89 protein-coding genes, 2 tRNA genes and 2 pseudogenes (1 of these 93 running past the window's edge) are annotated in these 92,657 nt (G+C 41.6%); 41 read left to right on the top strand and 52 right to left on the bottom strand.

Going from position 1 to position 92,657, the window contains the following annotated elements:
- Positions 1-148 precede the first annotated feature (148 nt).
- Positions 149-586 carry a peroxiredoxin gene (locus tag HWQ36_RS31515; RefSeq protein ID WP_292710150.1) on the top strand — a complete coding sequence of 146 codons (438 nt, stop codon included), beginning with the start codon at positions 149-151 and terminating at the stop codon, positions 584-586.
- Positions 587-663: 77 nt separating this feature from the next.
- On the opposite strand, the gene HWQ36_RS31510 is transcribed toward HWQ36_RS31515, so the two are convergent.
- The 5 genes from HWQ36_RS31510 to HWQ36_RS31490 all read right to left on the bottom strand — a co-directional run bounded on the left by HWQ36_RS31510 (position 664) and on the right by HWQ36_RS31490 (position 6,380).
- Positions 664-1,062: a hypothetical protein gene (locus HWQ36_RS31510; RefSeq protein ID WP_292710148.1), complete on the bottom strand. Its 399-nt coding sequence runs from the start codon at positions 1,060-1,062 to the stop codon at positions 664-666.
- A 36-nt stretch (positions 1,063-1,098) separates the two neighbouring features.
- Entirely contained in the window at positions 1,099-1,989 is an 891-nt protein-coding gene (locus HWQ36_RS31505; RefSeq protein ID WP_292710146.1) for an ABC transporter permease, read from the bottom strand.
- 159 nt (positions 1,990-2,148) lie between these two features.
- Positions 2,149-3,168, bottom strand: coding sequence for an ABC transporter ATP-binding protein (locus HWQ36_RS31500; RefSeq protein ID WP_292710144.1), 1,020 nt, complete (start codon positions 3,166-3,168; stop codon positions 2,149-2,151).
- Between the two features lie 224 nt (positions 3,169-3,392).
- Positions 3,393-4,580, bottom strand: a complete 1,188-nt coding sequence (locus tag HWQ36_RS31495; protein WP_292710142.1) for an RNA-guided endonuclease TnpB family protein — start codon at positions 4,578-4,580, stop codon at positions 3,393-3,395.
- Between the two features lie 288 nt (positions 4,581-4,868).
- On the bottom strand, positions 4,869-6,380 hold the full coding sequence (locus HWQ36_RS31490; protein ID WP_292710140.1) for an aminotransferase class I/II-fold pyridoxal phosphate-dependent enzyme: 1,512 nt from the start codon (positions 6,378-6,380) through the stop codon (positions 4,869-4,871).
- 204 nt (positions 6,381-6,584) lie between these two features.
- Here HWQ36_RS31490 and HWQ36_RS31485 point away from each other — a divergent pair, with 204 nt between their 5' ends.
- On the top strand, positions 6,585-6,731 hold the full coding sequence (locus tag HWQ36_RS31485; RefSeq protein WP_292710138.1) for a hypothetical protein: 147 nt from the start codon (positions 6,585-6,587) through the stop codon (positions 6,729-6,731).
- Positions 6,732-6,905: 174 nt separating this feature from the next.
- Positions 6,906-7,613, top strand: a complete 708-nt coding sequence (locus HWQ36_RS31480) for a M15 family metallopeptidase (protein ID WP_292710136.1) — start codon at positions 6,906-6,908, stop codon at positions 7,611-7,613.
- Between the two features lie 5 nt (positions 7,614-7,618).
- Here HWQ36_RS31480 and HWQ36_RS31475 read toward each other — a convergent pair whose 3' ends face one another.
- Together HWQ36_RS31475 and HWQ36_RS31470 are read right to left on the bottom strand one after the other, a co-directional pair.
- On the bottom strand, positions 7,619-8,092 hold the full coding sequence (locus HWQ36_RS31475; protein WP_292710134.1) for a TspO/MBR family protein: 474 nt from the start codon (positions 8,090-8,092) through the stop codon (positions 7,619-7,621).
- A gap of 90 nt (positions 8,093-8,182) precedes the next feature.
- Positions 8,183-8,656: a TspO/MBR family protein gene (locus HWQ36_RS31470; RefSeq protein ID WP_292710132.1), complete on the bottom strand. Its 474-nt coding sequence runs from the start codon at positions 8,654-8,656 to the stop codon at positions 8,183-8,185.
- A gap of 366 nt (positions 8,657-9,022) precedes the next feature.
- Here HWQ36_RS31470 and HWQ36_RS31465 point away from each other — a divergent pair, with 366 nt between their 5' ends.
- Positions 9,023-9,592, top strand: a complete 570-nt coding sequence (locus HWQ36_RS31465; RefSeq protein ID WP_292710130.1) for a DUF3611 family protein — start codon at positions 9,023-9,025, stop codon at positions 9,590-9,592.
- An 805-nt stretch (positions 9,593-10,397) separates the two neighbouring features.
- On the opposite strand, the gene HWQ36_RS31460 is transcribed toward HWQ36_RS31465, so the two are convergent.
- From HWQ36_RS31460 to era, 3 genes are all read right to left on the bottom strand, one after another.
- Complete coding sequence (locus HWQ36_RS31460; protein ID WP_292710128.1) at positions 10,398-11,030, bottom strand: YdeI/OmpD-associated family protein; 633 nt, start codon at positions 11,028-11,030, stop codon at positions 10,398-10,400.
- Between the two features lie 460 nt (positions 11,031-11,490).
- A complete protein-coding gene (locus HWQ36_RS31455; protein ID WP_292710126.1) occupies positions 11,491-12,168 on the bottom strand; it encodes a response regulator transcription factor in 678 nt (225 codons plus the stop codon).
- A gap of 79 nt (positions 12,169-12,247) precedes the next feature.
- Positions 12,248-13,222 carry a GTPase Era gene (era, locus tag HWQ36_RS31450; RefSeq protein ID WP_292710124.1) on the bottom strand — a complete coding sequence of 325 codons (975 nt, stop codon included), beginning with the start codon at positions 13,220-13,222 and terminating at the stop codon, positions 12,248-12,250.
- Positions 13,223-13,504: 282 nt separating this feature from the next.
- Between era and HWQ36_RS31445 the strand changes: the two genes are divergently transcribed.
- A complete protein-coding gene (locus HWQ36_RS31445) occupies positions 13,505-14,587 on the top strand; it encodes an ATP-dependent 6-phosphofructokinase (RefSeq protein WP_292710172.1) in 1,083 nt (360 codons plus the stop codon).
- A 416-nt stretch (positions 14,588-15,003) separates the two neighbouring features.
- Here HWQ36_RS31445 and HWQ36_RS31440 read toward each other — a convergent pair whose 3' ends face one another.
- Positions 15,004-15,204 carry a hypothetical protein gene (locus HWQ36_RS31440; RefSeq protein ID WP_292710122.1) on the bottom strand — a complete coding sequence of 67 codons (201 nt, stop codon included), beginning with the start codon at positions 15,202-15,204 and terminating at the stop codon, positions 15,004-15,006.
- Between the two features lie 48 nt (positions 15,205-15,252).
- Positions 15,253-15,423 (bottom strand): RtcB family protein, encoded by a 171-nt coding sequence (locus HWQ36_RS31435; RefSeq protein ID WP_292710120.1) that lies wholly within the window; start codon positions 15,421-15,423, stop codon positions 15,253-15,255.
- Between the two features lie 230 nt (positions 15,424-15,653).
- Between HWQ36_RS31435 and HWQ36_RS31430 the strand changes: the two genes are divergently transcribed.
- From HWQ36_RS31430 to HWQ36_RS31420, 3 genes are all read left to right on the top strand, one after another.
- On the top strand, positions 15,654-15,851 hold the full coding sequence (locus HWQ36_RS31430; protein ID WP_292710170.1) for a heavy-metal-associated domain-containing protein: 198 nt from the start codon (positions 15,654-15,656) through the stop codon (positions 15,849-15,851).
- 160 nt (positions 15,852-16,011) lie between these two features.
- The gene (locus HWQ36_RS31425; protein WP_292710118.1) at positions 16,012-18,339 is read left to right on the top strand and encodes a heavy metal translocating P-type ATPase; all 2,328 of its coding nucleotides are present in this window, start codon (positions 16,012-16,014) and stop codon (positions 18,337-18,339) included.
- 19 nt (positions 18,340-18,358) lie between these two features.
- The gene (locus HWQ36_RS31420) at positions 18,359-18,586 is read left to right on the top strand and encodes a hypothetical protein (RefSeq protein WP_292710116.1); all 228 of its coding nucleotides are present in this window, start codon (positions 18,359-18,361) and stop codon (positions 18,584-18,586) included.
- 21 nt (positions 18,587-18,607) lie between these two features.
- Here the strand turns inward: HWQ36_RS31420 and HWQ36_RS31415 are convergent, their stop codons facing one another.
- Entirely contained in the window at positions 18,608-20,041 is a 1,434-nt protein-coding gene (locus HWQ36_RS31415) for a HAMP domain-containing sensor histidine kinase (RefSeq protein ID WP_292710114.1), read from the bottom strand.
- 613 nt (positions 20,042-20,654) lie between these two features.
- On the opposite strand from HWQ36_RS31415, the gene HWQ36_RS31410 reads away from it, so the two are divergent.
- Entirely contained in the window at positions 20,655-21,437 is a 783-nt protein-coding gene (locus tag HWQ36_RS31410) for an ATP-grasp domain-containing protein (protein WP_292710112.1), read from the top strand.
- A gap of 30 nt (positions 21,438-21,467) precedes the next feature.
- On the opposite strand, the gene HWQ36_RS31405 is transcribed toward HWQ36_RS31410, so the two are convergent.
- Positions 21,468-23,450, bottom strand: a complete 1,983-nt coding sequence (locus HWQ36_RS31405; RefSeq protein WP_292710110.1) for an amylo-alpha-1,6-glucosidase — start codon at positions 23,448-23,450, stop codon at positions 21,468-21,470.
- A gap of 844 nt (positions 23,451-24,294) precedes the next feature.
- On the opposite strand from HWQ36_RS31405, the gene HWQ36_RS31400 reads away from it, so the two are divergent.
- Positions 24,295-25,572 (top strand): GAF domain-containing sensor histidine kinase, encoded by a 1,278-nt coding sequence (locus HWQ36_RS31400; RefSeq protein WP_292710108.1) that lies wholly within the window; start codon positions 24,295-24,297, stop codon positions 25,570-25,572.
- 151 nt (positions 25,573-25,723) lie between these two features.
- Positions 25,724-25,870 (top strand): annotated as a pseudogene (locus HWQ36_RS31395) (IS4 family transposase); the annotation flags it as partial.
- 121 nt (positions 25,871-25,991) lie between these two features.
- Here HWQ36_RS31395 and ureG read toward each other — a convergent pair.
- The 3 genes from ureG to ureE form a co-directional block, all read right to left on the bottom strand.
- Positions 25,992-26,588, bottom strand: a complete 597-nt coding sequence (gene ureG, locus HWQ36_RS31390; protein ID WP_292710107.1) for an urease accessory protein UreG — start codon at positions 26,586-26,588, stop codon at positions 25,992-25,994.
- Positions 26,589-26,848: 260 nt separating this feature from the next.
- A complete protein-coding gene (locus HWQ36_RS31385) occupies positions 26,849-27,541 on the bottom strand; it encodes an urease accessory protein UreF (RefSeq protein WP_292710105.1) in 693 nt (230 codons plus the stop codon).
- Positions 27,516-27,962 (bottom strand): urease accessory protein UreE, encoded by a 447-nt coding sequence (gene ureE / locus HWQ36_RS31380; protein WP_292710103.1) that lies wholly within the window; start codon positions 27,960-27,962, stop codon positions 27,516-27,518. The genes HWQ36_RS31385 and ureE overlap by 26 nt, the downstream gene beginning before the upstream one ends.
- 289 nt (positions 27,963-28,251) lie before the next feature.
- On the opposite strand from ureE, the gene HWQ36_RS31375 reads away from it, so the two are divergent.
- Positions 28,252-28,821 carry a Uma2 family endonuclease gene (locus HWQ36_RS31375; RefSeq protein ID WP_292710101.1) on the top strand — a complete coding sequence of 190 codons (570 nt, stop codon included), beginning with the start codon at positions 28,252-28,254 and terminating at the stop codon, positions 28,819-28,821.
- Positions 28,822-29,079: 258 nt separating this feature from the next.
- Here HWQ36_RS31375 and HWQ36_RS31370 read toward each other — a convergent pair whose 3' ends face one another.
- Positions 29,080-29,457, bottom strand: coding sequence for a DUF1304 domain-containing protein (locus tag HWQ36_RS31370; protein WP_292710099.1), 378 nt, complete (start codon positions 29,455-29,457; stop codon positions 29,080-29,082).
- Between the two features lie 246 nt (positions 29,458-29,703).
- Between HWQ36_RS31370 and HWQ36_RS31365 the strand changes: the two genes are divergently transcribed.
- Complete coding sequence (locus tag HWQ36_RS31365) at positions 29,704-29,919, top strand: hypothetical protein (RefSeq protein WP_292710097.1); 216 nt, start codon at positions 29,704-29,706, stop codon at positions 29,917-29,919.
- A 39-nt stretch (positions 29,920-29,958) separates the two neighbouring features.
- On the top strand, positions 29,959-30,084 hold the full coding sequence (locus HWQ36_RS31360) for a hypothetical protein (protein WP_292710095.1): 126 nt from the start codon (positions 29,959-29,961) through the stop codon (positions 30,082-30,084).
- Here HWQ36_RS31360 and HWQ36_RS31355 read toward each other — a convergent pair.
- The 5 genes from HWQ36_RS31355 to HWQ36_RS31335 form a co-directional block, all read right to left on the bottom strand.
- Positions 30,077-31,840, bottom strand: coding sequence for an ATP-binding protein (locus tag HWQ36_RS31355; RefSeq protein WP_292710168.1), 1,764 nt, complete (start codon positions 31,838-31,840; stop codon positions 30,077-30,079). The two genes, HWQ36_RS31360 and HWQ36_RS31355, sit on opposite strands and share 8 nt — an antisense overlap.
- A 184-nt stretch (positions 31,841-32,024) precedes the next feature.
- A complete protein-coding gene (locus tag HWQ36_RS31350; protein WP_292710166.1) occupies positions 32,025-34,691 on the bottom strand; it encodes a PAS domain S-box protein in 2,667 nt (888 codons plus the stop codon).
- An 809-nt stretch (positions 34,692-35,500) separates the two neighbouring features.
- Positions 35,501-36,907 carry a 1-acyl-sn-glycerol-3-phosphate acyltransferase gene (locus HWQ36_RS31345; protein WP_292710093.1) on the bottom strand — a complete coding sequence of 469 codons (1,407 nt, stop codon included), beginning with the start codon at positions 36,905-36,907 and terminating at the stop codon, positions 35,501-35,503.
- Between the two features lie 131 nt (positions 36,908-37,038).
- Positions 37,039-37,485, bottom strand: coding sequence for a DUF2127 domain-containing protein (locus HWQ36_RS31340; RefSeq protein ID WP_292710091.1), 447 nt, complete (start codon positions 37,483-37,485; stop codon positions 37,039-37,041).
- A gap of 607 nt (positions 37,486-38,092) precedes the next feature.
- Positions 38,093-38,165: transfer RNA gene (locus HWQ36_RS31335), tRNA-Ala, on the bottom strand.
- A gap of 71 nt (positions 38,166-38,236) precedes the next feature.
- On the opposite strand from HWQ36_RS31335, the gene HWQ36_RS31330 reads away from it, so the two are divergent.
- A complete protein-coding gene (locus HWQ36_RS31330; RefSeq protein WP_292710089.1) occupies positions 38,237-39,139 on the top strand; it encodes a rhodanese-related sulfurtransferase in 903 nt (300 codons plus the stop codon).
- A 20-nt stretch (positions 39,140-39,159) separates the two neighbouring features.
- Here HWQ36_RS31330 and HWQ36_RS31325 read toward each other — a convergent pair whose 3' ends face one another.
- A complete protein-coding gene (locus HWQ36_RS31325; RefSeq protein WP_292710087.1) occupies positions 39,160-39,912 on the bottom strand; it encodes an alpha/beta fold hydrolase in 753 nt (250 codons plus the stop codon).
- A gap of 61 nt (positions 39,913-39,973) precedes the next feature.
- Positions 39,974-40,486, bottom strand: a complete 513-nt coding sequence (gene fldA, locus HWQ36_RS31320; RefSeq protein WP_292710085.1) for a flavodoxin FldA — start codon at positions 40,484-40,486, stop codon at positions 39,974-39,976.
- A 412-nt stretch (positions 40,487-40,898) separates the two neighbouring features.
- Here fldA and HWQ36_RS31315 point away from each other — a divergent pair, with 412 nt between their 5' ends.
- Complete coding sequence (locus HWQ36_RS31315; protein ID WP_292710083.1) at positions 40,899-41,144, top strand: hypothetical protein; 246 nt, start codon at positions 40,899-40,901, stop codon at positions 41,142-41,144.
- 94 nt (positions 41,145-41,238) lie between these two features.
- Here the strand turns inward: HWQ36_RS31315 and HWQ36_RS31310 are convergent, their stop codons facing one another.
- From HWQ36_RS31310 to HWQ36_RS31300, 3 genes are all read right to left on the bottom strand, one after another.
- The gene (locus HWQ36_RS31310; RefSeq protein ID WP_292710081.1) at positions 41,239-43,767 is read right to left on the bottom strand and encodes a mannose-1-phosphate guanyltransferase; all 2,529 of its coding nucleotides are present in this window, start codon (positions 43,765-43,767) and stop codon (positions 41,239-41,241) included.
- A gap of 14 nt (positions 43,768-43,781) precedes the next feature.
- A complete protein-coding gene (locus HWQ36_RS31305; RefSeq protein ID WP_292710078.1) occupies positions 43,782-43,967 on the bottom strand; it encodes a hypothetical protein in 186 nt (61 codons plus the stop codon).
- A 73-nt stretch (positions 43,968-44,040) separates the two neighbouring features.
- Positions 44,041-45,912, bottom strand: a complete 1,872-nt coding sequence (locus tag HWQ36_RS31300) for a glycosyltransferase (protein WP_292710076.1) — start codon at positions 45,910-45,912, stop codon at positions 44,041-44,043.
- Between the two features lie 1,015 nt (positions 45,913-46,927).
- Here HWQ36_RS31300 and HWQ36_RS31295 point away from each other — a divergent pair.
- The 4 genes from HWQ36_RS31295 (at position 46,928) to HWQ36_RS31280 (ending at position 50,017) form a co-directional block, all read left to right on the top strand.
- Positions 46,928-47,851, top strand: coding sequence for an energy-coupling factor ABC transporter permease (locus HWQ36_RS31295; protein WP_292710074.1), 924 nt, complete (start codon positions 46,928-46,930; stop codon positions 47,849-47,851).
- Positions 47,844-48,497 carry an energy-coupling factor transporter transmembrane protein EcfT gene (locus HWQ36_RS31290; RefSeq protein ID WP_292710072.1) on the top strand — a complete coding sequence of 218 codons (654 nt, stop codon included), beginning with the start codon at positions 47,844-47,846 and terminating at the stop codon, positions 48,495-48,497. Before HWQ36_RS31295 ends, HWQ36_RS31290 begins: the two co-directional genes overlap by 8 nt.
- A 36-nt stretch (positions 48,498-48,533) precedes the next feature.
- Positions 48,534-49,298, top strand: a complete 765-nt coding sequence (locus tag HWQ36_RS31285; protein ID WP_292710070.1) for an ABC transporter ATP-binding protein — start codon at positions 48,534-48,536, stop codon at positions 49,296-49,298.
- Positions 49,299-49,540: 242 nt separating this feature from the next.
- The gene (locus HWQ36_RS31280; protein WP_292710164.1) at positions 49,541-50,017 is read left to right on the top strand and encodes a hypothetical protein; all 477 of its coding nucleotides are present in this window, start codon (positions 49,541-49,543) and stop codon (positions 50,015-50,017) included.
- A gap of 47 nt (positions 50,018-50,064) precedes the next feature.
- Here the strand turns inward: HWQ36_RS31280 and HWQ36_RS31275 are convergent, their stop codons facing one another.
- From HWQ36_RS31275 to HWQ36_RS31260, 4 genes are all read right to left on the bottom strand, one after another.
- Entirely contained in the window at positions 50,065-50,976 is a 912-nt protein-coding gene (locus HWQ36_RS31275; RefSeq protein WP_292710069.1) for a metallophosphoesterase, read from the bottom strand.
- A 30-nt stretch (positions 50,977-51,006) separates the two neighbouring features.
- The gene (locus tag HWQ36_RS31270; protein ID WP_292710067.1) at positions 51,007-51,402 is read right to left on the bottom strand and encodes a cupredoxin family copper-binding protein; all 396 of its coding nucleotides are present in this window, start codon (positions 51,400-51,402) and stop codon (positions 51,007-51,009) included.
- 77 nt (positions 51,403-51,479) lie between these two features.
- Positions 51,480-51,770, bottom strand: a complete 291-nt coding sequence (locus HWQ36_RS31265; protein WP_292710065.1) for a peptidase — start codon at positions 51,768-51,770, stop codon at positions 51,480-51,482.
- Positions 51,771-51,942: 172 nt separating this feature from the next.
- Positions 51,943-52,293, bottom strand: a complete 351-nt coding sequence (locus HWQ36_RS31260; protein ID WP_292710063.1) for a hypothetical protein — start codon at positions 52,291-52,293, stop codon at positions 51,943-51,945.
- Positions 52,294-52,703: 410 nt separating this feature from the next.
- Here HWQ36_RS31260 and HWQ36_RS31255 point away from each other — a divergent pair, with 410 nt between their 5' ends.
- The 3 genes from HWQ36_RS31255 (at position 52,704) to HWQ36_RS31245 (ending at position 54,549) form a co-directional block, all read left to right on the top strand.
- Positions 52,704-53,273, top strand: coding sequence for a sigma-70 family RNA polymerase sigma factor (locus HWQ36_RS31255; protein ID WP_292710061.1), 570 nt, complete (start codon positions 52,704-52,706; stop codon positions 53,271-53,273).
- A gap of 6 nt (positions 53,274-53,279) precedes the next feature.
- Positions 53,280-54,053 (top strand): anti-sigma factor, encoded by a 774-nt coding sequence (locus tag HWQ36_RS31250; protein WP_292710059.1) that lies wholly within the window; start codon positions 53,280-53,282, stop codon positions 54,051-54,053.
- A gap of 280 nt (positions 54,054-54,333) precedes the next feature.
- Positions 54,334-54,549 carry a hypothetical protein gene (locus tag HWQ36_RS31245; RefSeq protein WP_292710057.1) on the top strand — a complete coding sequence of 72 codons (216 nt, stop codon included), beginning with the start codon at positions 54,334-54,336 and terminating at the stop codon, positions 54,547-54,549.
- A gap of 183 nt (positions 54,550-54,732) precedes the next feature.
- On the opposite strand, the gene HWQ36_RS31240 is transcribed toward HWQ36_RS31245, so the two are convergent.
- Both HWQ36_RS31240 and rpaB read right to left on the bottom strand, forming a co-directional pair.
- Positions 54,733-55,371, bottom strand: a complete 639-nt coding sequence (locus HWQ36_RS31240) for a glutathione S-transferase (RefSeq protein WP_292710055.1) — start codon at positions 55,369-55,371, stop codon at positions 54,733-54,735.
- 153 nt (positions 55,372-55,524) lie between these two features.
- Complete coding sequence (rpaB, locus tag HWQ36_RS31235; protein ID WP_292710053.1) at positions 55,525-56,250, bottom strand: response regulator transcription factor RpaB; 726 nt, start codon at positions 56,248-56,250, stop codon at positions 55,525-55,527.
- A gap of 345 nt (positions 56,251-56,595) precedes the next feature.
- Here rpaB and HWQ36_RS31230 point away from each other — a divergent pair, with 345 nt between their 5' ends.
- Entirely contained in the window at positions 56,596-56,862 is a 267-nt protein-coding gene (locus tag HWQ36_RS31230; RefSeq protein ID WP_292710051.1) for a hypothetical protein, read from the top strand.
- A gap of 393 nt (positions 56,863-57,255) precedes the next feature.
- The gene (purH, locus tag HWQ36_RS31225; RefSeq protein WP_292710049.1) at positions 57,256-58,800 is read left to right on the top strand and encodes a bifunctional phosphoribosylaminoimidazolecarboxamide formyltransferase/IMP cyclohydrolase; all 1,545 of its coding nucleotides are present in this window, start codon (positions 57,256-57,258) and stop codon (positions 58,798-58,800) included.
- Positions 58,801-59,046: 246 nt separating this feature from the next.
- On the opposite strand, the gene HWQ36_RS31220 is transcribed toward purH, so the two are convergent.
- The gene (locus tag HWQ36_RS31220; RefSeq protein WP_292710047.1) at positions 59,047-59,382 is read right to left on the bottom strand and encodes a hypothetical protein; all 336 of its coding nucleotides are present in this window, start codon (positions 59,380-59,382) and stop codon (positions 59,047-59,049) included.
- A 247-nt stretch (positions 59,383-59,629) separates the two neighbouring features.
- Between HWQ36_RS31220 and HWQ36_RS31215 the strand changes: the two are divergent.
- A pseudogene (locus HWQ36_RS31215) lies at positions 59,630-60,262 on the top strand (HD domain-containing protein).
- A gap of 106 nt (positions 60,263-60,368) precedes the next feature.
- Here the strand turns inward: HWQ36_RS31215 and HWQ36_RS31210 are convergent.
- From HWQ36_RS31210 to bchI, 3 genes are all read right to left on the bottom strand, one after another.
- Positions 60,369-60,431 (bottom strand) — tRNA-Lys (locus HWQ36_RS31210).
- Between the two features lie 261 nt (positions 60,432-60,692).
- Positions 60,693-60,989 carry a hypothetical protein gene (locus HWQ36_RS31205; RefSeq protein WP_292710045.1) on the bottom strand — a complete coding sequence of 99 codons (297 nt, stop codon included), beginning with the start codon at positions 60,987-60,989 and terminating at the stop codon, positions 60,693-60,695.
- A gap of 81 nt (positions 60,990-61,070) precedes the next feature.
- A complete protein-coding gene (bchI, locus tag HWQ36_RS31200; RefSeq protein WP_292710043.1) occupies positions 61,071-62,195 on the bottom strand; it encodes a magnesium chelatase ATPase subunit I in 1,125 nt (374 codons plus the stop codon).
- Positions 62,196-62,329: 134 nt separating this feature from the next.
- Between bchI and HWQ36_RS31195 the strand changes: the two genes are divergently transcribed.
- Both HWQ36_RS31195 and HWQ36_RS31190 read left to right on the top strand, forming a co-directional pair.
- Positions 62,330-63,328 (top strand): DNA cytosine methyltransferase, encoded by a 999-nt coding sequence (locus HWQ36_RS31195; RefSeq protein WP_292710041.1) that lies wholly within the window; start codon positions 62,330-62,332, stop codon positions 63,326-63,328.
- Between the two features lie 541 nt (positions 63,329-63,869).
- The gene (locus HWQ36_RS31190) at positions 63,870-65,093 is read left to right on the top strand and encodes a glycoside hydrolase family 10 protein (protein ID WP_292710039.1); all 1,224 of its coding nucleotides are present in this window, start codon (positions 63,870-63,872) and stop codon (positions 65,091-65,093) included.
- A 249-nt stretch (positions 65,094-65,342) separates the two neighbouring features.
- Here HWQ36_RS31190 and HWQ36_RS31185 read toward each other — a convergent pair whose 3' ends face one another.
- From HWQ36_RS31185 to HWQ36_RS31160, 6 genes are all read right to left on the bottom strand, one after another.
- The gene (locus tag HWQ36_RS31185) at positions 65,343-65,489 is read right to left on the bottom strand and encodes a hypothetical protein (RefSeq protein ID WP_292710176.1); all 147 of its coding nucleotides are present in this window, start codon (positions 65,487-65,489) and stop codon (positions 65,343-65,345) included.
- Positions 65,490-65,715: 226 nt separating this feature from the next.
- Entirely contained in the window at positions 65,716-66,069 is a 354-nt protein-coding gene (gene avd, locus HWQ36_RS31180) for a diversity-generating retroelement protein Avd (protein WP_292710037.1), read from the bottom strand.
- Positions 66,070-66,166: 97 nt separating this feature from the next.
- Positions 66,167-68,023, bottom strand: a complete 1,857-nt coding sequence (locus HWQ36_RS31175) for an SUMF1/EgtB/PvdO family nonheme iron enzyme (RefSeq protein WP_292710035.1) — start codon at positions 68,021-68,023, stop codon at positions 66,167-66,169.
- A 415-nt stretch (positions 68,024-68,438) separates the two neighbouring features.
- Positions 68,439-68,846: a type II toxin-antitoxin system VapC family toxin gene (locus HWQ36_RS31170; protein WP_292710033.1), complete on the bottom strand. Its 408-nt coding sequence runs from the start codon at positions 68,844-68,846 to the stop codon at positions 68,439-68,441.
- Positions 68,827-69,090 (bottom strand): hypothetical protein, encoded by a 264-nt coding sequence (locus tag HWQ36_RS31165; RefSeq protein WP_292710031.1) that lies wholly within the window; start codon positions 69,088-69,090, stop codon positions 68,827-68,829. Before HWQ36_RS31165 ends, HWQ36_RS31170 begins: the two co-directional genes overlap by 20 nt.
- A 104-nt stretch (positions 69,091-69,194) precedes the next feature.
- On the bottom strand, positions 69,195-69,461 hold the full coding sequence (locus HWQ36_RS31160) for a type II toxin-antitoxin system ParD family antitoxin (protein ID WP_292710029.1): 267 nt from the start codon (positions 69,459-69,461) through the stop codon (positions 69,195-69,197).
- A gap of 79 nt (positions 69,462-69,540) precedes the next feature.
- Between HWQ36_RS31160 and HWQ36_RS31155 the strand changes: the two genes are divergently transcribed.
- Positions 69,541-69,759, top strand: a complete 219-nt coding sequence (locus tag HWQ36_RS31155; RefSeq protein ID WP_292710027.1) for a hypothetical protein — start codon at positions 69,541-69,543, stop codon at positions 69,757-69,759.
- Positions 69,752-70,171, top strand: a complete 420-nt coding sequence (locus HWQ36_RS31150; protein WP_292710025.1) for a hypothetical protein — start codon at positions 69,752-69,754, stop codon at positions 70,169-70,171. The genes HWQ36_RS31155 and HWQ36_RS31150 overlap by 8 nt, the downstream gene beginning before the upstream one ends.
- A gap of 53 nt (positions 70,172-70,224) precedes the next feature.
- Here HWQ36_RS31150 and HWQ36_RS31145 read toward each other — a convergent pair whose 3' ends face one another.
- Positions 70,225-70,962 carry a Ycf66 family protein gene (locus tag HWQ36_RS31145; RefSeq protein ID WP_292710023.1) on the bottom strand — a complete coding sequence of 246 codons (738 nt, stop codon included), beginning with the start codon at positions 70,960-70,962 and terminating at the stop codon, positions 70,225-70,227.
- 215 nt (positions 70,963-71,177) lie between these two features.
- On the opposite strand from HWQ36_RS31145, the gene gndA reads away from it, so the two are divergent.
- Positions 71,178-72,608 (top strand): NADP-dependent phosphogluconate dehydrogenase, encoded by a 1,431-nt coding sequence (gene gndA / locus HWQ36_RS31140; protein WP_292710022.1) that lies wholly within the window; start codon positions 71,178-71,180, stop codon positions 72,606-72,608.
- A gap of 280 nt (positions 72,609-72,888) precedes the next feature.
- On the opposite strand, the gene HWQ36_RS31135 is transcribed toward gndA, so the two are convergent.
- Both HWQ36_RS31135 and cax read right to left on the bottom strand, forming a co-directional pair.
- Positions 72,889-74,028 (bottom strand): serine/threonine-protein kinase, encoded by a 1,140-nt coding sequence (locus tag HWQ36_RS31135; protein WP_292710020.1) that lies wholly within the window; start codon positions 74,026-74,028, stop codon positions 72,889-72,891.
- Positions 74,029-74,233: 205 nt separating this feature from the next.
- A complete protein-coding gene (gene cax, locus HWQ36_RS31130) occupies positions 74,234-75,325 on the bottom strand; it encodes a calcium/proton exchanger (RefSeq protein WP_292710018.1) in 1,092 nt (363 codons plus the stop codon).
- A 526-nt stretch (positions 75,326-75,851) separates the two neighbouring features.
- On the opposite strand from cax, the gene HWQ36_RS31125 reads away from it, so the two are divergent.
- Positions 75,852-78,623: a DUF3536 domain-containing protein gene (locus HWQ36_RS31125; RefSeq protein WP_292710016.1), complete on the top strand. Its 2,772-nt coding sequence runs from the start codon at positions 75,852-75,854 to the stop codon at positions 78,621-78,623.
- A gap of 203 nt (positions 78,624-78,826) precedes the next feature.
- Here HWQ36_RS31125 and HWQ36_RS31120 read toward each other — a convergent pair whose 3' ends face one another.
- The 5 genes from HWQ36_RS31120 to HWQ36_RS31100 all read right to left on the bottom strand — a co-directional run bounded on the left by HWQ36_RS31120 (position 78,827) and on the right by HWQ36_RS31100 (position 82,184).
- Positions 78,827-79,072, bottom strand: a complete 246-nt coding sequence (locus HWQ36_RS31120) for a hypothetical protein (protein WP_292710014.1) — start codon at positions 79,070-79,072, stop codon at positions 78,827-78,829.
- A 35-nt stretch (positions 79,073-79,107) separates the two neighbouring features.
- Positions 79,108-79,353, bottom strand: a complete 246-nt coding sequence (locus HWQ36_RS31115) for an HNH endonuclease (RefSeq protein ID WP_292710012.1) — start codon at positions 79,351-79,353, stop codon at positions 79,108-79,110.
- Between the two features lie 7 nt (positions 79,354-79,360).
- Complete coding sequence (locus HWQ36_RS31110; RefSeq protein ID WP_292710162.1) at positions 79,361-80,458, bottom strand: Gfo/Idh/MocA family oxidoreductase; 1,098 nt, start codon at positions 80,456-80,458, stop codon at positions 79,361-79,363.
- Between the two features lie 145 nt (positions 80,459-80,603).
- Positions 80,604-81,500: a beta-1,6-N-acetylglucosaminyltransferase gene (locus HWQ36_RS31105; protein WP_292710010.1), complete on the bottom strand. Its 897-nt coding sequence runs from the start codon at positions 81,498-81,500 to the stop codon at positions 80,604-80,606.
- Positions 81,501-81,716: 216 nt separating this feature from the next.
- Complete coding sequence (locus HWQ36_RS31100) at positions 81,717-82,184, bottom strand: DUF4870 domain-containing protein (protein WP_292710008.1); 468 nt, start codon at positions 82,182-82,184, stop codon at positions 81,717-81,719.
- Between the two features lie 523 nt (positions 82,185-82,707).
- Between HWQ36_RS31100 and HWQ36_RS31095 the strand changes: the two genes are divergently transcribed.
- The 9 genes from HWQ36_RS31095 to HWQ36_RS31055 form a co-directional block, all read left to right on the top strand.
- Positions 82,708-84,198: a BamA/TamA family outer membrane protein gene (locus tag HWQ36_RS31095; protein ID WP_292710006.1), complete on the top strand. Its 1,491-nt coding sequence runs from the start codon at positions 82,708-82,710 to the stop codon at positions 84,196-84,198.
- Between the two features lie 121 nt (positions 84,199-84,319).
- Entirely contained in the window at positions 84,320-85,372 is a 1,053-nt protein-coding gene (locus HWQ36_RS31090) for a 2-oxoglutarate and iron-dependent oxygenase domain-containing protein (protein ID WP_292710004.1), read from the top strand.
- 227 nt (positions 85,373-85,599) lie between these two features.
- A complete protein-coding gene (locus tag HWQ36_RS31085) occupies positions 85,600-85,800 on the top strand; it encodes a hypothetical protein (protein ID WP_292710002.1) in 201 nt (66 codons plus the stop codon).
- Between the two features lie 276 nt (positions 85,801-86,076).
- Positions 86,077-86,715 (top strand): nuclear transport factor 2 family protein, encoded by a 639-nt coding sequence (locus tag HWQ36_RS31080; RefSeq protein WP_292710000.1) that lies wholly within the window; start codon positions 86,077-86,079, stop codon positions 86,713-86,715.
- Positions 86,716-86,723: 8 nt separating this feature from the next.
- On the top strand, positions 86,724-88,004 hold the full coding sequence (locus HWQ36_RS31075) for a glycosyltransferase family 2 protein (protein WP_292709998.1): 1,281 nt from the start codon (positions 86,724-86,726) through the stop codon (positions 88,002-88,004).
- Positions 88,005-88,092: 88 nt separating this feature from the next.
- The gene (locus tag HWQ36_RS31070) at positions 88,093-89,385 is read left to right on the top strand and encodes an AAA family ATPase (protein ID WP_292709996.1); all 1,293 of its coding nucleotides are present in this window, start codon (positions 88,093-88,095) and stop codon (positions 89,383-89,385) included.
- The gene (locus HWQ36_RS31065) at positions 89,348-89,983 is read left to right on the top strand and encodes a hypothetical protein (RefSeq protein ID WP_292710174.1); all 636 of its coding nucleotides are present in this window, start codon (positions 89,348-89,350) and stop codon (positions 89,981-89,983) included. The genes HWQ36_RS31070 and HWQ36_RS31065 overlap by 38 nt, the downstream gene beginning before the upstream one ends.
- An 86-nt stretch (positions 89,984-90,069) precedes the next feature.
- A complete protein-coding gene (locus HWQ36_RS31060) occupies positions 90,070-91,776 on the top strand; it encodes a D-aminoacylase (RefSeq protein ID WP_292709994.1) in 1,707 nt (568 codons plus the stop codon).
- An 86-nt stretch (positions 91,777-91,862) separates the two neighbouring features.
- Positions 91,863-92,657: the 5' portion of a DUF4365 domain-containing protein gene (locus tag HWQ36_RS31055; RefSeq protein ID WP_292709992.1), read on the top strand. The gene runs 156 nt beyond the window's last position; the window shows 795 of its 951 coding nt (coding positions 1-795); the start codon lies at positions 91,863-91,865; its stop codon lies beyond the right edge, outside the window.

The following is a 92,657-nucleotide window of genomic DNA, read 5'->3' as shown; positions in this document are numbered from 1 at the left end:
TTCAAAGTCCCTCTCCCAGATATGGGAGAGGGATTTAGGGTGAGGGCGAAAACTATGGTTCTCAACTTAGATGAGGTTTATATTTAATCATTATAAATTAATGTAAAATTTCAAGTGCATCAACAATCTGAAACAGGAAAGGTTAATTATGCCTCTAGCAGTTGGTACGGATGCACCTGCATTTACCGCCAAAGATACAAATGGCAACACAGTCTCGTTATCTGACTTTGCCGGTAAGACCGTCGTTTTGTATTTTTACCCCAAAGATGACACGCCAGGCTGCACCAAACAAGCCTGTAGTTTTCGGGATGCCAAATCTGAATATCAAGGCAAAGATGTTGTAGTGTTGGGAGTCAGTGCTGATGATGAAGTCTCTCATCAAGCATTCACCCAAAAATATAATTTGAATTTTCCCCTACTGGCTGATTCCGACAAATCTCTCATCACAGCTTTCGATGTGGATGGCGGTGGTTATGCCAAGCGCGTCACCTACGTAATTGACCCCAAGGGCAAAATTACTCATGTTGACACTGCTGTAAATACTACCACCCATGCTAGCGATATTTTAGCTGCACTTGGGCTGTAGTTTTTTACTTAAGAACTAAGGATTTTTTAAAGAGTCTCAGCCCCAAGCCTTTAGAGCTTGGGGTTCTTTATTTGAATTCAGTTACCTGATTGTGGTGTAACCGATGGCGGCGTAGCTGATGGTATTGTAAACGATGGCAAACTGAGGGTTGGTTGCTGTTGTTCACCTCGTATTAGTTTTTGTTGCCTTGCTTTAAAGGCTGCTGCTGCTGAGTCTAATTTTTCGTTCTGTTGGTTAGAATCCCAGTTGAGAGTTCCGAAATTTGCCCGATGAATCAGGTCAAACATATTGAAATTATCTGAGTTCGTGCGGGAGAAAGGATCGGTATTTTGGTCTGTTGTATTATTACTAGGAAAAGCATCTGCTGGACTGCTTACTTGAGCCGAACTGGGTTGAGCCATGAGTAAGGAAGCAAAGCTAATGCTTGCTACGGTAGCTACAAAGAGTCTAGGAATTTGTAAAAATGGTTTTTTCATGGGATTTTGACCCTAAAATTGCTCTATTTTATCTCTTTAAGCAAGAGTCCGCCGTAGTTGGGGTTGAATGCTTAATAAGGCGACAAGGGCAAAACCAAACAATACCAGCAACGCTCCCCCAAAGGTAACATCACCCCAAGGAGCCTGCATAACTACACTACTTAGTCCCCAACTACTGTGGAGATACAGATAGCGAATGGGTTCGATCGCATAGCTAAGAGGATTCAGGGTGGCGATAACCTGTAACCACTGAGGCATGAAAGATAGAGGAGCCAAAGCAGTACTAGCGAACAATAATGGTAGGTTGGTGACGAAAATCACTGCAATCAGTTCAATGTGTCCGGGTAGGGCGAAAGCTAAACCGAGGGAGATGGCTGTCACACCCAAAGCTAATAGTAGGACAATTAGAGCGATCGCACTTAAACCCACTGCATTTGGTAGTCCAGCGCCCAAAAACGCCGCCGCCGCTACAATCACGGCTGCTTGCAGCAAACTTTGGCTGATGATAAAGATTGCCGAAGCAAAGACAATAGAAAACCGCGATGCTAATGGTGCTACCAGCAAACGATTCAAAAAGCCGAACTCGCGGTCAAACATTACGGGTAAACCAGCATTCAGCGCCCCAGCAAAGGCTGTAAACACAATTATGCCGGCAGCTAAAAATTGTCCGTAATTTGTTGTTGTATTGCCAAATATACCCTTGGGGGCATTTTGGAACAAAGCACCAAACAGTATCAACCACATGACTGGCTGAATAATTCCGGCAACCAAAGAGGATGGACGGCGTTGTAATTGAATAAACAAGCGACGAGTTAAAGCCAACGTCTCTTGTACCAATTCACCGAAAAAGTTAGGTGCAGCATTAACATCTGCTTGTGGTGATGCTAGCGGCTGCCAATTGATATCAGATTTAGGAGTAACACTCATAGCAATTTTGGATTTTGGATTTTGGATTTTAGATTGGGCATGGGGCATGGAGAAGAGACAAGGTAGAGGGGGGAGACAAGGAAGAGACTTAATTTTAATAATTCCCCCTCATCTCCCTCATCTCCCTCATCTCCCCCATCTCCCCCATCTCCCCATTCCCTATCTCATAAGCTGCTTCTTCTCAGCTTTGGGATCGCGAGTGGCAACGGCTGCCAGTTCTGCATCCATGAGGGTGCGTCCTGTAGCAGCGAGGTAAACGTCATCGAGGCTGGGGCGAGATTGGGCAATGCCAAATATGGGCAAGCCAGCAGTATTCAGCGCTTGTTGTATGTTAATGAGAACATCGTTTTGAGGTGTCACCACTAAGTTGAGGGAATTACCTTGAGCGCTATTGATGATCACTTCTTGGACAAAGGGCAAAGTTTGCAAGAGGTTTTTAGCAATTTCTGCTTCCTCAATGGGGGAAAACTCGCGGATTCGCAAGGTGATGCGATCGCCCCCTACTTGATCTTTTAATTGTGAAGGTGTCCCAGAAGCAATTACCACGCCCCGATCTATAATTGCCACGCGATCGGCTAAAGCGTCAATTTCTTCTAGGTAATGGCTGGTAATTACTACCGTTGTCCCAGAGGCGCGTAATTTTCGTAGGAAATCCCATACCACAAAACGAGTTTCTATGTCAAGTCCCACAGTTGGCTCATCCAATACCAGAACATCTGGTGCATGGAGCAACCCAGCAGCCAAGTCTAGGCGCTTGCGTAAACCACCAGAATAGGTTCCTGTCTTTTTATTGGCGTATTCTTGCAAACCGAGTAAATCTAATACTGTCTCAATGCGCTGTTTAGCTACTGCGCGTGGGAGGTGATAAAGTGCTGCTTGCAATTGCAGCAATTCTTTTCCAGTCAGCACCTTATCTATAGCTACTTCCTGAGCAACATAGCCTAGTCGTTGCCTTGCCACTCTGGGATTATCTAACACAGAGATGCCAGATACTTCAATTTTGCCAGCATCCGGTGTGGTCAGCGTACACAAGGCACGCAAGGTAGTAGTTTTCCCAGCACCGTTGGGGCCAAGTAAACCAAATATTTCCCCTGGCTCTACCTGAAAGGAAACATCCTGAACGGCAACCACTGTGCCGTAACGTTTTTGCAGATTCTGAATTAAAACGGCGGGAGCCATGACAGCTTTTCCCCAACTATACAAATCTCAATAAAGTCTATCTTTATTGTAGAAGGTAGGGAGCAAGGAAATAGCGCATGAGCGAAAATATCTAAACAAGTTCGCGTCATGCGCCATGCTGCCAAAAATTTCTAGTTATTTTAGGCAAATTGATTGATTGCGTTTGTAGCGAAATAAACCAATTGACATCCACCCCGCCGTGAACGGTCGGGGATTCCTAAGACTCACGACTTAGGTTTCTGTTTCTTACCATTGCTGGTTTTTCGCAACTGCCCAAAAGACTCAAATCTATCGGGTCTTATGTTCGCTCCACAGACTGAAACTGCGAGTCCCGCAGCCAAAATGTTCTTAGCAGCATTGATATCTCTATCGTGATGTGTACTGCATTTTGGGCAATCCCACTCTCTGACATTTAAAGGCAACTTCTCAACGATGTAACCACAGTGCCCACAACGCTTAGAACTAGGAAACCATCGGTCAATCTTGACAAAATTACGACCATACCAATCGCACTTATATTCAAGTTGTCTGACTAATTCACCCCAGCTAGTATCACTAATAGAGAGAGCGAGTTTTTTATTTTTCACCATATTCTTCACAGCCAAGTTCTCAACAGCAATCGTTTGGTTTTCACGTACCAATCGAGTTGTCAACTTGTGAAGAAAATCATTTCGTGCATCACTTATTTCGGCATGGATCTTAGCTACTTTAAGCCGAGCATTATGGCGATTATTAGAACCTTTATGCTTACGACTTAACGCTTTTTGTGCTTTACGCAATTTAGCTTTTTTTGTCTTAAATCCCTTTGGATTAGCAATCTTCTCACCTGTACTTAAGGCAACTAAAGTGGTGATCCCTAAATCAATGCCAATAGAGCTAGTAGATTCAGGTAATATGCAGATTGCTACATCTACTAATATTGAAACAGTCCAGCGCCCAGAGGGTGAAAGTTTTACTGTAATCGTGGATGGTTCCGCACCTTGGGGTAGTTGTCTACTCCAACGAATAGCCAATGGTGTAGGACTTTTAGCAAGAAATATTTGCCCATCTCTAAACTTAAAAGCTGCCTTGGTAAATTCTGCATTGCCGCCGTTATGCTTTTTCTTAAAATTTGGGTATTTTGCCCGTCCCGCGAAAAAATTACTGAATGCTGTTTGTAAATGTCTCAATCCTTGCTGTAATGGCACACTGCTAACTTCATTCAGAAATTGCAAGTCTTCTTGCCTTTTCCAATTAGTCAGCATTGTTGAAGTTTCAGAGTATCCGACTCGTTCGCTTCGTTCGTACCATGCTTCTGTCCTTGCAGCAAGAGCGCGGTTGTAAACTAATCGAGCGCAACCCATCGTTCTTCTAAGCAATATTTCTTGCTCAGAAGTTGGATAGAATCGGTACTTAAAACTGCGTTGTGTCATCCTTACATTATATCAGATATTCTGTAAGAATAAAGCCGCCCTACAACGGCGGGGTTTTAAACCCATTTTTTTTGATAAAAAGATTTTTTTCGAGACCGCAAGCGCATATTTATATGGCAATATGGCATTCTTGTTTCAATCCCACCTCTTTTGCCGTAGGATACACTGTTAAGAGTTCCCAGTTACAGCAGATTACAGGTAGGTGAGGTACAAATTTTAAGCACAAAGCCATATATCAAGAGAGTTTCAACCCAGTTAAGAGTTCCCCATTCCCCATTCCCTCTAAAGTTATTTCAACACTTTCAAGGTTTTGAAGCTAGTGTCATTGCAACCACTAATAAATCCACCCATTGCTTGGATTTGTTGTAGGTAATCAAGGACGGGTTTAGTAATGATTTCTCCCGGCATTAACACAGGAATTCCTGGGGGATAGGGACAGACGATTTCAGCGCAAATGCGTTCGTGCAGCGACTCGGAACGAGTATCGCTTGTTTGTGCTAAAGGCAATGTTTCACTGACAGCAAAAAAGGCTTCACGGGGAGAACAATGTAAAACATGACTCTGTGTATTTAAAAGATTCTGCGAATTAAAACTTGTAACATTCAAGTTGGTTCGGCGATATTCTTGAGCAAGAGTGGTGAAACCTTGCACTAATTGCTCAATATCGGCTGGGGTGTTGCCCAAACTGATGATAAAGGTGAGGTGTTGCAGTGAAGCGAATTCAGCAGTGACAGCAAATTTTTCATCCAGAATTTCATCTGCTTCAAATCCGGTTAAACCTAAACCAGAAACAGTTACAGTTAGGCGTGTTTCATCTAAAGACACAAAGCCGGGAGATCCCCCCAACCCCTCTTGATAAAGGGGGTTAAGAATCTGTAAGACAGATAATCCAGGAATTTGACTGATTTTTGTTCTAGCTTCATTGGCAAGTTGCAATGTGCGAGACATCAGCATTTTTCCGTGGAGTGCTATTTGCTGACGCGCTGCATCTAAAGAAGCTAAAAGTAAATAACTAGGACTGGTAGATTGTAAGAGTTGCAAAGCCTTACTGATGCGATCGCCATCTATTCTATTACCTTGGATATGCAGCATCGATGCTTGTGTCATTGCACCGAGTACTTTGTGAATGGATTGTACAGTTAAATCCGCACCTGCGGCTAAGGCTGGAGTGGGTAATTCGGGGTGAAAGGCAAAGTGTGCCCCGTGTGCCTCATCTACGAGTAAAGGGATATTGTATTGATGGGTGATGTTGGCGATCGCATTCAAATCTCCGCAAACCCCGTAATATGTTGGGTAAACTGTCAACACTGCTTTCGCGTCGGGATGTTGTTTGAGTGCAGATTCTACAGAATTGGGCGTGATACTGTGGGCAATATCTAAAACTGAATCGTATTCAGGATTGAGAAAAATTGGTATTGCACCAGAGAGAATTAAACCAGCGATCGCAGAAGAATGCACATTACGAGGCAGAATGATTTTATCACCCATGCCACAGGTAGCGAGAATTGCCGCTTCAATCCCACAAGTAGAACCGTTGACAAGAAACCATGTTTGCGAAGCGCCAAAAGCTTCAGCCGCTAGTTGTTGTGCTTTTTGAATAACGCCTTGGGGTGCAAAGAGATTATCTAAATCTGCTAATTCGGTTAAATCGGCACGAAAGACGGCTTTACCAAGTAAATCAGCTAAGGGTTGAGAAATCCCTTTACCTTGTTTATGTCCTGGAGTGTAAAAAGGCGCATGGGGTCTTGCTGCATTAGCTTTTAAGGCATCTAATAGAGGTGTTTGGTTTTGATTGAGCATTAAAATAATTCGTAATTCGTAATACTTCGGCTACGCTCAGTACAAGTTCGTAATTCGTAATTAAAAAAACAAACCGTAAATTTGGTCAACAGTTTAAGGTAGATTGGATAGTACCTGATACAGATGGAATCAGGCTGCGGACAATCTAGGAAACTACCGCTAATAATCTTTATCCACGTTTGATTACTGTATTTCTGAAGTTAAATGAAAAAAGTTAAACTTTTGGATACTATTGCTACACTCAAGCCTATTCCTATTGAGAGATTACAACTAGTGGAAGAAAATTATACTTCTATCGAAAGCTTACCCAGTGGGCAAGTTGGAACAATTGTAGAAGTGTATGAGCAATAAGAATATCATTATTTAGTCGAGTTTGCTGATACCTAAGGTTGTGAATATGCAATAGCGACTTTAAGAGCAGATGAAATCTTAGTTTTACATTACGATTTGGCAGTTGCCTAATGTACAGCACGGGATAATAATTACGAATTACGAATTACGAATTACGAATTACGAATTATTCACATGAGACCTTATCATCAAATCCCAATTTTCGAGTGTGGCGAACCGCTAACGGCGATTCCTTTAGAATTGTTTGCGGTGGAATCTCCCCATCCTTATGAAAAGTTAGGTGCTACCTATGGCGAACACTCTCCTTATTATCTCCGTCAAAGCGTTATTGAAAATTTGAGCCAAGCGCAAAATTATCTTGAATTGCTGCATCCTAACTGGCATATCCAAATTTTTGATGCTTATCGCCCGATCGCAGTTCAGCAGTTTATGGTAGATTACAGCTTCACTCAAGCAGTGCAGGATAGGGGATTAACTGACGTGGAGTTATCTCCAAACCAACGTCAAGAAGTTTGGGAAGCGGTTTATGAAATTTGGGCTGTACCAAGTTTAGATGAAAAAACTCCGCCTCCTCACAGTACGGGTGCGGCGGTGGATGTGACGCTAGTAGATGATACTGGGCAAATAGTAAATATGGGTTCGCCCATTGATGAAATGTCAGAGCGATCGCATCCTGATTATTATGCCAATAATGACGACTCAGAATCACAACATTATCATGCTCACCGCCAGCTATTGCGAGATGTAATGTTAAAAGCAGGGTTTCAACGCAATCCTAGAGAGTGGTGGCATTTTTCTGTTGGCGATCAAATGTGGGCTTGGCTGAATAATCAATCTAATCCAGCCAATCCAGTCACAGCACGTTATGGGCGTATTGCATAGATGCGTTATGCATCTTGAGGATTTAACTCTTTTAACTCGTCGGTGGTGTAAGTACCAATGGGAGTCCAAATTAGATAGGGAAGGAGTAACAGCGCCGCCATTAGAGAAATCGGCAAAACGCAGATTGCCAGGACAACGCCTGAAATCAAACCAACTAGCCCAAGTATTTCCCCAGCTTTGAGACTGCGAAACCTCAGCATTATAGGTATGTAGGCAACGGTGATAATTTCCACCAAGAGGTACAAAGCCATTATTAACCAAGTAATTAGGCTTCCAGGATTTTTTTCCCAGACAATATAAGCTGAAGCTGCACCGCAAATAAAAATCACAGTCCAGATGACGGGAATCAGTGGCTCAAAAACTAGCCAGCGAGGGCGACTTAAATGTGCAAACCATTTAATATCACGTGGCGTAATCAAGAAACTACCAAGGGCGATAAAGAAAGTTACAGCCCCAATTATTATCCAAGATGGAATCATAATGAACTCAAGCTTTGTGTATATTGTCAAGTCATACACTGCAAGTTTGACAATTTAAAGCATAGCTTGAATCATTCGTTGGTGCGAATTTTAGGCATCTTGAGGATTGAGACCGATCATCTGCCAAGTGGTATAAGTACCAATGGGACTCCAGAGCAAATAAGGAACTAGTAGCAATGCTGCCCAACCAGAAATACTTAAGACTGCAAGTATCAATAAAACATTAATGATAAAACCTGTACCTCCAAGAATTGTACCCACTTTCAGACTGCGAAGCCTGAACATTACAGGTGTATAGGCAATAGTCACAATTTCTAAAAGCAAGTATAAACCCATCATTAACCAGGTTGAGGTGCTTCCTGGATCTTTTTCCCAGATAATATAAGCCGACCAAGCACCGCAAATAAATATTACAGTCCAGATAATTGGAATCGCGCCCTCAAAAGTTAGCCATCTTGGTCGTTGTAAGCGCTTGAACCATTGGCGATCGCTAGGCGTAATCACGTTAGCGGCTAAAGCAACCAAGAAAGCCACACCCCCAATCACCATCCAAGATTTAATCATGCCCGTTAGTCCTTTACAAGCGCTATCTATCGCTTAATATCACTCTTTATAGTGTGATTTTGTCAATTTAATTGCTATTTACTCATCATCCCTGAGTTTGAAACCTTTACATCATTTGGCAGGATTTTAATTTATGGGCATGGGGCATGAAGAAGAGATAAGGGAGACAAGGAAGAGGGGGGAGACAAGGAAGAGGGGGGAGACAAGGGAGAGACTTACTTGTTCAATAATTCCCCCTTGTCTTCCTTGTCCCCCTCTCCCCCATCTCCCTCATCCCCCACTCCCCAATATTTTTATGTCTAAAGATGGGGGTATTGGGCAAACCGGGGAAATATTCTTGGCAGTAGGGGGATTAAGGTAATTTATATGCAAACAGAATCAGAAGTGCGATCGCTACCACCAGAAACTAGAGGAATTGGTAATACTATTCGCCTTACAGGTTGGATTGCTTTCTGGCTGCAATTGGCAATTGGAGTAGTTTCTGTTTTAGCTTTGTTGTTTGCCTTGACTGGTCGTAGCTTTGTTCAACAACAGAATACTGGTCTTGGGATTGGCATATTTTGGGCTGTATGCGGAATTGTAATGTTGTTATTTAGTCTCTATTGGGATTTTCGTTACACCCGCATAGGAAAAGCTCTAGAAAATTCCAATCCGGCTTTGCATCCCAGTAAGCCAGATACAACTAAAATCCTCCGATTGGGAATAATTGTGAATTTGGTAGGAATTTTATTAACTCTCTTAGGTGCTGGATCAACCGTGTTAGTGCTAGTGGCAAAATCTATATCACAACCTCCAGGTGTGGCAATCACCAATCCCTATAATATTATTCGAGCAATGGATGTTTTTGTAGCTGTAGCAGACATCACTGGAATTGCTGCTCACTATGTAGGGACTGTCGCTTCGTTATGGTTGCTGGAGCGAGTACATAAACACTAATGCAAGAAGGCAGGAGAAATAAGGGAAGAAAGCCTATCTGAGTACAGCATTTCATTAATTTGTAGCGAATTTATTTGGCAAGACTCTGCGTACCTTTGCGTTTAAAAACGCTACGATTTTACGCACATCTGTACTTAGTAATAGACTATGGTAAAGGGTTTGCGCGGGTATAATCCAAAGTGCTGACAAACAAGAAGTAGCGATGGCTGCGCCAACGTCTTCGACGAACGCATTTAGCGCTAACTTCGCTAAACATTTGTTTCTCTGCGGTCATCAGGTCACTTCTAATTATTCTAATTTTTACCTAAAGATGCAATTTAAAGGCGAATTCTTATTACTTATGATAGTTACTTTAAATCATCTTGATAAGTGAAAGTAAATATACTTAATAACTGAGGTTCAAAGCATGGACTCAACAGGTAAGGTTCAAACTGTGGACTCGTCCTGGTCTCTTCCACTGCCGTTGAAAGAGTATGCAATGAGCCGAGTAACTGTCTACTTTTATAGCGACAGATGGGTTCCAATTAAATATTGTTATTTGGAAAAGGCAATTTTGCTTCACCACAAGGCAAACTTAGAAGGCAAGGAAATTTTATTATTTCCTGCTAATTTAGACCCTAATCAATTCTCAAACTCTTTTAATTAAAATCTATTGAGGTAGACCATTTTTCAAAAAATGAATCGGCTCTATAGGCATACATATCAATATATGTATGCCTCTACTTTTAATTGGGATTTAAATATTTATTCAGGTAATATTTATTTATGTCAAAATACAAGTTGTCAAACAATAACGTCAGCTTTGTTATCGTACTAATGGATTTTTGTTCGCTGCTGCTGAGTTGATGGTTTGTTCAATTCTCTTCAACCTTGTTTCTGGACGTTTTGCACTGTCAATCCAAAAAAGGATATTCTTTTTGGATGAATTATTAAATGCTTCAAAATAGTCTTTAGCAGTTGTGTTTGCTTCTAATGCCTGCTTTAAATCTGAGGGAATAATTAATGCTTCGATCGCATCCAAGCTATTCCATGAACCATTTTGTTTTGCAGCTTCAATTGTTTCCAGACCAACTGTAGTCATTAAACCTTGTTCTATAAGTTCTTGAATATATTGTTTATTTAATTTTGACCACACGCTTTTCGGTTTACGAGGTGTAAATATTTGCATATAACGTTCTTCATCTATGGATTTGACTTTACTATCAATCCAACCAAAGCATAAGGCTTCTTTTACTGCTTCGCTATATCTAACACTTGGTTTACCACTTTTTACTTTGTAGTAGATAAGCCATACACCAAAAGAGATGCGATGGTTTTTATCTAACCATCTCCGCCATTCTTCGCGACTATTGGCGTAGAAAGAGGGAAATTCATTCTTCAGTTTGGATACACCAGTATTATTACCTTCGCTAAGGTTTATTTCTGTATTTTGCTGCATTGGTCGGTTACTGCTTATTGCTACAATTGCTAAGTCCAAGTATATACACAACAAAAGTTGTTTGAGCTACTAGGATTCCGAGCGCTGTACCTCCAAGTGCTACCCTAGCTTGAAAACTTCCAAGCTCATCAAGCTTTCGGTTTTCAATACCTACTCTAGGTTGTAGATGGAATTGCCATCTTGCTGCTTCTGAATTGGCGAGAAAACTCAGAGGTAGACTTAGAATATAGCCAAGAACCGTAAATACTAAAGCTGTAGGAATAGTAAGCTTCAAATTTTGAAATATTAATGAGCGCATGGAAAAAAATTAGCTAACTTTAAAGTTTTTACAACTATTTTGATAGTTAGAAATACTACCTTAAGGTTGGTATTTAGTATTTTGAAAGTTTCAGACACAGTAGGGAGCGCTACGCACACTTTTTCAGATATTTAGTAGTAAAGATTTGAATGTATTCTGATATCAAACTAACCCCGAACGCAATGCAACGACTGCTGCTTGCACGCGGTCGTCCACTGCTAATTTATTCATAATTCCCCGGACGTGAGTTTTGATCGTGTTAGGACTGAGGTAGAGTTTTTCGGCAATTTCTGGGTTGCTCAATCCGTCTACCATAAGTTTCAACACTTCTAATTCACGCCCAGATAAGTTGGCGTTGTTACTGGTGGGTGTAGGCGGTTTGAGATTGTCAATTACTCGCCGCGCAATTTGAGGATCGAGATAGGCTGCACCATCAACTGCGGCTGCGATCGCACTTAACAATCGTTCCACACTTGCACCTTTGATGCAATACGCATCTGCACCGCTAGATAGTGCGGCAATAATTTCTGTCTCCGTTTGATGAGATGTCAGCATTACTACATGAGTTGCCGGCAACGCCGCTTTAATTTGCTGTGTCGCTGCAATGCCATCCAATCGCGGCAATCCAATATCCATAACCACCAAATCGGGTTTTAGTTGCAGTGCGGCTTGAACTCCCAAATAACCATCTTCAGCTTGTCCAACTATCTCTAACTGAGGATGAGCCATTAATGATTGCTCTAATCCCAATTGCATCATCGGATCGTCTTCGACAATTAACACCCGCAATGGCGGAGCATTGACAGGTAAATTTAAGGGATAGCGAATATCTAAAGACATTTTTATTTATTATTTGTCATTTGTCATTTGTCATTTGTCATTTGCCTTTTTAACCAATGACAAATGACCAATGACTAATTTATTCTTCGACGCGATAGCCTAACTCTGCTAAACTAATCCGCGACTGTCGCCATTTTGGTTGGACTTTGACAAACAATTCGAGGTAAACTTTACCAGCGATTAACTTTTGGATCTGTTCGCGGGCTTCACTGCCAATTGCTTTGAGCATTGCTCCGCCTTTGCCAATGAGTATGCCTTTTTGGGAATCACGCTCAACGTTGATGGTAGCAAGTACACGGGTAATGCTAGGAGTTTCTTCTACTAGGTCGATAGCGATCGCAACTGAATGGGGTACTTCTTCACGAGTCAATAATAAAATCTGTTCTCGGATTAATTCACCCATAATAAAGCGTTCTGGCTGGTCAGTTACCAAATCTGGCGGGTAATATAACGGCCCAATTTCTAAATGTTCAATTAATAACTCTTGCAGTTGCGGTAATCCTGCACTTGTCTTAGCAGAAAATTTCACGATTTCCCATTCATGGGACTGGGCCATCTGGGCATAACTATCATCTAGAAACTGAGAATCAGACGGTTGTTGGTCTGTTTTGTTCACGCCCAGAATCACCGGGGTTTTGCTGCGACTGAGCAATTCGGCAATATAGCGATCGCCTGCTCCACAAGCTACTGCTCCATCTACCACAAATAGCACTACATCTACCGATTCAATGGCAATTTTGGCATTTTGCACCAATACTTCGCCCAATTGATGATGAGGCTTATGAATTCCTGGCGTATCTACAAATATTAATTGCGCCTCTGGTGTAGTTAATATACCGCGCAAACGGTTACGTGTAGTTTGGGCTACTGGCGAGGTAATGGCAATTTTTTGTCCTACTAATTGATTCATTAAAGTAGATTTACCGACATTTGGACGACCAACAATGCCGATAAAACCTGATTTAAAATCAGGAGGAGCCTGTGGGATTGTTACTTCTCCTGAAAAAGAGAAGTTGTAATTATCAATACTAGTCACCTTTGGCTCCACCCTCATATTTTACAGCTGGGATAACTTGGTTTTTTCTTAGACACAAAACAAACATAAAATTACCCTGGCATTTTTAGGGATTGCTTTTGCCGAGGTTTAATCTACTACTGGCTCTACACTTATATTTTACAGCTGAGATAACTTTGTTTTGTTTTTAGATCCAAAACAAACATAAAATTACTTTGACATTTACAAGAAGCGCATTAGCTTAGGTTTAATCTGTTGCTAACTTTGGCTTAAGTTTCATCGACTACTCAATATATTTGGATCAAAATGTCAATAAAAAATATGGAAGAACCCAAACGGATTGGAATTCTTACCAGTGGAGGTGATTGTTCTGGCTTAAATGCTGTGATTAGGGCTGTAGTGAATTGTGCTGTGGATACTTACGGCTGGGAGGTTTTGGGAATTCGTCAAGCGACTCTAGGATTAATGGCGCGTCCCCCACAATTTACAAAGCTGGAAATCGATCAAGTTGACTCGCTATTAACTGCGGGTGGCACAATGTTAGGGACAACCAATAAAGGAGATCCTTTTGCTTTTCCAATGGCGGATGGAAGTTTATGCGATCGCTCCGAAGAAATCATTGCAGGTTATCATCAGCTAGATTTAGACGCTTTGATTGGTATTGGCGGTGATGGTAGCTTGGCAATTTTGCGTCGCCTCGCCCAACAGGGTGGCATTAATCTAGTAGGTATTCCTAAAACCATTGATAACGATATTGGTGTTACCGAACACGCCATCGGTTTTGATACAGCAGTCAATATTGCCACGGAAGCATTAGATCGGTTACATTTTACTGCTGCAAGTCATAGCCGAGTTATGATTTTAGAAGTAATGGGGCGTGATGCCGGACACATCGCAATAGCTGCGGGAATTGCAGGGGGAGCCAATGTAATTTTAATTCCCGAAATTCCTTATACCGTTGAACACATTTGCCACAAAATCAAAGAACGCCAAGATAAAGGCAAAAACTATTGTTTGATTATTGTTTCCGAAGCAGTTCGTACCCACGATGGGGAAAATGTGACGATTACAAATCGCTTAGGTCAATCTCGATACGGTGGAATCGGTGAATATTTGGCAGATAAAATTATTGAACACATCGGTGTAGAAACGCGAGTTACAGTTTTAGGACACATTCAACGCGGTGGAACTGCTTCACCACTAGATAGATTAGTTGCAACAGCCTTTGGTGTAGCGGCGGTTAATCTCATTGCAGAAGGGAAATACGATCGCATGGTGACATGGCAAAATCGCCAAGTATTAAGTGTACCAATTACAGATGCGATCGCTCAATATAGCGCCGTCGATCCCAATGGTACTTTAGTTAAAACCGCTCGTGGTATGGGTATTTATTTAGGAGACTAAATTGACTGGGGAATAGGGAATAGGGAAAGAAATTTTCAGAAGCAAGTGGCGTGGATTTAGGGGGATCTTCAACGATTTTGGTTTTATACAAAGATGTGTGTAGACCGTAGCCCTTTGGGAGAAGGAGAGATGCTAAGAGCGAACGAGCGTCATAGTCCGTCGTAGACATCGCTCTCATTAATGACGCTGGGTAAATTCCATCTAACTGATTGCAAGATAGTCATCATATCTATGCGTTAATTGCATTGATACGGATTTATCATAGCTTCACAGGTGCGATTCTAATATCAGGGAATAAAGATGGATACCCCTGGTGTTGACCAGGGGCTTTTTATTTAGGGGCTAGGCTTTAAACGTCAATACCGGACTCAATCGCGCCACAACGTCCACCATTTCTGCCTCAACCTGCACATCAATTACAGACTGAATCGATCAATTTTGGATTTTGGACTTCGGCTCCTTTCGACTTCGCTCAAGGCAAGCCGCTCAGTCGAACGATTTTGGATTTTGGATTGTAGAGATGTCTTTACATCTTCAATTTGTGGCAAGGTGATGTTGTGCGGTAAGTCGTAAGGGACTTCCAAGAAATAAATTATCCAATCTGGTGGGATGGACATCTTGTCCGCCCCACAAGAAAATTTGGGATGTTTTTTATTTGGAAGTCCCTAAACTAGAGGTGCTTCCACATCTTTATATACTTGTCGCAAACGCACACGTAGCAGTTCTGCTAACAGCAGGCGATTGATAAAAGCATAGTTAGCGGCAGTTGCCTCAGCTTGCAGGTAACTGGCGACTAATTCCAGGTGAAAATGGGTCTCTAAATTATCCGGGGTCAATCCCCTACTGATTTACTCCTTCAGCCTCCTGCCTCATTCAACTCGCCACATTCCCCCGATATACTTACCCTTACCTAAAAACTTTTAAAATTCTCTAGACTCTCCAGCCGGCTAGAGAGTCTAGTATGAATTCAAGGGGACTCTCTTTCCAGTTATTTCTGACTGTTGACGGTTATCCCTCAGTCATCCAACTTGGTTTGGCTAGGTTGTTTATTTTATCCCGTAAATCTATGACTCTCCAACTCACAGTTCCTAACATGTCTTGTTCTGTTTGTGTAAGCACCATCACCAAAGCACTTCAGGCAGTCGATGCTAATGCAAGCGTTCAGGCTGATCCAACAACCAAGCTTGTCAGTGTAGAAACTCAAGCATCAGAAACAGCAATTAAGGAAGCGTTGGCTGCTGCTGGCTATCCAGTTGCTAATTAATTCGTAATTCGTAATTCGTAATTCGTAATTATTGGCGAAGCGCTCGTGGGTAATTGTTTTTGTTGGCGATCTTGAATTAGTTGGGGTCTAAATCCCCAAATAATTTAATTACGAATTACTTCAAGACCCTGCCACACCAATCTCAGGGGTTCATCTAGTTATGGATACTCTCACACTCAAACTTCGAGGCATGAGTTGCGCTGGTTGCGCTAACAACATCGAAAAGGCGATTCGCTCTGTTTCTGGGGTGATTGACTGCAACGTTAACTTTGGAGCAGAACAAGCCGCTATCAGGTACGATCGCTCTCTAGCAAGTTTAGAGAAAATCCAAACTGCGATCGCAGATGCGGGATACTCTTCTTACTCACTCCAGGAAGAATTGCTTTCTGAAGAAGATGATGCTGAGATTGCGAGTAGGCAAGCATTACAACGCGAACTTTTCCTCAAGGTAATTGTGGGAGGTGTAATCAGCATTTTCCTCTTTTTGGGGTCGTTGCCCATGATGACTGGGCTAAACTTCCCCTTAATTCCCAGTTTCTTGCAAAATCCTTGGGTACAGTTAGTGCTGACAACACCCGTCGTATTCTGGTGTGGTGGATCTTTTTACCGCAATGGCTGGAAAACTCTCAAGCGCCATACGGCGACGATGGACACGCTGATTGCTTTGGGTACAAGTGCAGCGTATCTATATTCTTTGTTTGTGACTGTTTTCCCGAAATTTTTTATTGCTCAGGGCTTAATACCTCATATTTATTATGAAGTTGCCGCCATTGTCATTACCTTAATTTTGTTGGGGCGGTTATTGGAAAATCGCGCTAGGGGACAAACTTCTGAAGCCATCCGCAAACTGATTGGATTGCAAGCCAGAGATGCCAGAGTTATCCGTGATGGTGCGGAAATTGATCTTCCCATCGCCGAAGTCAGAATCAACGATGTGATTTTAGTGCGTCCTGGTGAGAAGATTCCGGTAGATGGCGAAGTGATTACAGGCGCTTCGACAGTAGATGAAGCGATGATGACTGGTGAAAGTTTGCCAGTCAAAAAGCAGCCAGGAGATGAAGTGATTGGGGCGACGATTAACGGTGCGGGTGCATTTCAGTTTCGGGTGACACGAGTCGGAAATGATACGTTTTTAGCTCAAATCGTTAAATTAGTGCAACAAGCCCAAGGTTCTAAAGCACCAATTCAGCGCTTGGCAGATCGGGTTACAGGATGGTTTGTACCAGCTGTGATTGCGATCGCGATCGCCACTTTCGTCATTTGGTTTAACTTCACTGGCAACCTCACCCTAGCAACAATGACAACGGTGGGTGTACTAATTATCGCTTGTCCTTGTGCTTTGGGTTTAGCTACCCCCACATCTGTTATGGTAGGTACAGGCAAAGGTGCAGAAAATGGCATCTTGATTAAGGGTGCAGACAGCTTAGAACTAGCACACAAAATTCAAACCATCGTTTTAGATAAAACCGGTACTTTGACTCAGGGGAAACCAACAGTTACAGACTTTGTGACTGTCAACGGTACAGCTAATGGGAATGAAATCAAGCTTTTACAGTTAGCAGCAACGGTAGAACGGAATTCTGAGCATCCTTTGGCGGAAGCGGTGGTGAAATATGCCCAGTCTCAAGAGGTGAGTTTAACAGAGGTAAAGAATTTTCAGGCTAATGCAGGTAGTGGTGTCCAAGCAGTTGTTTCAAATCAGCTTGTGCAAATTGGTACACAACGCTGGTTAACAGAACTTGGAATTAACACCATGACTCTTCAGCAGTATAAAGATGCCTGGGAAACTGCTGGTAAAACAGTCATTTTGATTGCTGTAGATGGCGAACTACAAGGAATAATGGGTATTGCCGATGCCCTGAAACCTTCATCAACAGCAGTAGTGAAAGCATTACAGAAGTTAGGTTTAGAAGTAGTAATGCTGACTGGAGACAATCGTAAAACTGCTGATGCGATCGCGCTACAAGTTGGCATCCAGCGCATCTTTGCCGAAGTGCGTCCAGATCAAAAGGCAGCGATTATCCAATCTTTGCAAGGTGAAATAGAGAGATTTCCCAATTCAAAATCCAAAATCGTTCGACTGAGCGTAGCCGAAGTCCAAAATCCAAAATCTAAAATTATCGCAATGGTTGGCGATGGCATAAATGATGCACCAGCCCTAGCACAGGCTGATGTAGGAATTGCTATTGGTACAGGAACAGATGTTGCGATCGCAGCTAGCGATATCACTCTAATTTCTGGAGATTTGCAAGGAATTGTCACAGCAATTCAACTCAGCCGTGCCACTATCAATAATATCAGGCAAAATCTCTTTTTTGCCTTTATTTACAACGTCATTGGTATTCCCATTGCGGCTGGAATTCTCTTCCCTATCTTTGGTTGGTTACTCAATCCAATTATCGCCGGGGCTGCGATGGCTCTTTCTTCGCTTTCTGTTGTTAGCAACGCCCTCAGATTGCGTAACTTTCAACCAAAGGCTATCTCATAACTGTAGGGTAATTTAGGAAATGTTCAGCAAAAAAATCCTTTGGGGAAGCCTTGCAGCTTTAGTGCTTCTCACCAGAACACCAAGTGTAACATTAGCAGAAATGCCAGCCCACTCGTCAGAGCAAACTACCCAATTTAACCACATAGAGCAACCTTTGGGGTTGAAAATAGGTGTTGCGATCGGTGGTTTAGCCTTTATTGGACTAGAGTTGTGGTGGTTCCTTCTTTATAAAAGTCCTGATTCTTGAGAGGATATATATTTTAAAAATTCAAATAGCACTGCTATATGTCGGTAAACTAATTGTAAATGTACTCCCTTCCCCTAACTTTGATTGCACACTGACACTACCCCCCATCCCCTCAACAAGTGTCTTGACAATAGATAAACCCAAACCACAACCCCCAGTAGTATGAGAGCGGGATTCATCTACACGGTAAAATCTTTCAAATATCCGTGCTTGCTGTTGCAAAGGAATGCCATAACCTTTGTCACAAACTTGAATAATTGCCCGATCTTCAAGTTGATTTAATTTCAAAACTATGGGTGTATCAGCTTCAGAATACTTAATGGCATTATCAATCAAATTCAATAATACTTGTTTGAGGCGAATGTAGTCTGCTTTCACATCAATTCGATCAAGTTTTGACTCGATTTTAATTATGCGATCGCTATATTTTTTTGCCATCATCACCACTTCTTCAACCAAGTCATTCAGCACATAGGATTTCATTTGAAAATATAAGTAACCATTATCGGCTCGTGCTAAATCAAGTAAATCTTGTAGCAGACGGATAGTGCGTTCAGCTTCCGATGCAGCAGTTTCTAAAGCTTCTTGTTGGGTTTGTGTTAAATTATTTTGCCTTCGCAAGACGCTTTGCAAATAACCATGTACAATAGTTAAAGGTGTACGTAATTCGTGAGAAACATTACTCACAAATTCTCGTTCTTGCTCCCAAGATTGAGAGAGGCGCGATAACAGCATAGTTAGGGTTTGAGCTAATTCTTTAACTTCGCTGGGTGCATTATCAACAGATAGCTGCGGTTGTCCTAAATCTTCAGCCGAAATTACAGAAGCCATTTGATTTAGCTGGCGTAGAGGTTGTAGAGAACGCTTGATATAAAATGCGATCGCAGCAGTTAAAATAATAATTGCCAAAATACTAATAATGGCTAAACTCCGCACCATTCCCAGAAATATTTTTTGTTCGCGGGTAATATCCTTGACTACAAATAACTCACCAAGTAACTTACCTTGAACTTGCACAGAACTACCACATAAAACAAAATAGCTTTGGTTTATTTTATAAACTTGTGCTTTAATCGGCATATTAGTCAGGGACATTAACTCAGCTACCGTAGGAGCAGATAATAAATTTAAAGTGGCAGATTTTACTATAATTTTATTATCAGAACTTTTTAACCATAATAAAATGTTGGTATTTGCCAAGTTATTAATAGCCTTTTGCAACCCAGTTTCAGGTTGCATCATTTCACTATAAATTTGCACATCTTGCGGTAAACGCTTGGCAATTTGTTCTATATTATACTTATGACTATCAACTAAGATTTGCTGCATTTTCCAACTAGTCCATGTAGCAAGGCTACCTAATATAAAACCGGAGAATGCAGCAATACCAATTGTGAGGCGCAACTGTAAGGAAAATGGGTCTATGTTTATCCAATTTTTTCTGATTTGCTTCACTTTTCTGGTTACGTTTTAGGTGTTAAATAAGCCTATATCAATAAAATCAGAATGCTAAATGTAAAGTTACTATTAACCGCTAAATTTTGATTTATAGCTGATTTTAACTTACCTGTGTTGCTACAGTTAAAAGTGCAGCCGTTCCAGAAAGATTGCGAAAGATTTTTATTTGATCGCTCTCTCAACTCTGCAAATCCTTCTCTAATAATAGATTAAATTATTTTCCTAGTAATTAAATTAATTTCAGATGAGAATTACCTTAAAATTTTCTACTTTTGTATGTTTTTCTTTGTATTCTTTTTTTAAAATACAATGGCTGAAAGTAGCTCTTGCTGTTTAATAGACATAGTAGGAAAAAACTTTTGATATCAGTGGATCTACAGAGATTTTTCGGGAGCATCCACTTTTGGAAGAAACACTGGGCGATTGGAAATCGCGGCTACACAAACGAAGTCCGCCTACGCGGACTCTCTGAAACCCGCGCAGGCGGGTTTAGTTTGTATAGCCCCAGACTTCTAGTCTGAGGGCGATCTGCCAAAACGGGATGCTCCCGATTTTTCCCTTAATAACAAGTTAGCTTTACATTAGTTAGCTTTACATCAGTTGAAGTATTGTGAGATTTCTTTTTCCTAGTGACTACTTTAATCCCAAGAAAGCGGATGCAGCATATCTGGAACAAGTTGCTTGTATGCAAGATGCAGGATTTGCAACTTCTGTTGTTTCTTTAGAGTTGCTGGCATCTGGTTCATCAAAGATTATTCCAGTCCCCTATCCAGATTCAAAAGTGGTCTATCGCGGTTGGATAATCTCACCCTCTGATTATGAGTTATTAGTTGGGGTCGTGGGCAGCACAGGGGCAAGTCTCTTGACTTCTAAAGCTGAGTATTTAGCCACACACTATCTCCCTAACTGGTATCCTCTGATTGCCGATTTAACTCCAGAGACTAAATTCTATTCTGTTGATGATAATTTAGAGAATGAGTTGAACATACTTGCTTGGAACGGATTTTTTATCAAAGATTACGTTAAATCTCTCAAAACCTCAGTTGGTTCCATAATTAATAAACCCTCGGAAATAGGAACAGTGGTGTCTGAAATGCAGAAGTTTCGGGGCAATATTGAGGGAGGTATTTGTGTGCGGCGGATTGAAGATTTTGTGCCCGAAACCGAGAAGCGTTACTTTGTTATATCTGGTAAAGCTTTTGCTGCTTTACCAGATGAAGAAGTTCCAGAGATTGTTGAAGAGTGTGCAAAGCGGATTGGAAGCCAATTCTTTTCTGTGGATGTAATAGAGCGTAGAGACGGTACTAAGCGGATCGTAGAAATTGGTGATGGGCAGGTATCAGATATTGTAGGATGGACGGCTGAACGTTTTGCTCAACTTTGGGTGGGGTGATAGGTAAGCAGTCGATAGTTATTCCCCGCATCAACTCTCTGTTGCAAACCAAGCACGTAAAACCTCTGCCACTGTCCACGCTTGGGCAATACATCCCCGTGGAGTCATCGGGGCATCACCATCAAAAATTTCGCTGAGACTGCCAAGACCGTGTGCTGTGAGATGATTAGCCATTGGTTCTAAAAATTGACGAGCCTGCTCAGGGTTTTTATAGACGCGCAAGTGTGCCAAAACGAATGGCCCCAACAACCAACCCCAAACTGTCCCTTGGTGATAAGCTCCATCGCGTTGATACTGATTGCCACCGTATTTACCCTGGTATTGAGGATGGTTTGGGGCAAGCGATCGCAACCCATGAGATGTCAGCAGCATCCGCCCGCAAGCTTCTACCACACTCCTTTGCTGGGCAGGTGTTAGCGGGCTTTCTGGTAGCGAAACAGCAAATATTTGGTTAGGTCGCAATGCCGGATCATCACCATCAGGACTGTCTAGAACGTCATAGCAATAACCTGTCTCGTCATTCCAGAAGCGAGAAAATCTATACTTAGCCCGGTCTGCCATTGCCTCATATTCTTGGTGTGGTTTACCAAGATGACGGGCAAACTTTGCCATTGTCCGTAAAGCATTATACCAGAGGGCATTAACTTCAATCGGTTTGCCAATTCGGGGCGTAACTACCCAATCGTCAACTTTGGCATCCATCCAAGTCAGTTGTACACCTGCAACGCCTGCAAAAAGTAAGCCATCGGCCGGATCGAGATGGATGTTGTAGCGTGTACCGCGACAGTGCCAATTGATGATGTCTGCAAGGACTGGAAAGAGTTCAGCCAGCAAATTATCATCATCCGTAGCGCTGTAGTAGGCGCGGACTGCTTCAAAATACCAGAGAGTAGCATCGACAGTATTATATTCTGGTTGATCGCCCGCATCAGGAAAGCGATTTGGCAACATTCCTTGGTCTACGTATCTGGCAAAAGTGCGAAGAATTGAGCGTGCTACCTCTGGGCGACCAGTGGAAATTGTCAAACCAGGTAGACTAATCATGGTGTCGCGTCCCCAGTCGCTAAACCAGTGATAACCAGCAATGATGGTTTTGCCGTTGGGGTCTTCTGGCACTGGACGGTCAACAATAAGCTGGTCAGCAGCTAATATTAGTTGCTTAATCCAGATAGGTGATTCCTTAGTATTGAGGGGTCGGTTACTATTCCAAAATCCTGTTAGCTTCTGCTCTTGAGCGCGACGTAACTTAAGTGCAGCTTCGGCATTGAGATTTGCTGGCTTTTCTGTGCTGGCTACAAATACCATCGCTTCCCCAGGATTCAGTGTAACTTCAAAAGTCGCAGCGTGGAGATGGTCTTCTCTATCTCTCAATCCCCGATAGCGTTCAACAGCTAAGTCAAACCCATAATACCAATCGTGAGCAACAGATGCACTACCGCTATCGCTCAGTAGATACACTGGTACAGCACCTGAATAAGCAGTTACACAAATCCCCTGTTCGACTTCCTGAATAGACATCTGCCAGCCATTGCTTTGGGTGTCGCTGTGATAATCGCGGTAGTTGACCATTGCTTTGAGCATCAACTTCAGAGGTTGTGTGGCACGACGCAGAGTATATTGGACATAAGTTGTGTTAACACCTTGTTGCATCCACACCCGTTTTTCTAACAAGGCATCGGCAATAGCAAAACGCCATAAGGGAATTGTCCCTTCCAGAGAAAAACGTTCAATATTTTGATAACCGTGAGGGCTGACAGTCCCATCTACCCAACGATTGGTGTCTAGAGAATAAGAGCGATTGTCATACAGGACAGTTTCATCTAGTTTTGCCAGCAGTAAGGTACGAGCTAAAGGTGGTTTCAATGCTGCTACCAGTAGTCCGTGATAGCGGCGCGTCAATAAACCAGCCACAGTTCCAGAAGCGTAACCACCAATACCGTTAGTAACTAACCATTCCCGTGACTCTGCCGTATCAAGATTGCCGCAGATTTCCCGCCCAAATTCTATACACATAAGTCAACACTTTTCCTTGGGATCAATATTTGGATTATCGATTATGAATCCTCTAGTGTGCTGAGAATGGTATTAAGATTTCTAAAATCTTAACTGCGATCGTGATTAAATAAAATCTCTCACCTTAAATAATATTAAATACAAGTATCTTTGGTAAGACATTTCTGCAAGTAGAAGCTAAAATGCCTCTAAATTTCCAGTCTATAAGTACTTAGAGGTTGTTTGAAAAGTCTATGGTTGTACCAAGATCCCCCCTAGCCTTAAAAAGGGGTGAATAGCCTTCTCAAAGTCCTCCTTTTTAAGGAGGATTTAGGAGGATCTAAACTTTTTGATACATCAGCAACAACTTTTCAAACATCCTCTTAGATATAGGACTCCTATTTGATTTTTGAACAATTTAAGTACCAACCGAAAAGGCTTATTCTCTACTTCCCACTACTTCGGCTTACCTCGACTTCGCTCGGCACAAGTCGCTCAGTACAAGTCCCTATTCCCTACTCCCACTCTACACAAGTCAGTTCAATAATCAAAGCGGATTACTATATAAATAAACCGAACCATATCATCGTAAATGCAACAGACTGAAGCCAAGCGATATCTCCGATAGATTACACTACATAATACTCTGAGATTGTTTGACTTTAGTCACGATGACACCACTTATTTTTCAATATATAATTGTTGTATAAATTTACATTGATTCAACTAAAAAATAATCAGTTTGTTGCACGTAAATAGCATAATGTCTCTAGTAGAATCTTTCTCTCAAAATAGTACAGCTTAGTCAAAATAACTATCTAGTCAATTTTTGAAATTACTTTTATAACCCATGCAATAAGTATCCATGAGCAAAACTAGTGATGACGAAATATTGTTGCACAACCAAACTTGGCAGCGTGAACGACAAATCATAATCCGTTTGTCTTCTTTAAACTATCGAACTGGCGAACTGGGTAGCTATTTGCACAATATTGCCTGTGGAGTCAGCGAACTTATTGGAGTTGATTGGACAGTTGTTACCTTTTGCCAAGAGGGATTTGAAACTGTTCTAGCCAGTAGTCTCGAAATGGGCGAGGGCGAACATGTTTATTCACTACATGGTTTACTAACTGGTACTGTTATCCAAACGGGTCATTCATTAGCCGTGCAAGATGCTCAAAAACACCCAGAGTATGGACAGGCTCCAGAAGGTTATTGTGCATATTTAGGAATACCATTGCGGACTGCTGAAAATAAGGTGATTGGTACTATCTGTTCTTTTAATCACCAACCACGTGATTTTACAAAAGAAGATATCCAAATTGTGGAATTGTTTGCTGAACGAGCAGCAACAGCAATTGATAACTATCATCTTTATCAACAACAGTGCAAATTTAATCAGATTTTGGAAGCTGAGATAAAAAAACGTACCGCAGAATTACAAGCAACCCAAGCCAAGCTTTTAGAACAGGAACGATTAGCGGCTATTGGCGAATTTGCTGCCATGATTGTGCATGAAATTCGTAATCCCTTGACAACAATGATTATGGGATTAAAGTATTTCCGAAAAACCATTTTAACTGAATCTGCTCAAGAGCGATTAGCATTGGCATTGAGCGAAGCTAGTCGTTTAGAGCGTCTGCTAAGTGAAATTTTGCTCTACGCCAAGCCCCAAGTATTGCAGCTTTGTGAATTAGATGTGAATGAACTAATTCATGAGTTGCTGGTATACATTCATGAAATGCCAGAAGCTCTGAAACGACGAATTGAATTTGTTCCAGTATTGCCTACAGTAAAAATTTTGGGAGATAAGGACAAACTTAAACAAGTATTTATTAATATTATTCGTAATGCTTGTGAGGCAGTTACACCAGGAGATATTATTAAGTGGAAAGTAGATTGTTGCCATATAAATAAAGTCTGTATTAATGTCCACAATGGCGGCGAACCAATTCCATCAGAATTTATAAGCAAGCTTTCTCAGCCATTCTTCTCCACAAAACCTTCTGGCACTGGGCTAGGACTTGCTATTACCAAACGCATTGTCAATGCTCATAATGGGGAACTGTCAATCTGTTCTGACCTCTTAAGCGGTACTACCGTGAGTGTTCAATTACCTGTAGCTCCTTTTCAGAGTTTTTGATTGATATCAAGTACTTCTTCTGCTACGGTAATCTTATTTAGGATTGCGATATACAGCATTGCAATCATGTTTGTGTATTAGGAGACCGAGAATTTTGTTCAGTCAAGCTAGCAAACTGGCTCTGTGAGCAGAAAATATATTTTTGTTTACGTCTAAAGTATCGGGTGAACGGTTAATATCTATAATTTTATTGATATCAATTGCTTATACTTCTGCCACAATACAAGGGCAATAAATTAAACGTAAAGGTGTACAGAAATACGTGGGTCGTATTAAAGAATATGGACGTACCGAAAGAAATGAATCAATTTAAACCTTGTTATGCTTCTGGATAATTTCACTTAGTTACTACTTGCTCACTTCGGAAAGTGACAGAAGAGTGATATGCAGATTTAGTTGTCTTGATTCTGAATTCTTTTTCAACAAATATTTATACAAACAAAGTTAATTACATCTGCAAGCCCAGACTGAGTTTTTAAATTAGTAAAAATAAAAGGTTTATCACCGCGCATTTTTTTAGCATCTCGTTCCATCACACTTAAATCTGCACCAACATAAGGTGCTAAATCAGTTTTGTTAATCACCAACAAATCAGACTTAGTAATGCCTGGGCCGCCTTTGCGGGGAATTTTATCGCCTGCTGCAACATCAATGACGTAAATTGTTAAATCTACTAATTCAGGACTAAAGGTAGCAGCTAAGTTATCGCCACCACTTTCCAAAAACACCAAATCTAAATCGATAAAACGTTCCTCTAACTGTTCAATTGCCGCCAAATTCATCGAAGCATCTTCGCGGATGGCAGTATGAGGACAACCACCAGTTTCTACACCCAAAATGCGATCGCTAGCCAACGCCTGAGAACGCACTAAAAACTGAGCATCCTCCTGAGTATAAATATCATTCGTCACCACCGCAATCTGATACTGCTCACGCAATCCCTTGCACAAAGCATCCACCAAAGCCGTCTTCCCCGAACCCACCGGGCCAGCAACCCCTACTCTAAATGCATTCATAAGTCATACCATTTTGGATTTTAGATTGTAGATTGGGGAGCATCCCAATGCAAGCTTAAATCTTTTCCCTCACCCCCAGCCCCTCTCCCATCTTTGGGAGAGGGGAGACATAACCTAGTTCCCCTTCTCCCAAAGATGGGAGAAGGGGTTAGGGGATGAGGGCTATCAAGGTTTTTGCACATTTGGGATGCTCCCGTAGATTGTAGATTTTAGATTGTTCAATCCAAAATCCAAAATCTAAAATCTAAAATTCTTCTGCCCTAACTTCTAAACAACCTTGTATACTGTGTTTCATGCTGCATACTCGCTAGCGACAAACCCCAACTACAACAGGCGAGTTCATCATCCTGCAAGGCTAGAATTTCTAACGCCGCAGTGCTAAATAATGGTTGCAAATCTAGCAATAACTGCTGTCCTGCGGTTTGTCCAAGGGGGATAAGTTTCACGCCAGCAGTAATCAAATTACTTGCCCAACTATGCAGATATCCGAGTAATGCTGCTTTGATGCTAATTTGCCAATGGGCAACGGCAATACCAAAAGCGATCGCGTAATTGCAAGGATTACCCACAATATTGGCAATCGGTATAATCTGCGGTTCTAGTTTACCAAGTAATTGGATCAGCGATCGCCCCATCTGCCAACTAGAGGCGCGTAATTCTTCTGTTTCCCTTGCAGCAGATAACCACAGATTCCAACGGCAGAGGGACTCTACATCACCTATTCTTGCAGCTTGCTGCGATCGTACCATCACCGCCGCCTCTAACCGAATTGCCCCATATAGCAACTCTGCTTTTAACCAATCTTTGAGATTTGTCTGGTTAGCGATCGTACCATTTTCTACCAGCATTTCTAAGCCTTCAGAATAACTATATGCTCCCACAGGTAAAGCGGAGCTAGCTAACTGCAAAATACTCAAAAGATGGCTATCAGTGAGCATGATGCTGTTGTCCATAAGCTCCTAATTCTGGCTGAAACGGTAAAATTTCTTCTTTAACTTCTAACCCCAATTGTTCCAACATTGCACGTAAAACTGAATCTGAGGACAATCGTAAATAAGTTGGAGTAATTTCTACAGGGACATGGCGATTTCCCAAATGATATGCTGCGCGTAATAATAAAAGTGGTGTTTGGGCAAAGGCAGTCAGCACTAGTTCTGGTTTGGCAGTAATTCTGATTAAACTATTATGGGTTTCTTCTAGTAGGATATCGCCATCGTGTAAAACAGTTCCTCTGGGTAAATGTAAAAACACAACTTTACCATCTTCTGTTTCAAAGCGATGACGGCTGCGGGTACGTTCTTCTGCTGTCAGCGCCAGAGTAAAAGTGACTGCTACATCGCAATTAGGTGGTTTAAGTTGGGTAAATGTCAGCATACAGAATTTCGCCTAAACTTCCGCTTTTAATTATTATGGTTCTAATTTAACTAATTACAAATTATTTTAATTCCCTGATGTAACAATCTTGAATTACGAATTACGTAAAGCCTGCGGCATAGCTTCTCTTCGAGACGCTACGCGAACGCTTAACGCGGAGCGTGCCGGAGGCTCTATTACGAATTACGAATTACGAATTACGAATTACGAATTATTTTAAACCCTATATTTGTCTTGCTCAAAGAAAAGATAAAATTAAACAAAGGCAACTAGCCAAAAGGGGACAATCATGAACCAAGCCATTGAGGGAGTACGCTGGACAATTCACGATTTAGAGGTTCTACCCGAAAATGAGTGGACGCGCTATGAAATTATTAATGGAGAACTTTTTGTGACTCGCACTCCTCACCGCCGTCATCAACAAGTTTGTGTAAAAATTGCTCGACAACTCGATGCTTGGTCAGATTCGAGTGGTTTAGGGGAAACAATTGTGGCTCCAGGAGTGATTTTTTCGCAAGCAGATAGCGTTATACCTGATGTCGTTTGGGTAAGTCGAGAACGACTGGCACAAATTGAAGATAAAGCGGGACATTTAACAGGCGCACCAGAGTTAGTAGTAGAGGTTTTATCGCCTGGTAAACAAAACGAACTTCGAGACAAGGAAGCAAAATTGAAACTTTATTCAGTGCAAGGTGTGCATGAGTATTGGATTGTCGATCGCTTTACAAAACAAGTTGAAGTTTATCGGCGAGAAAAAGCACAGTTGGTTTTAGTTGCTACTTTGTTAGGCGATGATGAAATTACATCGCCACTTTTACCGGGATTTGGTTGTTCTATCGGTTTATTTTTTCCTGAATGACTAGGTTGTATAGGTTTAGATTCGATATCATTTTCTTCTGGTATTTCTTGCATTATGAAAATTAACCTATTAATTTTGGTAATACGTGCGCTTTAACTTCAAGTAAAACCAAGTATAAGTTATAAACTAACTCACACTTTTTCTATTTATTAACATACAGGAATGTAGGATTGGCTCTGCACACCAAAACCTCGACATGGTAGGTAAAGCCAACTTTACGTGTATTTTAAGACTCAAATAGGAGTCCCATAATATCTTTTAAAAATGAGGATACCACAGCAAGAATAAAGCCAATATTGCAGGTATTGATTGGATTAAAAATGCTGTTGGGCGTTTCAAAGTAATGCTACCAAAAATACCTGCGATCGCCACACAAATTAAAAAGAAAACTACAATCGATGAAGGCTCAATTTGTGGAAATTGTAAGATAAATAATCCCCAGATTAAGCCAGCAGCAATAAATCCGTTGTATAAACCTTGATTGTGAGCAAGAATTGTAGAAATTTGCTCTGGAGTGAAATCTCTAACTATTTTTTCTTGAACAAATTTTGTATTCCAGAAAAACATCTGTACAACTAGAAAAGCAATATGTATTAATGCAATAATGCTTATTAGTATATTGATCGCTGTTTCCATTAGTAGTATCCTTCTAAAATTTAATCTTCAACTCACCATACTATAAAATGTTACTTAGTTAGCTGGAAGTTATAATTATTTATTTTCAACTTTGTCGATTGTTGCTAATAACTTGAGAAAACAGATAAGTTCCAATATCAACTTATCGAGAAAGAATTTACCCCATATTATCCCGATACAATATGGGGTAAAAATAATTAGAGAATTACGAGAATTTTTGCAATAATCCCAGTAACATTTTTTACTATGGTTAAAATATCTACAGTCTTGTTAACAGAGTCAATTGATTTTTTAAAGTCATTTATTCCTTCACGAAGGTCATCCTCAAAACACTTGAGTCGAGCCGCAACTTTTTCTAAAACTATGCTTTCTAGTTTTATACGCAACATAGATAATTCTGTGCGATCGCTCTCTCTATCAGGACTCTCAGCAATAGATGGTCAGCAAATACTGATGGGTTAACGCAACAACCCGTAATTATGGAACATCAAAATCTGGGATTTGCAAACTGGTAAATATGAGCAAACTTGGAGAGCGCCTCGTCCTTATGAAGGTATGAAGCTGGAAGAAATTCAAGGGTTAACAGAAGCTCAATTAGCAACTTTGCAGGCATTAGGTGCTAGCTAATAGGTAATGTAAACCAGAAAGTTGCCCCTGCATCTAATGCACTGTTCATGCCAATTTCGCCGCCATGAGCATTGATGATTTGCTTACATAAATATAAGCCCAATCCCAAACTTACAGAATTGCGGATACTTGCACCGCGAAAGTAAAGGTCAAAAAGCCGATCGCTTTGTTGTTGACTAATGCCCACGCCGTTATCACTAACAGTACAATAAATCATCTCACCTTCACGGATAGCGTTAATTGTCAATAGCAATCCAGGGGGATTGTGTTTGAGAGCATTGACAATTAAGTTAGAAAAAACTCGCCATAGTTGAGTGGGATCTGCATTCACTAATGGCAAATCTGCGGATACCAGATTGGTCAGCTTGGCTTGATTTTGCTCTAGCAATGGTTCCAAATCGACGATCGCAGCTTCCACAATTGTCAGTAATTTTACAGGCTGACGTTGCAAAACGACACCTTGCATTTCGCTGATATGAGCTTCCATCAACGAATTAATTAAGTTTAGTTGGCGATCGCTACTTTGAATCATCCGCTCTAAAATTGAGCGGGAAATCGAAATATTTTCCTCTGGACGGGCAAGCAAGTTTCTCAGCACCATTACAGTACCCAGCACTGGGTTACGTAAGTCGTGGGAAACTGCATGGAAAAATACTCGTAGTTCTTCTTCAGTTTGTTTGCGCTGGGTAATGTCTTCAATCAAACCTTCGTAATAAAGCAGTTTTCCCTTTTCGTCACGCACTGCGTAGGCTTTTTCTGAAATCCAGACAATACTCCCATCTTGGCGATAAATTTGGGATTCAAACTCGGAAATGCTGCCATACTTTTCCATCAGCCGCACAAATTCGGCGCGGCGATTCGGATCAACATACAATTGTTGAATATCAGTGGAATTTGCTGTCACCTCCTCCGCTAATGAGTAGCCATAAATACTTGCTAAAGCAGGGTTTGCCGTAATGTAACGTCCATCGGGACTGCTTTGAAAAATTCCTTCAACGGCGTTTTCAAAAATACTGCGATATTTAGTTTCTGCAACCTTGAGTTTTTGGTAGGCAAATTCCAGTTCTTGACGGGCGTAAAACTCAGAACGTTGCAGGCGATCGTATAGATAAACACCAATGTCACATATAGCACAAAACCAAAAAATATATAAAAGAAATGTCACACTATATATTTCTGGGTGTTCAGGGACTGGTGTCTTTAGCCCAAGTAACGTATTTACACCAAAATAGTAAACTAGCACACCCACTTGAGACAGCAAGTGAACAATCCAGCAGACTGGCATTAATATAGCTTGGCTCAAGAACAGCAGTGACCAACCGATGGGATCGGGTAGTGCAAAACCTCTCAGGGTGGCAAACATCTGTGATGCTAGACTAATTGCCCAAGAAGACCCCAAAAATAATAAATCTGGACGATTACGACCTAATTTAGTTTTATGTAATGCAAAGCAGATTAGTATACTCAGGAGCATTGCAATATTGATTACAAGGCGTTGAGTTCTAAGTATTTCTGGCAGACTTTCCAACTCTTTTAAAGCGAAAAAAAAGCCGTAAATGTCTCGCAAAGTAAAAGACAACAAACAAATCAGCGCCAGCCATAACCATAAACGCAATCTCTGCCACAAAAAACGGTTACGCCAAGCTCTGTAAAGAGTAGTGGTTTCATCTGTTGTTGGTGCAGAAAAGGTTTTTCTCCACCAGCTTTGCACTGTTGTAAATGGAGTAGCTATTAGCATCCAAGCAACTTTGCCCATACCGTCGAGGGTGTTTCCTTTACTCAATAGACTTCTTGCAAAAGTAGGGAAAAGGGGAAGGGGGAAAGGGTAAAGGTTTTGTATTTCACTCTTACCCTTTAACCTTTTCCCACAAGAGTGCAAAAAGCACTTTTGCAAGAGGTTTTATATTGCTATAAATAACACCCTCTCATTTTTTGGTGATTTATGGGCGATTTATTGCGAATGAAGTGAAGAGAGGTAATGTAAACCAGAAAGTTAACCCGCGCTTGCGGTTACTAATAACACCGATTTTGCCGCCATGTGCCTTAATAACTTTCCGACAAAGATACATTTTTAAGCCAATGCTGGTGGAACAACAATCTTGGGGATCGCGGACATGGAGATCGAAAAGGCGATCGCACTCTAGTTTACTCATTACTACACCATCATCTTGAATCTGAGTGCGAATCATTCCCTCCTCAATGCTGGCACTAAGAATAAAATTTAATCCTGGTGGATTATTTAGCAAGCTATGTGTGATTAAAGTTACCACAACTTTTTCCAACAGAGTTCCATCTGCCATTACTAACGGTAAATCTGCGGGAACCAAGTTCTTCAGAGTCGCTTGATTTTGTGTCAACATCGGTTCCAAGTGGGTGACTGTTCCTCCCAGCAGGGTGCTAAGTTGCACAGGTTCATGTTTGATGTCAATACCCTGTTGTTCGCAAGAATTAATTTCTAGCAATGAGTTAATCATCGCTAGTTGGCGATCGTTCCCTTGAATCATCCGCTCGATTATTGAGCGAGATACTGGAATTGGGGATTGGGCATGGGAAAGAGGCAGAGGGGCAGAGGGGATTGGGGGCAGAGGGGAAAGACTTGCTCTAATTTCCCCCCTGCTCCTTTGCTCCCCTGCTCCCCTGCTCCCCTGCTCCCTGCTCCCTGCTCCCCACTCCCCACTCCCCACTCCCTGATTTAACAAATTCTTTAACACCATTAAGTTACCCATCACCGAAGTTCGTAAATCGTGGGCAACTGTATGCAAAACAACATCTTTTACCCGATCCAATTTTTCAACTTCTTGGATTTTCTGCTGCAATTGGGCTGTACGTTCTTCTACTTGTTGTTCTAAATTAGTGTTAAGTTCTGCGAGTTTTTGGTATATTTGGCTTTGCTGAATGGCGATCGCAACTTGTTCTGACATCTGTTGTAACAAATCAATTTCTATTGGCTGCCAATGACGCGAACCTGAGCATTGATTGGCAATTAACGCACCAAATAATTCATTGCCTACCATCAGTGGCACTGCCAAGCTAGCCTTCGTTTGGAATTTTTGATAGTGTGCTTTAACTTTGGGAGACACTGCTATTTGTGTAATGTCTTCAACGACACGCACCAGATTATCTTTTAGTAAGTTTCTCAATTCTTGTAAATAAGCTTCATCATTAGTAGACCAACCTAAGACTGATGGATACTTGGGATCTACTGATTCGGCAAGGGTTCTGACTCCTAACTTGGCATTATTTAAAGCAATGAAAACTCTATCTGCTTGCAGAAATTGCCTAACTTCCGTTACGGTGGTTTGCAGAATTTCTTCTAGGTTAAGGGAAGACCGAATTCGCACTAGGGTTTCTGCCAACAAGCGATCGCGTTGTGCTGATAGACGGAATTGCGCTTCTACTTGCTTGCGTTCTGTAATGTCATGATGGACTGCTAGGATCGAAGGGATATTATCTAAATCAATGATTTCGGCTGAAAGCAGCGTTGTAATTATCTTGCCAGACTTTTGCCGAAATTCAAATTCCAAATTGCGAACAACTCCTGTGCTTTGCAACTCCTGTAACAAATTTAGGCGATCGCGATCGTGTACCCAAAGATTTAATTCAAAAGAAGTTTTACCAATCGCCTCATCTCGCTCATAACCTGAGAGTTTGACAAAACTGTCGTTAACTTCGATGAAGCGTCCTTCTTGGAGCGTACTAATGGTAATGGAATCGGGACTGCAACTAAAAGCTTTCGCAAATTTTTGAGCAAGATTTTGTAAACTGACTTCTGCTTGTTTGCGTTCTGTGATGTCTCGGACAATTGCTAGTACCTCATCTTCACCACTCACTACCAACCGCGCTTCATAATCTCTGACTCCCAAAGGCGTTGGTAGTTGATATTCGCAAGTTTGCAAAGTTCCAGAATCTAAAGTTTTAGCGATCGCTTCCAGGCTAATGGCTGCAACATCACTAGGCAATAACTCTTGGACACGTTTTCCAACTATTTCTTCTCTCGAAAGAGTGACATTTGCTCCCTCACTTTTCAAATCTAGATACTCGGCATCACGACTAATGCGAAACATCAAATCGGGAATAGCATCCAAAATTGCTTTATACCGAGCCTCACTCTCTTGCAATTTTTCTTCGGCTTGTTTTCGGTCTGTAATATCCATGACCAAGCCATTCCAAAGAAAATCGCCTGCTTCTTGTAATTCGGGTTGCGAAGTACCTTGAATCCACTTCAGTTTGCCACTAGGCGTAATAATGCGACCTTCCCAATGCCAAGGTTTAAAAGTAGTACTACAAAGAGTAATAGATTCTGTAAAAGCTTTTATATCCTGTGGATGAATCTGTTTGTATAGCACCTGAAAGTCTGCCTGTACAGCTTCTGGTTTTAATTCATACAAATATTCACAACCAGAACTAACATAAGGGATAAACACAGAGCCATCCTGCCGTTGCAGAATTTGGAAAATCATCCCCGGTAAATTGGCAGCAATTGTTTCCAATAGAGTGATATTCTCTGGTTGGAAATCTTGTTTCTGCGGTGATTTTACAATTTCATCCACTCTTTGAACCTTTGATATATCAGCAATTGACATAATATTCAAGGCAATCATAGCCATTATGAGACTTTTTTGGCTGTTGGCGTTATCACTAACAGTAGAAAAAGCTCCTCTACTTTCAGAGTAGTTCTGGATGCAGCGATCGCATTCACCCAATCGGGTGAAGAGTTGTCTAAGAACCAATCAGTTCACAATAGGTTTAGGGACTGACAAGAAATAAATTATCCATCTTGTGGGGTGAGCAACATGAGCGCCTTAAATCTGGGACGGGCAAAATGCCCATCCCACAAGATAATTTGGGATGTTTTTTATTTGGAAATCCCTTAAGACCTCGATTAAATCTCTTAATTCCGTTGCTTATGTTCAAGAGGAATTTCAATCCTCTTCTGAACACGAACTAATCATCAATCAAGTTGCATCATGTTTCTTTACGTAAGAGTATCTTTCTATTAAGACTTACGCAAAACTTTAGCTAAAATCCTAACTATCAGGTAGGGGCAATTCATGAATTGCCCCCAATACGGTTAGGTTAAGATCCCCCCGCCTGCGGCGACCCCCTTAAAAAGGGGGTAAAAGAGGGTTAAAAGCCCCCCTTTTTAAGGCTACCGTGTATACACAAGTCAGCAGACCTCTCCCCAAACCCCTCTCCGACGCGGAGAGGGGCTTTGAATCTTACTCCCCTTCCCTCGCAGGGAAGGGGCTGGGGGTTAGGTCTGGGAGCGCTTTGAGCAAAATAAGTCACTTATGTATACACGGTAGCTTTTTAAGGGGGGTTGGGGGGATATTAACCGAACCGTATTGGAATTGCCCCTACTGCGCGGGTCTATTTCCTATTAAAAAATGATTATTGAAATCTGCTGTATTTACACCTAGTTAATCATCTTCTCTAAAGCAATTTGCAAATCTTTTGTCAAATCGCTTACACCTTGTCTAGCTGCATAGCGATCGCCCTGAGAATTGCGAAAGCGTTCAGTAACCGAAATTGGCTCTCCCACAGTGATGTGTGCTTGTCGCAAACCTAAGCGAGGTCGCCCTGGAAGGGTTGTATTTTGAATTCGAGAAAGCATATCGAATACAAGTAAGGCTGTTTCTGCAAACCGTTCTGCTGTCGGTTTTTCTTGAATATAAGTAGCTGTGACTGCAACAAAACTTTCCACTATCCGCATGTGCCGCATCCGCAAGTCTGCTTCCTCGGCAACCCAGTCTGCCAAACCGCGTTTAAAGGGTGGTAAAGCATTGATATCTGGCAAATCTTCGCGGTAAATGTAATTCCAGCCAGCCTCTTCCAAGCGGCGACAACGGTCAATAAAATTACCCTGTGCCTGAACTCCAAAATATTGCTCGGTAACTTGTAAAGCCTTATCCAGCAAGCGATGAAGTCGGTCAATTAATATCTGATTTGGACTAGCAGATTCATCAGTTGAGATGGTTTTTGGGATGTCTTGATGATAGAAGCGGCGATAAAATTCTTCCATCTCAGTAACGAGATATTCAGCCAACCTATAGAGGCGTTGATAGTAAATCTCTTCACAAGTGCCCCGATCAATTTCCTTAACTGCCAAGCCGCTATCAGCTTCTAACTTACTTAAGAGCCAATCCAGTTTAGACCAAGGTGGCTCAACGTAGCGATACTGGATAGCGATCGGCACAATAATCACAGTTTCAGTGCGATTGGCTTTTTGTAAATCTTCTACACACCAGAACCCCATTTGAGCAACGCCTGGTTCCAGTGGGCTAACAATACCACTATGACCATTAGTACCGCCTTCTGGTGCTACTGCGATCGGTAGTTCGCCATTAGTAAACAACTCCCGTGCAGTTTGAATCGCTTGCCGATCTAGTCGCCTACCGCGATGAACCGGCACACCTCCCACCCGTGAAAATAACCAACCTAGCCAATTTCCAGCCCAAACCGTCATCCCCCGGTCATAGAGAAAATAACTGTGAACAAGGGATTGCAGTCCAATACCTTCCTGACGGGCAACCCGTGGCACAATGCGGGAAAGCAAATACAGCATACACAGAGGATCTTCCACCTCTGGGTGACGGAATGCTAACAAAAAGCGAATTTTCCCAGCTTGGAATTGTTGATAAAGTTCAGCTAATACCTCAACATTCTGGGCTTCAATACCGACAATCCCTGCCGTTAGCCAAGGGCGAGTGCGAAACCGTAGTGCGATCGGTAGTAACCACCGAACAATCTGGAGTACCAACGGGTTAAACCGTTGAGTAATAAATTTCAGTGGTGGTTGAGTAGACTGAATCGATCTAGGCAAGTCGCTCTCCAGATTGTATTTTTAGCGATTGTACAACGTACTGAGTGGAAAGATTCATAAGTACTACTTTTTACTCAAGACTTAGCACTAAGAAACTCTTAAAAGATAGATCCTAAGTATCGAATAAAAAATTACTTTGCATGTTTAGGAAAAGTTCGGAATAGATATGAAAATACCGCTAGATTCAATAAGAAGATAAATATTTTTATAAGAGATATTCCCCGAATTAATTCATAAACTTCTGGTGGAATACTGATACCGACAAGTCCCAATACTAAGACATGGGCCCAACTCTTCTCGTACCATAAACCAATAGCTTCAATAGTAGTAACAATAGCATAAATTCCTGCTCCAATACCGCTAAATGCCAAAGTTCTAGGATTTAAGTTGATAACTTTATTTAAAATCCAATCAATAATTATCGATTTACCTTCTAAAACATAATTTTCTGAGAAAACCTCTAGAGTTTGATAATTTTTTAATGTCAATAATAAAGCGATGGAAGTAACCATAAGCAGCGAGGCAGCAAATGATTTGTAGACAACAATTGCCACTAACCCCAATGGACGCTTTTTCAAACAACCCCCTAAAAGTATATATAAGTCAAACTTTGATTAACTGGCTCTGGATGACACCAACTAAGACGCTTATTGTAGCAACACTTTATCGTCCCATCTTTCCACTTTTTGTAACCAGTAAATTAAGTGTTAATACTACCGATTGAATTGTGGAATGTGGGTTATAACTCCACAACAGAAATATTGTTGCGGGATACTTAGTTAAGGCTGCTGTCACTGCTAACAAATTCAACCGCAAATTTTGAACCTCAAAATTACCTAAGTTCTGTCAGGTAACAGTTGACTTCATTATTTAGAGATTGCTCTAACTAAGTACGGCTTTAGGGACTTCCAAATAAAAAAACATCCCAAACTTTCTTGTGGGACGGGTGAGGACACCAATCCCATATTCAGGGCGGGCAGGATGCCCACCCCACAAGATGGATAATTTGTTTCTTGAAAGTCCCTTAAAAATAAGGCAATTGGATGCAATACTAACTTACCTATCTTTTAACTTTTTGCCTAACAATTACCAAAACCTCATTCCGCACTAGATAAAGAGATTTTGATTGAGGTGTGTTTTATTTTGGTATTCCTAGCGATCGCACTTGAGATAAATTATATCTAATGGAGGTTAGCGGACTCGAACCGCTGACATCCTGCTTGCAAAGCAGGCGCTCTACCAACTGAGCTAAACCCCCATAAAATTAAAATAGCAGGCAACTTCGCTTGCCGTTGCTATTGTAACTTATATTATTCTGTTACTAAAGGGATGAAACCAGAAAACACTCGAATTATTGCAGCCCTGTATAAATTTGTCAAGCTGCCAGATTTTGCCGAGAAACGAGATCCTCTGCTGTCTTACTGCCAAGCGCAAGGTGTCAAGGGAACAATTTTGTTGGCACAAGAAGGCATTAACGGTACAATTGCGGGTTCGCGTCAGGCGATTGATTCTGTTCTCTGGTTTCTGCGGACTGACCCCCGTTTAGCAGACTTAGAATACAAAGAGTCCCATACCGAAAATCCGCCTTTTGAGCGGATGAAGGTACGGTTGAAGTCAGAAATTGTCACTTTGGGGTTGCCTGAAATTGACCCAACTGAGAAAGTTGGCACTTATGTCAGTCCCCAAGAATGGAATGATTTGATTGGCGATCCAGAAGTAACTGTGATTGACACCCGCAATGATTATGAGGTGAATATCGGTACTTTTCAAGGGGCAGAAAATCCCCAAACTGGCTCATTCCGAGAATTTCCCGATTATGTGCTACACAACCTCGACCCAACTAAGCACAAAAAGGTTGCCCTGTTTTGTACAGGTGGCATTCGCTGTGAAAAGGCTTCATCTTTCATGCTTGCCCAAGGTTTTGCAGAAGTTTATCATCTCAAAGGCGGCATTCTCAAGTATTTGGAAGAAGTTCCAGCACAAGAAAGTTTATGGCAAGGTGAATGTTTTGTCTTTGACGAGCGGGTAGCTGTCAGTCATGGGTTGGAGGAAGGAAGTTATGAGTTGTGCTTCTGTTGTGGGTATCCGATTTCTGAAGAAGATAAGATGTCTCCAAAATATGAGCAGGGTATCTCCTGTGCCTATTGTTTTGATAGCCTCACCGAAGAGAAAAGAGCGCGTCAACAGGAAAAATGGCGGCACTACCAAACTCAAGTCGGTATAAGACTTTGAAAACACTTACTAGTCTTAACTTAATTTGTAGAAGTGCTAAAAGATAGTGCAGATGCTTCTAGCAAATGCGAATGGTGGCGTTTCCAAAAACTCAAAATCTCTTCGCCAACCTGTTGAGGATAGAAGTAGTGAAAAAAATGATACCCTTGTGGGCATTCCCAGAGTTTATCTTCTGGCTTCAACCAATTCAACCAGTCATGCAATACAGTTGAATTGACTACCGGATCGCTCTTGCTACCACATACCATCATTGGCATAGAAACTCCACCCTTGGGTAAATAAACCAACTTAAACAAAGAGTGTTGTGAGGGAGATTGTTCTAAATCTTTATCTAAGGCAGCTACTAACTTCTTAGTGGTATGAGGTGGTTGATTTCCAAATAGACTGCGAACGTTGCTTGCTAAAACTAGCTCACGGCTGATGCTAAAAAGTTGTCGTTGAAAGTAATAGTGAGCTTGCCAATTGTTTGCAGGTTGGGCTGCTACAGCCAGCAGGGTGAGCGATCGCACTTTTTGGGGAAATCGACGAGCAAAGGTTAAGGCGATCGCACCACCCATCCCATGTCCCGCTAAATGCACGGGGCGATCGCGCCATTCTAAAAAATCATCCAGCAACTCCACTGCTTGATCTATGGAACTCGCTTCGTCTTTGGTTTGCTGGTATTCCCACTGGGCAATTCTCATATACCCAGATAAGTAATCAAGTAACGGTTTATCAAAACGCTTCAAAATAGGACTGGCATTTAACCACAGAACATCAAATGAATCAGACATAAATTACCTATAATTTCTAAATTATCAATAGTATTGGCCCACAAATGTGGGCCAATAATCTCTACAAACCAAATTCTGTTTTCAACTGAGCAACCCAAGTTTTAATTCGCTCGTCTGTGAGATCGGATTGACTACCTTCATCAAGTGCCAGTCCAACAAATTTGCCATTTTTCAAAGCTCTAGAATTCTCAAAGTCATAACCCTCAGTTGACCAGTAGCCAACAGTTTTACCGCCGCGCTGGGAAATTTTTTCTTCCAAAATTCCCATTGCATCCTGGAAGTTCTCGGCATAGCCATATTGATCTCCATCACCAAAATAGGCAACTAACTTACCGCTAAAATCTATTTCATCCAAATCGGAATAAAAGCTTTCCCAATCGCTCTGAAGTTGACCAATATCCCAAGTAGGAGAACCAATAATCAGCAATTCATACTCATCGAAAGTGGTAGTATCCGCCTCGTAAATGGGATGTAATGTTACAACATCACTACCAAACTCATCCCGAATTTTTTCAGCATCAGATTCAGTGTTGCCAGTTTGAGTACCATAGAACAGACCGATTTTTTTCGACATATTGCCACCTGATATATGGATTTGCGAACGCAATAATTTACGCAAGGATACTTATTTGCCTTGCTTGTTGAAATATATTATTAGCTTAATGAATATCTATCTCAATAAGCCTGAAGATATACTACCAGACTTATTGATAGCTTTTATCATTTAACTAAAGTTAAGTTTTATAAATGACTTCAGGGAATAAACCGGAGAAGCGGGCGGCGGTTCATTCCAACTCAATCAGGAGTGCGCTACAAACCAACTTCTTGTAAATGCCTTACGATATCCTCACACAATATTCCAGGTAATTACTGGTTTCAAAAGCTACATCGGGAAAAGAAGCTAGAGAGAGTAAATTTTGTGTGCATTTATGAAATTAATCCAAATACTAAAAGTAGCTGTAATTCCTGTTTTAACTGTGTTGAGCATGTTGTCTACATCAAATAAAGTACTAGCTGACTATTTAACCAGTCAGGGTTCAGGAGGTAATTATCGTTATGAATTATGGGCTACTGATGATAATAGTCATTACTATTTGAAAGTTTGGTCATCTCAAGCAAGTCAAAACAGTGAGGCATACTCTACAACTAGAGCATTCACCTCTACTAGGGAAGCTTTAATTTATTTTGATTGTAAATACGCTGGTAGAGATTTACCCGAATGTTCTCAATGATAATTTGTAAACCCTCTCAAGATAATTCGTAATTGCTAATTCGTAGTTCGTAATTAAAGAATTCAACTACGAATTACGAATTACGAATTACGAATTAAACTTCAGCTGGTTGATATTCTTGTTGTCTTTCTACAAAACTCTGAACACGGGTACGGTAATTTCTGACAGTCTCATCCACCCATTCGCGATCGTTGCTATTTGCATACAGATGCACCAGTGGTTCGCTAGCATCTGGTAAAACTAACAACCAACTATCATCATAAGGTTGACAAATTTTCACTCCATCAATGAGTTCTAAGTTTTGGGCTGGGTGAGTTTCCACCAAGTAACGCATCAAAGCACCCTTGGCTGTCCACGGACAACGGACTGTATAAGTTTTATGAATTACACGGGGCAATTCCGATCGCGCAGCAGCAAGCGATCGCTCCTGTATAGTCAACATCTCAATGATCTTCGCAATGCAGAACATAGAATCAAATCCTGGATGCAGTTGCGGGAAAATAAAACCAGTCTCTCCACTACCTCCCAATACCACATTTGGGTTTTTTTGACAAGCTTCCATTAAAGCTGTAGGGTTAGCTTTGGTGCGAATCACCCTGCCATCATGACGACGAGCCACTTGTTCAATCGCACTAGAAGCATGAACCGGCACTACTACTGTTCCTCTGGGGTTAGCCGTCAAAATCATGTCTACCATCAGTGCGGTTAAAGTTTCCCCACGAATTGGATAGCCTGATTCATCAACTAAAATCAGCTGTTCTCCATTAGCCGAGACTTGCACGCCAAAGTTAGCTTTCAATGCTTCCACTACATGACCTAATTGAGTCAGCAGTCCTTCGCGATCGGTGATTGACATCGCCGTTTTATTGACACTGGCATTCAGTACCACTGCATCAGCACCAAATTTATCCAACATTTGGGGTAAAACTGCCCCTGAGACTGCATAAACATAGTCAATCACCACTTTTGCCCGACTGTTACGCAGTGTGTGAACATGCAAAAGTTTCTCAAAAGCAGTGCAATAGCGCTCCATCACTTGGCTGGGGTAAGATACATCACCAATTTCATGAATTAGCGCTCGCCGCATATCCTCCTTAAAGTAAGCGCCTTCAATTTTCTTTTCCAAGGCTTTGGAAATATTAATGCCCTTAGCATCCATGAATTCAATCAGAATGTAGTCAGGGCGATCGGGGTGGACTCGCACATGGATACCACCAACTACCGACATTGTGGGTATAACCGTGCGGGCGATGGGGATAGCTGTAGCATCGAGGTTTTGAATATCAATACCTACTGACATTAAACCAGCAATGAGCGATCGCGTCACCATTCGAGAGACATTACGCTGGTCACGAGAAACCGTTACTTTAGAACTAGGTTTTAAAGTAGAACCGTAAGCGGCTCCCAATTTCACCGCGAATTCTGGAGTGATGTCGATATTCGCTAATCCTTGTACACCGCGTTGCCCAAATAGATTTCGTTGGGCGGTGTTGCCCCAAATCAAGTTAATGTTTAAAACTGCCCCTGACTCAATCTTTTTACTCGGCCAAACGCGCACACCTGGGCTAATTTGGGCTTCTTCTCCTACCGTGGAGAGCGAACCCACAACCGCAGCTTCTAATACATGGGCGCGGCGGTCTACACGAGCGCCACGGGAAATCACACAGGCAGAAAGATGTGCTTCATCGCCAATAAATGCCCCATTCCACACTATGGGACGTTTGAGATTGGCATCAGCGCCAATGGTAACATTATCGCCAATTACAGTTCCGGCTTCAATCTGCACTCTTGCACCGATGCGGCAATTGTCACCAATCACAGCCGGGGTTTCAATCACAGCCGTTTGGTCGATGTAAGTATTTTGACCTACCCATAACTCATGAGAAACTTCTTTGTAGGCGCAATCGAGATTTACCTTCCGATCTAATGCGTCATACTGAGCTTCCCGATAAGCATCTAAGTGACCGACATCACACCAGTAACCTTGAGCAATGTAACCATACATTGGCTCATCTTTTGCTAGTAGTAAGGGGAATAAGTCTTTGGAAAAGTCACATTCAACGTTTGCTGGCAGATATTCCAAAACTTCTGGTTCGAGAATGTAAGTACCAGTGTTGACGGTATCGGAAAAAATTTCACTACTAGAGGGTTTTTCTAAAAATCGGCTAATTCGTCCTTCCTGATCGGTAATCACCACTCCAAATTCAATTGGGTTGGGAACTCTGGTCAAAATCAAAGTAGCTTTTGACTTATTTTGTTTGTGAAATGCGATCGCAGCCGTGAGGTCAAAATCTGTTATGCTATCGCCGCTAATGACTAAAAAAGTTTCATCCAGAAGTTCGGCAATGTTTTTCACACAGCCTGCTGTACCCAAAGGCTGATCTTCTTCGACGGCATAAGTCATCTGAACGCCAAAATCGCTGCCATCTTGAAAATAGTCTCGCAAGACATCAGGTAAATAATGCAGTGTTGCAATAACTTCTGTAATTTGATGTCGTTTGAGAAGATTGATAATATGTTCGGCAATTGGTCGATTTAGGATTGGCACCATCGGTTTGGGCAGATCGCAAGTTAACGGGCGAAGCCGCGTTCCTGAACCCCCTGCCATCAGTACTGCACGCATAAATCCTCCTTAAACTAGTTACAGCCTTCACTGCTTGAAAACGGATCAGATATATTTTGTTCTTCTTTCTCTAGTCTCCTATGGATATCGATATTTGAGGAACTTCCAGAAGATGCATCTAAATTGGGATTGGGGATTGGGGATTGGGGATTGGGCATTGGGCATTGGGGATTGGGGATTGGGGATTGGGCATTGGGCATTGGGCATTAGTTATTAACTCCCTCATCCCCCGGTTGGTGAGCGAAGTCGAACCACATCTCCCTACTCCCCAGCTTATTGGCAATGATAAAGTTCATATTCATAGCCGTCTACGCTTGGCAAAGATTTAGTATCAGAGATTACGCATGTTTTGACGGCTTCTGCTACTGGGGCATGAAAGTTTACCAACCACAAGTCAAAAGGTCGTGGTAGCGTCTTTAAAGTATTTTCTAGAGCAATGGTGGAAGTATTTGGATCTTGATATTGATGAGCAAGGAGAAACAAAGAATTTTGGGGTGAATTGGCAAGTTTCAACTCCCTAGCTACCCCCATCATTTCCCCAGTGTGTATATAACTTTTGTGAGTAGTGGCAATCAGTGCTGGTACTGGGGATATTTGTTGAATTAGTTGCACAAACAGGTCAGGGCGATAATATTTTTGATAGCCGAGATTGCAGATTACTGTGACTGCACTAAAAAATCCCATTAGCCAAATTAACATCACGGCTTTTTTACCGTTTATTCCCCATTTACCTATGCTTTGTATGCCATTTTTCCCTTGTTCTCTTTCCATCAATTCTTTGGGAGGATGCCAGCAAACTGCAAGACTTGCACCTAGTAAAACAACGATCGCGGGATAGTAAACAAAGTTATATCTAGCACCTCTGGTTAGGTCAATACCCAAAAAGTACGTAAAGATCAAGAATAAAGCGATCGCACTGATTGCGACTCCAATAAACACCTGAATCATGATTCGGTTTTCTGGATGCTGTAGTTGAATCTTGATCCCACGCAGCAAAATAGGTACTGCCCAAATAAAGAAAGTCAGCATCACTATTCCAGAAGGAATCACCACCAATAGCTGTGAAGATTCAACTGGTAACAAGGAAATCATTGCAATCAATGTTCCTAAAGCTTGAAAAATTGGGCTTAACCAATCTAGTCCAACGCGCGAACCTCGAATCCACTCGGTCAAAATCCCACGATTTTTATTCTCTAACAAGATTGGTATCCAAATTAAACCCGCCACCAAAGTACCTATGGCAACGGCATAAATGCGCCGCCAGGAAGCAGAGAAGAGGAGAGAAAATTTGGTGCTAGTTTGCAATTGAAGCCAAGCAAGAGAAATCAAAACTACGGCTTCTGTGTAGAGGGTGAAGGTGAAGAAATAATGAGTAGCAATACCTAAAGCATTAATTCCTACCCAGGAAAGTGCTACCCATATAGGTAAAGGTGTGCGGTTTTGAATATGACGTGTAGCAATTACTAAGCAGGTGAGAGAACCAATTACCCATAAGAGCGCCAAAGTGTAATGACGTGCTTCTTGTGCTAAAAATACGGCGTAGGGTGATACTGCGATCGTGGCAGCAGTCAAGTGTCCCACCAAGCGCGAACGAAATGCTACTTTACCTAATACGTAAACACACGGTATTGAGGCAGCGCCGAATATGGCAGGTAGCGATCGCGCCGCAAATAGCGATACTAATCCTCCTTCGCTAGGAAATAATTTCATCCACAGGTAAGCCAGCACAAAATACAGTGGTGGATGACTATCTTGTGTCGCTAAGTTATGAACCACATCACCAATACTAGCCACTGGGTTTGGTTGCAGTGGTTGTAATAGGATATCAGGTGCGATCGCCCGATCTAGGGGTACTGATAAAAAATTATTACCCAAGCTAAACACCAAGGTGGAAAACTCATCAGTCCAAGGAGACTTTGCTGTCAAGTTGGTTAGGCGTAAGCTAATGCCGATGAGCAACCACATCAAGATCAGTAAAGGGTTAAGCCAGGAAGGTGGGATACGAGCCTGCCAATTATTATACCAGTGCTTGTGTTGTGAGGCAGAATTAGCATCTACCATCTGTACACAAGGGTCAGCAGATGCAGGTAGCAACGAGATAATTTTTTTGTAAAAATAAAATGCACCTTTGAAAATAACTCTCATTGCCGGGCCTTATACAAATGGATTTGTAGATTTGACGTTTGAGATTTAAGTTCGTTCTAAAATCTAAGAACAAAAATCCAAATCTCAAATCTCTCGTTGTGATTATTTAACGTCAGTGACGCGCCAGCTAAGTTTCATACCATTTAGGAGGGGTTTGAATCCCCTTCTAAATTAAACCTTCTGCCTTCTTCAACTAAATTTTAAGTTTAACTACTTTTTTGTGTTACGTATCAGCGCTTACACAATTTTTTATCCAAAAAATTAATCAATACTGTACCATTAAGTCAGTGAAGTCAGAAAATATACAGTTAATCGAGACTATGTGAAGACTTTATAGTATTAGTAGAGCTAATGTACTAATCTAAAATCATTAGTTAGTTAATAACTATAAGTTAAAATAAGTACTAGTTTACCAAATTTTAAAATTTGTGGTCAACAAGAAATTGATGAGTACAAATTAAGAGCTAATTGCATTCTGAATTCGGAATTGTTATTGAATCCAGATAAATATCAAGACAATTTAGCTATACATTTAGATATTTTTCGGGCACAGCAATGCTGTGTTCCCATAACAGATGTGGTTAAAATAAATCAAACCCGCTTTAAATAGTGATAACTATACTATCAAGCATAAGAGCCGCAAAGCAATTCAAAATTCAAAATATTCGCGTAGCATCTCATCGACAAGAAACACTATACTAGCAAGCTTTTTGACGATTGAGAATGTCTCGATTAAATACATATTAGCTTATTAAAGTCAAGAGGTTTCCACTTTTTCAAGATTTCAAGAATTTATCAAATCATATATAAAAATAAAATTAACAAAAATTAATATTACCATAAATTAAGTATACTATTTAGCAGCCATTGGATTGTAAATCTTTCAAAAGTAACAGCATAAAATCCCCCAAGAGGGCATTGCAAAAAAGGTGAAAATTTTGTTTGTTATTAATTTGATGCCTTTGTTTATTGCTGGTATTGAGTAAATAAACATCTAAAAAATACAGGAGAGATCATGCATATTCCTGATGGATTTGTTTCAGTTCCGGTGGCAGGGGCTACTGGTTTAGCCAGTGTAGCAGCGCTTTTTATTGCCTTCGAGCGATCGCAAGAAGCTTTTGGTATTCGTCGTGCGCCCATACTGGGACTAACCACTGCCTTCATTTTTGCCGCCCAGATGATCAATTTTCCGGTAGCTGGAGGTACTAGTGGTCACTTATTAGGAGGAACCTTAGCTGCGATCGTTTTGGGTAGTCCGTGGGCAGGGACGTTGTGTATTGCCACAGTTTTAATTATTCAAGCTGTGCTATTTGCTGATGGTGGTATTACAGCCTTGGGAGCAAACATTTTCAATATGGCAGTAGTTGGTGTTTGGGTAGGCTGGGTTTTAACCCAAACCTTGCAACGCCTGTTGGGAGGGTCTAAAGGGCGCTTACCCTTAGCTGCTGGTATAGCTGCTGGTGTAAGTGTAGTGGTAGCTGCTATAGTTTGTGCCATTGAGTTAGCCCTCTCTGGAACTGCACCTGTAGCCATAGTTTTGCCAGCTATGACTGGCGTGCATATTTTGATTGGCATTGGCGAAGGGATAATTACTGGGGGTGTGCTGACTTATTTAGCTACAGCCAGACCAGATTTGTTACCAGGGGAACAGCAGGAATTTCGTGGGTGGTCAGTACCCATTGTCACCATTTTCTTGATTGCGGGAGTGCTGTCGCTGTTTGCCTCAGCCTGGCCTGATGGTTTGGAAAAAGTCGCTGAGAATACAGGCTTCATTGATTTAGCTGGGAAAGTCCGGGTAATTGTGCCAACTCCCTTAGCTGACTACACTATTAAGGGTTTGGGGCTAATTGGCACTAGTATCGCTGGACTTGTGGGAGCTACAGTTTGCTTTGCTGTGGCCTTTGGGATTGCCAAGGTGGTGAAACCGAAGAATGCTTAAACTTTCTTTGCCGTTACGTTTGCAGCTGTCTCTAGTGATTGTAGTGGGAGCAGCTTTACTAAAATATCATGCTTGGTATTGCTTAGGTGTATATACCGCGATCGCACTTTTGTGGGCTTGGCTGTTGCGCGTACCAATTCGCCGCTTGGGAGGATTACTCGGTACAGAATTGATTTTTTTGTCATTGCTAGCCTTGCCTTTAGGATGGGAAAGAGCCAGTTTTTTACTGCTTCGTTCGCTGGTTTGTCTAGTTACTATGAATAGTTTTTTGTTAACCTTACCGCCTCATAGTTTTGGTATAGCCCTGAAAGGCTTACCCGTACCAGCACCTTTAAAGGAAAACTTGTTGTTAGCTGGGCAATATATGGAAATTTTGCTCTCAGAAGTAACACGGATGCAGCGTAGCGCTCAATTACGCGGTCTGAATGGAACTGCGGGATGGTTGCGCTACGCTAGTGCTGCCATGATTGGAGCCTTGTATCTCCGCAGTCTAGATAGGGCAGAACGAGTCTATGGGGCAATGGTAGCTCGTGGTTACAACGGACAATTACCGATAGATTCTCCTCTCAGACCAAAAGAACGTTTTGCCATATTACTAGCTTGGGCGATCGCTGCTACTGTAACCCTAACTTCTTACAAAATTTAACCCAATCCTCACTCCGCAATATTGAGTTTGTGAATCTTGAAATCTTTAACTTCCAATCCCCAACCACCAACCCATAACCCCCACGCAACTGTCGTTGAAGTTGAGAACTTGGTCTATGCCTATTCTCGCCAGGAGCCGGTATTACAAGAAATTTCTTTTACCTTGAATAAAGGCGATCGCGTCGCCTTGATGGGAGCAACTGGTTCTGGAAAAAGCACCTTGCTAGAGAACCTAATCGGCTTAAAACAAGCCCAAACAGGGAAAATTACCATTAATGGCATCCCGGTAGAACCTAAAACTCTACCCCAAATACGTCGTCAAATTGGCTTTAGCTTTCAAGATGCCAACGACCAACTATTTATGCCCACCATCTTAGAAGATATTACCTTTGGCCCACGCAACTACGGAATGTCACCAGCAGAGGCTAGCGATCGCGCCCGGCAGTTATTAGCTGATTTCGGACTAGAAGCCTACGCTAATCGTTCCGCTCACGAACTTTCTGGTGGACAAAAACGCCTTGCAGCCCTAGCCTCAATTTTAGCCCTAGACCCGACAATTCTAATTTTGGATGAGCCGACTAACGGTCTTGATCCAGCATGGCGGCGACATTTAGCGCAAGTATTGTTAAAGTTACCAGTACAGGTGATGTTAATTGCCTCCCATGACCTACATTGGTTGGGTAGAGTTACGCAACGCGCTTTAGTGCTGTCTGGTGGTCGAATTCAAATAGACGGCAATATTCAGCCACTTTTGCAAGATGGTGCTACTTTAGACCAGTTAGGTTTGCCGATAGATTGGTGATTGGGGCATGGGGAATGGGGCATGGGGAATGGGGCATGGGGAATGGGGCATGGGGAATGGGCCAAATAGGGCATGGGGCACAAGGGGGAATTATTGAACAAGTCTCTTCCTTGTCTCTTCTTCATGCCCAATGCCCAATGCCCAATGCCCAATGCCCAATGCCCAATGCCCAATGCCCAAATACCTCCTTTACTCGTAATATTGAATACTATATTCTCGGTTTTATTGCTGTTGGGGTGTTAATGTCTGTTTTACATAAATATACTGTTATTGCTCCTGTTAGCCTGAGCATCGCTTTGTTCGTTACCAGTTGCAGCGAAAATAAAGTTTCTCAGTGCCAGCGACTGATTCGAGTTGTAAATGCCGGAACTTCTTTGATTGATAACAATAAAGGAAAGCAAGTGATCACCAGCATACAACTGTCTAAAGATTTAGAATTTGTGACTAAATCGATTAAGGAACTGAATTTAAAAGATCCTAAGCTTAAAGAATTTCAAAGTAGTTTTGTGAATATTTTTCAAAATCTCAGTCAAGCGATCGCTAAAGCGGGTAGAGCGCTTGGTGCAACCAAGACAGCAGAAGCTTCAGAATCGGGTAGAGAAAAAATCCAAAAGGCTAGAACCGAAATTGACTTAGCACTGACAACAGCTACAACTGTTGGCAAGCAGTCAGACACGTTGGTTAATCAGATGAACAAGTATTGTAGCCAGCCAGAATAATCTATCTGGGGTATTGGGCACGGGGATTATTCCAATACCCCGATCCTCTAAGCCAGAGAATGCTGGTCAATTTTGACATCATTACCAGGTATAAATTCCAGTGTGCGGAAACCCAACACAGCCAGTAAATCCTTTTCTGGTAACTTGACTGGTCCTGGTTTTTCAGCTTTTCCTGGCGCAGGTAACGGATAGGCAACAGATGCAGCCGTACTAAATCGAATGTTACCTTCGCTATGTTGAATTACTTGATGAATGTGACCGCTAAGGACGGTAACAGAAGAAAAGCGGGATAACAACGACAGTACTTTGCCTGAGTCGGCGGTTGCCCAACCCCATTGAGGATAAAGATTATACAAAGGAATATGACTAAAAATAACTATTGGTGTGTCTTGTTTCTGCGCTGCAAGGTCTTTTTCAAGTACATCTAGTTGCGCTTGACCGAGTTTCCCTTGACCAGTTTCCCCAAATTCCAGCACATTGGTCAGAGAAATCAAATGCACGCCGTTATAGTCCCATATTTGCAAACCTTCTCTTTTATCCTTTTGGCTGAATACTTCTCCATAAGCTTTCCCCCTATCTCCGATAGTGTCATGTTCGCCAGGGAGGGTAAACAGTGGTGCTTTCAATTGGGAAAGAAATTGTTTTGCCGCGTCAAATTCCTCCGGTTTGGAAAGGTGCGTGATGTCTCCAGTATGAACAATGAATGCTGGTGGTGTAGGTAGTGAATTTATGGCGTTGATGGTTTGTTGCAGACTGGTAGTAACGTGTGGGTTCGCTTCCTTATTGAAACCTAGATGTGTGTCGCTGATTTGCACAAATGATAAGGATGCAGAATTTGCTAATTTCTTACCTTGCGAATCTCCGACCGAACAGGATTCAAGTAAACCATTTCCCCCCACTACCCACAAAATACCAAGACCAGTCCAGCCAACGTGTTCAATAAACTTTCTCCGTCTCATTTTGTTTTCCTATTTGAAGTTAAATTTGTTTTACTTTTTACTTGTGTTGACAGTAATTTTTCCTTGCATGTAGGGATGAATAGAACACAAGTAAGGGAAACTTCCTGGCTGCGTGAAGGTGTGTTTCCAAACTTGGGCATTATCCAGTCCCTTAGAATCAAAAGAGCCATCTTTGGCGGTAATTGTATGTGGTTCTTCGTCTTGGTTGACAAACTGCACGCTCTCTCCAGCAGCTATATTGAGGTTTTCCGGTAGGTATTTGAAATTGAGAATTTTGACGGTAGGATTTGCGCTATTGGCGGTAATTTCCTGTGGCTGGGGTGTAGGTGTTACAGATTGTCGATTGGGGGTACAGGATGACAAAGAAAACACAATTACCAGAATTGTAGAAGCAAGTCCTAGAAGCAAGTAAGAGATATATTTCATATAGCGATAGACCCAAAGTTTATTAAGGAATCGCACCAGACGACGCACAAATAAAACAAATAAAAAGAGGCAATTTTTTACTTTTTACTTTTTACTTGTTCCAACTTGCGCCGTTGAGAAAATAAACCCGTCATATTTAGTCCGGTGGCAATTAAACTCAGCAATCCCAATCCGTTAAATATGGGTAAAACTGCTGACAGTCCCAAAAATTGGAACGTATGAATTTTGAGAAAAAATCCGACTAATTGGGCTTGATGCAACCACTCATCCGCAACTGTCATGGCAATACCTGTAACTGCGGTGATAATTAGTGGTAAGCAGATTGTAAGTGCAATTAGTCGGTGATATTTGCGGAAAACTAATCTCATGATCAAATTCCTAACGCTCTTTTATTACTCTCGTCAGATTAAATTTGAAACCCTATTTTGGCGTTAGTCCGCGCAGGCGGACGAGAGTTTGTGTAGCCGCGTTCGCGTCAGCGTGCCGGAGGCTCTATTTTAATCGCTTGGATTATTCTCTCTCCAGAGTCATAGAAGAGCGCTAATCTGCTTCTAAGGCTTGTAGTTGTGCTTCTAGTGCGCTTAAATACCCTTGATCGGATAGAGTTTCCTCTGGTAATAGCTTTGCCTTCACCGCACTTTGAACAATATCTTTAGCTGTTACCATTCCCGATTGATGCGCGTTCAACAAAGCATTCCCACTCTTGATACCTACATTTTGCAAGTAGCCGCGTTCAGCCATGAAAGCTAGATTGAAAGGATTGATTTGACTGGCTTTAACACTGTTTACTACGACTGAATTATATGTGATTGGGATTTGTGCTTGAGCAGTGGTTGCTAGTACAGGAGATACTAACAAAGCTGATAAAATTGGGAGAATATAACGTTGCATGGTTCTACCTCGTTAATAGAGTTGTTGGGATAAAGCAATGAAAGCAGGTAGGTAAAACCTACCCAACTCGTTTTCATGTGGGTAATATGCGAGTGAAAAAGGCTGTTTTAGTAGAGATACAATTAAATAGTGTGCGCGGTTTCTATTTGAGAAAGACTCACACGCTATGAACGGCATTCTATCTCTTCAATCAAGCATGACCGAAATAAATAATTGTGTGGGTTAATGTTCGCTTCTATTCCAATAACGAACAAGATGAGAATTTGGATTTAACCTCAATCCAAAATCTAAAATCTAAAATCTAAAATCCAATTGCTTTCGTCAATCGTTATAGAAATAGAAATAAAACCTCTGCCATTGCCAACCAAATGGTATACCTAATATTAACCGAGGCATATTCACACCCTAGCATGGAGTCAAATTCTCCCTCGCACCAGACAGATACAGAGTTGCTCCACGCCCTGAAAGCAAAACAGCCTGGAGCATTAGGTATTCTCTATGACCGCTACGGTCAGATTGTCTACGGAATTGCACTGAAAATATTGCAAAACCCGCAGGAAGCGGAGGATTTAACACAGGAGATTTTTCTGGCTTTGTGGCGCAATGCGACTGTCAATGCCAACCATAGTCATTTCCTGCGTTATCTGATAGCGATGACGCGCTCAAGGGCAATAGATAAAATCCGCTCTCGGAGTCGCGTCCTTAATCTCTTGCACCGCTTTGGGCAAACAGTCACCGCCGAAACCCTCTCTCCAACTCCGGTTGAGCAAGCTGAGTTAACAGAGCGCTCTCTTGCCGTTCGCTCTGCCCTTACCCAACTGCTAGACAACCAACGTCAGGTTATAGAGATGGCTTATGATGCTGGACTTAGCCAGTCGGAGATTGCTCAACAACTAAATGTGCCATTAGGAACGGTGAAAACTTGGACGCGCCAAGGACTGCTGAAGCTAAAACAAATATTACTTGATGCTATTGATTAGTTACCTATGACTGCACCAGAAAATTCTCAATATGTACAACAGTTAGCAGCAGGCTATATCGTGGGTGAACTGGCTCCTAATGAAGCTCTTGAGTTTCAGCAGATGCTTGCAGAAAATCCATCCTTGGCGGTGGAAGTAGAGCAGTTACAGCAAGTATTAGATGAAGTGGTTTATGGTTTAAATGCTGTTGAGCCGCCACCGCATTTGCGTGCAGCTATCCTCAGCAATTTATTGGACGTAGAGACTGAAAATCTTTCCGTATCCCATCGTCGTCCAGTCAGGGCTTTTCCCTATAGTCTCTCTTGGCGTAAAATCATCGGCAGTGTCGCGGCACTATTAATTTTGTATTTGGGAATAGATAACTACCACTTGCGTACAGAATTGCAGGTAGCTGATAATCTCAAAACACTGCTGCAACAAAAAGCAACCCGCCTGTTTCCCTTAAGGGGTGTGAATGTAGCAGAAACAGCAAGCGGCAGTTTTGTGCTGAATCTGGAACAGCAAACAGGTGTGATTGCGGTTCAAAATGTTCCCCCTCCGCCTGTTGGAAGTATTTACCGACTTTGGGCAGTTGTTGAGGGCGAAAAAATCCCGTGCGGACAGCTTCGTGCTAGTACACAGGGTAAGATTGTCGAAAAATTTGCCATGCCTGCTGATTTCTATGATGCGGGGGTATCAGAAATGTTTGTGACGCTGGAGACATCCACAGACTACCGGTATCCACTCGGCCCAGTAATCATGAAGAGTTCTTTTACCTTTGGCGATCGCAACAAAGGGTAAGTTAGAAGAAGCACTCGCAGGATATGTAGCAAGGGATTCCATCAACACTCAATACTGCGTAGGTTAAGCCTAAAAAATAACTCCAATGTAGGTTGGGTTGAGGAACGAAACCCAACATTTTCAGGGATTTGTTGGGTTTCACTTCGTTCAACCTAACCTTGTATCTTAGAAATAGTAGTAGACCGTCCCAACCTTGGTCAAGAAAGACCGCTTTGTAGCATGGGTCACTACAACAATCTCTTTGACAGAACTCGAACAGTCGCCAGGGGCAAAAATTTAAATGATGAAACCTCAAGTTTTAGCCATTCAATCCGAAACGGCGCGTCAATTATCGGAATTAATTAGTCGCAGACGACAATTAGTGGAGATGCAGACAGCCGAAAAGAATCGCCGCTCACGCACTCGTGGCCAAGCCTTGGCAGATATTGAGGCTCCGCAGAATCTAGCGCAGCGTTCCCCAGTTGCGTCAATGTTAAGAGTCCCGGTTTTTTGTTAACGATCGCTTGACTTTTAAGACAGTCGCTACTATTCTTCTTAATCGGCTGTTTCTTATCTAACTTCTGAAATTAACTCCAAAAGCTCCTGGCAACTTCTACTGAATTAGAAAAAGATGCGACTGATGATGTTCTAAATGCAACATTAACCAGTTTCTAATTATCTGAAACTTTGGCTACCAGAATTATTGAATGCTATTGGCGAAGTCGTATTTGCCTCCACGTTCAAGAGCGCGTTTGTAAGCAGGTCGTGCATGGATGCGCTCGATAAATTGCTTAATCTTTGGTCGGCTTGAGATGAGTTCGGCTTCCATAGCGACTATTTCCAAAGGAAAGCTCATTTGGATATCGGCGGCGGTGAATTCTTCGCCTACAAACCATGTACTTTTACCAAGTTCACCTTCTATATAGTCAAAGTGAAGCTTGATTTGGGGTGCGATAAATCCGTCATTTACGTTGTCTCCTACACCAAAACGGTTGAAGACGAGATTCATTACCAGAGGTGGCATTGCAGAGCCTTCGGCATAATGCAGCCAATAAGTGTAGTGCAGACGCTCCGGCGTACCGGATGGCGGTATTAGCTGACCATTGCCGTAGCGGCCGACGATGTATTCGATGATAGCACCCGACTCAGCAACAGTATTTTCTGCATCTGTGATTACTGGTGATTTGCCGAGGGGATGGACTTCACGCAAGGATGCTGGTGCTAGCATCGTCTTCTGGTCGCGTTCGTAGAACTTGATCTCATAATCGATCTCTAATTCTTCAAGCAGCCATAGCACACGCTGCGATCGCGAGTTGTTAAGATGATGGACAACGATCATAATAGCTACTTTTTTACAATGGAGTTATTGTCGGCTTTTCATCATCTGAACCTATCATCAGCCGACTCATTCTTCATCTATCTAATGGTTTTTTTTGGGTAGAGCTAGATTAAGCGCTGATTCCTGGATTCGGAATTCTTCTTCAATTGACTCCTACTCTGATTCAATAATTCGTGGGAAAAAATAACCACTACCTCTTGCTGTGATAATCAACTCTGGTAAGTTAGGGTCATCTTCTACCTTTGTCCGCAATCGGGAGATATGCACGTCTACTACACGGGTGTCTAAATGAAGTCCTGGTACGCAACCCCACAATAGCTGCAACATTTCTAATCGGGAAAAAACCTTTCCAGAATTGTTTACCAACAACTCTAGTAAGCTAAATTCCACACCTGTCAGCCGAATCCGTTGCTCATTTTTATAGACTTGCCGCTTACTTGTATCAATTTTGAGATTGCCCACACGGATGATCGTGGAATTAGGAATAGTATTAATACTAGTTTTGTGGAAGCATCGCCTTAGTATACAGGCAATCCTAGCTTCTAGCTCCTTGGGAGAGAAAGGCTTTGTCATGTAGTCATCAGCACCTAACTCTAGCCCAGTAATCCTATCGGCAACGTTTCCCAAGGCTGTAAGCATAATAATTGGTACATCTGACTCTTTCCGTAATTCTTGGCATACACCGTAGCCATCCAGCTTTGGCATCATCACATCCAAAACTATTAAGTTAGGAGCGGATACACGAAAAGCTGACAAAGCTTCTTCACCATCGCTAGCTGTGACGACATCATAGCCAATCATGGAAAGACGTGTCTCTAAAATCCGACGGATGCTCGCTTCGTCGTCTACTACCAGGATTTTTCCTTTATGACCTGACAAGTTCCTCAATGCTCCTTTACAGCGAGAACTCTTAACCCTCTATTATCAGGCTTGATTGAGTCTAAAACACAAAACGGCCTTGGACTTACTCTAATGCAGTAGTGTAAATCGCTCAAAGCATTTGTGAAAAATTATGCTAAGGCATCTGCACGAAAAAGAGATTTGCACTCAATTAAGAAATTCCTCAGCCAGGGACTCGTATTTTCTATAGATTTGGTGTATCTTGTTTATTCCGTGCAATTATTAACACTCATCTCACCCACGACTTTTTACAACTCTGTTGTCATCCGACTTTTCAGCCAATGCCTTTGGTATGCAGTGAATGAAAACTTTTAATTAATAGATATGAAGATCATCAAAAAATCTGACAAGCTGACTCTGAAGAAAATGATGGAAATCCAAGACGCTGAAGACCAAAATCTTCAAGCTGATACCGTCAATTTTTCACCCCCTGTGGTTGATGAGCAACCAGCAGATATTCCAGAGCCGAGAGAACCCAACTACATTCCATTGCGCGATAATCCCATAGTCCAATCTGTTGGCAATTCCGGCTGGCAGATTTCTGATATTTGGCGGGATATCCGCGTAGATGATTTTTGTAATTTTGGATAACTGTCAACTGTGCTTGTTGAAACTGCTATAAGAAATTGATCGATGACGCGTCTAGCACTGCTGAGTGTATCTAACAAAACTGGTTTAATTGACCTGGCGCGTAGCTTAGTTGAAGAATTTGACTTTGCGCTAGGTAATTCCTAAGCGTACATTAACTATTTGTTATCTGCTTCATCTTCAAGCAGGATGGTGTTCAGAAGATTCAATTCAATGGATGCCATAAAATAGCGATCGCTAAAAACTGTTTCTAATTGTGTAAAAATCCTTCTTAATAGATAAAAGTGATAATCAGATGGTTATTAACGTTATTATCCCTAATGATCTTGAACTAAAGCAAGGCTTATGCAAAACTTGAGATCCTTCGCTTCTAGCCTATTTTTAAGGAATTGATCAATGGCGCGTCTAGCCCTGCTGAGTGTATCTAACAAAACTGGTTTAATTGACCTAGCCCGTAGCTTGGTTGAAGAATTTGACTTTGATTTAATCAGCAGTGGGGGAACAGCCCAAGCACTCAAAGATGCGGGACTCCCTGTCACCAAAGTTGCAGATTACACAGGTTCACCAGAAATTTTAGGTGGTCGAGTCAAAACGCTGCATCCCCGAATTCATGGGGGGATTTTGGCACGGCGAGATGTTCCTCAAGATATTACAGACTTAGAAAATAACCAAATTCGCCCAATTGATTTAGTAGTGGTGAATCTATATCCCTTTGAGGAAACGATCGCTAAACCAGGGGTAACATTATTAGAAGCAGTTGAACAAATTGATATCGGTGGCCCTGCTATGCTACGGGCATCATCGAAAAATTTCGCCCATCTGGCTGTATTATGCGATCCATCACAATATGACGAGTATTTGCAGGAATTGCGTCAAAATAAGGGCGTAGCATCTCTAGAGTTTCGGCAAAAGGCTGCATTAAAAGGATTTTCGCATACTGCTAGTTACGATCAAGCGATAGCGCAAGCGCTGACTTGTCAGTTCGCATCTTACCTCGCAGGAACACAGCAGTACACCCTTAGCGGCACACAATTGCAATCTCTGCGTTACGGCGAAAACCCTCATCAACCCGCCGCCTGGTATGAAACTGGTACTACCTCAACAGGATGGGCAGCCGCCACGAAACTGCAAGGTAAAGAACTGAGTTACAATAACTTAGTTGATTTAGAAGCCGCACGCCGAATTATTGCTGAATTCACTGATACCCCAGCAGCAACGATTATTAAACATACAAATCCCTGTGGTACGGCATTAGGAAGCACGATTTCCGAAGCCTACAAAAAAGCTTTTAATGCTGATTCTACTTCTGCCTTTGGTGGGATTGTCGCACTCAACCGTCCAATTGATGCGGTTACGGCCAACGAGTTAACGAAAACATTTCTTGAATGTGTGGTTGCACCAAGTTGTGATGCAGAAGCTGAAGAAATCCTGGGCAAAAAATCTAATGTCCGGGTTTTGATTTTACCAGATTTTAGCAGTGGCACTAAGGATACAGTGAAAGCGATCGCAGGTGGTTTTCTTGTCCAAGCTAGCGATGACATCACTGCTGATACCAGTCAATGGCAAATAGTCACCGAACGTCAACCCACCGACAGCGAATTAGCCGAATTACTGTTTGCTTGGAAAGTTTGCAAACACGTTAAATCTAATGCCATTGTTGTTACGAGCGATCGCACTACACTAGGAGTAGGTGGTGGTCAAATGAACCGCGTCGGCTCAGTTAAAATTGCCCTAGAACAAGCTGGAGAAAAAGCCAAAGGTGCAATTCTCGCCAGCGATGGATTTTTCCCCTTCGATGATTCAGTCAGAACAGCCGCAGCCGCAGGAATTACAGCCATTGTCCAACCAGGGGGAAGTCTGCGCGATAAAGATTCAATCAAAGCTGCTAACGAACTGGGTTTGCTGATGGTTTTAACTGGTGTACGTCACTTTTTACACTAAATTATTGCTTATTAGGTGTGCAGTTAAGAAAGTGTCATACCATATACTTTCTTTATAATTGAATTCGTGATATCGTTCGCTTGTGTGAGGAGCAAGTTCAAAATGAAAAGCGCCTGGGGTGGAAACACGGCAACACTCCCAAGCGCTTTTCAATTTGTCAATGAGAGGAAAAGGGGCAGGGAGCAGGGGAGAAATCCCCATACGCAAATGTAGTTGCTCTGAACTAAGGAAGTATTATCTCTCGTATTACACATCTCGTTCGCGCAGCGTGCCGTAGGCATAATAAATATTTTTATTTTTGGGCATAAATAAATTTACTTGCTCTGAAAAGATAGTCAGGCAGCGTATTTTAAACATCTTTCCCCCTGCTCCCTTCCCCCTGCTCCCTGCTCCCTGCTCCCCTCCCCCTGCCTCTTCGGTCAGAAATTGGATTGTTTGTGAAGTTTTGAAAATATCACTCAATATACTTGCCATTAGATAGAAGTAGTGATATATTTTATTTGTGTGTGAGGAGCAAGTTGAGAATAAAAAATGCCTGGGGTGGAAACACGGCAACACTCCCAGGCATTTTTTAATTTGCATATAAAAATTTGATCGTTGGTACAGTTTTAAAAGTGTCACTCACTTTGATCGTATTTTCATTAAAGCAGTGATATTATTTAATCGTGTGTGAGGAGCAAGTTAAAAATAGAGAGCGCCTGGGGTGGAAACACGGCAACACTCCCAGGCGTTTTTTAATTGGAATGCAGACAGAAAAAATGTCTTGCAAATGTGCTGGAGTTAAAAATCGAAAATCCAGTCAATAATTATCCAAAAATCAGAAATTCAGGTGCAAATCAATCGGCTGACTCAACAAATTCAGTTCATCATCGAAATTGATCGATTGAAACAGGTAATGCGGCAAACCCTACTTATTGATGGGTCGCGCCGAGAAAATAGTGCAGAACACTCTTGGCATTTAGCTGTAATGGCGATCGCCTTAGTAGATTATGCCCCACAAGGTGTTGATATATTTTATGCCATCAAAATGCTGCTAATTCACGATTTGGTAGAAATAGATGCAGGTGATACTTTCTGTTACGATGTGCAGGGTAATCACAGCAAAGCAGAACGAGAAGCACAAGCAGCATTGCGTTTATTCTGACTTTTGCCCGCAGACCAAGGTAGCGAGTTGCGTTTACTCTGGGATGAGTTTGAAGCAGGAGAAACACCCACCGCCAAATTTGCCGCAGCCCTAGACCGTATACAGCCTTTGCTGCATAATCAGCAAACTCAGGGCGGGACTTGGCGGATTCATGGCATTAGCCGCAATCAGGTAATGAAACGGGTAGCGCCAGTAGAAACAGGTGCCCCGGAACTATGGCCCTTTGTCCTGCAATTGATTGATGATTGTGTGACAGTAGGGTATCTTAAAGATGATACTGCCCTAATTACTCAAGATTTTCGCGCTGAAAATTATTAGCTTTTTCCTATTGCAGTTGCTCTCCATTTTGTTGGAGAGTAAAGGCAGTTATACAGTCGTAAGAGTTTCTAAACCAAATACCTGATTAAATACTTTAAAAGTGGGTGACGAGGGATTTGAACCCGCAACCAATAGATTAAGAGTCTACTGCTCTAAATATAAATGAGCAGCATTTGAGTCGCGGGATTGATGGTTGCGATCGCTAAAAATGAAAGATTTTACACTTAATTGAGTAGCCGATGAGTAGCAAAAGGATGATAATTGCCTGAAGTGCTTACTCAGCAATCATCCTATTGAGTTGTGTATGGAATTGGTAGAAATGCAAAATTGGTGATTGGGCATTGGGCACTTGTACTGAGCGAAGTCGAAGTATTGGGCATGGGGCATTGTTAATTAAGTTTCTTCCCCATTCCCTATTCCCTATTCCCCATTAAATACCGTACATTAAGTCTGCAAACCCATAGAGACTGATGATAAGCAATAATGATGCTGTTAGTTGGGTAATTCGCGCCTGGGGTGAGGGCGCGATCGCTTCCCGCACTAAGATAGAAATAGATGCCCCGACTACTAGGCTCAAGCCTAAGATTAAATAGGGTCTGTCTGGTAAAACACTGGCTATTGCCAGCATAGCGATCGCTAATAAGAGCATCAATAATTCTACAAACCTGGGCGGGTTGTATTGGCTAGATAGAACAAAGCTGTTAAACCAAAAAGACCAAAATCTCATAGTCAGTGTTGAGTGCTGAGTTATAAAGTTAGAGACGCGATTAATCGCGTCTGTACAAGAGTTAGGAGTTAGTCCTAATTTTTAACCCCTAGCCCCTAACTTTTGACCTGTGCCGTTTTTTTGTGCAGTATCACTTTCTGGTAATTCTACGCCAAAGATGCGGCTAAAAACTTTGGCGACTTTGTAGCCAGAATCAATCGATTCTAAGGGGTCTTTCCGCAGTCTGTGACGCAAGCATAGCGTAATTACGCGGTGGATATCATCAACTGTAACTTCAGTGCGTCCTTCATAAGCTGTTAAGGCTTTGGCGGCACGGTTACTAACAATGTCACCCCGCAAACCATCTACATCCAGTTCAGAACAGACTTCCGAAATTTTTACCCGTAGTTCATAGTCCATTTTCACTTCTGGCAAAAGCTGTTGAGCATTGACAATTTGCTCTTGCAATGCTTCTTGCTGAGGTTTGTAGTTTTCGAGAAAGACTGGAGGATTTTGGTCAAAATCCGCCCGTTGTTCCACGATTTGCACCCGCAAGGCTGGTTCTTTTACCGTGTGAATTTCTGCGTGCATCCCAAAGCGATCGAGTAATTGGGGACGCAGTTCGCCTTCTTCAGGGTTTCCAGAACCCACAAGAACAAAACGCGCTGGGTGACGGATAGAAATACCTTCCCGTTCTACAGTGTTCCATCCACTGGCGGCGGAATCGAGTAGCACGTCTACGAGGTGGTCATCTAGTAAGTTGACTTCATCCACATAGAGAATGCCCCGGTTAGCCTTTGCCAGCAGTCCTGGTTCAAAAGCTTTGACACCTTCAGATAAAGCTTTCTCAATGTCGATTGTGCCACAAACTCGGTCTTCTGTGGCTCCTAGAGGCAGGTCTACCATTTGGACTTTTTTATGAGCTACAGGAATTTCCGCCCCTTGTTCTAAAAGTTGGCGGACTTCATCACTCATCAAGTCAGGGTCGCTAGGATCGCTACTGAAAGGGTCATTGGCAACCACAGAAATTTCTGGCAGCAGATCCGCCAGCGCCCGGATAGTTGTGGATTTACCGGTGCCGCGATCGCCCATAATCATTACACCACCAATTTTGGGGTCAATCACGTTCAATAGGAGCGCCAGTTTCATTTCTTCCTGGCCCACAATTGCCGTAAAAGGAAATACCACGCGACGCGTACTTGCCGTGGATTGAGCAGTTGGACTCACTAAATTACCTTAACAATATTTTTCTTATTACAGTTTTCTATTGTGACACAGGTGGGGTGTGGAAGATTTAGTAATTTTAAAGGCATTATTAAATACAATTTTTTAAGTATATATACTAAAAAATATATAAATGTATGAAAGAAAAATCTATAGATGATACCAAAAACTCTTCACTTAGAGTTTTAGACCTTTTTGCAGGTTGTGGAGGGTTATCCTTAGGGTTTCAAAATGCTGGTTTTAATATTGTAGCAGCATTTGATAATTGGAAACCAGCTATAGATGTTTATCAAAAAAACTTTAGCCATGAAATTTTTGATTACGATCTTAGTAATTTAAGGAAAAACTATCAAATTTTTAGAGAAATATGTCCTGAAATTATTATTGGCGGCCCACCTTGCCAAGACTTCTCTAGCGCCGGTAAACGCGATGAAAATTTAGGAAGAGGAGATTTAAGTATTGTATTTTCTGAGATAGTTACAAGTGTTCTTCCTCAATGGTTTTTGATAGAGAACGTAGACCTATTTCGTAAAAGTAATAAATATAAAGAGGTTAAACAAATATTCAAAGATACTGGATATGGTTTAAGTGAAATAATTTTGGATGCTAGTCTGTGCGGTGTCCCTCAAAAACGAAAAAGATTTTTTTGCTTTGGAGAGTTACAAGGAAAAGACGAAAGTCTAGAACCTTACCTGAAAAAAAGGTTAGCAGACAAACCAATGACCATTAGAGATTATCTGGGAAATAAATTAGAAATTGAATATTACTACAGACATCCAAGAAGTTACCAAAGAAGAGGAATTTTTAGTATTGATGAACCTAGCCCAACAATAAGAGGAGTTAATCGTCCTATTCCTAAAACCTATAATAAACACCCTAGAGATCCAGTCGGTGTTACAGAAAGCTTGCGCCCATTGACTACAATTGAAAGAAGCTATTTGCAAACTTTCCCTGAAAACTTTATTTTTGAAGGGACAAAAACAGACCTTGAGCAGATGATAGGAAATGCTGTTCCAGTAAAGCTTGCAGAGCATATTGCTCAAAGTATACTTGAATATATTAAAGATAATTTAAATACTTCTATAAGAGTTGGAAAGACAACTTCTGTTTCAAAATTCAGTTCAGATAAAAAATAAAATAAGAGATTCAACTTACTAGTTTAAATCTCCGAAAATGTTTTTACTTTAGTCTTAGTTTAACTCCTATTTCTCAAAGTTTACATCCAATACGGTTCGGTTAATGTTTTTTGATAGAAATTCTAGATCGTAAAGACGCGATAAATCATCACAAAGACGGCGATTCATAGCGTCTCCTGCCTAACCGAATAGTATTGAGTTTACATCAACCTATTAGCGAAAATTTATCCATCAGCAATTATCATTTTTACACATTTATAATTTTATTTTTTGGAAGTCATAAAGTGAGATGGAATATAACCAATGCCCAATTGCCAATTGTCCATTTCAATATCTATTGGGCACTAATGACTACTTGCTGCGTCATAGCTATAGGTCTACTTTAGTTTTTCTAATGCAAAAGTTCCATAAGCAGGAAACTAATAACTACCAATTCATCAATCTTATTTAAGTATCAATACTTATATACTAGATGGTTAGTAGATTCAATCTTAAAAGCGAAAAATGGCGTGTGTGGGTAGCTAATGCATCATTCAAATCTATGAAATCACCTTTTATTATTCAAAGTTGGCGGCGACTACTTAAGTATCTTTTTCCGATTCTCATTTTAATATCCTTTGTTACGGTATTACTGGTAGATAGTTTTACTCCTGCAATTAGCGAAGGTTGGGGCTTTAGCGCCATCGCACAGTTACCCCGTCAAGAAATTCGCGGGGTTTGGATGACCACCAATGATTTTGACACCCTCAAGGATCGCGCCAAAGTTCAGGATGCCGTGAGTCAATTACGACGGCTGAACTTTAACACCATCTATCCTGTAGTGTGGAATTCTGGCTATGTGATGTATCCTAGCGCGATCGCACAACGTGCAGGTATTCAACCTTTTGTTTACAAAGGTGTAGATGGACATGATATTCTTGCAGACCTGATTACCCAAGCCCATCGCAAAGGATTGCTAGTAATTCCCTGGTTTGAGTTTGGTTTCATGGCTCCTCCAACGTCGGAACTAGCACTGAATTATCCTGATTGGTTCACACAAAAGCGGGATGGTAGCCAAACTTCAAACAGTGCGGCTGGTGAGGTGATGTGGCTCAATCCATTCCTTCCACAAGTGCAACAGTTCATCACCAACCTCGTGCTGGAAACTGTCACTCAATATGATGCCGATGGTATTCAGTTTGACGATCATACGAGTTTGCCCCACGAATTTGGCTACGACCAATATACAGTTGCTTTGTACACCAAAGAAACCAAAAATGCTCCCCCAAAGAATTCCCAAGATGCGGCATGGGTAAAGTGGCGGGCAGATAAAATTACGACATTTATGGTACAACTTAACCAAGCCGTGAAGCAGAGAAAACCACAAGCAATTTTCTCTATTTCTCCTAATTATCATGATTTTGCTTACAAGTTTCACCTACAAGACTGGCTGAGTTGGATACGGCAAAATATTGTAGACGAGTTAATTGTGCAAGTTTATCGTCCTGATCTGCAAAGTTTTGTGGCTAATATTTCTCGCCCAGAAATTCAAGAAGCACAAAAAATAATTCCAACTGGAATTGGTATTATGACAGGGTTACGAAATAATCCAGTTCCTATGCAGCAAATTAAGTCTCAGGTGCGGGCTGCTCAAGAACGCGGTCTAGGCGTAACTTTCTTTTATTATGAAAGTCTTTGGAACGATGCTTTAGAACCCTTAAACGAGCGACAAGTTGGATTTGGAAGTCTCTTTCCATCTCCTGCACTCCGCGCCAGAGTTGAATAACTTTTCTGTTGAAGATTATGCTAGCAGACTAGAAATTAAGGTTATTTTGTCTAATGGTAGCGCGATCGCTTGAAATAAAGTATCTATATAGCGGTTCTCAATTGTATGGAATACAGACCTAACCCCCAGCCCCTTCCCTACAAGGGAAGGGGAGTAAAATTCAAAGCCTCTCTCCTTTTAGGAGAGAGGTTTGGAGAGAGGTCAAAGTGTATTGCATCCGAACAAGAAGCGCTATATAAGCAGTCGAATTCACTTTAAAATTAGGTGAATCGGACAACTGTTCGACCTTGCTAAAACATTTTCTCGAAAACGTTTACCCCGTTGTGCTTGCTGGGCGGCTGATAGTAAATTCCCAAATTCTATAATTTCATTCCAAAGATTTCCATATCGTTTCATTTAAATTGACCCACGCAGGTGGGTTTTGCCTGTATAGCCGCGATTTCTAATCGCCTGGTTTATTAATAATTTCATTCCAAGGGACTTCCAATAAATAAATTATTCAATCTTGTGGGGTGGGCGTCTCGCCCGCCCGTAGTCAAGGGCGGGCGAGACGCCCACCCCACAAGAAGTAATTGAGTATTTTTGAAATTGGAAGTCCCCAAAGTTGCTGGTAGAATATTTTTTAATTGGAAGTACCTGGTTTAATTTTTTGCTGTTTTATCCATCCACCTAAATCAATGCCAATATCATTTAAAAGTTTTTCAGCATACTCATAACGCTCTGTCTTAATTAAGTTAAATTCTAAAAGTAGGCGAGTTTGATAACGTAAAATATCTAGTTTACTATTCAATAATTCTAAATGAGCTAATTTCTGTTTAGCATACCGTGCTATAATCAGAATATCTAATAAATTGTATAGTTCTGTAATAATTCGATTTCCTAGCAAAAATTTATGATCTCTAGGAAGGCGGTTTAAAATAGGTACATACCACTTGATTAAATCGTAAGTCTTTTGTATTATAGGTAAATCATCCATACAAAATTAAAAAAAATTGATCGCGCAGAGCGCGAGACATTAAGAAGGGTAAAGAAATAAAGAGCAAAGTGCTAAAGGGCAAGAGTGTAAAGGGCTACTAAGTCCTGCCCCGAACCAACACAACCCGAAAACCCACGTTGCTGTGCCTGCTGCCACGCGCGTAATCGAAGCGACACGCCGAGCGGCAATTCCCGGGACTGTCGGGCCACGAACCACCACGCCACAGCCGATTTTGATTATCATTATCAACTAACCAAGCGCTTCCGTCTTTTGGCGCTCCGTTATAATTTTTGTGCCACTCATCCTGACACCATTCCCAAATATTACCATGCATATCAAATAAACCAAAGGAGTTTGCAGGAAATTTTCCCACATCTGTTGTTTGCTTACGATATTCACCCTTTGGTGCAGAACCATAGGTATAGTCGCCATTGTAATTCGCTAAGTCCGTTGTAATCGTTTCGCCAAAATAAAACGGGGTGGTTGTTCCTGCGCGACAAGCATATTCCCATTCTGCTTCACTGGGTAAGCGATAGGTTTTCCCAGTCTTTTTAGATAGCCGAGCGCAAAACTCAATTGCATCATCCCAAGAAACCTGTTCAACAGGTCGATTAGCACCTTTAAAATAGGATGGGTCGGGTTTTAAATCAATATTAACCTTGGGTAAATCAGCAACGGCTTTCCATTGACTCTGAGTTACTGAAAATTTCCCCATGAGAAAGGGTTGAACGGTGACGGTGTGCTGTGGACTTTCATAGCTACTTCTTTCTGGCTCACTCTCTGGCGAACCCATCAGAAATTTACCACCAGGGATTGCAACCATCTCCAGAACTACACCATTACCCAAGTTTTCTCTAAAAAACTCAGCGCGTCCCCGACTGAGGTTAATTTCATAGGTTTTTTTAATGCCTAAAAATCCTGCTGATTTGGGGGTTAGGGTGGCAATTTCAAACTCAAACGGCTGAGTTTGAATACCTGGAGGAGATGATTCCCTGTTTAGTCGTTCTTGTAATTCTGCTTCCCGTCTTTTATTTTCGGCTCTTTCTTGCTCTAGGCGTAATATTTCTGCTTGCTTTCTTTGATATTCGACTCTTTCTTGTTCTCGCAGAAGTTTTTCTGCTTGTCGTTTTTGATACTCTATTTCTTGTTCTTTTTTTAGGCGAACTACATCTTCATTTTTAAGCAGATAGTATTTCTGGAATGTCTCTAATTCAGTTTCAGATTTTTCACGCAATGGATATCCTTGTTCATCTACAAAACTTGCCAAGAATTGCCTATATTTATCTAGATTTTTCTTATATATACCGTAAGGTTCTAATGCTTTTTCTCGAACTGCACTAGCTTCTGTATCTGTTAATTTTAACTTTTCTTGTAAATCTTTTAATATATCAGACTCCACAGGAGAAATATCGCCATCAGACGCAAATTCTTCAGCCTTGTGACGATATTCAATTATGGCGGCTTCCCTGATTAACCGTTGTTGTTGACGCTCCTTAATGAGTTGTTCAGCAGCAACCTTAATTCCCTGAGCTACATTCGTGAATGCATCATCTTGATTACTCCAAGACTTAATAGGTAGGGCATTTTTGGGCAGAGCTTGTAGTTTAGCAAATGGTGCATCTTGCCAAAAAACGTTTCGCAGAATAATTGGAATGACACAAGCCTCTCCAGCTTCGTGGCGTTCTATAGCTTTGGTAACTTCAACATCCCAGCAGTATTTAGAATATATAAAGTCTGAACTGACTAGTAATAAAATGATATCGGCTGTATTTAAATTTTCATTAATCTGCTGATCCCATTCTTTTCCAGGTGGTATTTTGCGATCGTGCCAAGTTGAAGTAATACCTTGCCGTTCCAACATAGTCAGGTGTTTAGCCAGTTCATCCTTTAGGGGTTCGTCTTTGTGTGAGTAGGAACAAAACACCTTGAGTGGTTCTAACAAAACATCTGCCATTTTGCGTCTTTAAAAGTAGTACAAATTACGCTTCTTACAAATTATAGTATTTTTGCCTGATTTCCTTGATAAACCGTAACGCACCTTAAGGAACTAAAATATTTAAAGCTGGGGGTATAGCATTGCGATCGCTATATGCTTTGATATATTCTAATGCTACTAGTACAGTTCGGCAGAAATAAACAGACCATTTGAAATGTCTAAAACCCTTACGCAACGGTAATTACGAATTACGAATTACGAATTACGAATTACGCGAAGCGGTACTACTCTGTCAAATCCATTTTGACGGTTAGAGAGACGCGATAAATCGCCGTCTCTACGGGGAATTTATCCATCAATTATTTATTGACAGACTACTACTGCGATCGCTATATAAAATCGACAGGGTAACTTTTATTGCAATCAAAGCACGTCAAGCTTGGCTCCAGTCTTGCAACTCTAGTACTTCAACTCTACCAAAATGACGCTGATTATGAGTAATCATAACTAGATTATTGGCGATCGCAACCCCAGCAATGAGCAAATCAATGTCGTCGATGGGAATCCCTTGGAGTCGCAAGTTTGCGTAGATATCTGCGGATAAGGTGACTGATTGTTCAGTAAGGGGTAAGACAGTATTTTGGGCGACAAACTCCAAAAACAAAGCGAGTTGCTTTTGGGCATCACAGTGCTTTAAGCCGCTGAGAATTTCGTAATAAGTGATGATACTAATGTTGATTTGACGATAGGTTATCAAGTAATTCTGAAACTGAGCTACTACATTAGTATTACCTCGGAAGAACAAGGACAAGATATCAGTATCAATCAATGCTGGTTTCACGGTTTTGTCTTTGAGAAAATGCTTGCTGACGACGGATAGCAATCTCGTCTGAAAATTCGCCGTATGCTTCATCTGACATATCGCTCCAGCAACCTGCGAACTGCATGATAGCAGCAGTGTTATGGTTGTTAGTTTCTGAGTTTAGTCGAAATCCGTGAATCATCTCATAGAGTTGTGCTAACTTAGCATCTGGGATTTGCTGCACTTCTTCTAAGACTTTAACTCTCCATTCAGAATCGTGCATTACCTAATTTCTCCTGATTTTCCAATTTTTAACTTTAATACAAGAAAGAGACTTATGACCCTAACCTAAATCTTGGCTTGCTTCTTTGGCAATAAAATATTCCATTACCCTTGAGTCTCACGCGCTTTGCGTAACTTATCTGATAGTTGCGCCATCACCACTTCACCATCTATTACCTCTCCACGTTCAATAGAAGCAAGCCCAACAGCTATTTTTTTCTGGGTTTCTTCTTCCCATTCCTGATAACCTTTCTCCCATTCTTCCAGCAGTTTCAATGCTTTAACAATCACATCTTCAGCATTTTCATATCTACCTGTAGCAATTCGGGTTTGTATAAATTGCTCGTATTCCGCCTTAAGTTGGATGTTCATAATTGTTATTCCTAGTTAGCTAAGAGCATTCCCCAAACTATGCTCTAAAATTTATCTAAATTCATTAAAGCCTTAACTTATGCTTCTTACCGAACTCATACCGCTAGTTAAAAAATTATCCCACACTGATAAACTCTTATTAATACATTTCCTGGCAGCTGAATTGTTAAAGGAATCAAGTTTAGTCCTATTGGATGCTCAGGATAAAGTAACAAGTCTTGGCTTATATGATTCTTTTGAAGCTGCTGCTGTTTTAGCGAAGGCATTAGCAGAAGAAAAAGCGGCAACACATGGTTGATAAAGTTAGATTAGCATTTACTGAGGTAAACCCAGAACTCGGTGCATTAAGTACGCTGCCTTATCTGCCGCTAATTTTAACTTATCAGAATCGCTCTGTAAGTGTATCAGGCTTGCTAGATACTGGTTCTACTGTCAACGTATTGCCCTACGAAATCGGGTTAAGGCTGGGAGCAGTTTGGGAACGTCAAAGACTCTCCGTTCCATTGGGTGGTAATCTGGCTAGGTTTGAGGCGAGGGCATTGGTGTTGATGGCGAATGTTGAACAATTTCCGGCAGTAGAGCTAGCTTTTGCTTGGACAAGAGATAGAAACGCCCCATTAATTTTAGGACACATGAATTTCTTTTTAGCGTTTGATGTGTGCTTCTATCGTTCTGAATTAGCGTTTGAAATCAGCCCTAAAATAGCCTGATGGAAATAGTGAAACCCAACATTATATTAGGTTAATGTTGGGTTTCACAGAATTTAATTACCTTGATTAGGCGGTATTTCTTCAGGTGGCGTTTCTGCTGGGGGAGCGAGTACCGCATCCGGCGCAATTTCTTCTACAGAAATCGGTTGCTTATCCTCAATTTCAAAATCTGGTTGCGCTGCTTCCACCAATTCCCAGGATGGGGGATTTGGTGGAATCGCTTCTGGTACACTCTCGGTTTTTGCTTCGGTGTTGGTAGTAACTGTCTCCTCTGCTGGTGGTTCTGGTATGACAATAGTTTTGTCAATAATCTCAATAGCAGGTTGTTCTGACATTACAGAGATAATATCTTCAGGTTTGGGCGTTGTGGGTGTTTTTTTACTCACAGTCTGCTGCACCTTGTCTTTCGCGCCACTGAAGGTGCTACCAAGACCTTTTTGCAACTGGCCCAGCCGTTCCTGAAGGGACAACTTATTCACCTGTTCTTGAATGCCAGTTTTTACCGTCTCAGCACTGGGCACTTGGGTTTGTTGTGCTTGGGGGGTCAATTGGCGACGTAATGATAGAGTTTGCCAGCCAAACCAGACTAAAAGAGCCACACTAGCCACATGACCCAGCAACAAACCTCCAGTAATGCGTGGTGCAAACACCCATAAGACTAAAGCATAGAAAAGTCCTACGCCACTCCAGATAAAGTCATTCTTGCGGTGGATTTCTGGAAAAAAGAAAGCTGCTATGTAAATAGCTAAACTACCAAGACCGACCACCAAAGCTAGGACAAATGCCAGCATTATTTGGTTACTCCTTACTGCGTCCTTTGACTATTTCAATTTTGCAAATTATGCCAGTCAATTGTTGATTTAGATACAATTTAAAATTAATTATCCGTGTTAGTTGTGGATTTTTGCCCTTTATTCAAGTCTTAAGGTCTTCTTTAGGGGAGAACGGAAAATATCGGACTACCCTTATAGGTAAAGGATCTGCAAGAGTTAGCCAGAAATTTTTTATGACACTACAAAGCTTTGGTGTGATTGGATTAGCCGTTATGGGTGAGAACATCGCTCTAAACGTGGAGCGCAATGGCTTCCCAATTGCAGTTTACAACCGCTCCCGAGAAAAAACGGATGCGTTTATGGCGCAGCGTGCGCCAGGAAGGAACGTCAAAGCCGCCTTTACTCTAGAAGAATTCGTTGCCTTATTGGAACGTCCCCGCAAAATTCTAGTAATGGTGCAAGCTGGTAAGCCAGTGGATGCGGTGATTGCTCAACTCAAACCCTTGTTAGAGGAAGGCGATATCATTATCGACGGTGGCAACTCTTGGTTTGAAGATACGGAACGACGCACTCAGGAATTAGAACCCGCAGGGCTTCGGTATCTTGGTATGGGTGTCAGTGGCGGTGAAGAAGGGGCGCTAAATGGCCCCTCTCTGATGCCTGGAGGTACAACAAGCTCTTACGAGTTCCTATCACCAATTTTCAACAAAATTGCTGCCCAAGTCGATGATGGCCCTTGTGTGACCTATATTGGCCCTGGTGGTTCTGGCCACTATGTCAAAATGGTACACAACGGCATTGAGTATGGCGATATGCAGCTAATTGCTGAAGCCTACGACTTGTTGAAAAATGTCGCTGGATTAAATCCTAGTCAGTTACATGACGTGTTTGCTGAATGGAACACCACCGATGAACTCGATTCATTTTTGATTGAGATTACGAAGAATATCTTCCCATATATTGACCCAGAAACAAATCGACCCTTGGTAGATTTGATTGTTGACGCAGCAGGTCAAAAGGGAACTGGGCGCTGGACTGTACAAACTGCATTGGAATTGGGAGTTGCTATTCCCACAATTACAGCAGCAGTTAATGCCCGGATTATATCTTCGATTAAAGAGGAGCGGGTTGCAGCATCTAAAGTCCTTACAGGCCCCAGTGGCAAGTATGACGGGCAAACTAAGGACTTTATCAATAAAGTACGTGATGCCCTCTATTGCTCAAAAATCTGTTCTTATGCTCAAGGGATGGCGTTGCTATCCACAGCTTCAAAAACATATAACTGGAATTTGGATTTGGGCGAAATGGCGCGGATTTGGAAAGGTGGTTGTATTATTCGCGCTCGCTTTTTGAATAAGATTAAAAAGGCTTTTAGCGAAAATCCAGCTTTGCCTAACTTGCTGTTAGCTCCCGAATTTAAGCAGACAATTCTCGACAGACAGACTGCTTGGCGGGAAGTGATTGCGACAGCTGCAACACTGGGAATTCCAGTACCCGCATTTAGCGCATCCTTGGATTATTTTGACAGCTATCGCCGCGATCGCTTGCCTCAAAATCTAACTCAAGCACAACGCGATTACTTCGGCGCACATACCTACCTGCGTCTTGATAAGCCCGGAAGTTTCCATACTGAATGGGTACCCATTGCTGAAGCTAAGAAGTAAACTTTTGCATATCTGTATCAGAATATTGTGAAAGGTTAGTCAGTTTCAAAATACAGATTTAGAAGTGGCTCTGAGTTTCAGAGTCACTTTTTTTACGTAGACGCTTCGGCTTCCCGCAGGGTACCGCAGAGGCGCAGAAAACGCAGAGGAAGAGAGGAGGATAAGACCAAAACACTTGTAGAGACGGCGATTTATCGCGTCTCAAAAACCCACAATTTTGTACAAGTAGCGCTTAACCCAAGCGTATTGGATAATAGCGGTTCTTTATTTTTTATTGATTTTAGGGGTTGTTATTACCAAGATATTTGGCTTTTAATTCTTCTAATTCTTCATCTATTTTAGTTTTATTAGAAGGCCCAGATGTGGAAATTGGTGGTTGTATTTTATTTGGTTGAGGTTTGCTACCACCCAAAAATTGAGTTTTCATTTCCTCTAGTTCTAGATCAATTTGACTAGGAGATGGCGATACAAATGTGGATGGAGAATTGGGTGGTGATTGAGGGATAGACTTTGGCTTTATCGCTGGCGTAGCTGCTACTTGCGATTGGTGATTTAAGTCGTTGAGAACTTCATCTACTGTTTGATAACGCCGAATGGGAATGCTTTCTAGCATTTTGTTGAGAATGTGACTCAACTGATTACTGATAGGAGTTTGCAAGTATTGCTGCCAAACCCAAGTATCGTTGTTGGTATCATAAGAATCGAAGGGCGATCGCACTGTTAATAAATTAATACAGGTAGCACCCAAGCTGTAAATATCGCTGGCAAAAACAGCCCTACCTCTCATTTGCTCAGGGGCAACATATTCTGGACTACCTATACTTGTACCAGTTTGATTTAAGGCAGCGCCAGTGGCAGATTTCGCCGCCCCAAAATCTACTAATACTAGTTTGCGATCGCCGCTACGTAAAATAATATTTTCTGGCTTAATATCGCGGTGAATTACTTGTCTAGCATGACAAAATTGTAAAACTGACAATAAATCATTTAATAGTTGCCGAATTTGCGTTTCATTGAAAGCACCCCTATGTGCCAATTCCTGAGCTAAGTTGTGCCCGTCGATAAATTCTTGTACAAGATACTGCCGGTTTTCTTGGGTAAAATATGCCAGGAGTTCGGGAATTTGGGGATGTTTGCCCAATTCATCTAACTGCACCGCTTCTTGGTTAAATAACTCTACGGCTTTTGCCAGAGTGTTAGTGCCTTGAGATTGGGGATAAAATTGCTTAATTACGCAGCGTGGTTTTGAAGGTTTATCCTCATCCACAGCTAAGAAGGTTCTGCCAAAACCACCTTGTCCGATTGGTTTGATAGCACGGTAACGTTCTTTGAGGAGTAACTTAGAACCGCAAGTCCGGCAAAACTTGACATCATGAGGATTTTCAGGCTTGGGACAATGGGGATTAAGGCAGTAGCTCATACAGGCGATCGCTCTTATATGTTCTTATTTTCTCCTGTCCCAGGCAAAAGAGGGTAATTAACTGATTTTGGATTTTAAATTTTAAATTTTGGATTGGTGTCACGTAGAAGGGGGAAAAGCGGGTGGAGGAACAATGAACCAAAAGAATCTAAAATCTAAAATCATCAAGTGCGATGGCTAACGGGCTACGCCTACGCACTGCTAACTACCCCATATTTTCCATAACTGGATGGAAGTAGAAGGCGAACCCCAATACTGTATAAGCAGCTAATAACAAAGTGCCTTCAAGCCAATTGGACTTACCATCGGAACTAATACTGTTGGCAATCAACACTGACACAACCACAGCTACTAATTCAAAGGGTTTGAAATCCAAATCCATTGGTTGGCCCAATATCCGCCCTGCTATTACCAACACGGGCGCGACAAATAGAGCAATCTGCATACTCGATCCCACAGCTACCGAAAGGGAAAGATCCATCTTATTTTTCATCGCCACGGTGACTGCTGTAGCGTGTTCAGCCGCGTTACCGACGATGGGAACCAAAATCACCCCTGTAAACAGCGCCGTCAAACCTAGCTGAGATGTGGCCACCTCCAAAGAATCGACCAACATTTCTGACTCAATTGCCACTAGCAAGGTACATACTAACAGCACGCTAACCCACAACATCATATTTGGTTTAGCATGAGGGGTTTCTTCTGCTTCTATCTCCGCTACACCCACATCATAAAGATAGGAATGGGTTTTCATTGAAAATAGCAGCGTTAGGGCGTAAACCAGAATTAATACTACAGCAACAGCAATAGAAAGATTTTGCAGTGTTTCTTGGTTAATTCCTTGAGAGGTATAGTTCATCGCTGTTGGCATCAAAATGGCAATCACTGCCAAATTCATCGAAGCAGCATTCACCCGCGCCACAATTGGCTGAAATGTCTGTTCTTTGTAGCGCAGTCCTCCCAAAAGCATGGAAAAACCCATTACCAGTAGTAAGTTGCTAATAATCGATCCCGTGATACTGGCTTTGACTACATCTATTAACCCAGCGTTCAGCGCTACTAAAGCGATGATTAGTTCTGTAGCATTGCCAAAGGTGGCGTTTAACAAGCCCCCCAATGATGGCCCAACTACCACAGCAATTTCTTCTGTGGCTGTACCCATCCAAGCTGCTAAGGGCAGAATTGCTAATCCAGCTGTAATGAAAACGATCAATTCTCCCCACTCCAGAAAGTGGGCTACTAAGGAAACTGGGATAAACAGTAATAAAACGAAAAGAATAATGTTTTTGGTTGACATTTGGTCTTTTGGGTTGAAGGTATCATTCACAGCGAGCAATCCTAAATTTAAAATTTGGAGTGTTGAATTAAAAATTATTTTCACTCATCACTCCGATATGGTACTCTCAACCACCTGTAGACCAATTCAGAAATTGTACTGTTTTCAGTTCACTATAGTGTATGTAAAATAAGATTGCGATTTAAGGAGTTTTTGTAATCTTTTGTTGCAAAAGTATGAATTTGAGCCATAATATTACACCAAGAATGGGGTTTAATATATTAAAAGACAATTAAAATTTTAATTGGCGCTGAAGAAAAGGAAACCCCTAACTGAGTTTTTGTTCAATGGCTAATTACTTTGAGCCTTCAGGGAAAGGGCTGTGCGATAACGCAGATTTCCCACTACAATGAGAAAGATTTGTCAAAAATTTGGTTGGATTCCATAGTTGTTGTTTATACCGGATTTTGTGTTTAAGCCATTGGAGAAAGGTTTATGCACAATGCTTTCGGTGCAACTGCAAGTTTTTTGTTTTGGATAAATATACATGACTTCTGCTGCTGAAATGCCAGCTAGCTCTGGCTCAACGTTAACATTACATTCAGATCCCAATAACACTAGAGAAACCGATCCCCTGAGAAAGGCTAATGGTGTTTATGTGACGGTGCATGGTCATTTTTACCAGCCACCGAGGGAAAACCCTTATCTGGACGCAATTGAACGCCAACCGAGCGCTGCACCTTTCCATGACTGGAATGAGCGGATTCACTGGGAATGCTATCGTCCAAATGCCTTTGCCAGAGTCTTAAATGACCAAGGCGAAGTGGTGAGGATCGTCAATAATTATGAGTATTTCAGTTTTAATATTGGCCCAACGCTGATGTCGTGGCTAGAACGCTACGATGTGGAGGTTTATCAGCGCATTTTAGAGGCAGATGCCAAGAGTAGCGATCGCCTGCATGGTCATGGCAATGCGATCGCGCAAGTATACAATCACATCATCATGCCTCTGGCGAACGAGCGCGACAAATATACCCAAATTCGCTGGGGTAAAGAAGATTTCCGCTCCCGCTTTGGCCGCGATCCCGAAGGGATGTGGCTAGCAGAAACTGCTGTAGACTACGCCACCCTAGAAGCTCTTGTTGCTGAGGGGATTCGCTTCATTGTCCTTGCACCGTCTCAAGCCCTGCGTTGCCGTCCCCTCCCGACTCCAGATCATCCCCATCCTGAATGGATCGAAGTCGGTGGTAGTCAGATTGATTCTACCCGTCCCTATCGTTGTTATTTGCAGCCCACACTAGACACTTCATCTTCACCTCTGAGTACGATCAAAGAAGGGAGTAGGGAATTGGGAGTAGGGAATGGGGATAGTAACCACTCCCCACTCCCTAGTACAGAGGCGATTAATCGCGTCTCCCTCCCCTACATTGATATCTTCTTCTACGATGGCCCGATATCGCGGGACATGGGTTTTAGTGATGTCGTTTATAACTCCAGTCACTTTGCCGGACGGATAGGTTCGGCAGTGCGTGGGGATCATCGGCCAACACAGTTAATCTCTGTGGCGACAGATGGGGAAACCTTCGGACATCACAAGAAGGGAACAGAGAAAACCTTAGCTTATGCCTTTACTAAAGAGTTTCCTCAACAAGGTTGGACGGTAACGAACTTCGCCCACTACCTGAGCTTAAATTCTCCCGGCTGGGAAGTGGAATTAAAGTCAGTCACAGCCTGGAGTTGCGCCCACGGTGTCGGCAGATGGGAAGATGACTGTGGTTGCGGTGGAGAAGGCGGTGTTTGGCATCAAAAATGGCGTCGTCCCTTGCGGGATGCCCTAAATTGGCTGCGGGATCAACTAACTGATGTGTATGAGGAACATGGTAGGCAGTTATTTCGCGATCCCTGGCAAACACGAGATGAATATATCCAAGTAATGCGCGATCGCTCTGCTGGTAATGTTAACCGTTTCCTCGCCCGTCATCAAACCCACAAACTAACAGCAGCCGAACAAGTAGACGCTTTGCGTCTGTTAGAAATGCAGCGTCACTCTTTGTTGATGTTCACTAGTTGCGGCTGGTTTTTTGAAGAAATTTCTCGTCCAGAGGGGACGCAAATTCTGCGCTACGCCGCCCGTGCTTTGGAATTGGCAGGGGAAGTGGCTGGTGTGCAGTTGGAAAAAGGCTTCGTCAAACGTCTTGGTTTAGCCCCCAGTAATGTGGATGAATTCAAACACGGTGCGGAAATTTATCGGCAACTCGTGTTAACTGCCCAGCTGGGCTTTAAGCAAGTAGCAGCCCATTACGCTATTACTTCCCTGTTTAATAATCAGAAACCAGCACAGACGCACAATTCTTTGCCTAGAAAAGATGTGGCTGACAAACAGTCTCAGCGTTACCACAAAAAAGTTTATTGCTACGCTGCTAATGAGCTAGATTACCAACTGCAACGCATGGGATCGCTAACTCTGGCTGTTGGAAGTTTAAAGCTAGTATCAGAGATTACTTGGGAAAGTGAGCATTTGGTATTTGCGGTTCTGCATTTGGGAGGCTGGGATTTCCACTGCTGCATTCAACAATTTACCGGGCGGCGTGACTACAGCCAATTAAAAGAAAAGCTGTTTGGGGCACTAAAACAAGCTAGTGCGGCTCATACTATCTTGGCGATGACACAGCTATTTGGCGAAGAAGCTTTCAGCTTGCAAAATCTATTTGCTGAAGAACGCCACCGAATTATGCGACTGCTTAGTCAGGAAACACTGACACGTTTAGGACAGTTGTATACCCAAGCCTACCGTGATAATTATGGGGTGCTGATGGCGTTTCATCGTGATGAAATAGCAGTACCACAAGAGTTGCAGGTGGCAGCCGATATTGCTTTAGGACATCGCTGTCTAATGACATTGCGATCGCTTGAGCAAGATATCGCTGATTCCCAAAAGAGTTGGAGTCACATACTAGAATTGGAAGCGATCGCTACTGAAGCAAAACATCTGCGTTGTCGGCTGAATATTCCCGACGGTAGGCAGATGTTAGAACAGTTAATTGCGCGATCGCTTTGGCAATTGTTGCACGATGCCAATGGTAGTTTTAATGCAGATATCCAGCTATTAGAGAGATTGATTGATGTCGGGGATCAACTAAATATTGACATTTCCCTACAGCGATCGCAAGAACTCTATTTTAGTTGTCTGCACAGTCAGATAGCGCCGGTGTGTATTACTAGCCTTGGGAATGAAGGAGATAATCAGTGTCTTCAGTTGCTCAAGTTGGGCAAAAAGTTAGCTGTTGATGTCAGCGCGATCTCAAATCAGTTGGGATAGATGTAGGGTAGCACGGTAAAAATCTGGCGCAGAGAGAAGGGGAAAATTTTCCCCTTCTCTTTTTAATTTCCGGCGTTGCATATTTGCGGGATGATTTTACTATTTTTGTGGGATGGGCAACACGATCGTCCCTTGTATTTCCGGGCGGGCAGGATGCCTACCCCACAAGAATCATCCCTTAATTCAGCAATGCCTAATTTCCTTTACTTAACGTGGGAGCGATCGCAATGGTAGGGATAAAGCCACTCACACCGGAAGAGTCCGAAGGTGTGTTTCTCAAAAAAGGTTCCTGCGTGGCGGCTACGTGATATATCGATCCCAGCTTTAGTTTTAACCTCATATAGCCAGGGAAAGGCTATTACTAAAACAGTCATGAAGGTGAAGAGGTAAAGAATTGTAATTTTAATATTGGGGAATCTTCGGGAATTGCTATTGTGATTTTGAGGCATAGAAATTAGAAACGAATAGCCCACACTATTATAACCTAAAGCTGAAAATATCGCCGAAAGCGAGGATCAATATTGTCTGTTTTCTGCTGATTGCAGGTAAGACAGAGAGTTTGTAAATTGCTGATATCATTTTGACCGCCACGGGCGAGGGGAATGATATGGTCAATGCTGAGGTGAGTTTCTGTAGTAGTTTTACCACAGCTTTGGCATTGATATTTGTCACGTTCAAAAACGTATTTTTTTACTTCAGGTGGGATACGAATCCGGGGAGTTTTGCTCATTTTCTTTCTAGTTGTTAACAAATCCTTCCAAGCCAGGTATATCTACCCAACTTGCTTTTTGATGCGATTCATGGGATAAATCCATCAACAACTGAGAATAAATTCCTTCTCGTAGCGATGGTGTAATTTCCTGATTGCGTTCAATTCCCTGCACCCATTGATTTACTACGCGGATAAATGCCGAAATCCGCCCATCAGCATAATTTTTGGGAAAAATTAACCGATTTGGTATTTCTATTTCTGTCAAAGGTTTACCTAGCTGGGAACCCCAAACACGAAAGCCGTGTATATAATCTTTTTGATTTTCACTGCCTACAATTAATGTACCGCGATCGCCATATACTTCTACCCAATGAGTTCTTGCTGCATGAACAACCGCGCTGATAGAAAGTTGGCAAGGTGTACCATTTGCTAATTCCAGCGTTAATATACAGTTGTCATCTGTATTCACTAGCTTAGATTCCCCACTAACAGGGTCAACTCGTGTAGGAATCGCAGTACTCAAATGGGCGTTTAATCTGCTGACTGGCCCGAATAACCAGTGAATGTAATCGAAGGCGTGGGAACCTAAAGATCCTAATGCACCGCCTCCTTTTTCTTTGTCAGAATACCAATTCCAAGGGCGGGAAGTATCAGCACGAGAAGAACCTAACCAATCAATTTTGATTAAGCGCAATTCACCCACATAATTTTCTGATAATAATTCAGCAAATAACTGCCATGCTGGTACAAAACGAAATTCAAAATCTACAGTCGCAATTACACCTTTTGCTTTCGCTAACCGATAAAGTTCTTTGGTTTCGACTGCATTTAAGGTTGTCGGTTTTTCTAGTAATAAATGTTTTCCAGCTTGCAGTACAGTTTTTGCCATTTCATAGTGCAAAAATGGCGGCGTAGAGATACTGACTGCTTGCACTTCTGGTAATGCCACAATATCAGCCAGAGAATCAGAGGCGTGAGGAATATTATGGGATTCTGCTATGGCTTTGGCTTTATTTATATCTCGATGATAGACAGCAACTACCTCAGTTTGAGGATGTGCTTGGAATCCAGGGATGTGGACTTTTTGACCAAATCCAGTGCCTGCGATCGCAATTCCAATCATATCATCATTTACTCCCATACTTATACAAGTTACTCTTCACTTAATAATATAGCAATCCTATTTAAGTTATGAAAACTATCGAACCGCCAAGCCGCCAAGAGCGCCAAGAAAAGAAACAGATAATTTCATAAATCATTTAAGACTACTATATCATTTTATCTATCATATCTAATATCTCCGAGTCTTTATTTGTATCAAACTTTCTAGCGAATAATTTCTTTGATTGCCTAATTTTTCCAAAATCATTTTCCTCTAAAATTCTTGGATGATAGGCATTAATGTCACCCCAATCTATATATCTCAGATGATCGTTGACTATTTTATCTTTAAAAGGTGAATTTAAAATAAGTGTCTGAAAAAATATCTCATCTGTACAAAAAGTGTAATTAAAACGCTTAACAAACTTGGGGTTTTGCTTTAAAAAAATATTTATCCATTTGACACATTCTCCTGTTAAACACCAAAATTGAGAACCTCCATAAATAGCAAATCCTTCAGGAGGTTGGCGTTTTTTAGGTAAAAACAAAATAAAAAATGAATATAATAAAGATGCAATAGGAGATTTAAATTCCTGTTTTTCGGGAATACAAAAATATTTATCATTCCAACGGATGTGCCAATACTCTATTCTTCTTAAGCCGCCGCCTCTCCATTTTCTGCAAGGTAGTGGGAAATGCTCTATAAATTCCTTCCCTTGATTGTTTTGTAGAAACATCTTGATATATGCATTTGATTTGATCGAATAATCTTGTCCTGATAAATTTATAACATAATCAAAGTCAAGACCTGTTTCTACTATTGAATTTATCCCTTCTAAAGTAGCTCTTACAATATCAAAACCTCCCCATCCTGAATTATATCTCTTAAGGAAAAATACATTCGGTAACTCCTGAAGTTGAGTAAGTATCTGATGATATATTTTAATATCTGCTTTTTTATCTATATGGATAAAAAATGAAACATCATCTGTATTCAATTTAGAAATAAGACGAAATAATTGTTCAGGATAATTATGTGCCAAAATTATGTATGCTATTCTCATAAAAATCAGCTTGATATTTAAATTAAAAATTCAGTATTTAGAATCAATTTATTTGGAAATTCATACCTGAAAACCTAAAAAAAATTAGATGTAAAGGCAACCTTTGAGATTGGATAATGCTAATAAATATTTTATCTCATCAGGTGGAGAATACAGGTATAAGCTTTTAATTTTTCTTGAAATTGCAAGTCTTAACTAAGAAAGACCTAATCTTTTTTATCGCAAAACTCTAATTGTAAAAGGGTAACGATAATACTCACCTTTGTAAGCTTTCACCGATGCAAAAGTCACTACAAAAAATTGTAGTATAAGTTTGAATGAAATTAGTGATGCTAGTGCAATTAATAAACCGTCTAAAGTCTTTTTTATTTCATTGGCGGAACCATTGTTAGTCATAACTAAACCAAAGCTAGTTAACAAGAAAATTAAGGATATTGCTATGACAATCAAGGTATATAATGTTAAAGAGAATTGAAAATTTAAAGATTCCTTCCCTTGGAAATCAATCCAAGGATATTGTGATTTTTTAAAGCGCCAAATTATCAGGGGAGCTAAAAGATTTAAAGGTAAATATAAAGGAATGCCAATAAATACTAAAAAAAACAATAATATCCATCCTAACAAAGCCGACAAATGACACAACATCGCCCATATACGCATTTGTTGTTTAGGTTTTTGTCTCATGGCTTTTTATATGTAGGTGGATTTAAGTAAGTTGGCGTGAAATCCAAGTATATTACGAAACGTAAAGAGGCTTAAAACCCTTACTAATGACCAATACTTCGGCTTACCTCGGCTTCGCCCTTCGGCTACGCTCAGGACAGGCTCAGTACAAGTCGCTCAGTACAAGTGACAAATGACAGCCTTTGCCAGTTACCTTTAATTGCGCCGACCTACTTACCAGATAATTACCCACTTTAATTATCTACAAAAAAGCCAAACACGAGTTTAAAACCTGAGTATTTCTCTGTCATAGTTTTCAGAAAGAGGTTTTATTTCCCAGACTATAGGCTCTTGTGGCATTGAGCGATAGCGTAACCGCCCGCCGGAGGCGATCGCAATTTGAAAACAGTCTGACAGTTTATACTGAGTACTGGGGAAACAAGCAACCGGATTTTGGGATACTCAATAGCAAGGTTAATATAGAACTTACGCACAAAAGATCCGCTCCATGCCGTAAACTTAACAACACTAACTGATTTTCAATATGCGAGTTCAAATAACAGTAGTTGCGATCGCAGTAATGTTAGTGGGTGGTAAAAATCCAGAGGCTCTTGCAGACTCGCCACCATCTACTCAAAATGGGGCTAATGGGATTGTGACACCAGAAGCTAAGATCCATATAGAGGGAGATTATGCCAAATATGGTGATTATATAGGAATCACTTTAGGAGATAGTCAGACCCTGGAAATTTCCCAAAAAATTGTCAAAGATATCCAGATTCGTTTTATTAACGACAAAGGTCTGCCAATCAAAGGGCGAACTCAGAAAGATTTTATCATTGGTTTGCTGAGACTCAAACCAGGTCAGGTATTCCGTGAAGATTTACTTCAAGCAGACTTACAACGATTGAGGAGATTAGAGTCATTTAATCAAGTCAATGTTTACCCTAAAGAAGATGCTTCCAGTGTTAATATCATTTATGCAATCAAAGAGCGTGGCTTCCCTGCTCTCATTTTAGGAGGCGGTAATAACGATGACGTTGGGTTATATGGTCGGGTAGGTTATAAAGACGAAAATGTTAGCGGTCTGAACGATAAACTAGATACAGTTCTGCAGTTCAGTACTAAAGATGTCCAATTTGATGGTCAATTTATTAGTCGTTATCGTTCTGAAGAACCAAACCGTTTAGGTTATAGCATTAGAGGTTTTCGGAGTCGAAATACATCGGGAACCTTCAACGAAGATATCAGATTGGCTAACGGCAGCAAAGTGCGAGAAGGAAGATTTGGTGGTTCTGTGGCACTTTTACGAGCTTTTGATGAATGGGAGACATCTCTAGCACTCAACTATACCAGAATTAGCCTGCGCGATGGAGAATATAACGTTGTCCAGGTCGATAGATTAGGGAGTCCCCTATCTGTAAGTGGGACTGGAATTGATGACCTATTTACAGTATCATTTGCTGTATCCAGAGATCAACGCGATCGCCGAGACAATCCGACTCAAGGCTCAATCCTCACCCTCAGCACAGAGCAAGCGATTCCCATTGGACTAGGCAATATTTCCAGCAACCGCCTACGGGGAGACTATATTCAGTATTTTCCAGTTAGTTGGATAGGTAATGGTAGACCAACCGACAATCCAGAAATGTTGGCTATTAATTTACAAATTGGTACAACTATTGGAGACTTCCCACCAGCCGATGCTTTTAATATTGGCGGACTAGATTCTGTCAGAGGTTACGGTTATGGTAAAGTTGCCAGTGGTCGGAGTTATGGTTTAGCTTCGGTGGAATATCGTTTCCCAATTTTCCAGTCAATAGGTGGAGTTGTCTTTACTGACTTCGCCTCAGATTTCGGGTCTAGCGAAACCGTGTTAGGAGAACCAGGAGTCTTACGAGACAAACCTGGAAGCGGCTTTGGTTATGGTTTAGGATTGCGCTTGAACTCACCCTTTGGGCTAATTCGAGGCGACTTAGGAATTAGCGACCAAGGAGAAGTTAGATTTGAAGTTACTACAGGTCAGCGATTTTAATCCCAACTGTAATTGATAATTAGTTTTTACTTCGCCTTCCTACTCTGCGGGAAGACCCTCATGTATCCTCAAGGGTGAGGGTTCGGATTAAAAAATTGAATCTACTATTACCAACCTGAGCATGAAAAACTTGCAAGTTGTAGAGAAAGAGTTTTCATCTGTCCCGATTATTGATATTAGCGCCTTAGTTTCTGGAAAAGGAAATCTTTATTCCGTCGCATCTCAGATTAGGCAAGCGTGTCGAGAATCGGGCTTTTTCTATATTATCGGACATGGTATAGACGAAAATTTGCAGCAGCGACTCGAAGAACTCAGCCGCCAGTTTTTTGCCCAGGATTTGGAAACTAAACTTAAAATTCGTATGGCTTTGGCAGGTATTGCATGGCGAGGTTATTTCCCCGTTGGTGGCGAATTGACATCCGGTAAACCCGACTTGAAAGAAGGTATTTACTTTGGCGCTGAACTCCCAGACGAACACCCACAAGTGCAAGCTGGTACTCCTATGCATGGTTCAAACCTCTTCCCCGCCAACATTCCTCAATTTGGCGAAACAGTGCTTGAATATATAGAGGCGATGACAAACTTGGGACACATTCTCATGACTGGTATAGCCTTGAGTTTGGGATTAGAAGAATCCTACTTTGCTGACCGTTATACCTCAGATCCTCTAGTGTTGTTTCGCATCTTTAACTATCCTCCTAATTTATCACCGTCAGATAGCGATCCGATATGGGGCGTTGGCGAACATACTGATTATGGCGTTTTAACCATTCTCAAACAGGACGACTCAGGCGGATTACAGGTTAAATCCAAGTCAGGTTGGGTTGCTGCGCCTCCCGTTCCCGGTTCCTTTGTCTGTAACATCGGCGATATGCTAGACAAAATGACGGGTGGTTTGTATCGTTCTACACCTCATCGGGTGCAAAACCAGTCTCAAAATTATCGGCTTTCGTTTCCCTTCTTTTTCGATCCTAATTTTGATGTACAAGTAAAGCCGATTGAATTAAATAATATAGTAGCGAATGATAATATAGGCGATCGCTGGGATAAAGCTAACATTCATGATTTTCGCGGAACTTACGGTGATTATGTGTTGAATAAGGTGTCTAAGGTTTTTCCAGAATTGCGGCGAACAGTATTCACGTCTATCTTGAAACCTGTAGTTCAACTCTAATGAATAAGGATTTGCCCTCATCCCCCAACCTATCCCCCATATCTGGGATTCGGGGAGCTAGAATTTCAAAGTCCCTCTCCCAGATATGGGAGAGGGATTTAGGGTGAGGGCGAAAACTACGGTTCTCAACTTAAATGAGGTTTATATTCACCCTTTAAGAGTAACTTGTGTGAAGCTGTAATAGAGTGAAGAGTCAAACTCTCTTCTAGTGATCAGTTCTTAATTGTATGATTGCAAATATGCCTTCCATTGCCTACAATCGCACCGACAGCCAGCAGCCGCAAAGCATTACCATTCAAGATTATGTTGTCCGTCCAGGATTACACATTATCAGCTACGAGCAACTCAAATTGCTGCGAGAACAAACACAGCACCATTCTCAGCTTGAATATCTAGTGAGCCAAGGTGTGATTAAGTTGACTGGTTAATCTATCTGATTTTTCACGGTAAGTTCTCAAACAACCAAACAATCTGGCTTTTTCACAGGTAGATTCTGAATAATCTATGATTATTGAAAATACCTAACAGAAAATCAGGGTTGGGGAAAACCCTTGGTTAGTGGGACTCTGACGAGTAATGGTGCTGATTGACTTCATCAGCACCTCTTTTTGTATTTCTTTATGTCCAACAAAAAGAAGTGCGGAATGTGGGTAGTAACATTAAAAAATTCTCGGTAAGTGTTACCCAATCTAGAGGTTTTTTATATGATGAAACAGAGATGGGCAAGCATATACAAATGCACTCAGTTACTTTGCAGTGTTTTGTTAGTGCTGGTAATTTGGAATCAAACCCAATCTGCCAAAGCAGATGTCAATCTACAGGAGATAAATGCAATTATTAGCACACGGGATATTGCCCTACAAGCCCTAAATACTCGTGATTTTGCCAAAATACAACCTTACTTGCACCCAAACTTCACAATTACAACAGTTGATAACCAGATTTTTCACAAAGTTCCTGAGTTTGAAAAGTACTGGAATCAGCAGTTTTCCAGTTCCATCAAAGATATCAAAATGCAACTGAAGGGAGATACTCTGAGAACATTTCTCACTCCAGATATAGATGTTGCCTCTGGAGAAGCGGTCGCATCCTTTTCTTTCAAAGATGGCAAAGCGGCTGATATGGCGTTGCGATGGACCGCAGTGCTGCAAAAACTCCAAGATAAATGGACTATTCAATCGCTGCATTTCTCCTCCAATTTGCTGAATAACCCAGTGCTAAATGCTGCTCAACAATTGGGGCGGATTCTAGCAGTTGCAGCAGGTGTGGGCGGTTTCCTTTTGGGTGCGGTGACGATGCTATTATTACGTCGCAGGACTAAGCCACGAACCGAAAGGATATAGCAAACAAAGTGGGAAGAAGCATTTATCAGCCCAGCAAAAATATTAGCTTTCATCGCCGTCTCAAAGCAACCCTAGTAGTTTTATTAGTTTGGGGTGGCGTGAGTTTGCTGCACTGGCTACCAGAAACACAATGGTTGATGCTGGGATTAACGGCAATCCTGACTGGGCAAACTTTACGGATGCTGTTAGCAAAACCAGTGGTAGCGGTAATGGAGAGTGAGATTTATTTACCGCCAGTCTCGATTTTAGTTCCGGCTAAAAATGAAAGTCCAGTCTTGGCTAATCTAGTTTACAGCTTATGCCAATTGAATTATCCCAGCGATCGCCTAGATATCTGGGTTGTTGATGACGGTAGTACCGATGAAACCCCCCAGATTTTGAGGGAATTACAAACTCAATTTCCAGCTTTACAAGTTCATCGACGGGAATCGAAAGGTGGTAAATCAGGGGCTTTGAATGCGGTGTTTCCCTTTACCCAAGGGGAGATTATTCTAGTTTGTGATGCAGATGCTCAGTTAAGAGCCAATTTTCTCCGGCAAACAGTACCTCTATTTCAGAAGCAAGCGATCGGTGCAGTGCAAGTGCGAAAAGCGATTTCTAATGCTAATACTAATTTCTTAACCCGTTGCCAGCAGATGGAAATGTGCTGTGATAGCTTTTTGCAAACCCATCGCATTGCTATTGGTGGCATGTCTGAACTGCGCGGTAATGGGATGTTAGTTCGTCGAGAATTATTAGAAAAGTGCCAAGGTTGGAATGAGAACACTGTCACTGATGATTTGGATCTTTGCTTTAAACTCTATTTAGCAGGTGCGGAAATTGAGTTTATTACAGTTCCATCAATTCAGGAAGAAGGTGTAACTACTTGGGAAAAACTTTGGTATCAACGCTGTCGTTGGGCGGAAGGTGGCTATCAGCGTTACCTAGATTATTTTCCGCAAATTCTGACTTTAGGTTGGGCGAAAGAAATTGATTTACTATTGTTTTTTCTCTTGCAATTTATTCTGCCAATTGGATTAATCCCTGACTTACTTTGGACAATATTTTATAGCCATCATCCCGTTCTATTTCCACTGCAAACACTACTCAGTATGATTCTGACAATTGCTTTTATGGCTGGACTTTACCAATTTCAAAATTTACGAGGATGGTCTTTGCTTTGGGCAACAATTCAAGGGTCATTATACATGGTGCATTGGATTCCTGTGATGATTGTGACCACTTTCAAAATGTGTGTGCAGGAGCGATCGCGCTGGGTGAAAACTGACCATCGTGGTGGAACGGCATAAAGAAAATGAAATATAGTGTTAAATTTATCGAATTGTCAGATAATTGGAGCAACTTGTAGGATTATTTTAGTTGAGCAGAGGGGCTTAAATGTCTAAAGTAGAAGGCTTTAGGGTAAGAAATTATAGAGTTCTTCGCGATATCACTTTGGGAAAGCTGTGGAACACACAGAATGCCAAGCCATTAACTTCAATGACTGCGGTTATCGGTAAAAATGGTGTGGGAAAAAGCACCATTTTCGACACTTTTGGCTTTCTTGCAGACTGCTTGAAAAATGGAGTAGAGGAAGCGTGCGATTCTCGTGGACGTGGGGGCTTTGAGAGAATTCGTTCCCAAGGACAAGAGGGAAGTATTGAGTTTGATATTTATTATAAAGAGGATCGTAATGCCCGGCCAATTACCTATGAGTTGGCAATAGATATTGACTCCTCTGGAAGACCTTATGTAAAGAGGGAAAGACTCAGACAACGAAGAAAAGGACAAAGCAAGGGACAACCTTTTTCTTTTCTAATACTCAATGAAGGTAGAGGAATTGCGTGGAAAGGTGAACAAGAAGGCAAACAAGTTGAGGAAGAAAAAGGTGATTTTGATTTGTCAAAATTAATAGAAAAAATACAGAGAGGTGAAGGGGAAGAGGAAAGTAAGGAAACTGAGGTAGTTGAACTTGACGATAAGCGAAAACTGGGAATTGCAACTTTGGGTTCACTCAAACAACACCCAAGAATTTCTGTATTTCGTAGATTTATTGAAGGATGGTATTTAAGCTATTTTACTCCAGATGCTGCACGAAGTCTGCCTCTGGCTGGCCCACAAAAGCATTTGAATATTCATGGCGATAATCTGGGTAATGTAGTTCAGTTTATGGAGAGAGAACATCCTAAAAAGTTTCAATCCATACTTGAAAAAATATCTAGCAAAATTCCAGGCATCAACAAAATTAGCACCGAAAGAAGTCCAGATGGAAGACTCCTACTGCGTTTCAACGACAAGGGTTTTCAAGACCCATTTTATGCTCAACAAATGTCAGACGGAACACTTAAGGTATTTGCCTATCTTCTCCTGTTGGAAGAACCCTCACCACCACCATTTTTGTGCATAGAAGAACCAGAAAATGGACTTTACCATAAACTTTTAGAAACCCTAGCGCGAGAATTTCGAGAACACGCTACAGGTCAGAAAGGTGGATCGCAAATATTTGTGACAACACATCAACCATATTTTGTAGATGCCCTTGAACCTGACGAGGTTTGGGTCTTGGAAAAGGGCGAGGATGGATTTGCTAAAATTAAGCGAGCTAGTGAAGATCCTCTGATCAATAACCTTGTTTCTGAAGGTTTGCCCCTTGGTGGACTTTGGTATAGCGATTACTTGGATGCAAGGTGAGTATATGCACTTTGAGATACTCGTTGAGGATATTTCTGGCAAAACTGCTCTTGACATTCTTGTCCCAAAAATTATTAACACCGAACAACATACATTTAATATCCATGCTTACAAAGGAATAGGGCATATTCCTCAAGGTTTAAAATCTACTTCTGATGCCAACAAACGAATTTTGCTCGATCAACTGCCGCGACTTATTCAAGGCTATGGTAAAACATTTGCTAGTTATCCTCCTGATTATCACGCTGTCCTCATTATCATTTGCGATCTTGATGACCGATGTTTGAGTGCTTTTCGCAAAGAACTACTTGAACTCGTAAATTCTTGTAATCCTAAGCCAAAGACACAATTTGGCATCGCTATTGAGGAAGGAGAAGCATGGTACTTAGGTGATTTAGCAGCAGTGAAGGCAGCTTATCCGAGTGCAAAACAAGCAGTTCTAAATTCATACACCAACGATGAGATTTGTGGCACATGGGAGAAGTTAGCTGACGCAGTATATTCTGGTGGTCGCCAAAAGTTGTCTAAACTTGCTTATCAGCCAATTGTAAACAGAAAGCAACTTGGGCTGAAAAGATATCTCCCTTATGGACATTGACAATAATCAATCACCAAGCTTCTGCTATTTTCGAGATCAGCTTCGACGTTTAAGTGGACAGTAGCAAACAAGAGCAAAAAAGAATCATGTTGGATTTGCTGATTCAAAACGGGTTAATTTTCGATGGTTTAGGCTCTCCACCTGTTCGCGGAGATATTGGCATTCAAAACGGACAGATTGTCACCCTTGCGCCCTCCTTAACTACTCCAGCACGTGAAGTGGTTGATGCTTCTGGGTTATGGGTGACACCTGGATTTATAGATATTCATACTCATTACGATTTAGAGTTAGAAATTGCACCAGGATTAAGTGAATCAGTTCGTCATGGTGTTACCAGCGTAGTTATTGGTAACTGTAGCTTGTCTGTTGCGATCGCAGAACCACAAATCCTGGCTGATATTTTTCAGAGGGTAGAAACACTTTCCCATCGGCTAATTGCAAAATGGCTACAACAATCGGTTTCCTGGCAGACACCAGCAGAATATTTACAGCATTTGCAACAGTTACCCCTTGGCCCCAATGTTGCCCCAATGTTTGGACACAGTGCCTTACGCGCTCATGTGATGGGATTAGAACGAAGCTTAACCGTTCAGCCGACAAAATTTGAACTAAATCTTATGCAGCGCATAGCCAGAGATGCTTTAGACGCTGGCTTTATTGGCATTTCTATTGATATGTTTCCTTGGCATCGGATGAGTGGAAAATGGCAAGGCTGGACAATTCCCTCTCAACACGCCAAATTTAAAGAATATGCGATGTTAGCAGATTTATGCCGGCGGTGCGATCGCGTTTTTCAAGTCACACCCAATTTACAACGACTCGCTTCCTTTGTGGATATTCTGCGTATGGGTTCAGGGATTGGACAAAAACCACTGCGGCTAACTGTCCTCTCAGCTTTAGATGCCGTACACGATCGCAACCTATGGCGAATATTTTCCCCCCTACTTTTTATTTGGAATCGGCTTCTAAATGGTAATGTGCGCTTTCAAACCCTAACTGAACCTTTCACCATTTACTCTGATGGATCTGTGACTCCCTTATTTGAAGAATTTTCCACAGGCGCACAACTCAATGGCTGCCAGTCACGAGAAGAAAGGCAACAACTATGGGCATCAGAAATTTTTCGTCGTCAGTTTCGCCAAGAATGGCTCAGTAAACGGCGTAAATCATTCCATCGTCAGTTAGATTTGATGGAAGTTATTCACTGTCCCGAAGCTAGTTGGCAAGGGTTAAGTTTTGCCCAAATTGCTCGTCAAAAGCAACAAGAACCAGTGGATTTATTTATCCACGCATTACAAAAATACGATACAGATTTACGCTGGGTGGCTACAGGAGCGAACGATCGCCTAAAACCCCGTTTAGCGATGATGCGGCATCCTCATATTTTGCCTGGTTTTACCGATGCTGGCGCTCACGTCCGTAACCTGGGCTACTATGATGGGGCATTATCTTTGCTCAAACAAGCAGTTGCAACGAAATTCCTTTCACCGGAAGCTGCGATTTGTCGCGTTACGGGAGAACCTGCTGGTTGGTTTCGTCTGGATACGGGAGTTCTCAAAGTTGGTGCGAAAGCAGATATAGTTTTACTCGATCCCAATGCTTTAAATCAGCCAATTAGCCCGCAGGTGCAGATATCAGATCCAGTTTTAGATGGTGAACCTCGGATGGTTAAGCGTGGTTCGGATGAGATTGTCCAAGGGGTTTATATTAATGGGATTCAGGTTGTTTGTAGGGGTAAGATTAGCGATCGCTTGGGGCGGGAAAAGTTAGGAACTGTTTTGTTTCCTTATTAGTTCTACTTCAGGTATTGCTACTCCTACCTATTTATCATCCTAGATAGCAGTTGAGTTAACATTATGAGAAAATTTATAACACTGTGATGACCAAGTTACCAAAACGTACAAAGTCTCAGAGAATCGGCCAAAGTGCGGCGGACTTCCTCAAATCAATTTTTACTAAATTTTGCATTGTTATTCCTGTTCCTCAAGAACTGGATCTTGGCATTGATTTTATCTGTGAAATTATGCAGGGAGAGTACCCAACTGGAAAGTTATTTAACATTCAATGTAAAGGGACAGAAGAAGCTGAAGTAAAAGGCACTTCGATTACAGTTCCTATTGCAGTAACGACTCTTAATTATTGGTTACTTCAGAAAAATCCCACATTCTTAATTATTGTTGACTGCCAAAATTACATTTTTTATTGGTCTTTTCCAAAAGATTTTCTTAGTTCACTTGAGAAAAACTGGCAAAAACAAAAAAAGGTATCGCTTCCAGTTTCTATTCAAAACCGTTTTGAGCAAGATATAAACTCTTTACCAGCTCAATTAGTTTCAATAGTTAATTCACAGGCTTCTGTTACTCCTCAGCATGGCAATTATCTTGGAACGTTGACTCTCGCAGATGCTATAGAGAGAGCTATTAATTCTGGATTAGATATAGTGATTGCACCCTTCCATCGTCCTTTCCAGTATATTGGAATGTCTATCACAGAAGCCGCAAAAGCGGTTGGAGGGAAGCCTAATGAAGTGGGTAACATTATCATTGACTCTGAGCAATCGCACATGGTACTAGAGGCAGAAGGAAACTTTATCAGCTATGTGGATGTTGAAATCAAAAAGACTGCGCCCTGGAGTCAAAGCCGCCCGTTCGATTCTGAGCAAATCTTGGGTGTA

It is taken from the genome of Nostoc sp. NMS2 (assembly GCF_017115105.1).
Taxonomy (GTDB): Bacteria; Cyanobacteriota; Cyanobacteriia; order Cyanobacteriales; family Nostocaceae; genus Nostoc.
The sequence above is the reverse complement of the archived record's forward strand: the minus strand, read 5'-3'. Positions and strand labels throughout refer to the sequence as shown.

Coding starts and splice junctions, on each gene's coding strand:
- avd (WP_292710037.1), bottom strand. CDS start 66,069: ATGGATGATTTACCTATAATACAAAAGACTTACGATTTAATCAAGTGG.
- HWQ36_RS31120 (WP_292710014.1), bottom strand. CDS start 79,072: ATGCCTCAAAATCACAATAGCAATTCCCGAAGATTCCCCAATATTAAA.
- HWQ36_RS31100 (WP_292710008.1), bottom strand. CDS start 82,184: ATGAGACAAAAACCTAAACAACAAATGCGTATATGGGCGATGTTGTGT.
- HWQ36_RS31500 (WP_292710144.1), bottom strand. CDS start 3,168: ATGGCTCCCGCCGTTTTAATTCAGAATCTGCAAAAACGTTACGGCACA.
- HWQ36_RS31385 (WP_292710105.1), bottom strand. CDS start 27,541: ATGGACAACAGCATCATGCTCACTGATAGCCATCTTTTGAGTATTTTG.
- HWQ36_RS31455 (WP_292710126.1), bottom strand. CDS start 12,168: ATGTCTTTAGATATTCGCTATCCCTTAAATTTACCTGTCAATGCTCCG.
- HWQ36_RS31230 (WP_292710051.1), top strand. CDS start 56,596: ATGAAGATCATCAAAAAATCTGACAAGCTGACTCTGAAGAAAATGATG.
- HWQ36_RS31060 (WP_292709994.1), top strand. CDS start 90,070: ATGTTGGATTTGCTGATTCAAAACGGGTTAATTTTCGATGGTTTAGGC.
- HWQ36_RS31480 (WP_292710136.1), top strand. CDS start 6,906: ATGAGACCTTATCATCAAATCCCAATTTTCGAGTGTGGCGAACCGCTA.
- HWQ36_RS31070 (WP_292709996.1), top strand. CDS start 88,093: ATGTCTAAAGTAGAAGGCTTTAGGGTAAGAAATTATAGAGTTCTTCGC.
- HWQ36_RS31370 (WP_292710099.1), bottom strand. CDS start 29,457: ATGGAAACAGCGATCAATATACTAATAAGCATTATTGCATTAATACAT.
- HWQ36_RS31115 (WP_292710012.1), bottom strand. CDS start 79,353: ATGAGCAAAACTCCCCGGATTCGTATCCCACCTGAAGTAAAAAAATAC.
- HWQ36_RS31305 (WP_292710078.1), bottom strand. CDS start 43,967: ATGCCCAATGCCCAATCCCCAATCCCCAATCCCCAATGCCCAATGCCC.
- HWQ36_RS31125 (WP_292710016.1), top strand. CDS start 75,852: ATGACTTCTGCTGCTGAAATGCCAGCTAGCTCTGGCTCAACGTTAACA.
- HWQ36_RS31485 (WP_292710138.1), top strand. CDS start 6,585: ATGAAAAAAGTTAAACTTTTGGATACTATTGCTACACTCAAGCCTATT.
- HWQ36_RS31355 (WP_292710168.1), bottom strand. CDS start 31,840: ATGGGCAAAGTTGCTTGGATGCTAATAGCTACTCCATTTACAACAGTG.
- HWQ36_RS31475 (WP_292710134.1), bottom strand. CDS start 8,092: ATGATTCCATCTTGGATAATAATTGGGGCTGTAACTTTCTTTATCGCC.
- HWQ36_RS31085 (WP_292710002.1), top strand. CDS start 85,600: ATGATTGCAAATATGCCTTCCATTGCCTACAATCGCACCGACAGCCAG.
- HWQ36_RS31135 (WP_292710020.1), bottom strand. CDS start 74,028: ATGAGCTACTGCCTTAATCCCCATTGTCCCAAGCCTGAAAATCCTCAT.
- HWQ36_RS31430 (WP_292710170.1), top strand. CDS start 15,654: ATGACTCTCCAACTCACAGTTCCTAACATGTCTTGTTCTGTTTGTGTA.
- HWQ36_RS31220 (WP_292710047.1), bottom strand. CDS start 59,382: ATGCAAATTAAAAAATGCCTGGGAGTGTTGCCGTGTTTCCACCCCAGG.
- HWQ36_RS31240 (WP_292710055.1), bottom strand. CDS start 55,371: ATGATCGTTGTCCATCATCTTAACAACTCGCGATCGCAGCGTGTGCTA.
- HWQ36_RS31425 (WP_292710118.1), top strand. CDS start 16,012: ATGGATACTCTCACACTCAAACTTCGAGGCATGAGTTGCGCTGGTTGC.
- HWQ36_RS31505 (WP_292710146.1), bottom strand. CDS start 1,989: ATGAGTGTTACTCCTAAATCTGATATCAATTGGCAGCCGCTAGCATCA.
- HWQ36_RS31365 (WP_292710097.1), top strand. CDS start 29,704: ATGGTTAAAATATCTACAGTCTTGTTAACAGAGTCAATTGATTTTTTA.
- HWQ36_RS31330 (WP_292710089.1), top strand. CDS start 38,237: ATGAAACCAGAAAACACTCGAATTATTGCAGCCCTGTATAAATTTGTC.
- HWQ36_RS31515 (WP_292710150.1), top strand. CDS start 149: ATGCCTCTAGCAGTTGGTACGGATGCACCTGCATTTACCGCCAAAGAT.
- ureG (WP_292710107.1), bottom strand. CDS start 26,588: ATGAATGCATTTAGAGTAGGGGTTGCTGGCCCGGTGGGTTCGGGGAAG.
- cax (WP_292710018.1), bottom strand. CDS start 75,325: ATGTCAACCAAAAACATTATTCTTTTCGTTTTATTACTGTTTATCCCA.
- HWQ36_RS31510 (WP_292710148.1), bottom strand. CDS start 1,062: ATGAAAAAACCATTTTTACAAATTCCTAGACTCTTTGTAGCTACCGTA.
- HWQ36_RS31495 (WP_292710142.1), bottom strand. CDS start 4,580: ATGACACAACGCAGTTTTAAGTACCGATTCTATCCAACTTCTGAGCAA.
- HWQ36_RS31265 (WP_292710065.1), bottom strand. CDS start 51,770: ATGAGATTAGTTTTCCGCAAATATCACCGACTAATTGCACTTACAATC.
- era (WP_292710124.1), bottom strand. CDS start 13,222: ATGAGGGTGGAGCCAAAGGTGACTAGTATTGATAATTACAACTTCTCT.
- HWQ36_RS31470 (WP_292710132.1), bottom strand. CDS start 8,656: ATGATTAAATCTTGGATGGTGATTGGGGGTGTGGCTTTCTTGGTTGCT.
- HWQ36_RS31400 (WP_292710108.1), top strand. CDS start 24,295: ATGAGCAAAACTAGTGATGACGAAATATTGTTGCACAACCAAACTTGG.
- HWQ36_RS31090 (WP_292710004.1), top strand. CDS start 84,320: ATGAAAAACTTGCAAGTTGTAGAGAAAGAGTTTTCATCTGTCCCGATT.
- HWQ36_RS31145 (WP_292710023.1), bottom strand. CDS start 70,962: ATGCTGGCATTTGTCCTAGCTTTGGTGGTCGGTCTTGGTAGTTTAGCT.
- HWQ36_RS31175 (WP_292710035.1), bottom strand. CDS start 68,023: ATGGCAGATGTTTTGTTAGAACCACTCAAGGTGTTTTGTTCCTACTCA.
- HWQ36_RS31325 (WP_292710087.1), bottom strand. CDS start 39,912: ATGTCTGATTCATTTGATGTTCTGTGGTTAAATGCCAGTCCTATTTTG.
- HWQ36_RS31245 (WP_292710057.1), top strand. CDS start 54,334: ATGATGAAACCTCAAGTTTTAGCCATTCAATCCGAAACGGCGCGTCAA.
- HWQ36_RS31375 (WP_292710101.1), top strand. CDS start 28,252: ATGAACCAAGCCATTGAGGGAGTACGCTGGACAATTCACGATTTAGAG.
- purH (WP_292710049.1), top strand. CDS start 57,256: ATGGCGCGTCTAGCCCTGCTGAGTGTATCTAACAAAACTGGTTTAATT.
- HWQ36_RS31250 (WP_292710059.1), top strand. CDS start 53,280: ATGACTGCACCAGAAAATTCTCAATATGTACAACAGTTAGCAGCAGGC.
- HWQ36_RS31185 (WP_292710176.1), bottom strand. CDS start 65,489: ATGAAACGATATGGAAATCTTTGGAATGAAATTATAGAATTTGGGAAT.
- HWQ36_RS31190 (WP_292710039.1), top strand. CDS start 63,870: ATGAAATCACCTTTTATTATTCAAAGTTGGCGGCGACTACTTAAGTAT.
- HWQ36_RS31315 (WP_292710083.1), top strand. CDS start 40,899: ATGTTGTCTACATCAAATAAAGTACTAGCTGACTATTTAACCAGTCAG.
- HWQ36_RS31460 (WP_292710128.1), bottom strand. CDS start 11,030: ATGCAGCAAAATACAGAAATAAACCTTAGCGAAGGTAATAATACTGGT.
- HWQ36_RS31165 (WP_292710031.1), bottom strand. CDS start 69,090: ATGCACGATTCTGAATGGAGAGTTAAAGTCTTAGAAGAAGTGCAGCAA.
- HWQ36_RS31350 (WP_292710166.1), bottom strand. CDS start 34,691: ATGGCTATGATTGCCTTGAATATTATGTCAATTGCTGATATATCAAAG.
- HWQ36_RS31440 (WP_292710122.1), bottom strand. CDS start 15,204: ATGTCCATCCCACCAGATTGGATAATTTATTTCTTGGAAGTCCCTTAC.
- HWQ36_RS31155 (WP_292710027.1), top strand. CDS start 69,541: ATGCTTCTTACCGAACTCATACCGCTAGTTAAAAAATTATCCCACACT.
- fldA (WP_292710085.1), bottom strand. CDS start 40,486: ATGTCGAAAAAAATCGGTCTGTTCTATGGTACTCAAACTGGCAACACT.
- HWQ36_RS31110 (WP_292710162.1), bottom strand. CDS start 80,458: ATGATTGGAATTGCGATCGCAGGCACTGGATTTGGTCAAAAAGTCCAC.
- HWQ36_RS31310 (WP_292710081.1), bottom strand. CDS start 43,767: ATGCGTGCAGTACTGATGGCAGGGGGTTCAGGAACGCGGCTTCGCCCG.
- HWQ36_RS31420 (WP_292710116.1), top strand. CDS start 18,359: ATGTTCAGCAAAAAAATCCTTTGGGGAAGCCTTGCAGCTTTAGTGCTT.
- HWQ36_RS31445 (WP_292710172.1), top strand. CDS start 13,505: ATGGAAGAACCCAAACGGATTGGAATTCTTACCAGTGGAGGTGATTGT.
- HWQ36_RS31095 (WP_292710006.1), top strand. CDS start 82,708: ATGCGAGTTCAAATAACAGTAGTTGCGATCGCAGTAATGTTAGTGGGT.
- HWQ36_RS31150 (WP_292710025.1), top strand. CDS start 69,752: ATGGTTGATAAAGTTAGATTAGCATTTACTGAGGTAAACCCAGAACTC.
- HWQ36_RS31490 (WP_292710140.1), bottom strand. CDS start 6,380: ATGCTCAATCAAAACCAAACACCTCTATTAGATGCCTTAAAAGCTAAT.
- HWQ36_RS31105 (WP_292710010.1), bottom strand. CDS start 81,500: ATGAGAATAGCATACATAATTTTGGCACATAATTATCCTGAACAATTA.
- HWQ36_RS31160 (WP_292710029.1), bottom strand. CDS start 69,461: ATGAACATCCAACTTAAGGCGGAATACGAGCAATTTATACAAACCCGA.
- HWQ36_RS31080 (WP_292710000.1), top strand. CDS start 86,077: ATGATGAAACAGAGATGGGCAAGCATATACAAATGCACTCAGTTACTT.
- HWQ36_RS31295 (WP_292710074.1), top strand. CDS start 46,928: ATGCATATTCCTGATGGATTTGTTTCAGTTCCGGTGGCAGGGGCTACT.
- HWQ36_RS31260 (WP_292710063.1), bottom strand. CDS start 52,293: ATGCAACGTTATATTCTCCCAATTTTATCAGCTTTGTTAGTATCTCCT.
- HWQ36_RS31405 (WP_292710110.1), bottom strand. CDS start 23,450: ATGTGTATAGAATTTGGGCGGGAAATCTGCGGCAATCTTGATACGGCA.
- HWQ36_RS31290 (WP_292710072.1), top strand. CDS start 47,844: ATGCTTAAACTTTCTTTGCCGTTACGTTTGCAGCTGTCTCTAGTGATT.
- ureE (WP_292710103.1), bottom strand. CDS start 27,962: ATGCTGACATTTACCCAACTTAAACCACCTAATTGCGATGTAGCAGTC.
- HWQ36_RS31195 (WP_292710041.1), top strand. CDS start 62,330: ATGAAAGAAAAATCTATAGATGATACCAAAAACTCTTCACTTAGAGTT.
- gndA (WP_292710022.1), top strand. CDS start 71,178: ATGACACTACAAAGCTTTGGTGTGATTGGATTAGCCGTTATGGGTGAG.
- HWQ36_RS31270 (WP_292710067.1), bottom strand. CDS start 51,402: ATGAAATATATCTCTTACTTGCTTCTAGGACTTGCTTCTACAATTCTG.
- HWQ36_RS31300 (WP_292710076.1), bottom strand. CDS start 45,912: ATGAGAGTTATTTTCAAAGGTGCATTTTATTTTTACAAAAAAATTATC.
- HWQ36_RS31205 (WP_292710045.1), bottom strand. CDS start 60,989: ATGAGATTTTGGTCTTTTTGGTTTAACAGCTTTGTTCTATCTAGCCAA.
- HWQ36_RS31255 (WP_292710061.1), top strand. CDS start 52,704: ATGGAGTCAAATTCTCCCTCGCACCAGACAGATACAGAGTTGCTCCAC.
- HWQ36_RS31275 (WP_292710069.1), bottom strand. CDS start 50,976: ATGAGACGGAGAAAGTTTATTGAACACGTTGGCTGGACTGGTCTTGGT.
- HWQ36_RS31465 (WP_292710130.1), top strand. CDS start 9,023: ATGCAAACAGAATCAGAAGTGCGATCGCTACCACCAGAAACTAGAGGA.
- HWQ36_RS31280 (WP_292710164.1), top strand. CDS start 49,541: ATGTCTGTTTTACATAAATATACTGTTATTGCTCCTGTTAGCCTGAGC.